This window comes from Microbulbifer maximicatervae (SeqCode), assembly GCF_056232625.1.
The window spans coordinates 2,308,811-2,424,153 of sequence record NZ_CP174324.1; the positions used below are offsets into that span (position 1 = coordinate 2,308,811).

Annotated in this window: 96 protein-coding genes (2 of these 96 running past the window's edge); 28 read left to right on the plus strand and 68 right to left on the minus strand. The window is 49.0% G+C overall.

All coding sequences use genetic code 11. From position 1 onward, the window contains the following. The 10 genes from trpA to leuC form a co-directional block, all read right to left on the minus strand. A protein-coding gene (gene trpA, locus ACJJI6_RS10065) for a tryptophan synthase subunit alpha (RefSeq protein ID WP_475713291.1) crosses the window boundary here: on the minus strand, window positions 1–473 show its 5' portion. The gene continues 337 nt to the left of window position 1, outside the view; the window shows 473 of its 810 coding nt (coding positions 1–473); the start codon lies at window positions 471–473; its stop codon lies beyond the left edge, outside the window. A gap of 92 nt (window positions 474–565) precedes the next feature. After that, window positions 566–1,789, minus strand: a complete 1,224-nt coding sequence (gene trpB / locus ACJJI6_RS10070; RefSeq protein WP_108732438.1) for a tryptophan synthase subunit beta — start codon at window positions 1,787–1,789, stop codon at window positions 566–568. Window positions 1,790–2,361: 572 nt separating this feature from the next. Then, the gene (locus tag ACJJI6_RS10075) at window positions 2,362–2,970 is read right to left on the minus strand and encodes a phosphoribosylanthranilate isomerase (protein ID WP_475713292.1); all 609 of its coding nucleotides are present in this window, start codon (window positions 2,968–2,970) and stop codon (window positions 2,362–2,364) included. Between the two features lie 125 nt (window positions 2,971–3,095). Continuing rightward, the gene (gene truA / locus ACJJI6_RS10080; protein WP_475713293.1) at window positions 3,096–3,989 is read right to left on the minus strand and encodes a tRNA pseudouridine(38-40) synthase TruA; all 894 of its coding nucleotides are present in this window, start codon (window positions 3,987–3,989) and stop codon (window positions 3,096–3,098) included. Between the two features lie 131 nt (window positions 3,990–4,120). Further along, window positions 4,121–7,504, minus strand: a complete 3,384-nt coding sequence (locus ACJJI6_RS10085; protein ID WP_475713294.1) for a motility hub landmark protein FimV — start codon at window positions 7,502–7,504, stop codon at window positions 4,121–4,123. 197 nt (window positions 7,505–7,701) lie between these two features. Beyond that, window positions 7,702–8,697 carry an Asd/ArgC dimerization domain-containing protein gene (locus tag ACJJI6_RS10090; RefSeq protein ID WP_444927231.1) on the minus strand — a complete coding sequence of 332 codons (996 nt, stop codon included), beginning with the start codon at window positions 8,695–8,697 and terminating at the stop codon, window positions 7,702–7,704. A gap of 190 nt (window positions 8,698–8,887) precedes the next feature. Beyond that, window positions 8,888–10,003, minus strand: a complete 1,116-nt coding sequence (asd, locus tag ACJJI6_RS10095) for an aspartate-semialdehyde dehydrogenase (RefSeq protein ID WP_475713295.1) — start codon at window positions 10,001–10,003, stop codon at window positions 8,888–8,890. 99 nt (window positions 10,004–10,102) lie between these two features. Continuing rightward, on the minus strand, window positions 10,103–11,161 hold the full coding sequence (leuB, locus tag ACJJI6_RS10100; protein WP_475713449.1) for a 3-isopropylmalate dehydrogenase: 1,059 nt from the start codon (window positions 11,159–11,161) through the stop codon (window positions 10,103–10,105). 30 nt (window positions 11,162–11,191) lie between these two features. Then, window positions 11,192–11,839 (minus strand): 3-isopropylmalate dehydratase small subunit, encoded by a 648-nt coding sequence (gene leuD, locus ACJJI6_RS10105; RefSeq protein WP_475713296.1) that lies wholly within the window; start codon window positions 11,837–11,839, stop codon window positions 11,192–11,194. Beyond that, a complete protein-coding gene (leuC, locus tag ACJJI6_RS10110) occupies window positions 11,839–13,287 on the minus strand; it encodes a 3-isopropylmalate dehydratase large subunit (protein ID WP_475713297.1) in 1,449 nt (482 codons plus the stop codon). The genes leuD and leuC overlap by 1 nt, the downstream gene beginning before the upstream one ends. Before the next feature lie 197 nt (window positions 13,288–13,484). Here leuC and ACJJI6_RS10115 point away from each other — a divergent pair, with 197 nt between their 5' ends. The 3 genes from ACJJI6_RS10115 to ACJJI6_RS10125 all read left to right on the plus strand — a co-directional run bounded on the left by ACJJI6_RS10115 (window position 13,485) and on the right by ACJJI6_RS10125 (window position 16,441). Then, window positions 13,485–14,357, plus strand: coding sequence for a LysR family transcriptional regulator (locus tag ACJJI6_RS10115; RefSeq protein ID WP_282931865.1), 873 nt, complete (start codon window positions 13,485–13,487; stop codon window positions 14,355–14,357). 163 nt (window positions 14,358–14,520) lie between these two features. Next, on the plus strand, window positions 14,521–15,258 hold the full coding sequence (locus ACJJI6_RS10120; RefSeq protein WP_282931864.1) for a TIGR04219 family outer membrane beta-barrel protein: 738 nt from the start codon (window positions 14,521–14,523) through the stop codon (window positions 15,256–15,258). 130 nt (window positions 15,259–15,388) lie between these two features. Beyond that, window positions 15,389–16,441 (plus strand): NAD(P)H-dependent flavin oxidoreductase, encoded by a 1,053-nt coding sequence (locus ACJJI6_RS10125; RefSeq protein WP_444957132.1) that lies wholly within the window; start codon window positions 15,389–15,391, stop codon window positions 16,439–16,441. A gap of 39 nt (window positions 16,442–16,480) precedes the next feature. On the opposite strand, the gene ACJJI6_RS10130 is transcribed toward ACJJI6_RS10125, so the two are convergent. Together ACJJI6_RS10130 and pcaB are read right to left on the minus strand one after the other, a co-directional pair. Continuing rightward, window positions 16,481–17,221, minus strand: coding sequence for a carbon-nitrogen hydrolase family protein (locus ACJJI6_RS10130; protein WP_475713298.1), 741 nt, complete (start codon window positions 17,219–17,221; stop codon window positions 16,481–16,483). Window positions 17,222–17,541: 320 nt separating this feature from the next. Then, window positions 17,542–18,891, minus strand: coding sequence for a 3-carboxy-cis,cis-muconate cycloisomerase (gene pcaB, locus ACJJI6_RS10135; protein ID WP_475713299.1), 1,350 nt, complete (start codon window positions 18,889–18,891; stop codon window positions 17,542–17,544). Between the two features lie 672 nt (window positions 18,892–19,563). Between pcaB and ACJJI6_RS10140 the strand changes: the two genes are divergently transcribed. Together ACJJI6_RS10140 and ACJJI6_RS10145 are read left to right on the plus strand one after the other, a co-directional pair. Next, complete coding sequence (locus ACJJI6_RS10140; protein WP_475713300.1) at window positions 19,564–20,334, plus strand: class I SAM-dependent methyltransferase; 771 nt, start codon at window positions 19,564–19,566, stop codon at window positions 20,332–20,334. Then, window positions 20,327–21,262: a TauD/TfdA family dioxygenase gene (locus ACJJI6_RS10145; protein ID WP_444912506.1), complete on the plus strand. Its 936-nt coding sequence runs from the start codon at window positions 20,327–20,329 to the stop codon at window positions 21,260–21,262. Before ACJJI6_RS10140 ends, ACJJI6_RS10145 begins: the two co-directional genes overlap by 8 nt. A 378-nt stretch (window positions 21,263–21,640) precedes the next feature. Here the strand turns inward: ACJJI6_RS10145 and ACJJI6_RS10150 are convergent, their stop codons facing one another. The 19 genes from ACJJI6_RS10150 to ACJJI6_RS10240 form a co-directional block, all read right to left on the minus strand. Further along, window positions 21,641–21,988, minus strand: coding sequence for a hypothetical protein (locus ACJJI6_RS10150; RefSeq protein WP_444898083.1), 348 nt, complete (start codon window positions 21,986–21,988; stop codon window positions 21,641–21,643). Between the two features lie 526 nt (window positions 21,989–22,514). Beyond that, complete coding sequence (locus tag ACJJI6_RS10155; protein ID WP_475713301.1) at window positions 22,515–22,721, minus strand: hypothetical protein; 207 nt, start codon at window positions 22,719–22,721, stop codon at window positions 22,515–22,517. A gap of 230 nt (window positions 22,722–22,951) precedes the next feature. Further along, a complete protein-coding gene (locus ACJJI6_RS10160; RefSeq protein ID WP_444915950.1) occupies window positions 22,952–23,446 on the minus strand; it encodes a DoxX family protein in 495 nt (164 codons plus the stop codon). Window positions 23,447–24,946: 1,500 nt separating this feature from the next. After that, window positions 24,947–25,462, minus strand: a complete 516-nt coding sequence (locus ACJJI6_RS10165) for a ClbS/DfsB family four-helix bundle protein (RefSeq protein ID WP_444916198.1) — start codon at window positions 25,460–25,462, stop codon at window positions 24,947–24,949. A 120-nt stretch (window positions 25,463–25,582) separates the two neighbouring features. Next, on the minus strand, window positions 25,583–25,831 hold the full coding sequence (locus tag ACJJI6_RS10170; RefSeq protein WP_475713302.1) for a hypothetical protein: 249 nt from the start codon (window positions 25,829–25,831) through the stop codon (window positions 25,583–25,585). 68 nt (window positions 25,832–25,899) lie between these two features. Continuing rightward, entirely contained in the window at window positions 25,900–26,238 is a 339-nt protein-coding gene (locus tag ACJJI6_RS10175; RefSeq protein WP_444915948.1) for an energy transducer TonB, read from the minus strand. Window positions 26,239–26,763: 525 nt separating this feature from the next. After that, window positions 26,764–27,114 (minus strand): hypothetical protein, encoded by a 351-nt coding sequence (locus ACJJI6_RS10180; RefSeq protein ID WP_475713303.1) that lies wholly within the window; start codon window positions 27,112–27,114, stop codon window positions 26,764–26,766. A 264-nt stretch (window positions 27,115–27,378) separates the two neighbouring features. After that, entirely contained in the window at window positions 27,379–27,801 is a 423-nt protein-coding gene (locus tag ACJJI6_RS10185) for a hypothetical protein (RefSeq protein ID WP_444915946.1), read from the minus strand. Between the two features lie 95 nt (window positions 27,802–27,896). Then, window positions 27,897–28,376: a hypothetical protein gene (locus ACJJI6_RS10190; protein WP_475713304.1), complete on the minus strand. Its 480-nt coding sequence runs from the start codon at window positions 28,374–28,376 to the stop codon at window positions 27,897–27,899. Between the two features lie 12 nt (window positions 28,377–28,388). After that, window positions 28,389–28,655 (minus strand): hypothetical protein, encoded by a 267-nt coding sequence (locus tag ACJJI6_RS10195; protein ID WP_475713305.1) that lies wholly within the window; start codon window positions 28,653–28,655, stop codon window positions 28,389–28,391. A gap of 97 nt (window positions 28,656–28,752) precedes the next feature. Next, complete coding sequence (locus ACJJI6_RS10200) at window positions 28,753–29,001, minus strand: hypothetical protein (RefSeq protein ID WP_475713306.1); 249 nt, start codon at window positions 28,999–29,001, stop codon at window positions 28,753–28,755. Between the two features lie 105 nt (window positions 29,002–29,106). Next, the gene (locus ACJJI6_RS10205; protein WP_475713307.1) at window positions 29,107–29,418 is read right to left on the minus strand and encodes a hypothetical protein; all 312 of its coding nucleotides are present in this window, start codon (window positions 29,416–29,418) and stop codon (window positions 29,107–29,109) included. 111 nt (window positions 29,419–29,529) lie between these two features. Continuing rightward, window positions 29,530–29,988 carry a DUF2846 domain-containing protein gene (locus ACJJI6_RS10210; RefSeq protein WP_444898092.1) on the minus strand — a complete coding sequence of 153 codons (459 nt, stop codon included), beginning with the start codon at window positions 29,986–29,988 and terminating at the stop codon, window positions 29,530–29,532. Between the two features lie 110 nt (window positions 29,989–30,098). Beyond that, on the minus strand, window positions 30,099–30,347 hold the full coding sequence (locus ACJJI6_RS10215) for a DUF7336 domain-containing protein (RefSeq protein WP_475713308.1): 249 nt from the start codon (window positions 30,345–30,347) through the stop codon (window positions 30,099–30,101). Between the two features lie 77 nt (window positions 30,348–30,424). Further along, window positions 30,425–30,721: a hypothetical protein gene (locus tag ACJJI6_RS10220; protein WP_475713309.1), complete on the minus strand. Its 297-nt coding sequence runs from the start codon at window positions 30,719–30,721 to the stop codon at window positions 30,425–30,427. Between the two features lie 190 nt (window positions 30,722–30,911). Beyond that, a complete protein-coding gene (locus ACJJI6_RS10225; RefSeq protein ID WP_445363335.1) occupies window positions 30,912–31,331 on the minus strand; it encodes a hypothetical protein in 420 nt (139 codons plus the stop codon). 104 nt (window positions 31,332–31,435) lie between these two features. Beyond that, window positions 31,436–31,858, minus strand: coding sequence for a hypothetical protein (locus ACJJI6_RS10230; RefSeq protein ID WP_475713310.1), 423 nt, complete (start codon window positions 31,856–31,858; stop codon window positions 31,436–31,438). 541 nt (window positions 31,859–32,399) lie between these two features. Beyond that, window positions 32,400–32,870, minus strand: a complete 471-nt coding sequence (locus tag ACJJI6_RS10235; protein WP_475713311.1) for a hypothetical protein — start codon at window positions 32,868–32,870, stop codon at window positions 32,400–32,402. 111 nt (window positions 32,871–32,981) lie between these two features. Beyond that, the gene (locus ACJJI6_RS10240; RefSeq protein ID WP_475713312.1) at window positions 32,982–33,539 is read right to left on the minus strand and encodes a hypothetical protein; all 558 of its coding nucleotides are present in this window, start codon (window positions 33,537–33,539) and stop codon (window positions 32,982–32,984) included. 1,215 nt (window positions 33,540–34,754) lie between these two features. Between ACJJI6_RS10240 and mutS the strand changes: the two genes are divergently transcribed. The 4 genes from mutS (at window position 34,755) to ACJJI6_RS10260 (ending at window position 38,831) form a co-directional block, all read left to right on the plus strand. Then, window positions 34,755–37,406: a DNA mismatch repair protein MutS gene (mutS, locus tag ACJJI6_RS10245; protein WP_475713313.1), complete on the plus strand. Its 2,652-nt coding sequence runs from the start codon at window positions 34,755–34,757 to the stop codon at window positions 37,404–37,406. A 139-nt stretch (window positions 37,407–37,545) separates the two neighbouring features. Continuing rightward, on the plus strand, window positions 37,546–37,869 hold the full coding sequence (gene fdxA / locus ACJJI6_RS10250; protein WP_108732342.1) for a ferredoxin FdxA: 324 nt from the start codon (window positions 37,546–37,548) through the stop codon (window positions 37,867–37,869). 62 nt (window positions 37,870–37,931) lie between these two features. Then, complete coding sequence (locus ACJJI6_RS10255; RefSeq protein WP_475713314.1) at window positions 37,932–38,627, plus strand: polysaccharide deacetylase family protein; 696 nt, start codon at window positions 37,932–37,934, stop codon at window positions 38,625–38,627. Between the two features lie 45 nt (window positions 38,628–38,672). Further along, window positions 38,673–38,831, plus strand: a complete 159-nt coding sequence (locus ACJJI6_RS10260; protein ID WP_282931841.1) for a DUF1328 domain-containing protein — start codon at window positions 38,673–38,675, stop codon at window positions 38,829–38,831. Between the two features lie 25 nt (window positions 38,832–38,856). Here the strand turns inward: ACJJI6_RS10260 and ACJJI6_RS10265 are convergent, their stop codons facing one another. Then, window positions 38,857–39,399 (minus strand): carboxymuconolactone decarboxylase family protein, encoded by a 543-nt coding sequence (locus ACJJI6_RS10265; RefSeq protein WP_413664916.1) that lies wholly within the window; start codon window positions 39,397–39,399, stop codon window positions 38,857–38,859. An 82-nt stretch (window positions 39,400–39,481) separates the two neighbouring features. Between ACJJI6_RS10265 and dinB the strand changes: the two genes are divergently transcribed. The 4 genes from dinB (at window position 39,482) to ACJJI6_RS10285 (ending at window position 42,440) form a co-directional block, all read left to right on the plus strand. After that, window positions 39,482–40,558 carry a DNA polymerase IV gene (dinB, locus tag ACJJI6_RS10270; protein ID WP_444915925.1) on the plus strand — a complete coding sequence of 359 codons (1,077 nt, stop codon included), beginning with the start codon at window positions 39,482–39,484 and terminating at the stop codon, window positions 40,556–40,558. Window positions 40,559–40,831: 273 nt separating this feature from the next. Next, window positions 40,832–41,359 carry an RNA polymerase sigma factor gene (locus ACJJI6_RS10275; RefSeq protein WP_444927145.1) on the plus strand — a complete coding sequence of 176 codons (528 nt, stop codon included), beginning with the start codon at window positions 40,832–40,834 and terminating at the stop codon, window positions 41,357–41,359. Between the two features lie 13 nt (window positions 41,360–41,372). Further along, entirely contained in the window at window positions 41,373–41,837 is a 465-nt protein-coding gene (locus ACJJI6_RS10280) for a hypothetical protein (protein ID WP_444905969.1), read from the plus strand. Window positions 41,838–41,915: 78 nt separating this feature from the next. Beyond that, on the plus strand, window positions 41,916–42,440 hold the full coding sequence (locus ACJJI6_RS10285; RefSeq protein ID WP_445357961.1) for a hypothetical protein: 525 nt from the start codon (window positions 41,916–41,918) through the stop codon (window positions 42,438–42,440). A gap of 89 nt (window positions 42,441–42,529) precedes the next feature. On the opposite strand, the gene ACJJI6_RS10290 is transcribed toward ACJJI6_RS10285, so the two are convergent. Genes ACJJI6_RS10290 through ACJJI6_RS10315 form a run of 6 tightly spaced genes read right to left on the minus strand, consistent with a single transcriptional unit; the run spans window position 42,530 to window position 47,584 of the window. Further along, window positions 42,530–42,988, minus strand: a complete 459-nt coding sequence (locus ACJJI6_RS10290) for a MaoC family dehydratase (RefSeq protein ID WP_475713315.1) — start codon at window positions 42,986–42,988, stop codon at window positions 42,530–42,532. Between the two features lie 49 nt (window positions 42,989–43,037). Beyond that, window positions 43,038–43,814, minus strand: a complete 777-nt coding sequence (locus ACJJI6_RS10295) for an SDR family NAD(P)-dependent oxidoreductase (protein ID WP_475713316.1) — start codon at window positions 43,812–43,814, stop codon at window positions 43,038–43,040. 2 nt (window positions 43,815–43,816) lie between these two features. Further along, the gene (locus ACJJI6_RS10300) at window positions 43,817–44,593 is read right to left on the minus strand and encodes an SDR family oxidoreductase (protein WP_282931833.1); all 777 of its coding nucleotides are present in this window, start codon (window positions 44,591–44,593) and stop codon (window positions 43,817–43,819) included. Between the two features lie 24 nt (window positions 44,594–44,617). Further along, window positions 44,618–45,670, minus strand: coding sequence for a phosphotransferase (locus tag ACJJI6_RS10305; RefSeq protein WP_475713317.1), 1,053 nt, complete (start codon window positions 45,668–45,670; stop codon window positions 44,618–44,620). After that, window positions 45,663–46,895, minus strand: coding sequence for an acyl-CoA dehydrogenase family protein (locus tag ACJJI6_RS10310; protein ID WP_413664908.1), 1,233 nt, complete (start codon window positions 46,893–46,895; stop codon window positions 45,663–45,665). Before ACJJI6_RS10310 ends, ACJJI6_RS10305 begins: the two co-directional genes overlap by 8 nt. 14 nt (window positions 46,896–46,909) lie before the next feature. Further along, the gene (locus ACJJI6_RS10315) at window positions 46,910–47,584 is read right to left on the minus strand and encodes a histidine phosphatase family protein (RefSeq protein WP_475708435.1); all 675 of its coding nucleotides are present in this window, start codon (window positions 47,582–47,584) and stop codon (window positions 46,910–46,912) included. A 108-nt stretch (window positions 47,585–47,692) separates the two neighbouring features. Between ACJJI6_RS10315 and ACJJI6_RS10320 the strand changes: the two genes are divergently transcribed. Together ACJJI6_RS10320 and ACJJI6_RS10325 are read left to right on the plus strand one after the other, a co-directional pair. Then, a complete protein-coding gene (locus tag ACJJI6_RS10320; protein WP_475708436.1) occupies window positions 47,693–48,586 on the plus strand; it encodes a LysR family transcriptional regulator in 894 nt (297 codons plus the stop codon). Window positions 48,587–48,811: 225 nt separating this feature from the next. Beyond that, window positions 48,812–50,848, plus strand: coding sequence for an oxidoreductase (locus tag ACJJI6_RS10325; RefSeq protein ID WP_413664906.1), 2,037 nt, complete (start codon window positions 48,812–48,814; stop codon window positions 50,846–50,848). An 84-nt stretch (window positions 50,849–50,932) separates the two neighbouring features. Here the strand turns inward: ACJJI6_RS10325 and ACJJI6_RS10330 are convergent, their stop codons facing one another. Continuing rightward, window positions 50,933–52,198, minus strand: coding sequence for an MFS transporter (locus ACJJI6_RS10330; RefSeq protein ID WP_444915917.1), 1,266 nt, complete (start codon window positions 52,196–52,198; stop codon window positions 50,933–50,935). Window positions 52,199–52,835: 637 nt separating this feature from the next. Here ACJJI6_RS10330 and ACJJI6_RS10335 point away from each other — a divergent pair. After that, window positions 52,836–57,593: a CapA family protein gene (locus tag ACJJI6_RS10335; RefSeq protein WP_475713318.1), complete on the plus strand. Its 4,758-nt coding sequence runs from the start codon at window positions 52,836–52,838 to the stop codon at window positions 57,591–57,593. A gap of 145 nt (window positions 57,594–57,738) precedes the next feature. Here ACJJI6_RS10335 and ACJJI6_RS10340 read toward each other — a convergent pair whose 3' ends face one another. From ACJJI6_RS10340 to ACJJI6_RS10360, 5 genes are all read right to left on the minus strand, one after another. Further along, window positions 57,739–58,647, minus strand: a complete 909-nt coding sequence (locus ACJJI6_RS10340; protein WP_475713319.1) for a transglutaminase-like domain-containing protein — start codon at window positions 58,645–58,647, stop codon at window positions 57,739–57,741. Continuing rightward, entirely contained in the window at window positions 58,647–59,891 is a 1,245-nt protein-coding gene (locus ACJJI6_RS10345; RefSeq protein WP_475713320.1) for a beta-barrel domain-containing protein, read from the minus strand. Before ACJJI6_RS10345 ends, ACJJI6_RS10340 begins: the two co-directional genes overlap by 1 nt. Window positions 59,892–59,913: 22 nt before the next feature. Continuing rightward, window positions 59,914–62,112: a type I secretion system permease/ATPase gene (locus ACJJI6_RS10350; RefSeq protein ID WP_475713321.1), complete on the minus strand. Its 2,199-nt coding sequence runs from the start codon at window positions 62,110–62,112 to the stop codon at window positions 59,914–59,916. Beyond that, window positions 62,109–63,539, minus strand: coding sequence for a TolC family outer membrane protein (locus ACJJI6_RS10355; RefSeq protein ID WP_475713322.1), 1,431 nt, complete (start codon window positions 63,537–63,539; stop codon window positions 62,109–62,111). Before ACJJI6_RS10355 ends, ACJJI6_RS10350 begins: the two co-directional genes overlap by 4 nt. 144 nt (window positions 63,540–63,683) lie before the next feature. Further along, entirely contained in the window at window positions 63,684–66,737 is a 3,054-nt protein-coding gene (locus tag ACJJI6_RS10360; RefSeq protein WP_475713323.1) for a BapA/Bap/LapF family prefix-like domain-containing protein, read from the minus strand. Between the two features lie 176 nt (window positions 66,738–66,913). On the opposite strand from ACJJI6_RS10360, the gene ACJJI6_RS10365 reads away from it, so the two are divergent. Next, entirely contained in the window at window positions 66,914–68,572 is a 1,659-nt protein-coding gene (locus tag ACJJI6_RS10365) for a carboxylesterase/lipase family protein (RefSeq protein ID WP_475713324.1), read from the plus strand. A 10-nt stretch (window positions 68,573–68,582) separates the two neighbouring features. Continuing rightward, window positions 68,583–69,131 carry a histidine phosphatase family protein gene (locus ACJJI6_RS10370; protein WP_444894554.1) on the plus strand — a complete coding sequence of 183 codons (549 nt, stop codon included), beginning with the start codon at window positions 68,583–68,585 and terminating at the stop codon, window positions 69,129–69,131. Window positions 69,132–69,173: 42 nt separating this feature from the next. On the opposite strand, the gene pepN is transcribed toward ACJJI6_RS10370, so the two are convergent. Continuing rightward, window positions 69,174–71,804 carry an aminopeptidase N gene (pepN, locus tag ACJJI6_RS10375; protein ID WP_475713325.1) on the minus strand — a complete coding sequence of 877 codons (2,631 nt, stop codon included), beginning with the start codon at window positions 71,802–71,804 and terminating at the stop codon, window positions 69,174–69,176. Window positions 71,805–72,321: 517 nt separating this feature from the next. Here pepN and ACJJI6_RS10380 point away from each other — a divergent pair. From ACJJI6_RS10380 to ACJJI6_RS10390, 3 genes are all read left to right on the plus strand, one after another. Continuing rightward, a complete protein-coding gene (locus ACJJI6_RS10380; protein WP_475713326.1) occupies window positions 72,322–75,312 on the plus strand; it encodes an intermembrane phospholipid transport protein YdbH family protein in 2,991 nt (996 codons plus the stop codon). Between the two features lie 181 nt (window positions 75,313–75,493). After that, on the plus strand, window positions 75,494–75,688 hold the full coding sequence (locus ACJJI6_RS10385) for a YnbE family lipoprotein (RefSeq protein ID WP_282931815.1): 195 nt from the start codon (window positions 75,494–75,496) through the stop codon (window positions 75,686–75,688). Between the two features lie 10 nt (window positions 75,689–75,698). Continuing rightward, window positions 75,699–76,025 (plus strand): YdbL family probable chaperone protein, encoded by a 327-nt coding sequence (locus ACJJI6_RS10390; RefSeq protein ID WP_282931814.1) that lies wholly within the window; start codon window positions 75,699–75,701, stop codon window positions 76,023–76,025. 92 nt (window positions 76,026–76,117) lie between these two features. Here the strand turns inward: ACJJI6_RS10390 and rpoS are convergent, their stop codons facing one another. The 13 genes from rpoS to ACJJI6_RS10455 all read right to left on the minus strand — a co-directional run bounded on the left by rpoS (window position 76,118) and on the right by ACJJI6_RS10455 (window position 89,505). Continuing rightward, entirely contained in the window at window positions 76,118–77,164 is a 1,047-nt protein-coding gene (gene rpoS, locus ACJJI6_RS10395) for an RNA polymerase sigma factor RpoS (protein ID WP_445357950.1), read from the minus strand. Window positions 77,165–77,363: 199 nt separating this feature from the next. Then, window positions 77,364–78,125, minus strand: a complete 762-nt coding sequence (locus ACJJI6_RS10400; RefSeq protein WP_413664894.1) for a peptidoglycan DD-metalloendopeptidase family protein — start codon at window positions 78,123–78,125, stop codon at window positions 77,364–77,366. Between the two features lie 194 nt (window positions 78,126–78,319). Next, entirely contained in the window at window positions 78,320–79,282 is a 963-nt protein-coding gene (locus ACJJI6_RS10405; protein WP_445357949.1) for a DUF368 domain-containing protein, read from the minus strand. Beyond that, on the minus strand, window positions 79,279–79,950 hold the full coding sequence (locus ACJJI6_RS10410; RefSeq protein WP_444927127.1) for a protein-L-isoaspartate(D-aspartate) O-methyltransferase: 672 nt from the start codon (window positions 79,948–79,950) through the stop codon (window positions 79,279–79,281). Before ACJJI6_RS10410 ends, ACJJI6_RS10405 begins: the two co-directional genes overlap by 4 nt. 321 nt (window positions 79,951–80,271) lie before the next feature. Then, on the minus strand, window positions 80,272–81,234 hold the full coding sequence (gene truD / locus ACJJI6_RS10415) for a tRNA pseudouridine(13) synthase TruD (RefSeq protein ID WP_475713327.1): 963 nt from the start codon (window positions 81,232–81,234) through the stop codon (window positions 80,272–80,274). Then, window positions 81,227–81,712 (minus strand): 2-C-methyl-D-erythritol 2,4-cyclodiphosphate synthase, encoded by a 486-nt coding sequence (ispF, locus tag ACJJI6_RS10420; RefSeq protein WP_475713328.1) that lies wholly within the window; start codon window positions 81,710–81,712, stop codon window positions 81,227–81,229. Before ispF ends, truD begins: the two co-directional genes overlap by 8 nt. Then, window positions 81,712–82,431 carry a 2-C-methyl-D-erythritol 4-phosphate cytidylyltransferase gene (ispD, locus tag ACJJI6_RS10425; protein WP_444912446.1) on the minus strand — a complete coding sequence of 240 codons (720 nt, stop codon included), beginning with the start codon at window positions 82,429–82,431 and terminating at the stop codon, window positions 81,712–81,714. Before ispD ends, ispF begins: the two co-directional genes overlap by 1 nt. Continuing rightward, entirely contained in the window at window positions 82,428–82,715 is a 288-nt protein-coding gene (locus ACJJI6_RS10430; protein ID WP_282931806.1) for a septum formation initiator family protein, read from the minus strand. The genes ispD and ACJJI6_RS10430 overlap by 4 nt, the downstream gene beginning before the upstream one ends. Window positions 82,716–82,808: 93 nt before the next feature. Beyond that, window positions 82,809–84,095: a phosphopyruvate hydratase gene (eno, locus tag ACJJI6_RS10435; RefSeq protein WP_444898143.1), complete on the minus strand. Its 1,287-nt coding sequence runs from the start codon at window positions 84,093–84,095 to the stop codon at window positions 82,809–82,811. A gap of 141 nt (window positions 84,096–84,236) precedes the next feature. Further along, the gene (gene kdsA / locus ACJJI6_RS10440; protein ID WP_475713329.1) at window positions 84,237–85,082 is read right to left on the minus strand and encodes a 3-deoxy-8-phosphooctulonate synthase; all 846 of its coding nucleotides are present in this window, start codon (window positions 85,080–85,082) and stop codon (window positions 84,237–84,239) included. A 54-nt stretch (window positions 85,083–85,136) separates the two neighbouring features. Beyond that, window positions 85,137–86,771 carry a CTP synthase gene (gene pyrG / locus ACJJI6_RS10445; protein WP_252085084.1) on the minus strand — a complete coding sequence of 545 codons (1,635 nt, stop codon included), beginning with the start codon at window positions 86,769–86,771 and terminating at the stop codon, window positions 85,137–85,139. Window positions 86,772–86,896: 125 nt separating this feature from the next. Beyond that, window positions 86,897–88,207, minus strand: a complete 1,311-nt coding sequence (gene tilS / locus ACJJI6_RS10450; protein WP_475713330.1) for a tRNA lysidine(34) synthetase TilS — start codon at window positions 88,205–88,207, stop codon at window positions 86,897–86,899. A gap of 68 nt (window positions 88,208–88,275) precedes the next feature. Further along, window positions 88,276–89,505 (minus strand): helix-turn-helix domain-containing protein, encoded by a 1,230-nt coding sequence (locus tag ACJJI6_RS10455; RefSeq protein WP_475713331.1) that lies wholly within the window; start codon window positions 89,503–89,505, stop codon window positions 88,276–88,278. Window positions 89,506–89,995: 490 nt separating this feature from the next. Between ACJJI6_RS10455 and ACJJI6_RS10460 the strand changes: the two genes are divergently transcribed. From ACJJI6_RS10460 to ACJJI6_RS10475, 4 genes are all read left to right on the plus strand, one after another. Continuing rightward, window positions 89,996–90,589 (plus strand): gluconate 2-dehydrogenase subunit 3 family protein, encoded by a 594-nt coding sequence (locus ACJJI6_RS10460; protein WP_444916486.1) that lies wholly within the window; start codon window positions 89,996–89,998, stop codon window positions 90,587–90,589. Between the two features lie 11 nt (window positions 90,590–90,600). Continuing rightward, complete coding sequence (locus ACJJI6_RS10465; protein ID WP_475713332.1) at window positions 90,601–92,337, plus strand: GMC oxidoreductase; 1,737 nt, start codon at window positions 90,601–90,603, stop codon at window positions 92,335–92,337. Between the two features lie 95 nt (window positions 92,338–92,432). Beyond that, window positions 92,433–93,515 (plus strand): sugar phosphate isomerase/epimerase family protein, encoded by a 1,083-nt coding sequence (locus ACJJI6_RS10470; RefSeq protein WP_475713333.1) that lies wholly within the window; start codon window positions 92,433–92,435, stop codon window positions 93,513–93,515. Further along, the gene (locus ACJJI6_RS10475; RefSeq protein ID WP_475707407.1) at window positions 93,512–94,183 is read left to right on the plus strand and encodes a DUF1349 domain-containing protein; all 672 of its coding nucleotides are present in this window, start codon (window positions 93,512–93,514) and stop codon (window positions 94,181–94,183) included. Before ACJJI6_RS10470 ends, ACJJI6_RS10475 begins: the two co-directional genes overlap by 4 nt. Window positions 94,184–94,312: 129 nt before the next feature. Here the strand turns inward: ACJJI6_RS10475 and ACJJI6_RS10480 are convergent, their stop codons facing one another. From ACJJI6_RS10480 to ACJJI6_RS10490, 3 genes are all read right to left on the minus strand, one after another. Continuing rightward, complete coding sequence (locus ACJJI6_RS10480) at window positions 94,313–95,080, minus strand: alpha/beta fold hydrolase (protein ID WP_475713334.1); 768 nt, start codon at window positions 95,078–95,080, stop codon at window positions 94,313–94,315. Window positions 95,081–95,868: 788 nt separating this feature from the next. Beyond that, window positions 95,869–98,460 (minus strand): glycoside hydrolase family 3 protein, encoded by a 2,592-nt coding sequence (locus tag ACJJI6_RS10485; protein WP_475713335.1) that lies wholly within the window; start codon window positions 98,458–98,460, stop codon window positions 95,869–95,871. Between the two features lie 385 nt (window positions 98,461–98,845). After that, window positions 98,846–100,177, minus strand: coding sequence for a sugar MFS transporter (locus ACJJI6_RS10490; RefSeq protein WP_413664879.1), 1,332 nt, complete (start codon window positions 100,175–100,177; stop codon window positions 98,846–98,848). A 524-nt stretch (window positions 100,178–100,701) separates the two neighbouring features. Here ACJJI6_RS10490 and ACJJI6_RS10495 point away from each other — a divergent pair. Both ACJJI6_RS10495 and ACJJI6_RS10500 read left to right on the plus strand, forming a co-directional pair. After that, entirely contained in the window at window positions 100,702–101,874 is a 1,173-nt protein-coding gene (locus tag ACJJI6_RS10495) for a sensor histidine kinase (protein ID WP_413664878.1), read from the plus strand. Further along, window positions 101,871–102,710 carry a LytR/AlgR family response regulator transcription factor gene (locus ACJJI6_RS10500; RefSeq protein ID WP_413664877.1) on the plus strand — a complete coding sequence of 280 codons (840 nt, stop codon included), beginning with the start codon at window positions 101,871–101,873 and terminating at the stop codon, window positions 102,708–102,710. The genes ACJJI6_RS10495 and ACJJI6_RS10500 overlap by 4 nt, the downstream gene beginning before the upstream one ends. Before the next feature lie 146 nt (window positions 102,711–102,856). On the opposite strand, the gene ACJJI6_RS10505 is transcribed toward ACJJI6_RS10500, so the two are convergent. The 7 genes from ACJJI6_RS10505 to ACJJI6_RS10535 form a co-directional block, all read right to left on the minus strand. Beyond that, window positions 102,857–104,119, minus strand: coding sequence for a sugar MFS transporter (locus ACJJI6_RS10505; protein ID WP_413664876.1), 1,263 nt, complete (start codon window positions 104,117–104,119; stop codon window positions 102,857–102,859). Window positions 104,120–104,672: 553 nt separating this feature from the next. Next, a complete protein-coding gene (locus ACJJI6_RS10510) occupies window positions 104,673–105,629 on the minus strand; it encodes an acetyl-CoA carboxylase carboxyltransferase subunit alpha (RefSeq protein WP_282931792.1) in 957 nt (318 codons plus the stop codon). Between the two features lie 93 nt (window positions 105,630–105,722). Continuing rightward, a complete protein-coding gene (dnaE, locus tag ACJJI6_RS10515) occupies window positions 105,723–109,241 on the minus strand; it encodes a DNA polymerase III subunit alpha (RefSeq protein WP_444894569.1) in 3,519 nt (1,172 codons plus the stop codon). Window positions 109,242–109,299: 58 nt separating this feature from the next. Further along, window positions 109,300–109,515: a DUF1289 domain-containing protein gene (locus tag ACJJI6_RS10520; RefSeq protein WP_108732299.1), complete on the minus strand. Its 216-nt coding sequence runs from the start codon at window positions 109,513–109,515 to the stop codon at window positions 109,300–109,302. Next, a complete protein-coding gene (locus ACJJI6_RS10525; protein ID WP_252085074.1) occupies window positions 109,508–110,044 on the minus strand; it encodes a gamma carbonic anhydrase family protein in 537 nt (178 codons plus the stop codon). Before ACJJI6_RS10525 ends, ACJJI6_RS10520 begins: the two co-directional genes overlap by 8 nt. Before the next feature lie 98 nt (window positions 110,045–110,142). Then, entirely contained in the window at window positions 110,143–110,664 is a 522-nt protein-coding gene (locus ACJJI6_RS10530) for a methylated-DNA--[protein]-cysteine S-methyltransferase (RefSeq protein WP_475713336.1), read from the minus strand. Further along, window positions 110,661–112,127: an AlkA N-terminal domain-containing protein gene (locus ACJJI6_RS10535; RefSeq protein ID WP_475713337.1), complete on the minus strand. Its 1,467-nt coding sequence runs from the start codon at window positions 112,125–112,127 to the stop codon at window positions 110,661–110,663. Before ACJJI6_RS10535 ends, ACJJI6_RS10530 begins: the two co-directional genes overlap by 4 nt. An 833-nt stretch (window positions 112,128–112,960) precedes the next feature. Here ACJJI6_RS10535 and ACJJI6_RS10540 point away from each other — a divergent pair. Further along, window positions 112,961–115,343: the 5' portion of an HD domain-containing protein gene (locus ACJJI6_RS10540; RefSeq protein ID WP_475713338.1), read on the plus strand. Its footprint extends 455 nt past the window's final position; the window shows 2,383 of its 2,838 coding nt (coding positions 1–2,383); it begins with the start codon at window positions 112,961–112,963; the stop codon falls past the right edge of the window.

The following is a 115,343-nucleotide window of genomic DNA, read 5'->3' on the forward strand; positions in this document are numbered from 1 at the left end:
GTCAGCAGGAAGATATTGCGCAGGTTGCGCTCCGCCAAAAAGGCATTCAGGGAACCGGACTCTTCAGCCGGCAGATCTACGGTTAGGGCACCATCGACACCCGCAGTGGACGCCGCTTCAGCAAACTCCAATTCACCCATACGCTGAATAGGGTTGGCATAGCCCATCAGGATTACCGGGGTATCACTATCCAACTGACGAAATTCTTTCACCAAAGCCAAACATTTACGCAGCGAAGCCCCACTGGCCAGCGCTCGCTCATGCCCCTTCTGAATTACCGGGCCCTCTGCCATGGGGTCGGAAAACGGCACCCCCAATTCAATAACATCGGCCCCGCTGGCTACCAACTGATGCATCAGCGGCACAGTATTTTCCAAGCCGCCATCGCCAGCGACAATATAAGTTACCAGTGCCTTGCGGCCCTCATCGCGCAACTTGGCAAAGCGGCAATCAATTCTATTTTGTTCTGTCACAGTTTATTCCCTGAGCTACTCCTGGCAAAAAGCCAGCTCAATTATTTGATCTTCACCCATTTTGCCCGCCTCAGAGGCGGGCGGTGATATTGCTACACCTCGATACCGTCGATAGCGGCAACGGTGAAAATATCCTTATCGCCTCGGCCGGAGAGATTCACCAGGACATTCTGTTCAGGGCTCATGGAAGCCGCCAACTTGAGCGCGTACGCAACTGCATGGCTGGATTCCAATGCCGGCAAAATGCCCTCAGTACGAGTGAGTCGACGGAACGCATCCAGGGCTTCATCATCATCGGCGGTGACATATTCCACCCGGCCGATATCTTTCAGCCAAGAGTGCTCAGGGCCAACACCCGGGTAGTCGAGCCCCGCAGAAACCGAGTGAGTCTCGATAATCTGGCCGTCATCATCTTCCATCAGGTAGGTGCGGTTACCGTGCAGAACACCGGGAATACCATCATTCAGTGGTGCAGCATGCTTACCGGAAGCCAGGCCTTCACCGCCGGCTTCGACACCAAACATTTTCACTTCAGCGTCATTCAGGAACGGGTGGAACAGGCCGATCGCATTGGAACCACCACCGACGCAGGCCACCAGCGCATCGGGCAACTGACCAAAGCGCTCCAGGCTCTGGCGACGGGCTTCACGGCCGATAATAGAGTTGAAGTCTCGCACCAATTGCGGATAAGGGTGAGGACCAGCCACAGTGCCGATAATGTAGAAAGTATTATCGACATTGGTTACCCAATCGCGCATGGCTTCATTCATGGCGTCCTTTAGGGTCTTGGAACCGGATTCCACCGGCACCACTTCTGCCCCGAGCAGTTTCATACGGTATACGTTGGGGGACTGGCGCTTAACGTCTTCCGCACCCATATAAACCGTACACTGCAAACCGAGACGCGCCGCCACGGTTGCCGTAGCCACACCGTGTTGACCAGCGCCGGTTTCGGCAATTACTCGGGTCTTACCGCTGTGTTTGGCCAGCAGTGCCTGGCCCACAGTGTTATTTACCTTGTGCGCACCGGTATGGTTCAGGTCTTCCCTCTTAAGCCAGATTCGCGCACCGCCCGCCTGCTCAGTCAGTCGCTCAGCAAGATACAGCGGCGATGGCCGGCCTACGTAGTGCGCCAGATCGTGATCAAAGGCAGCGACAAAATCCGGATCATCTTTCAGGCGGCTATACATTGCCTGAAGCTCATCCAATGCGCTGATCAGCGTCTCCGATACAAAGCGACCGCCGTAGGGACCAAAATGTCCGCTCGCATCCGGGAAGGTGGAAAAATCGATAGCACCTGGCTTACTCACACTCATACTCCGTGGGTCACGTGGGGTTAAAACTTTCTTTTTACCTACTGTTTGAATAGTTCTTCCTGAACTATTCAAACGTCGCCAGAAAATACTGGCGCAGATACGTCGATCTGCTGGTATTTGCTGGCTCGCGCCGGCCAAGCCGGCGGGCGGCACTTCCCTGTGCCGCTTCAATACTATTAGCCGTAGTTCTTCCTGAACTATTCAAACGTCGCCAGAAAATACTGGCGCAGATGCGTCGATCTGCTGGTATTTACTGGCTCGCGCCGGCCAAGCCGGCGGGCGGCACTTCCCTGTGCCGCTTCAATACTGTTAGCCCTAGTTCTTCCTGAACTATTCAAACGTCGCCAGAAAATACTGGCGCAGATGCGTCGATCTGCTGGTATTTGCTGGCTCGCGCCGGCCAAGCCGGCGAGCGGCACTTCCCTGTGCCGCTTCAATACTATTAGTCGTAGTTCTCCCTGAACTATTCAAACGTCGCCAGAAAATACTGGCGCAGATGCGTCGATCTGCTGGTATTTGCTGGCTCGCGCCGGCCAAGCCGGCGAGCGACACTTCCGGTACCGCCTCTAAATCTATCTCTTCGCCGCGCTGACAAACGCAAAAACCTTTTCTCGATCCTTGCGTCCCGGCTGATGCTCTACACCTCCGCTCACATCCACCCCCTGTGGGCGCGCAGCTTCTACTGCTGCAGTTACATTCGCGGGATTCAAGCCACCGGCAAGAACGATCGGGCGATTGCTATCTTGGGGAACTCTGTCCCAATCAAAGGTCTCTCCGGTACCACCGGGGACACCAGGCCTGTAGGCATCCAATAGAAAACCCCGGGCTTTGGGGTGCTCAGTCATTGCGGCTTTGACATCGAGGTCATCTTTCATCCGCAACGCTTTGATATAGGGGCGCCGGAATTGCTCGCAGAAACGGGCACTTTCATCGCCGTGGAATTGCAGCAGGTTAAGCGGCACCGATTCCAGCACAGCGTCCACCTCACTCTGTGCCGCATCGACAAACAACCCCGTCAGGGTGACAAATGGGGGAACTGCCGCTGCAACTTTAGCTGCCATATCAAGATCGATATAGCGCGGGCTCGGCTTATAAAATACCAGGCCCAACGCGTCGGCACCCGCATCTACAGCCATCAGGGCATCTTCTATACAAGTGATGCCGCATATTTTTACTTGCATCGTGTAACCTGGACTCAGCCGGCTGGCCGATCAAAAGAGGGAACGACGGATACTAGCAGATAGTCAGAAGGCGCGAAATGCACGCCCTCTCCCAGATTTGCTTTAGCCTCGAAAAATTCAGCAGTCTAACTGGAAAGCAAAGCACCCAAAGGCTGTGGCACCAGCAGTGGCCCAGGCTCACATTGGGGAAGCTGGAAATGATCCGGATAGCGCACATCAACGAGATACAAGCCAAACGGCGGTGCAGTCACGCCTCCGGCGGAGCGGTCCCGCTGATCCAGCACCTCTTTTACCCAAATTGGTGGACGCTCACCTCGCCCCACAGCCATCAAAACCCCGGTGATATTGCGCACCATATGGTGAAGGAATGCGTTAGCACTAATTTCCAAGGCAACCAGCTGACCCACTGGAGCAATATCCAGGCGGGTAATTTCGCGCACCGGGCTCTTGGCCTGGCACTGAGAGGCACGGTAGCTGGTGAAGTCGTGGCGGCCGATCAAGTAGCTGGCTCCCTCACGCATCGCTTCCAAGTCCAGTGAGTGCTGGGTCCAGGTTACCTCAGCGGCGCTGTGGGCTGAGCGGGTCGGCGCACTGTGAATCAAATAGCGATAACTGCGTGCGTGAGCGGAAAAACGTGCATGGAACTGCGCCGGCATTTCCCGAGCCCAGCGCACCCGCACGGAATCCGGCAACTTGATATTAACTCCCTGTACCCAGGCGCGGTCCGGGCGCTGCGCTCGGGTATCAAAGTGAATGACCTGGTTGGTAGCATGAACGCCCGCATCGGTACGCCCGGCACAAACCAGGGTCACATCCTCCGCTGCAATAGTGGATAAAGCCCGCTCCAGATGAGCCTGGACAGTCTCCGATGCAGACTTCTGCTTCTGGAAACCGTGCAGCTTGGCTCCGCAGTATTCAACGCCCAGGGCTATACGGCGCAGCCCTTCAGGCAGCCCCTCACCTTCAGGGACCTCCCCGTTTGGCTTGTAAATATATTCCCTCTGCGTCACCTGACTCATATCACCAAAACCACTTGCTCTCCCCGCTGCGACTGCGCCGGGTAAAAATCACTGCCGGGAACTTCCCGGTAAAAATAAAAAAACCTCGCAACCAGTGCGAGGTTTTTTCAAAAACGGAATACGCTGCTAGCTTACACCATCCGCTCCAGCATTTCCTCGGCGCGGTCTTTGTGTTCACCGCCACCATCCTGGGCTACCTCTTTGAGGATATCCTTAGCGCCCTCTTCGTCACCCATATCCATATAAGCTTGAGCCAACTCCAACTTGGTCGCCATCTCATCGCCGCCTTCCAGCAAACTCAACTCTGAATTGAGGTCGCTTTCCAGGTTGAAGTCGAGGTCACCAAAGTCAGAATCTGACGGCTTTTCGACAACCGCCTCAACCTGCTCTGTCGCTTCAGGCTTAGCTTCAACCAGGGGTTCTGGCTCAAGAGTCAAATCACCCTCAGTGGATTCATCGATGAGAGCCAGCTCATCCTCCAGGGAGAACTCCTCTTCGATTGCATCCGCATTGAAGTCCAGGTCGCTAGCCCCGGCCAGCTCCATACCTGCAGCATCGAGAGTATCCAGGTCAGCATCGAGGGATAAATCTGCTGCCGGCTCACTGCTGGCCGCGGCCACCTCTGCCGAGGACTGCTCAGTTGCGTTGAGATCCGCAGCAATATCATCCAGGTCGATACCGTCGAGATCCAGGTCGGAATCCAAGTCGCCGCCGATTATCTCCAGATCGCCATCAGAGAAGTCATCCATGGATAACTCTTCTGCAGACTCCTGGGCAGAGGAGACTCCTTCTGTCAGGGAGATTTCCTCGCTCAAACCGCTGTCAACGGAATCCAGTTCCAGAGCATCATCCAATTCAAAGGCCGTATCCAGCTCAACCGAAGTCTCTTCTTCTGTCTGGGGCTGAATCTCTTCCTCCATCATGGAAAGATCCAGCTCAAAATCCAGGCCCGGAACGGAACCACCGCTGGTAGTTGCCTTTTCTTCCAGCTGGGCCTCAACTGAGGCCTCAGAGTTTCCTTCTGCCGCCGGCTCCAAGTCGAGGGAATCCAGATCCAACTCAGAGGTATCGAATTCTATTGGAGCATCGACACTCTCTTCTGTGTTATCAGAAAGCTCAAGCCCCAAATCGTCTTCAATCAAAGCGGGCTCTTGATTACTTGAGCCCAGATCACCCAGGTCCAACTCACCCAAATCAAGTTCATCAAGATTTAAGTCGTTTTCAACTTCTGGTTCCGATACCTCAGCAGTAACTTCCTGGCTGTCTCCGTCGAGAGCACTGTCCAGGTCCAAATCATCCAGATTGAACTCGGTATCCAGCGACTCACTTTGATCTGCGCTCGCCTGCAACGGCTCTTCAAAGCTGCTATCCAACTCCAGGTCCAGGGACAGCTCTTGCTCAGAATCAGAGCTTTCCTGATCCAATGACAGATCCATAGTCAAGTCATCGAGGAGAGAGGTATCGGGCTCCAGCGCGTCACCGCTACCAACCAGTCCCGGCTCGGCGCTGGTGAAGTCATCGTCCAGGGCCGCGCCGATATCGTCGAGCTGCGCCGCTTCGAAGGACTCATTGGAAAGACCCATAGCCGGGGCTTCAAAATCCGGCGCACCAGCAATGGATTCACGCAGGCGGGCGGCGCGATCGGCAGCAGGACCGTCGCTGATGCTGAGCAGCTGGCGGTAGTGATCGTCAAACTTTTCAACGTCCTGGTTGTGGGCGTAAACCTCCATCAACATCAGGCGCGCATCGACTACCTGCGGGTCCTTTTTCAGGCCCAGCAGCAGCTTGCTTTCCGCTTCCTCATACTGCCCCAGGGACAGGTGAATCTCCGCTTCAGAAATTGGGTCATCAGTGCCTACATCGCCGAGATCGCCCAGATCGAAGGTATCGTCTGCCTCCATGCTCTCAACTGCAGCGAGAGTTTCATCGGGTTCGGCAATATCCTCAGGAATATCCAGCGGCTCTTGTTCCATAGCCATCTGCTGTTCAAGTTCCTGCTGCGCCTCTTGTTCAGCCTTGCGGCGACGCCAGGTGAACAGGCCAAATATAGCGGCCAGCAGACCCGCACCACCCAGGCCAATCAGCATTCCGTTATCGGCCAGCTGCTCCATAAAGGTTGGCTTGGGCTTGGTTTGAACTTCAACTACACGGTTACGCGTCTCTGCTGGAGCCGGTTCTGCTTCAACAGTTTCTTCTTCCGTATCAGCAGCAACATCAAACTCTTCGCTGTCTTCAACAGTCAGGCTGTCATCTAAAGACTCTACTTCAACGCCATCCGCCTCAGTGGGGTCGAGCAACACGTCTGACTGCTCCGCGGCGGCCTGCACCGCAGCCAGTTCCTCATTGGAAACATCAATCAGCGTATCCATGGTATCGATCTGCTCGTCGAGCTCGGCGATACGTTCACGCAATTCAGTGTTTTCGAGCTTGGACTTATCCAGCTCTTCCTCAGCTACTGTGAGATCGCCTTCCAGCGCCTCACTGTCATCAGTGCCGACTCCAGAACCGGAAGTAACGGACTCATTGTCCCCCGGTGCAGCCAGGCTAACGCGCCCTTCAACCGTTTCGCTGACATAGGACTCCTCCTCAACCGCACGGGCATCCAGCGGTGCGCCAGTAGCCACTTCCACTTCGGAGCGCTGGCGCCAGGAGTCATTCTGTTGAGCCACCTCAGAAATCGCCTCCGTCATAGTCAGAGTGCGCAAATCCTCGGTGTTGGGCAGGCGCAGTACGGCACCTTTCTTCAACAGGTTGATATTGTCATTAATAAAGGCTTCTGGGTTCAGCCTTTGAATCGCCAGCATGGTCTGCTGAACAGAGAACTCGCGACTGGCGCGATTTTGCAGCGCGATTTCCCACAATGTATCGGAGGAACTTACCGGGCCATATACCTGGCTGTTGCTTTCGCTGGTGTCTGTAGTCGTATAACGTGGCTGCGGGCGAGCGGGCTCGCGAGTTTCCGGGGCAGTCCTTTCAGTTGGGGCTGGTTCGGCCGGTGCCTGACGAGCAGCCGGGGCCGGTGTTGTTCGAGGCTGGGGCTGCTGAACTGGGGCTGTGCGACGCACTTGCTGCCGCTCGCGCTCAGCTGCGCGCACGGGTTGCTGCGCAGCCGTTGGGGAAAACGCCGGCAGGTCCATCAGCAGCGTATATTCGCGCAGTAGACGGCCACTGGGCCAGCGAGTTTCAACCAGGAAATTCAAAAAAGGTTCGCGAATGGCATCGCGACTGGAAATGCGAATAACCGGCTTGCCACCGGAGTAGTCCACTTCAAAACTTAAAGAAGTAAGGAGGTAAGAGCGCTCGACACCAGCGCGTTCGAATTCTTCAGGACCTGCGAGGCGAACCCTAATTTCGGTATCTTCCAAACCGCGAGTCTGCAGCAGTCCGATTTCCGCATCGAGAGGCTGGTTAAGGGTCGAGTTGAGCTTGATCTCACCTAGTCCAAGCGCCAGAGCCGCGTTGCTTCCCAGTGCACCGACTAGACCAACTGCAAGTGCCAACTTACGCACACGCATATCCGATTCCCTTTATTGTTAGAACCTTCCCAGGGTTTCCGAAAAGCGCGCCTTCAGAATATCCCCATTACTGAACGGTAATCGTTCAACTAATTAGCCGCCGTTTAGGCAGCCGCCAACTATGGCGAATTTTTCGCCAGTCTCAGCCAAGCCAAAGTTAAGATTACACCTTCACTATGGCCGCTAAGTATTAAATATCAGTAGTTTTTTAGCAACAAGTGGGCAATTTGTGCACAGTTTATTGCTACATCTTTACGCAGGTTGTCAGACACCGCACAAAGATTTAACTGTCGCTTGTTGAGTAGACTTTGGCGCAAGCGGCCGATGATTGTCACGTCACTGCCCACCGCACTTTCTGCCGAGGGCTGCTCCGCCATTTTGAGGCCAGCGCCATTTGCCAGCAGCGCACGCACTTTTTCCAGATCGACATCTTCAGTTAAAGCGACGCCCAAATTAGCTAACTGACCGTGGAAAACAGAGACCGTATTGATGCTGGCATCGACTGCTACCGCGTCTCCAAATAAGCGGCGCAGGTCGTGAACCAAAGTCAGCTCACTGAGGGTGTGGCCACTGGCGAGCAGAGCCTCGCAGGCACTGAGCTGGTTAAACGCCAATCGGTGGCCAATCTCAGGATCAATTTCCGCATCCTGACCACTAAACATCCGCGCGGTTTGTGCCGCCATAGCATCAATTGCGGCCTTGCCCAGAGCAGACACCGGCTGATTGAGCTGTACCTCTACCGCTTGCAGTTTATCTTTCAGGGGCGCCAGGGCTTCCGCCACCATGGAGGCGCCGGCACTTGGCAGGGCAACAACGCGGCGCTCGGCAGAAGCGAGTTCACCGCTGTTAAACATTGGGTGTACTAGGGCAACACTTTCATCGCCACGGGTGTTGTTGGCCACGTCTACAATCCAGGCGCCATTTTGTTCTGCGGCAGCCATGGCAGCTTCAACGGCATCGCCGGCGCTCAGCAGAATCACGACCTGCTTATCGTTAAATGTAAATTTCTCCAGGGACTCCACCGGAATATTGCGATTGGCAAATACCTGGGGGTCTACTTCCCGTTCGTCAGTCTCCAGCAAACTCAGCTGCTCGGCGGAAATTACTTCACGCTCTTCGAGTACTTCCAGCAGGGGACCAAAGGCGGCGTTATCAACACCGACAATGACCAGTTCGCGGGTGGCTTCGGACATGGCAAATCACTTCATTGAATTGGAAAGGGAAAAATGAGGGGCGATTATACCCGTGGGGAAAATTCGAAAAAGGCGCTATGACAAACAGTAGCCGTTTTTTACGCGAAGAAGTTCACAGCTTGGCAAAAAGTCCTCCACTAAAGTGGCCTATTTCCACTCTTAGTAGAGGACTTACTCAGGTTCGTACCAGTTACAGTTTGCCGAGTAAAATCAGCAGGATTCTGCGCAGGGGTTCTGCGGCGCCCCAAAGCAGCTGATCCCCTACAGTAAAGGCGTTTAAGTACTCTGGACCAACGCTCAATTTACGCAGTCGACCGACGGGAATATCCAACTTTCCGGTAACTGCTGTTGGCGTCAGGTTCTGCACCGTAGCCTCACGCTCATTGGGCACCACATTTACCCAGTCGTTGGCACCATTTAACAATTGTTCAATGTCGGCAAGTGGCAAATCTTTTTTCAATTTTATGGTGAAAGCCTGGCTGTGGCAGCGCATGGCACCGATACGTACACAAGTGCCGTCCACCGGAATCGGGTTTTCGGTCTGTAAAATCTTGTTTGCTTCAACTTGCGCCTTCCACTCTTCGCGGCTCTGGCCATTCTCCAACTGGGTATCGATCCAGGGCAACAAACTGCCTGCCAGTGGCGCGCCAAATTCTGCCGTGGGGAATTCTGCTGAGCGCATATCTGCTGCTACTTTGCGGTCAATCTCCAGAATGGCGCTGGCGGGGTCGGCCAGCTCTGTTGCCACACCATCGCGCAGCGCACCCATCTGCGAAATCAACTCGCGCATATTGCGCGCACCGGCACCGCTGGCCGCCTGGTAAGTCATGGCGGTAACCCACTCGACCATGCCCGCCTTAAACAGTCCACCCAGAGCCATCAACATCAGGCTCACTGTGCAGTTGCCACCGATAAAGTTTTTCTGTCCGGCATCAATTGCGCGATCAATCACATCGCGATTAACCGGGTCCAGCACGATCACAGCATCGTCCTGCATTCGCAGGCTGGAAGCCGCATCAATCCAGTAACCCTGCCAACCGGCCTCGCGCAAGCGGATAAAAACTTCCTTGGTGTAATCGCCACCCTGACAGCTGACAATCGCATCCAGCTGGATCAGTGCATCAATATCGTAAGCATCGCCCAGTGGCGGCAGGGGCCTGCCGATGTCCGGCGCCGTGCCTCCGGCGTTGGAAGTTGAGAAAAAAACCGGTTCGGCGATATGGGCAAAGTCGTCCTCTGCTCGCATGCGCTCCAGTAATACCGAGCCGACCATGCCGCGCCAGCCGATAAAACCTATTTTTTGCATTGCGGTGTCCTGTATGTGAGGTGGTCAAAGTGCGCCGCCGGGAAAGCGGCGCGATAGTGGAATCGAAAATTGCGGTTTCGAAACTTGTGGAATCGAAACTTAAAGTGCGGCTACAACGGCAACGCCCATCTCTGCGGTAGAGACTTTCTGGCAGCCGTCGGTATAAATATCGGCAGTGCGCAAACCCTGCTCCAACACCTTGCTCACTGCTGCTTCAATCGCATCTGCGGCCTCATTCATATCGAGGGAATAGCGCAACATCATGGCAGCAGACAAAATAGTCGCCAGCGGGTTGGCGATACCATGGCCAGCAATATCCGGAGCGGAGCCATGACACGGCTCGTAAAGACCAAAACCACTTTCGTTCAAGGAGGCGGAGGGCAACATACCAATGGAACCGGTAAGCATGGCGGCAGCATCGGAGAGGATATCGCCAAACATATTGCCGGTTACCATCACATCAAACTGCTTGGGAGCCCGCACCAATTGCATCGCTGCGTTGTCCACGTACATATGGGACAGCTCCACATCGGGGTATTCCGGAGCCAGACGATCCAACACCTCGCGCCAAAGCACTGTCACTTCCAGTACATTGGCTTTGTCTACAGAACAGAGTTTGCCATTGCGCTTTTGTGCCGCCTCAAAGGCAGAGCGGGCAATGCGTTCAATTTCTGATTCGCTGTACACGTAGGTGTTAAAGCCTTGGCGCTCACCATTTTCCAGGGTCTTGATACCGCGCGGCTCACCAAAGTAAATGCCGCCGGTCAATTCGCGCACAATCAGAATATCCAAGCCGGCAACCACTTCAGGCTTTAACGAAGAGGCATCGGCCAGTTGAGGGTAGAGAATCGCCGGGCGCAGATTCGCGTAGAGGCCCAGGCCGCTGCGAATTTTTAACAAGCCTTTTTCCGGGCGAATTTCCCGCTCCAGGGTATCCCACTGGGGGCCGCCTACCGCACCGAGCAGCACCGCATCGCAGTCACCCGCCGCCTTCAGAGTTTCGTTAGTCAGAGGCTCACCGTGAGCATCGATAGACGAGCCACCAATCAGCCCCTGCTCAAAGCTGAGCCCCAGATTGAATTTTCCCGATGCAACTTCCAGCACCGCCATGGCCTGTTCAACAATTTCCGGACCAATGCCGTCACCCGGCAGAATCATTACTTTTTTCGTCACAGGAATTTCCTTTAATTACTGAACCGCATCAAAAAGCCAAGGGGCTTTCTCTCGGCGCGCCTGCTCATAAGCGCGAATATCGTCGGCGTGCTCCAGGGTCAGACCGATATGATCGAGACCATTTAGCAAACAGTGCTTGTAGAAGGCATCCACTTCAAATGAAATCAGCTCGCCACAGGGCTTGAGCACATGCTGCTGTTCCAGGTCGATGGTGAGCGCATAGCCCTCCTGCCCGTGTGTTTCCTCAAACAACTGGTGCACTACATCTTCCGCCAGGACAATTGGCAAAAGACCATTTTTAAAACAGTTATTGAAAAAGATATCGGCAAAGCTGGGCGCGATAATTGCGCGGAAGCCGTGATCTTCCAATGCCCAGGGCGCGTGCTCACGGCTGGAACCGCAGCCAAAATTCTCCCGAGCAATCAGCACTGAACCACCCTGGTAGCGGGGGAAATTAAGGGGAAAGTCCGGATTGAGCGGACGGCCGGAACAGTCCTGCCCGGGAACCCCCTCATCCAGATAGCGCAACTCATCAAACAGGTTCGGGCCAAAGCCAGAGCGCTTAATGGATTTCAAAAACTGCTTGGGGATGATCAGGTCGGTATCCACATTGGCCCGATCCATCGGTACCACGAGACCTTCGTGCTGGGTAAACGCTTTCATCAGACCATCTCCTCTTCCAGCTGTACCGGTGCCATCTCCCGCACATCGACAAAGTGGCCGGCAATTGCAGCCGCTGCCGCCATACTGGGACTCACCAGATGCGTGCGACCACCGTAACCCTGGCGCCCTTCAAAGTTGCGGTTGGAGGTGGAAGCACAGTGCTCTCCCGCCCCCAGCTTGTCCGCATTCATCGCCAGACACATGGAGCAGGACGGTTCGCGCCACTCAAAACCGGCTTCAACAAAAATCTCGTGCAACCCTTCGCGCTCAGCCTGGGCTTTTACGGCCTGGGAGCCCGGAACAATCAGCACCTGCTTAACGCTATCCGCCTTGTAACGGCCCTTGGCAACTTCTGCTGCTGCGCGAAGATCTTCAATCCGGGAGTTGGTGCAGGAGCCGATAAATACGCGATCCAGTTTGATATCACTGATATTCTGCCCGGCGTTCAACCCCATATATTCCAGCGCTCGCTCCATGCCCGTACGCTTGGTGGCATCGCTCTCGTCACTGGGGGTAGGCACCTGGGCGCTGATCGGCGCCACCATCTCAGGGGAAGTGCCCCAGCTGACCTGCGGCTCAATATCCTCACCGACCAATACCACGACTTCGTCGAATACCGCATCGTCATCGGAGTGCAAGTGGCTCCAGGCCTCAACTGCGCGATCCCACATTTCGTCTTTCGGCGCGTAGGGCTTGCCTTTCACGTAATCGAGAGTGATCTGGTCTACCGCCACCATCCCCGCGCGAGCACCGCCTTCAATGGCCATATTGCACACGGTCATACGGCCTTCCATGGACATGTTGCGCATCACTTCGCCGCCAAATTCAATCGCAAAACCGGTACCGCCAGCAGTGCCAATTTTGCCAATGATCGCCAGCACCACATCTTTTGCAGTGACACCTGGGCGCAGCTGGCCGTCGACGCGAACCAGCATATTCTTCATTTTCTTCTGGGTAAGGCACTGGGTAGCCATCACATGCTCCACCTCAGAAGTGCCAATACCGTGGGCCAAGGCGCCGAGCGCCCCGTGGGTGGAGGTATGTGAGTCGCCACAAACCACCGTCATACCCGGCAGTGTCGCACCTGTCTCAGGCCCGATCACATGCACAATACCCTGCCCCGGCTCATTGATGCCGAACTGGACTACATCAAAGTCACGGCAGTTTTCATCCAGGGTCTGTACCTGGATTCGGGAGATATCATCGCGAATACCACTGACGCCAGCGGCGCGCTCGGCCGCCTCGGAAGGCACATTGTGGTCGGGAGTGGCGACTAGCGAATCCTTGCGCCAAGGTTTGCGACCAGCCAGACGCAGGCCTTCAAACGCCTGGGGGGAGGTCACCTCGTGAATCAGGTGGCGGTCGATATAGATAAGTGAGGAGCCATCATCACAGTTCTTGATCAGGTGGTCCTGCCAGAGTTTGTCGTAGAGTGTTTGCCCTGCCACAGCCATTCCTCTCAGTAGTTAAGAGCCTGAGTCTACCCAGACCCACCAAATAACACCAATTTATATTTATTATCTAAAGTATTCCTAAATGGAATTCGAAAGCCAAACTGGGGTAATATCCATCTTCTGGCGTCTCTGCCATTTATCCAGCGGCTCAATCTGAGCCTTTATCGACAAATCGCTTCAGGGGAAACAGCTTGGAACTACAGTGGCTGCGGGCATTTCTGGCAATCGCGGAACAGGGTTCGGTATCTGAAGGCGCCGAGCTGCTGCACCTGACTCAGCCCGCCATGAGTAAGCGCTTGGCCGCCCTGGAACAGCAGCTGGGCTCCCCACTGTTCGATCGTATTGGACGGCGATTGCAGCTCACCGATGCCGGCCGCGCCCTGCTGCCCCGCGCCCGCCATATACTCAATGAGATCAGCGACACCGAGCGGGAATTGCGCGCATTGAGCAACTCGGTCAGCGGCAGCTTGCGTATCGCCACCAGCCACCACGTGGGTCTACATCATCTGCCCCCAGTGCTGAAAGAGTTCAGCTTTCGCTATCCACAAGTTGCCTTAGACATCGATTTTGTCGACTCGGAACAAGCTTACGAAGCCCTGATGGCCGCCAAATATGAATTGGCCGTGGTCACCCTGGCACTTAAGGAGTATCCGCACCTGAATGCCGAAGTGATTTGGCCCGACCCCTGTGTTGTGGTGGCGGCCCCGGATCACCCCCTGGCAAAGCTGCCGGAACTGGAACTCACCGACCTCGCCAACTATCCCGCCATACTGCCGGATATGAATACCTATACCGGGCGCCTGATCAAAAGAGAGTTTGATGCCCAGGGGTTAAAACTCACCGCGAAGCTGGCAACCAACTATCTGGAAACCATAAAGATGATGGCCTGTGTCGGTCTCGGCTGGAGTGTTCTGCCCCACACATTGGTGGACAGCAGCCTGGCTGTGCTGCCAGTCAAAAAGCTGCAAGTACTGCGAAATCTTGGCGTGATCAGTCACCGAGGCCGAACATTGAGTAATCCCGCCAGCGCGCTACAACAGATGTTGTTCGAAGCAGCTATTTAAGAGAGGCAGGAAAAAAGCGACCAATTTACTAACAGGCAATACCCAAACGCACCATTTTTACCAGTGCAAAAGGTTAAAGATTTGTAAAAATGTGCAACTTAGCCACGGCACGGGAAAAATTTATCTGTAAACTCCGCGACAAATTCATCACGGAGTGAAGTCAATGAAGAAATCCGCACTTGCCTTGAGTACCCTCCTCGCCTGCGGCACCGCAAGCGCAGATACTATCCTCGGCCTTGATGCTACTGCCGGCGCATGGCTGCCAGGCTACAGCGGTAATATCGGTACCGACGAATACAAGCTGGATAACCTGTCCCTCTCGGAAGATAACATTACCTTCCTGCAGGTTGCCCTGGAACACCCCATTCCCCTGGTGCCCAATGTGCTTCTGGCCCACAGCAATATCGATACCGACGGTGACGATACCCTGGCCACCTCCGTTACTTTTGATGATGAAACCTTCACTGCCAATTCAGAAATCCGCACAGATCTGAACCTCACCCATACCGACGCTACCCTTTACTACGAAATTTTGGACAACTGGGTAAACCTGGATGTCGGTTTGACTGCGCGTATGTATGACGGTGAATTTACTGCAGTGAGCGATACCCAGGCAGAGACTGTCGACCTCACGGGCTACCTGCCAATGGCCTACGGCATGGCGCGCTTTGATCTTCCATTTACCGGCTGGTCTGTAATTGCCCAAGGCAATGCAACGGCCTACCGTGGCGATACCCATACCGACCTGACGGCTAAAGTGCGCTGGGATTTTGTACCGGCTGTCGACTTTGCTATCGAAGCTGGTTACCGCGTAATGACTCTCGACCTGGAAGAGCTCGACGACTTGCAGAGCGATATTGAAATCAAAGGACCATACATCGGTTTCAACCTGCACCTGTAAGCAATCCACCTAGGATTGCTGTTCGCGCTCCCCAAAAACTTTTGCAGCAGTAACGCCTGCGAGGTATAGCTACCTCGCACAATCTGCACTAAGGTGGCCCAGAAGGGGAGCGCAACTCACAGGCAGGGCCATGAATCCATTACTCGAAAAACTCGGAATTTCCCATCCCATCTTTGCAGCACCCATGGCCGGGGTATCCACACCCGCTCTCGCCGCCGCTGTATCCAATGCAGGAGGACTCGGCTCACTTGGACTCGGCGCCTGCTCAGTGGAAAAAGCCGTAGATGAAATTCGTTGTACTCACGACCAGACCGAGCACCCCTTTAATGTAAACCTCTTTTGCCACCAGCCCCCGACAAAAGATCCCCAACGGGAGCAAGCCTGGCTTTCCCATCTCGCCCCACATTTTGCCGCCTTTGATGCACCGGTTCCCAAGCTGATCAATGAACCCTACTCAACATTTATCGGCAATAAGGCCTTGCTGGAAGTTTTGCTCGAGCAAAAGCCACCGGTTGTCAGCTTCCACTTTGGCCTACCGTCAGAAGAGTTTGTCGCCGCACTAAAAGGTGCAGGGATAATCTTGATGGCCACGGCAACTTCTCCTCAAGAAGCCAAACTGGCTGAGGATGCTGGTATCGACGTTTTAATTGCCCAAGGTATTGAAGCTGGTGGGCATAGGGGGGTCTTCCACCCAGAGGGCGACCAGGAAATTGGCACTCTGGCCTTGGTGCGATTGCTGTGTTGCCACAGCAGCCTACCAATCGTTGCTGCGGGTGGCATTATGGATGGCGCTGGCATTCGCGCTGCACTATCTCTCGGGGCTAGTGCCGTGCAAATGGGAACCGCATTTGTCCTCTGTCCGGAATCTGCGGCCTCCGACAGCTACCGCAGCGCCTTGCAAAGTGAGCGCGCACAGCACACAGAGATCACCGCCAATATTTCCGGGCGCCCCGCTCGCGGTATCAGTAACCAATTCTATAAAGCACTAGATAAGGGCGCTCCCCCTCTGCCGGATTACCCGATCGCTTACTCCGCGGGCAAAGCCCTGGCTCAAGCAGCTGCAAAAGCGGGCAATGACGAATATGCCGTTCAATGGGCCGGACAAGGAGCCCCTCTCGCACGAGCCCTGCCCGCAGCCGGATTGGTGACAGCTTTAGTAGCAGAGCTGGAAGCGAGTAAATGAAGGGAGCTATTGGCCACTACCATTTATAGAGCTGCACAATTAAAGAGATACAATCTCCGAACACCACCCTTCATCGTCACGCTCAACGCAAACTAGTTGGCTGGCTGTATCACTCGCGCTGACAATCTCACCTTCGGGACCCCAAGCTGCACTACAGCCGGCTGTGGAATAACCACCTGTCGGCTGATTAAAGTTCGCAATAGCCACCAATAAATTGTGCTCCAAAGCATAATTTGCCAACTGTTGACTATCCTCCGGGTATCCCGTCGGAGTAATCAATACCCCCGCCACATAAACTGAAGCCCCCTGCTTTTCATAGGCGGCAACATGACCTGGGTTACACACATCTGCACAAATAGCCAGAGCTACGGTCTCACCTTCGATGTTCAGTGATAGATATTCAACTCCGGGAACAAACCACTTTTCTTCTCCAGGGTGCAAATGTATTTTCAAATAAACAGAAATCTCACCCTGAGGAGAAAATACGAGCGAACCGATCGCAATACCATTCTTCTGACGAATAGGCGCACCCACAACTAGCCAAACACCACTGTCAGCTGCCACCTCCGCTAGAGGGCTTAACTGTGGATCGTCGATCTTAAGCGCTAATTGTTCAGCCAAATCCGGCTCATAACCAGTTAAAGAAAGTTCAGGAAACACCACAATAGAGGCCTTTTTCCTTACTGCGACTTTTACAGCATGGATATGTGACTCAATATTGCGTTCTATATTTCCTTTCACTGACGGCAACTGTGCCAATGCCAGTTTAAACCTGCCCATCATCCCACCCCTTCAGATCACCACTTAAATACAACATGAACCGAATAAATTACTGTATATGTTACACCACAAGTAATAAGCATCGATTCTTGATTGTGTTAATTTTTAGTTTTCTTCCAGCTATAGAATCCCTACCTTTAAATAAACAACCTAAATTTTCTTCAGGTATCTATTTAAAAAAATAGTTGACTGAAAAAATAAAAACCAGCCAAGATAAAGATTTAGACTCTAATCTTAGAGAGTTTGCATTAAGAGCAGCGGAGACAAGAATCAATCCACAGCAGCTAGCAGTGACAATTGGGAAACGGCAGGTTACTGAGTCAGCGCTCTTTTCCAGCAAGCGTTGCATCAACCATCTCCCCGCATGATCCAAGATAGTTATGAGGGTCAAGAAGTTGATCTAACTCCGCATCAGAGAGAGCCCCCGACACCTGTTTATCTTCCTTTAACAAGTCAGAAAAAGGACGACCCGTCTCCATTGCCTGGCAGCAAATCTGGTAAACCAAATCGTGGGCATTCTCACGCCCCAGTTTCGGTCCCAGTCCCATCATTACAGCCTCAGAGAGCACTAAACCTCCTGTCATTTCCAAGTTTCGCATCATTTTTTCTGGAAATACCTGAAGTCCTTCTAGCGCAAAACGTGCCTGGGATAATATCGATGCGGTAAGGCAGAATATTTCCGGCAGAACAATCCACTCTATCTCCCACGGGCCCGTAGCCCGCTCATGGTCTTCAACCATCGCTTCCTGCAAAGAGGCAACCTGCTGTCTAACCACTGGGACAGTACCGCTGATAAGAACTGCTGATAGAGGGTTGTGCTTTTGGGGCATTGTACTAGACGCTCCCCGGCCAGATATAAGAGGCTCCGCCACCTCCCCGACTTCTGTCTGTGCCATTAGTTTTATATCGAGGGCTATTTTTCCCAAGGTGCCAGTAATCAGCCCCAATAGACAAGCCACTTCGGTAACGCGATCTCTCATCGTATGCCAGGCGATACAAGGGACTCCGAGATCGAGTTCCTGCATAATTCCTCTTTGAACTTCTAGCCCCTGATGCCCCAGGGAAGAAAGATTACCCGCCGCACCACCAAATTCCCCTACAAACGCCCGAGACTTTATCTCTTTTAAGCGCGTTTGATGGCGATGAATACCAGCCAACCAAACAGCCGCCTTGTAGCCGAACGTTATAGGTACCGCCTGTTGAAGATTACTGCGCCCAACCATAGGCGTATCCCTGAAACGCTTGGCCAGGCTCGCTAAAGCATCTGCTATCCCATTGACCTCCGTCTCAACAATTTCAAGCGCCGCCCTAATCTGTAAGACGGTTGCCGTATCCGTAATATCTTGAGTAGTAGCCCCCCAATGACACCACTGACCTAAATCTCTACTACACAGTGACACTAGCTGCTCTACAACACCCAGCACTGGATAACCAATCAGCTCCGTTTGCTCCTTGAGCTTTACAAAATCTATCTGCTTGGCGTCACAGTGTTGAGTAATGTCCTCTGCAGCCTCTGCAGGGATTATTTTTAACCGGGCCTGTACTTTGGCCAGTGCCGCCTCAACATCGAGATAGTACTGAACGCGTTGTTCATCCGAGAAAATCTCACGCATTGCTGAAGTACTAAAAATATCGCAAAAAACGACCGAATCAATCGCGGTTGCTCTCATATCAAATCACACTTAACAAGATGCCTAGACGCCAACAGGATCAAAACCACAACAACATCAGATTAGCTAAGGAAGAGATATTCTAAAAAATTAACCTAAGAATCGAGGCGCCAAGAACATGGGGAACTAGAGGCGCCGCTAATCAAGCACAGCAATCCATCCTAAGAGAATTGAATACAACAAGCTAAAACATACTCCTGATTACATTACCCCTTATCTAAACAGCACCCTAAAGCGAATTTAATCCATTAAATTCAACCCCAAAAAATAAGTTTTATTTGACATATGTCAACTCTAAAAACAAAAGTACTGCTAACCTGAGCCGGCATGAAAAATATAAATAAAATGTGAATTATGAATATTCCATCTCAAAGAAAAGACCTTGACGCTCCTCCTCCAGCTTTGCATACTCAACTAAGCAACAAAACCAAACAATAAAAAACTGCCAGCATGCCCACCCAAAATAAGCTGCAGAATACAAAAAACTACCAAATGGATTTCCTGGTAACGACTAATTTTATATATTTAAAATGCTAGCCTTATCAAAACAGCAATTAAACTTAAATAATTAAAGCCGCAAATACCTAAAATTTCACCAGCCATGTAGTAAACACCAATACACACACCACTGCATAGCATACTTTATCCCTAAAATTGAAGGAGCAGTTCGGGATGAACTTACCACTATCAACTGAAACCATCTATAACAAACAAGCTCACAGCTGGAACCGCTCGGAGAAAATCCTACTCAGTGATTTCACCGCTCGCCCCAAAGTTTTGAAGGCAATCGGAGATATCTCCGGGAAAAACATATTGGATATGGGCTGCGGTGAAGGCTATGTATCCAGGATGCTACTTGATAAGGGAGCAGGTTCAATCTTTGGAGTTGACTCTTCTTCAGAGATGATTTCCCAGGCAAAGAAAACGGCTTCTGCTGGAAACTTGACGAAAGCAGAATATGCAGTTGGAAATGCCGTTACATTTACAGAATTCCCTAGAGATAAATTTGACCATGCTATCGCTGTATTTCTTTTCAACTATCTAACCATAGAAGAAATGACAAAAGTGATAAGCAAGGTCAAGAATCTACTAAATAAAGGGGGTACCTTTATTTTTACAGTGCCTCACCCTTGCCTTCCGTTCATGAGGGAAGAAGTTCCTCCATTCTACTTTCAACACGGCAACATGACTTATTTAGATGGTATAGATCAAACATTTGAAGGAAAAATATGGCGCAGAGACGGCAAGCCAGTTTCAGTACGATGCGTGCATAAAAATTTTTCACACTATTTTGAAGCTCTGGCACAAGCTGGTTTTAAATCCCTGCCAACCGTTCAAGAACTCTCAGTGACTCAAGAGCACCTCGACCTAGATCCAGATTTTTTCTCACCACTAGCCGGCTATCCACTACACGTATTATTTAAGGTGCAAGTAAATGACTAACTTAGCCCCAAGTGAAGTAGTTCAAGCTCAAGCCTGGACTGCTAATGATATGACCGCAACTTCCAACTGGAAGTTTCTGTGGCCTTCAAACTGGAAATCTGAAGTCGAGGCTTTGGAGAGCTGGGCCAAACAACAAAACAACCCGATTGATAATCTGATCCAAGAATCAGTTGCCACACCTGAGTTCGACCAGCTTGCCAACCAGATAAAACATGAAATAGAACATGGTAGTGGTGTGGCATGGATACAGGGCGAGGAATCATTAAGCAAGCCAACGCTTAACCTACTATTTCTAAAGCTTAGCCTGGCAATGGGCAATACTATAGATACTTATGGCCGGCTTTATGGGATTCTCGACACAGGAAAAGACTACACTAGCGAAGCTATTCCTGTATCTCAGACAAATGCACCCACTGGCGTTCATACTGATAGCTCACAACGTACCGTACAACCAACGATACTTGGATTATGCTGCCTTACTCCGGCAGTTGAGGGTGGAAAATCGAAAATCGTCTCTGCGGCTCAAGTTCATGAAAACTTACGAAAAACTGCCCCACAAAAACTAGAGATCCTGTACAACAACTATATTAGGGATTTAGTTACTCCAGGCAGTGACAAAAACATAAAAAGCATACTTGAGAACTGTTTTCCTATTTTCGAATATTCAAACGAAAAGCTCAGTATTCGTTATATGCGGTACTGGATTGAGAAAGGCCATCAACGCGTGAACCAGCCTTTATCAAAAGAAGTACTTAAGGCTCTGGATATACTAGATAAGGAATTAAACAGTGCGGAGAATACATTAAGCTTCTACATGAACTCTGGAGATATGGTCTTCGTTGACAACACCAAAGTCCTACATGATCGGGATGGATTTATTGATACTCCGGATCAGAAGCGGGTTTATACCAGGGTATGGATTGATTAGGCTCCATCTAATCAACCCATAAACCATATACTCTTTAGCAGAACGCCATCACTTTGTGAGCTAATAATTTGCGAAATACTGATTGGTAGCCTAAGAAAAACTGGAGAAGTACTTTAAACACTTCTCCAGCTTTAACGGGTGAAAGATTTCCCCGCAAAAATTTCAATTAACCTCCAATTAAACCTAACGATACCGGATACCTACTATAGGCAGGCTAGTCATTTTATTAACACCTCAAACACCGGACTTATGAAGTTGGAGGATTTTTTGGGCAAAACTAGGCCAGCTTTTCAAAGCTTCTTGTTTTAACTTACATGGCTTCCCTTGCCTGATTTTTACCCCTGCATGCAGCACTTGCTGATATGGAGCTACAAGGTATCACAAACGCTGTATTTGAACGTGCTGAATTTTACCGCCATATACAACCACATCTTCCAAGCCGGAATACTCTACTTTTTCTCCAGCATGTGTTTCACCTGTAAAGTTAAAATTGAAATGAACTATCCCGGGTTTGGTTTCTGTAACACTGCATACTTCCCACTCAAGCTTTGAAAACATACCATGATGAAGCCTCTGCATAGACATAATGTCATTCACACCTAAGAATAGATCTCCTTTTCCTGACCTGAATGTGGAGCTTTCACAAAATAGCTTTGTGATTTCATCAAAGTTACTTTCGTTTGAGAGTTTGAAATAATACTCTGCCACTTCCAAAGAACTCATCATCTTTTATTCCTCTCGATTACACATATCTGAGTTGTAGCATAGACCTACTCATAAGCGCAACGCTTTACTTAGGCCATCACCGGGATAAAGCTGCTTTGGTCTACAGAACATAGGATTCAGCAATTTGTTATGCTTTACTCCAAATAATTGAAAAAACAACCCACATGAATATAGGAGTATTGATTCCTAGTGATAAAACACCAAAATGTTAAAAACGTTTAAGCTTGGGCTTCCATCTGCTTTTGTAAATTTTACTAAACCGAAACGGTTCGTCTATTTCCTTAATTGAAATAAACATCGAAGCTATCATTATCAAAGCAGCGACAACAGATATGATTGATTTTATCAAACCACTCAGTTGAGTAAAAATCACAACCCACCAAGAAATCGGAACTACACACCCAACAAAAAAACCTACCGCAAATAATGTTCTATATTTCATCCGACCTTTTAAAAATATAACAATTCAAACACATCTGTGCTTCAGCGGGTCTGTTTGATTCGATTTACTAAAACTTGACACCATCTACTTCCATTGCTGCTTTCGATAAGCCTTCCAATTCCTGAGTCGCATATTACTGCGATAATAATCATCCCAAGAATTGGGCAAACACTTAGGATTTCGACGCCCTCTAATTTTAATAGAAACACCAACTTCATTTATACTAGAAGCATAAAATTGCTTCATCTCATTTTTTGTATGAGGATAACGAAAGTAGTCGGAATAGCTCATACTAACCTCCAGTAGCTATAAATTGCTAATGGAAGCCATACCCTTTTTCTCTAAGTATTTTTCTATAATTCACGATTCTGCCCCCAAAGTGATTTAACACTCAGCTCGAAAGAAGTGCCTATATACCTCCTCCCTATACTATTCTACCACCTCCAGTCAAAGCCCGCTCAAAAACCGAACGATACGGGGCGCTTGTTAAGCATGGACAGGTCTTACACACAACATCTCAATCAGCCGACTGCATTAGTGGTCGACAGCTTTAAATTGTTATGACCTTTCGCACACAGAAAATATGCCCATGCAATTAGTATGATTTGCAGTGGCGCACGTAATAACAAATAAACAGACCCCCATTGATGCCCGCCAAGACCAATACCGTTTAATGCCGCATAAATATTTGCAGGAAAGAAAATAATGAAAACTACAATAGCAAGCCATGCAGCATGGAGCTGATATCTTGGCACAAAAAGAGCAATACCTATCAATAGCTCAATCAATCCAGTGAGATAGATTATCGCTAGGCGAAAAGGAACCCAAGACGGTAACATTTCCACCATGCCCTCCGTTTTAACAAAGTGCCCAACGCAGAAGAATATGAAGGTTATTCCCAATCCCCAATAGGCGTACTTTTTAACATTCAGAGGCATGCCGCTATACTTTGAACAAATAAAAGAGACACCTAAGGGACTAGACAACAGTAAAAGAATAATTATTGGAGTTACCATAGTTTCCTCATAACGCTAAGCTCACCCACGGAGACGCATTCACGCTGGAGCCGGTGACAGCGCCTTGTGTGGCTGTTCTTGCCCGATTCTGATATTGAAAGTACTTTTCGCTAACGGGTAAATTGGGAGCCATCTTCGGTGGCCACCGAAGACCTTGTTAGTCACAGTTCATTGCTAAACCGATTAGTTTATATAGACCATTAAAGAGTACGAACGTGACAGATATTCGCAAGGCACAATTCAGATAGTTATGTGTATCTCAAGCCCGAATAGCAAGGTAGAGATAGCTTATCGCATGGAACCTCAACTAATCAATATCGGAATTGATACCGGCAATAAATAACTCGATATTCATGTGAGATCTACAGGCCAATTCTTTAGTGTCACCAATATAAATTTCATTAAGTCATTAAGGATGCCTCTCAATCTCAAAGAATATTAGCAGAGTCTACAGAAAGGCTCGAATTAGAGTTTGTTTGTGCACGGAGAAAGCAGACTACCTCCTAAATACGAACATAAAAAATAACACCTACTGGGATGAAAGTATGGATTAAAAAATTGACGAGCAACCATAGTCACTTGCTATGAGAGCCTCTCACTGCGACGTAATCCCAATGACCGAACTGATTGAGAGTGACTGTTTACAGCTGAGGGATACTCCCTCTGAGCAGCAATACTGGATAGTTATCGCCATATCATAACCCGATGCGGGCATATGAAGTAAAACACTGGATTGCTCACTGCCGACTTTATAATCCATAGAAGAGCTTGAAATTTCCTTTTTATCAATCAATAGGAAGGTTTGAACCCGTCCCGCTAAGCAACTTTCGAGTTTGTTAGCAAACTCAAGCTGATATAGAAAAGTATCAACACTTCCAGAATCTATTTTTTCCAACTTAATAGACAGCAAGTCAGCATTTGCTTGTGTTACTTCAGTATTTTTAGGCGGGCCATAGCTTCGCCACAAAGCGCTAAAAATAAAAATTTTATAACATGCTTAAATATAGCTCGTTTAGCTCATAATGTCGGATTCAGGCGCGCCAGGAGCGAAGCGCCACTTGTGTATTAAGGGGAGCGCAGCAACCTTACACTCAAAAGTGCGTAGCTTTGGGTGTCGACTGGAACCCCTTGTTGTGTAGGAGGATTACCATATGATACTTGTAATTACTATTACTGCTACAATATACAAAACACTATTAATCGCAGTACGAATAGTTAACGGTGGGTCAGATTCTCTAGCGCTCAATTTCTTATATAGATAAATACTACTTAAGCTAATAAATACACATATCGTAGCAATTACATAATCTTGAACGCTAGGCACTGTCTTGTCTGTAAGAATATATGCAAAAAAAAGCAAAATACCTGATATAGGAAGCCCTATAGCTGTATATGCACTTAGCAGTACGTTTTTTGTTTCACTATTCACTCTTCACCTCGAACAAAACACTTAAATTAGGTAGTTCTTAGGCGTCATCTGGGTTTACAGGTTGTATGAATTTACTTGATATTATTCTGCCTCTTAAACCTGCGCACCTTTGTGCGGATATTTTTCATTGGAGATGAGGTATTAAACTGGATCATCCTCCCAAGGGTGTAACTTTTATACCAACTGTGCCCATAAAGTTCATCATTGCTCAATGAGTCTACAAGCTTCAGTATTTTTTGTATTGTAAACTGGAATTCTGTCAGCAACTGTTTATAAGACCAATCCTTATAGGATGCATGAAAGTGCTGCGCTAGCTTCCCAAGCTCATTCCAGCTGTAACCTTTTTCTGGAAAATCTACTTCGAGATTATTTACCCTAAGCTCATGCCATTTTAGGACAAGACTTCCCCAACCGATCAGGTATGAAATAGTATCAGAAACGCTTATTTCTGTATTTTTTATATTACCTTCAACACCAATCTCTCTCGAAAGCTCCTTGGGGACCCCCATATAATCAGTAAATAAATTTTCATAAGAATTTTCAATTGAGGAGATTAATTCTTCTTTATTTTTCGAAATTGAAGACATAGCTATCAATGGTTACTCGATTACAAAGTATTTACATAACATTCGCACTTGCAGCGGGGGAAGCGTGGCGTAAGCCATTCGACCGCGATAGCGGCAAATAATATGTGCTTGTTCAGTGATTTAACACCCACCATCACCATCGCCTCCATCTCCACCACCAAAATTTCCTGAATATCCACTGCCAAGGTAAGCGCCAGAGCTAGAGCCCTGAGTTATTCCAAACTTTACAATAAACCACAGCACACTGGAAACTAGGAAGCCAGTGAATACTAACGGGGTAAAAACTGAGTTAAGCAAATTTTCGGAAGTAAGATCGATCATATACCAAGATCCGACTAGGCCGAAAAAATTAATTATGAATGATTTCATTTGCTCTCCTTGTACCACTTAACACCTACGGAGACCCATAGGGCCGTAGACACGGCTGCCAGTGATTGTTATTTATGTATACACTCGCCGTCCAGATTGTAGCTTATTTTGCGCTTCACGCCATGAACCGGGGCAGTTACGCCTATTAATTCCTTAGGCACTAACTTGTATTTCATAAGAGCTTTTCTAGCTGCCTCATCAAATACACCTTCAGGATAAGAATCTATGATTTTAACATTTTCAAAAAAACCACCAGGCATTACCGTCACTTCGAACTCGACCCAACCCTCTATGCAATTTTTAAGTGCCTCTAAAGGATAATTTGGCTTTACATAAATTATTGTTGCCGACGCAATTCCGGACATGAGAGAAATAGTGAGAGTGAATATTATTGGAATGCTCTTCATGTTCTTATTCTCACAACGTTAAGATCAGCGGCGGCTTGCTTAGTGAACATTTAACATACATATTGGAGCGCAGCAACGGTATAAAAAACGCACAAAATAAAACGTCAGCTACATTGCCTTGTTAAGGCTTTTGCCTGCTAAACGTAAATTTATTGCCATTTTCTACCAGCCCTCTAAAGAAATCCTTATCAATCTCGGCAATATGAGCCTTTACTATATAAGAACCATCCAAGCGAAGAATGAGAGTGTTACCTATTAACTCCCAAGCTCCTTCAAAAGGTAAAACCAAACAGCCTAGTTTTGGATAGTTTGTACACTTAAAAATGTTGTCATATCTAAACTCACACTCGTCCCAGCCTGATTCACCACCAAATATACCCCCACTCCTATCCTCCCAGGTGTCTACTAGACCTAAGCTAAGCAAGTATTGTACTTAGTAACAATAGAGTGATGAGCTTATTCATGGAGAACCTTAACGCCTTTAGTATGTGCGGCCGCGTAGCAAACGTCACATGTTTAATTTTATTATGTGCATTTACCTACTGCCTTAATTGAAAAATGTACTGTACCTGCATGACTTGTCTTTTTATATAGGCACAGCTCTGAGCCTATTTTTACTTGGCCAGGAGAGCTTACCCCCACATGAGCCAAGTTGCCGTTAGCTAATTTGACCAAGAGCTTAGGCTCATTTCCAGTTTGACTGCCATCATAAACCTGAGCATGCGCGACACCTGAAACAAGCTCAGTGCTTTTAGGAAAACCGACATATAGGAAGAGCACTCCAACTCCTAGCGTAACCAAGATTGCGAACAGAATGCCTTTGTGTTCGCAATACCAGAGTTCAACTGTCGCAAATATGGCTCGTTTATCTTTCATAGTCTAGAAAATGCTGCCATTGCTTGTTAGCTTTTTTACTGAAAGTCCCCACGAGCTTTTAAAATACCATTTTTCTTCTAAAGAAACAGCTTATCGATATAGTTGCCGTAAACTACTACAGCAAAACTTCCCTCTATTTTGTAGTAAGGCTCAGAGAACTCGATCTTCACTGGCTTGATCTTCGTGTTCTTATTATATGAATGGGCATAGTCATAAGCGGCATATGGAAGCCACGCAGTGGCTGGAACGAACATCACCTACTTGTTAGCCTTTGCCACCAAGCTCGAACTTCTGATGCAACTCATAGATTTGCTCCGTAAGGATATTATTACAATTCTGAACCGAAATCCGAGCGCCTGACTTATCTCCGATAACCACATATCTTACTCCGACTTGAAAGTCGTATTTGCACGTACAGGCTGCATCAAGCTTTAGATAGATTTTTTCAATTCTATTTCCATTAAGATCTTCGACCTTATCAAATAGAACTTCAATAGACTCTATTCTTTCTTCATGCCCCTTTTCTTGCGATACGATAGCCTTTCGATATTGAACTTCTCCACGAAAGGTAAAATTCGACTCTTCTATTCTTTCAGATAATGTTTTCTTCGTATATTCAATCCAGCAGCTTGCCAGCCCACTTGGCGAGCATATCAATAGAGCTAAGACTACTAAGAATTTATTCATGGCTTAGAGGCTAACTTTGGGCGCTTTATGTGCAAAAATGGGAGCGTAGCGACCGCGCATAAAGTTAGACGTCGGCCTGCAGCGCACTGTTAAATTTATTCTCCGCCGGCGCCTGAATCGGAGGCATCTGCACCGGCGGCCAGCATGCGCCCAGGAACCTTACCTACCAGCCACAAAGTATTACAACAATAACAATACTGGTAAATCGGATCTCCAGGGACTTTTTCATGTGGCTCTATCTTCCCTATACGCAATCGGCAATTTGGACACTTAAATACTTTAAATCTGAAATTGTTGATTGCGACCAGTATTGAGAAGAAAGATATTAACAGAAGTACCACCCCTCCAATAAATTTTCCTGCTTCTTGTGGGCCTACATGTGTATAAAGTTGACCCAACAAGAAAAAATGCAAAGCGCCAACAATTGCTACCGCCAGGAATATGGACCCATTACTTTTATTTGCCGTTTTTATTCGTGGTTCGTTCATGGTGAAATTTAACGCTTTGCTAAGGGACAGGCAAACCAAAGATTTGGCTGTCCCGCGTGAGCCGCGCCTTTTGCGGCTGGAGTGCACTTCAGCAACTTGTTAATTGTTGCTCTCAAGCCAATAAACTCCGTCATGTTGCCCAACTAAAATTTTATTGATTGATGGAATAAATATTTCAATATCACCACCAGGTTGATGCTCCTCTTCAATAGCCCCAGCGATAAACTCTTTCAGCTCTCTTCTATCCATTGAGGCTGATTTTCTAATTTCACCTTTATTATGTGGACGCACTCTATCAAAGCTAACAACATCACTACTCAAGGAATCTATTAGTTCGAAAATATCATCCTTATTCAAGTATTCCATATGAATTGAAACTTAACGTTCGCATTTGCGACGGCTGGAGCATAGCGTAAGCCGTCCGGCCGCGATATTAGCGAACAACATGCGCTTGTTAAGTGATCTAACACCCACCATCACTACCCCCTCCATCTCCACCACCAAAACCACCAGAATCACCACTGTCAAAGTAACCAACAGTGCTAGAGCCCTGAGTTATCCCGAACTTCACAATAAACCACAGCACACTGGAAATTAGAAAGGCTGTAAATAATAATGGAGCAAATACTGAATTAAGCGAGTTTTCGGAAGTAAGATCAATCATATACCAAGATCCAACTAAGCCGACAAGATTAATGATGAACGATTTCATTGGCCATCCTTGTATCACTTAACGCCTAAATATGAGGCGCATTGTTTTTAAACGCGAAGCGCTGTTAATGCGTCCTGCGGCGTAGCCGCAAACATAATTTTATTGTTAAGTGCCCGCATTTGCACGGCAAATAATTTTGACAGCTACAAGGGCTACAACACCAACTAAAAACTGTGCTGGAGGTATAAACACTAATAACCACCAACTTTCTCTACAAAACACATCATCAAATACAGCTATCTCGCAGCCCAATAAAGCCGATGGAACAACAATGAAATGAAAGCCCAGCATTAAAATGACCAAGCTCAATTTGGCTACTCTATTTCTAATTATGAAGAAAAAAAGAATGCCTAAGGCTATTACTCCTACATTTGTAGTCCAAAAAATGATCTCAGGTATCGAGTCGAATTCTTCCATGCCTATCCTTAGCACTTAACGCCTTGCTAACCGGCAGCCAAACCTAAGGTTTGGCTGCCCAGTGGAGGCCGCTTTTCGGCCGGAACGGTGGTTGAGCAAATTGTTTTACATTTATTGCACCACGCTAAGTTCCGGCATTAATTCAAGAGCAGTTTCTCTTGATGTTAAATAAAAATGAGTTGATGTGGTAAAGCCAATACCAATATTTGGCATATAGTAGGGACTACCAGCGCTCATAGAGTAATGAAGATAGTAAGTCTCACCAGCTTCATAGTTTCCAGAAACAACACCGTCACCGCCGACCGAAAAGGGGTGCGTTTCTGCTGCTACTCTGTGCTGACCGGCGGGCAACTTATGTACCTGATATGAGTTATTGCTTAAGTTAGCAATCCTGCAATTATCAATAGAGAACGGAGTTGCGTAGAGTATGCCGTACATAGCTGAAGGACGGTATATGATAAGAGTTACTGCATCGTCACCTTCCGCGGTGGGAATGTCACAGTTTGGGCTGTATGTGGCACATCCAGATATAACTTGAATGAGAAACAGGATGATTGATAAATTTTTCATATTACCTCTGAATGTATAACACCGCCAACACGGGCCGAAATGAAGCAGCGAAGCTGCGGAATGTAGGTCCAGCCAGCTTTGCTGGCGTCCGTGCTTCGCTTTGTTAAGCATTAGACTGTAACGTACCCCTCGGACCAATGATCTTTGCCTATCTCATATTCATCAATATAAAACCCACTTTCCTCATCATCCTCAAGAGGGTCAATTAGCTTTGGGCAACCAGAGAACCCTGGTTGAGAAGCTAACCTTTCAATGGCGCCTAGGGCATCCTCTTTACTTGCGTAGAGGCCAATGACTTTTACACATTCATTATCTTCTGCGATGACGTGTAAGTGCTGTAGTAAAAATGCAGATATCATAGTGTGCTTAACGCCCGCAGCTGCGGACCACTTGTAGAGACGAAGGAACGGAAAGGCGTTCCGACAGCCTGCGTTTGTTAGAGGTTTTCAAGGTCACATCTATACCCTTCAAGTAATACCCACTCAAGCTTTTCCAGTGCAGTCGAACTTAACTCTCTTATCTTTCCCCAGCCTTCGTACTCGAAAATATCTAAAGTACCACACTCACACTCTTTGCCCGATAAGTTATCGAAAGTAACTGAGAGTTGAGAGAGTATGCTTGAAAGTTCAGGTGATGCTAAGTCTCCGACACTACCTATAAATTTCAACACATCACTACATTGATCATTCCAAACTTCACAAAATGGGCAGCCACAAACGGAGTTCTTTTGCACGATCGCGTCCGAGCTTAGAAAAACTAAAGCTTCCCCCAGAGAATATAGAGTCCGCAATTTTCCTACTTCTCTATGGTAGTCCCACTCCCAGACGAGTGTCATAAAGCTCAAAAGTGCTTACCTCTAACGCCTCAATAACCGGCGCAGCTTTGTTGCGTCCGGCGCGGAAGGCGCGAAGTTGATTGACTTGTTAGCTGGCTTGATGGTAAGACAATTCTTCATGATTAATAAATGGGGTGACTTCACCCCTCAATGCTCTTTCTTGTGAAAAATTGGAGCAGATACCGTCGGTTAATTGCTCGATTGTATATTCTTCCAGAGCTTCAACTTCATCAGCAGAGAGCGGTCTAGACAGCAGATACTCAATAGAGCCAATCAATGAGCTAGAAGAAGTGTCATAAGAGAACGATAAGATGCCGCCGGAGACATACTCAGCGAAACTCTTTGTCTCCTCTCTATCATATAGATAGTCGGAAAACTCTTCATCTTCGTAGCTCATTCCATTTAAGGATTCCAAGGTTGCCTTGTCACTTATTAAATCAAGTGATCCATCAACATTTTCTTCGGCACTGGCTACAAGTGCTGGGCCAGTAAATCTTATTGTTGGCATTTGATCTCCTTCGTGGTGAACTCTTAGCCAGCTAACGCCGCAAACATGGGCCGGAGCACGCAGTGCGGAGGTCCAGCACCGAAGGTGCGACATGCTTTGTTTTGTTATGTGTTTGCAATTTCAATTGTAGCCTCCTCAGTAGCTTCCTTTACCCAATATGAATGGTAGTTTTTATAGGGCCGTAGCAACTCAACAAATTCTTTTTTTCCGCTAGTACCAAGCAAGTATATAGATTGAGAAAGGCAATAGTCATTGAAGCCCGTCATCTTACCAGGTAAAAACTCGAATAGAGTCGATAAATCTAGATTTCTATCGGAACTGTACCAAAGTGAACTCAAAATAGATTCTGTAACAGCATCACTAGAACAATTCCTTAGCTGATTAACTAAAGCATCCGTGATTTCTTGGTGTTCGTGTTTAGGAATATTATGGAACTCTAATAAATCCCCTAGATATGCTACCGCCGTGTCTTGAACTATTTCATCAGGTGAACCTAATTGTTCTATATATTCCTTATAGTCACTCATATATTCACATAACGCCCAGCGCAGACGCAGCCAGCGCGGAGCACGTTTTGTGTTAATGTTTGAGCGCCAGCGAGTAACACAAAAGGTGCGTAGCGTTGGCTGTCGCTCTGCCGCTGCTTGTTAGGTGTGGTCATTGGCACGATGTCACCGACCTGCTTGGGTGACTTTGCATTTGAATTGCACCAATAGGATAACTGAAAAATGATGCCCGCTTACCCGTCTTAAGCACAAAGTAACCATTTTGATCCGTTGTGGCCGTACCTAAATTTTCAGGTAAGTAAAATGGAATGTATACATTTTTCCAGGCTCCGACTTCAGCGCTCGCGATTGGATTCCCACTACAATTCAGAACACGTCCTTGATACAACTGCGGGGAGCTACAGCCCGCTAATATAAAGAACACTAAGGCTATAACTGGGAACTTAATTCCACTATTCATGATCACCTAACGCCAGCAGCACGGGCCGGAGCCGCAAAGCGTCGGAGGTCCAGCAAATACGAAGTGTTTGCGATCGTGCCTGCCCTTGTTAGGGCTTCTTTGTTAAAGTGCATCTCGGTGCTCTGAAATCATCTCTTCTGTGCACTCCATATAGTTGTCAAAGAGATTTAGTAAACCTGAGTGATTAGGCAGTTTGACTCTCTTTGCGAATTCTATCGCTTCACTGATCTCTTGATCTGCGCCGCCGAACTCCCAAGTGTGAAGCTCAATCATATTGAATAGTCCCTGATCAATTGAATCGAATATCTCATACTCCTCAGGGCTTTCGATGTTGAAGGAAACCAGCTTATTCTCCTTTATATCTAGAGCATATATGTCTTCAGAGAACTCCCACAACGGTAATAGCTTTCTTTCTTCAAATTGAGGCCAGCTATTAGAGTAAAAATACTCAGGCTTCTCAAAATAATGAGAAAACGCACCGAAATCACCTTTTCCTAGAAACAGATCAACCAATTCAGGTCTTAGCGATAATCCCTTTATCGTCTCTTCTCTTTTATTCTCAGATATGCCCATACTTTCCTAGAGCCCTAACGCCGCGATAATCGGCTGGCGCTGCACAGCAGCGACAGTCCGGTGGAGGCCCGCAGGGCCGGAACGAAATTCATCGCCTTGTTAAGTGCCATACTATCGCACCAGGCGCCAACCTTTTTCAGCCGCTTTTGCATTAATCTTTTTCCCAACAACCTGAGCCACTGGACTGCATGGATAGGCTACCTGACTCACACTGCTATCGTCGAAATAAACTCTACCATTTAAATCTTTACCAACAAATAGAGTTTCATATGCCAATCTACGCCTGCGCTCGTGTTTGCTGCCATCAAGATCAATAAAGCAGAGCTTCTTGGGTGCAACATAGAAATCTATACCTTCTTCCTCAAGTGCTTGCTTAAATTCTTCAACACCCCAGCCAGAAACTTCTGAAAAATCAGAAAATTCTAATTCTCGAAATCCAAAGTTACCTGTAATCGCGTCTAAGATATCCCCATCAAAGTAAAATACCCACGGGCCGTACCCCCACATACTTGCATTTCTATAAGTTTCAATTTTATCTTTAGTATCGCTTCTAGCCCAACCAGTAGGGACTCCCAGTATTGTGAGAACATCTTGCTTTGATGCACCAACAGCCAGCCCCAAAAAATTTCCTGTATTCAAGAAGTTGATGATATTTAGAGAATGACTCAATTTTATGTACTCAAGAATGGAATTAACGAAAATAGATATGCGGAACCGTTAAGAAAGTTGGCAGTGCCTTTGTGCAAGCAAAGGGAATGACAACTTTTAGGTTTCCGCATAATCGGGTTGTTATTTGTTGCTCGTGGCACTGTGTACAAATCCACTACAAATATCTTTCTTTTATTGTCTACCACGATTCGGAGAGAGAAACTAGCAGCACTAGGTTCGCGGCCTTGCTTCGAAGCGGCTGCGCCGTCCGCATTAACTTCGTTATGCGAGCGTCGCTGAAGCTTCGAAGCTTACATGAAGGTCGAACCGTTGGCTATGGGCTTTCCCGCCAATACTGTTTTTTTATACAGCAACCTAATAATTACCTGCTATTCTTTATTGAACCCCCGCAAAACTGGAGCGAGCGACCAATAACAGTTAATTCAAAAGCAGCGTCTATATATCACCCTTCTCTATAATTCTACCGCCCTCAATCAAAGCCTGCTTAAAAACCCAATAAAATCAAAAAAATACATTGAGTGTCACGAAACAAAACAAGTAGATATAAAGCAGCGTCTTTATAATTCCGCGCTCTCCCTGCTTTATATCATTTTTTACATCCTTTAAAAATCAACAAGTTATAGAATTCTCCCCAGAAATAGGAGCAGCGTCTTTTGAATTCTGATATACGAAGCAGGACTTAGTTATCAGTGCTGTATTTCATCAGCCTACTATGCACACATGTCCCAGCTGGAAGGATGCGCTACCGCGTAAAGAATTGGCTTGCTTAGTACTCGATCTTACTGAGTCAGGAATCTTTTTTGTTGAGATCAGCAGCAGACTCATTAGAGCAAAGAAAAGTGACGGTCCTTACCTCAAAGAGGAAAACGTCCCGCTTCCCTACAAGCCTCTCATAAAATCACAGTGTCGCTGCTGGCCATTTCACTTGCAGTTGATAAGCCATCCATAGTGGTTTGCCCCCCACTCTGCTATTCTGCGCCCCCTATAAAGAAGCCCTTCGAACTTTAGCCTGGACCCTTCTGTTCAGATCTATCCCGATTGCATGCTTCAAGAACATCAGGTTTGGGCTTGCCGTTCATTATTTGATCGAACGCTTCTGCTTATTAAGCCCCCGAGGAAACCTGCCCCCTACCCCAATCTGAGCCGGCCGCCACTCCTGCGGGGCTCTTGGGGTTTGCGAACACTTTTGTAACTTACTGATTTTCTTAGAGAAAAATGCCAAAAACCGCAAACAAGACCAAGGCCGCGAAACCCGAACACACCCCCATGATGCAACAATACATGCGCATCAAGGCCCAGCATCCCCAAGAGCTGGTGTTCTACCGCATGGGGGACTTTTACGAGCTGTTCTTTGATGATGCCAAGAAGGCGGCTGAGCTGTTGGATGTCACCCTTACTGCCCGTGGCAAGTCCGGGGGGGAACCTATCCCCATGGCCGGTATTCCCTACCATGCAGCTGAGGGCTACTTGGCACGGCTGATTAAAGCTGGTGTTTCCGTTGCCATCTGTGAACAAATCGGTGATCCCGCCACCAGCAAGGGGCCGGTTGAGCGCCAGGTCGTACGTATTGTTACTCCGGGCACGGTCACGGACGAGGCACTTCTCAACGATCGCCGCGATAACCTCCTGGCTGCTATTTCGCACTTGGGCGATGTATTTGGCCTGGCACTGCTGGACCTGGCAACCGGTCGTTTTGTGGTTCAGGAAACAGATACTCTGGAAGCCCTGGCCGAGCAGGTGCAGCGCCACAATCCCGCTGAACTGCTTGCGCCGGAAGACCTTAGCCTGCCGGTTGAAATCGAGCGCCGCGCGGGCGTGCGCCGCCGCGCACCTTGGGAGTTCGAACTGGAGAGCGCTTTGCGTCTGCTCAACCAGCAATTCGGCACCATGAACCTGGAGGCCTTTGGTTGTAGCCATATGCACGGTGCTGTTATCGCTGCCGGCTGCCTGCTGCAATACGCACGGGACACCCAGCGTACCGAACTGCCCCATATCCGCGGCCTACTGACGGAAAGTGGTGATGAGACAGTCGCCTTGGATGGTGCCAGCCGCCGCAATCTAGAGATTGATCTGAACCTGAACGGTGGCGATGACAATACCCTATTGTCGGTCTTCGATAGCTGTAAAACCGCTATGGGTAGCCGCTTGCTGCGCCGCTGGTTTAACAACCCTTTGCGCCAGCTGACTACCTTGCGCAACCGCCAGGATGCCATCGCAGCATTAATTGCCGATTATGGCTTTGAGCCTCTGCGTGATGCCCTCAAACCTGTGGGCGATATGGAGCGAATCCTGGGCCGTTTGGCACTGCGCTCTGCACGTCCTCGGGATTTGGCTCGCCTGGGCCAGTCCCTGGCTCAATTCCCGGAAATTCAGCAACAGTTGGCGGAATCTGACGCAACTTTATTGAATGAATTGTGCAGCCAGATCGGCGAGTGGCCAGAAACCGTAGAGCTGCTGCAAGATGCCATTATTGAAAACCCTCCGGTAGTAATTCGCGACGGTGGCGTTATTGCTACCGGCTACGACGAAGAACTGGACGAGCTGCGCGCTATCAGTGAAAACGCCGGCGATTACCTGGTGCAACTGGAGCAGCGGGAAAAAGAGCGCACCGGTATTCCCACCCTTAAGGTGGGTTACAACCGGGTGCACGGCTACTTTATTGAAATCAGTCGCGGGCAAAGCGATAAAGCGCCAGCTGAATATATTCGCCGCCAGACCCTGAAAAATGCAGAGCGCTTCATTACTCCCGAACTGAAGGAGTTTGAAGACAAGGCGCTCTCCGCCAAGAGCCGTGCACTGGCTCGTGAAAAGGCGCTGTACGAAGAGCTGATCAATCAGTTGAATGAGTCCCTGGCAGAACTCCAAGCCGCCGCAGCCGGTATCTCCGAATTGGACGTGCTGGCATGCTTGGCCGAGCGCGCTGACGATTTGCGCCTGTGCCGCCCAGAACTGGGCACTGAGCCGGGCCTGCATATTACCGGCGGGCGTCATCCGGTGGTGGAGCAGGTATTGGATGAGCCCTTTGTGGCCAACGATATTGAATTGCACGACGACCGCCGCATGCTGGTAATTACCGGCCCGAACATGGGCGGTAAATCTACCTATATGCGCCAGACGGCATTGATTGCCCTGTTGGCCCACTGTGGCAGTTACGTACCCGCCGATAGTGCCCAGATCGGCTTGCTGGATCGTATCTTCACTCGCATCGGCAGTGCCGATGACCTGGCCGGTGGCCGCTCCACCTTTATGGTGGAAATGACCGAGACCGCCAATATCCTGCGCAATGCCACCGAGCACAGCTTGGTACTGATGGATGAGATTGGCCGTGGTACCAGCACTTACGACGGCCTGTCCCTTGCCTGGGCCTGTGCCCACTATCTGGCAGGGAAAGTGCGCGCCTTTACACTGTTCGCCACCCATTACTTTGAACTGACTGACCTGCCCAGCCAATGCTCTGAGGCCGCCAATATCCACTTGGATGCCACCGAGCACGGCGAGGGAATTGTCTTCCTGCACCGCATCCAGGAAGGGCCCGCCTCTAAAAGTTACGGGTTGCAGGTGGCCAAACTGGCCGGCATCCCCAGTGATGTATTGACCGAGGCCCGCGCGCGCTTGGCAGCATTGGAAGCCGGCGCCCAGTCGGTAGATGTGCCAGCTCCTATTGCTACGCCTGCACCGGCCCCCAAACAGGAGCCGGAAGAAGCCTCTGTGCCAATGCCCGCGGGCCCTGGTTCCCCCCAGCAGGTAGATCTGTTTGGCAGCCCAAGCCACCCGGCCGTGGATGCCCTTGAGGAGCTTGATCCGGACGATTTGACGCCACGCCAAGCACTGGAAGCGCTCTATTCTTTACGCAAGTTACTGAAGTAAAAGACCGGGCGACCCTGGTCGCCCAATTCATCCTGTTATAAACAGTGAACTAAATCGACTGAAAAGCCACTACAATTCGCGCCAGTAATTGATAAAATCCGCTGCACGAAGAATTCAGTGGCACTATCGAGGGACAAACATGACATTCGTAATTGGGGAAAACTGCATTAAGTGTAAATACACCGACTGTGTAGAGGTTTGCCCGGTAGACTGTTTTTACGAAGGCCCCAACTTCCTGGTAATTCACCCAGACGAGTGTATCGACTGCGCCCTGTGTGAGCCGGAGTGCCCCGCCAACGCGATTTTCTCTGAGGATGAGGTTCCGGACGATCAGCAGGAATTTATCGAGTTGAACGCAGAACTCGCCGAGGTATGGCCCAATATTACTGAGAAGAAAGACCCATTACCGGATGCCGAGGAGTGGGACGGCAAGAAGGGCAAGCTGGACCAGCTGGAGCGCTAAACAAGTTCAAAGAAAAAAGCCGTCATTGACGGCTTTTTTTCTATCTGTGGAAACCCCAAAAAATGAAAATAATAATTAATGCTATTTGCATTTGGCTTTTTGTATTTTCAACCTGTGCCCAGGCAATTACCGGCAAGGATAAATGGGTAGCGCTTATTTTTGATGAGGGGCCCTCCCCCGACAAAACCGAGCCACTGTTAAAGCGGCTCGAGTCTTTGGAAGTGACCGCCACTTTTTTCCCTACAGGGCAGGAAATGGAAAGGTACCCGGAGCAGACCCAGGCAATCATTCAGGCTGGACATCAGTTAGGCAACCATGGTTACTCACACACAAACCTTTCCCAGATGCCTTTGAGTAGTGCCAAGGAAGAGATTAAAAAAACCTGTCGGCTACTACAAAGTAATGGCTATACCAGCAAGCCCATGTTTCTCCCTCCTCACGGAAAGATGTCTGACGAGCTGGGCACGCTTTTAAGCGATCACCAGTTCAAGATTGCTCACTGGGATATCGATCCTACTGAGCAACTGCAAGCAGGCGGCGCTCAAGTCGCAGCTGACTATATATCCCAGAGGGCAAAAGACGGAAGTGTAGTTCTGCTGCATCCCATGTATGGTCAGCACCATCAGGTAATGGAGGCCCTGCCCCTCATTACTGCGCAACTCAGGCAAAAGGGCTTCCAGTTTGCCACACTGGAGCAACTAACCCTGATGAAAGCAGGCGACCATTTGGAACCTGTGGAGCGGGACTCTATCAATTAGCGGAACGGGAGCCCAAGGCTCCCTCCACTCTATTGGGAGCCTCTTATGTTGCGCTGGGCTGTCACCTTCCTGGTTATTGCGCTGATCGCCGCCTTCTTTGGCTTTAGTGGCATCGCTTCGACCGCAACTGAAATAGCCAAGATTCTCTTCTTTATTTTCCTTGTGATGTTTGTGCTGGCACTGATTTTCGGCAGACCCAAGTAGAACAGCCGCCCAAGGGCGCCTGTTATTACTTCTTGTGAGGCACTCGGGTCGGCGCCAGGCTGAGCACTTCAGCAATGTGATTGGCCCCCAGTACCATCTCCATTACGCCCAACGCCTCAAGAATCTCATCATCACCGGCACCGAGCTTTCGCGCAGCGGCGATCAGGTGCTCGCGATGGTCATCAGGGGCGCTGTTGGCATTGCGCGCCAAGTCAAACAGGGCGTGCTCTTTTTCAGAAAAGTGCACATGCTTGGGGTCAGTGCGAATTCGCATCACTTCATCCGTTTCCACCCCAAGCATTTGCAGAGACATACTGTGATGGTAAATGCCATAGTCACAGTGGTTATCGGCTGAGACTGCCAGGCCAATGGCTTCTTTCAGCTGCGCCGACAAACAGCCGTGAATCATCACCGTCTTAAACTTGTACCAGTTTGCCTCAAGCAATCCCGGGTGTTGGGCGTAGACACGGAACAGACTGGGGATTCCCCCCAGCTCGTCATCAATCTCAGCAAAAACCCTGGCTACATCATCGGAAGCTGGGTGCTCGACCAACGGAATACTGCTCATTATTCACCTACCTGTCATCGCCGGGTGTCCAAGTGGCATAAATTACTTTCTGGCACGACATAACACTGTATATAATCACAGCATGAGAAAGATTATCCACTGTGATTGTGACTGCTTCTACGCTTCGGTCGAAATGCGTGACGATCCCAATCTCCGTGGACGCCCTTTGGCCGTTGGAGGCAGTAGCGACCGCCGCGGAGTGATCTCTACCTGCAACTATGAAGCCCGCAGCTATGGGGTTCGCTCTGCAATGCCTACCGCCCAGGCCAAGAAACTGTGCCCTGATTTGATTGTAGTACCCGGCAACATGGCTAAGTACCGGGAGGTCAGCGGGCAGATACGGGAGATATTTCTCGACTACTGCGATGATATTGAGCCCCTATCCCTGGACGAAGCCTTCCTGGATGTCACCGACAGTGGCCGCTGCCACGGCAGCGCCACCCTAATCGCTGAGGAAATCCGGCAACGGGTGCGCGATACCCTGGGTATCACAATTTCTGCCGGGGTGGCCCCGAATAAATTCCTGGCCAAAATTGCCAGTGATTGGCAGAAGCCTGACGGATTGACAGTCATTACACCGAGCGAGGTCGATCAATTTGTTTTGCGCCTGCCTATCAACAAAATTCATGGCGTGGGACGGGTAACCGCAGAGAAAATGCATCGACAAGGCATTCGCACTTGCGCGGATTTACGCAATTTTTCGCAAGTTGAACTGAGTAAGAAGTTTGGCAAATTTGGCCGCCGCCTTTACGACCTTTGCCGTGGTGTTGACGATCGCCCGGTAAGCGGCGATGGCTCCCGCAAGAGTGTTAGTGTCGAGCGCACCTTTCGCGAAGACTTATCCAGTTTTGACGAATGGCTGGAACAGCTGACAGAGCTGTATATGCGTCTACTGGAGCGGCTGGAAAAACTCGGCGATCGTTACGAAGTAAATGGTGCCACCGTAAAAGTAAAGTACGCGGATTTTACTACCAGCACCCACGAGCGCAGCAGCCGTGCCGGGCGTATTTCTGAATTCCGCCAGCTACTGCAGGAGTGTCGAGAAAAACGCCCTGCTCCCATCCGCCTTCTTGGGGTAGGCCTGCGACTCACAGACCTCCGGGCGGGGCAAGGCCCTGTTCAATTGCCACTACCCTTGCCGGAGCAAGCCTCTTTTTGACGTTTGATTGCTTAATTAGGCGCATCATCACTTATTGATAAATCTGGCGTTGGCCCTTACCCGAGCAACCACCTCTCAAACCAGGGGCAACTATACTTCGCAAGCCCGAAGATTCGTATCTGTCGTACCGTGACATCGGCTGAAATTATAAGTACTGGCCAGAGAATAATTGCGACGCAGAACCATACTACAATCTTCTTTATTGACGCCGCATAAACCAATACTCGGCCAGTGGCTCGAGGCGGGATAATTTGCGTACGGAGGCTCAAGACATTGTCTCTCAAAGAGTTACGCCAGCTATCTGACGAGGCGCTATTCCAATACTACAAGGAGTCGCGCAAACCTGCTGTGTTCCGTCAACTCTACAGCCGTCATAAAGATTCCCTGTATCGCTACTGTATGCAAATGGCGCCGTCTTCATCCACTTTACTCTTGCAAAAACTCTGGCGTGGTCTTTTGGAAAATCCGCCAGAATTGCACGGGCGCCTGCTTAAAAGTTGGCTTTACATCCAAGTCAATAAATTGCTCAAGCTTGAGGAATTTTCCAGTTCGAAGAAATCCGCGCAAGAGTCTCCCCAGCAGAATAGAATTCTCGCAGCGATTCAAAATTTACCTTCTCAATTGCGCAATGTTTTATTACTGCATATGGAATGCAAGCTGCCACTGGCAACCGTGGCTGACATCGAGCAGCTCTCTCTCAATAAATGCCGCACCCTATATCATCGCGCCCGAACCGCACTGGACGAAGCGATATACGGTTCGGAGAGAAGACCTTGGCAAGTAGAAGTTATCGAAGAGTAATCGAGTTAATGCTATGAGCAATTGGGAAAATCAATATTTTAAAGAAGCCGAGACGTTGACTTCCCCGCAGCAGCTGGATGACGATCTATATAAAACAGCCCAAACCTACAAGCCGAAAGTAAACGTCAATCATCTACTCTCTCGTGCAACAGTAAGTTGTAGCTTGGTAACCGCCTTGCTATTGCTTCTTCATCCAGCCCAACACCTGGGTGCCTTCACTCACAAGGCAAATTCCACCGAGCAGCATTTGTACGAGCCGGCGTTAAGGGATTGGAAAGAAACTGTGATGGCAGTTACCCCAGCGCCAGATCCCTGGCTCGCACTGCGCAATCAGGTAAATAGTGGCGAGTATGTTGCCTTGTGCCACTATTGGCGGGCAGAACAGCAGGATGGAAGTGAAGAATCCCTACCCGATGAATTACGTAAAAGTGCTAAGCGTCACTGCCGAATTTTATCGAGCACGGCTTCAAGGAGCTAGAAACAACTGATATCAAGTTCAAGCGGCCAATTCGAATTCTCACTCCCTATACAGTCTCAACTTAGCCACTACATTGTCGTGGGCATCTACGGTGCCGGTGGTCCTTCTGCCGGAGAAAATCCAGTACTAAAGTCAGTAATCAACCAACTTCATGGGCGGATATTCTCCCACACACGAAAGCTAACTATTTACCGTTACCTTAAAAATGGGGTTTCGCGCAAAAAAGCAGCGATATTGTTTGGCTACAGCAGAGGGGGAAATGCTGCGATAAAAATCGCCAATGCACTTGGCAGGCAAGGCATCTCTATACAATGCCTGGTGATATTTGATGCCCACAGCATCAATGACAAAAGAAAATTCAAACTCAAATATGACAATATCAAAAGGGCTTACAACTTCTTTCAAAGAAACCCCAGAACCGCTGGGAAATATGGCTGGTGGGGTATAAACCCCTATTGGGGGTGCACCCTATTCTCACCATTTATCGAAGTCCAACAATTTGACTTTACTGGTGAGTACTACAAAAAAGGTATTCCCGCTTCTCACTTGAATATTGTTCGCATGGGTCTCAACACCCTTAAACAAGAAGAAACATTTTTGTAAACTCGCCTTAAACAACTCTCAAACAGATCGAAACCACCACTTTCCTCTGCGACTTAGAAACATGGTGGTCCGGCCTGATACTGATCCCACTAGGTAATCTGTAGGAAAATCCACTCTGCAACTAAAGCTGGCTTCGCCTCGCCCTCTATTTCCATAGTTAGCATCAGTTTAATTTGATACTGGGAATCTTTTTTCTCCGTAATATCCAGTATTTTCCCAAATACGCGCACCCGGCTACCGGTCTTTACCGGGTTGATAAAGCGGACTTTATCCAAACCATAATTCACCCCCATATAAGCACTTGTAACCGTTATCTGTAGAGCCCCTACAAAATAAGGCAGCAGTGACAATGAGAGAAAACCATGGGCAACCGTTCCCCCAAAAGGTGTTTTGGCGGCGGCCTCTGGGTCTACATGAATAAACTGTCGATCCAAGGTGCACTCAGCAAAGCTATCAACTCTCTGCTGGTCAATTTCAAACCAGTCTGTGGGCTCTGTTTCAAAGCCGATGTAATAGCCGAGGCTATCAGGTGAAATTTCTACAGGCATCGAAGGCTCCTTTTCGATTCTCTATTCGCTTTCTCAGCGACTCCCAACCTCAATAGGCCGAGAGACCGCCATCTACCGCCAGTGCCTGCCCGGTAATGTAAGTCATTTTTGGGGAAACCAGCATCAACATGGCCGCAACAACTTCTTCCGGCTTGCCCAGGCGTTTCATCGGACATCCCTCAGCGAGAAACGCTTGAACTTGTTCAGGACTGGCATCTTCAGTTGCAATATCGGTAACCATCGGGGTCAGGCAATAGAAGGGGCAAATCGCGTTTACACGGATACCGTACTTGGCGTTTTCCATCGCTGCCGTTTTGGTCAGGCCGATCACACCATGTTTTGCCGCTGCGTAAGAGGCGATCTTGGGAGCACCGCCCAGCCCCGCCATAGAGGAAACATTCAGTACAGCTCCGCTGGTCATCTTCAATAGGGGCAACTGGTGCTTAAGCCCCAGGAAAACACCCTTTAGGTTAACGTTGTACTGAAGGTCCATCATGGCCTCATCTGTCTGCTTGAGAGACATCATCGGAGGCGCGATTCCGGCATTGTTAACAGCGATATCCAGCTGTCCAAACTCTGACTGGGCCAATTGCACCAGTGCAGCGCAATCAGACTCTTGGGAAACATCACAGCGCTGGACGCGCACAGCGATATTTTGGCTTCCCAGTTTGTCTGCCAACTGCATCAAGGCCTCTTCATTGATGTCTCCCAATACCAAACGAGCGCCCCGAGAACCAAGCTCCTCTGCTAGTAATTTTCCAAATCCACTGGCAGCACCGGTAATCAGTGCGACTTTATCGCTAAAATCGAGAATTGGATCATGCATGGTTAAATCCCCCCACACGAAGTCAAACCACCATCCACAACGACACACTCTCCAGTCGTATAACTGGAAGCATCGGAGACCAAGTACAAAACGGTGCCCGCCATCTCTTCCGGCTCCGCATGGCGGTGCATGGGAATATGGCCAACCGCAGTTTTATAAATATCCTCGTGGGAAAACAATGCCCCGGCAAATTTGGTTTTTGTAAGCCCTGGTAGTAAAGCATTCACCCGGATATTAAATTGCGCACACTCCTTGGCAAACGCTTTGGTCATATTGACCACCGCCGCCTTGGTAATTGAGTAAATACCCTGCCCAACACCCGGCTGCAAGGCATTCACTGAAGCGGTATTTACAATAACGCCACCACCCTGCTCTCGCATCAATTTGCCGGCTTCTACCGACATAAAGAAATAACCGCGTATATTGACCTCTACTGTCTTTTCGAAGGCCGCTAGATCAGTATCAAGAATATGACCAAAATAGGGATTAGTCGCCGCATTGTTGACCAAAATATCCAAGCGACCAAATCGCTCGCGAATATCGCCAATAACCTGCTGGATATTATCCATGTTGCCAATATGGCAGGGGATCGCATCGGCACAGCCACCGGCATCCACAATTGCATCGGCTACGGCCTGACACCCCTCAATTTTTCTGCTGGAAACCAAAACATGGGCACCCTGCTCAGCCAAAAGTTTTGCGATGGCCTCACCAATACCTCGACTGGCACCCGTCACCAGGGCAATTTTTCCCGAGAGATCAAAAATATTCTTTGCCATTTCTTATCCTTATAATTTCAGAAGTTAACCGTTAGCAGCGATATCCAATGCAGCTTGCGCGAGGGGTTCTACCAGGGCTCCCAGTTTCGCCGCATTTTTATTGGAGGCATTGCCGTCTTTTGCACGCTTCACCACCCCCTGAACAATCGCTGCCAGACGGAAGAAGCTAAATGCCAAATAAAACGGCCAATTATCAATCCCATCAATACCCATTCGCTGGCAGTATTTGGCCACATACTCTTTTTCGGAGGGGATGCCCAAGGCCTCTATATCCAAGCCTAATAGGCCGGACATTTTGTCTTTGCCTGCAGGCATTCGCATTTGCATACACTGGTAAGCGAGGTCGGCATAGGGATGTCCCAGTGTGGAAAGTTCCCAATCCAAAAGCGCTATGACCTTGGGCTCCTGAGGATGGAAAATCATATTGTCGAGCCGGTAATCACCGTGTACCAATGCGATACGCCCATCATCATCCGGTAAAACGTCACCCAACCAGGCCATCAACTCATCCATTGCGGCAATGGGCTCCAGCTCAGAGGCTCGATATTGAGTGCTCCAGCGGTCCAACTGCCGCTGGAAGTAATTACCTGGTCGGCCGTAATCCGAAAGGCCTACGGCATTAATATCCAAACTGTGCATGGCCGCCAGTACACGATTCATTTCATCGTACATAGCGCTACGCTGCTCGGCGTCAACTTCCGGCAGTGCCGCATTCCAGAATATCCGGCCCTCACAATATTCCATTAAATAAAACATAGAACCGATCAGGTCCCGGTCCTCACAGAGGTGCAATACCCTGGGCACCGGCACATTAGTATCGGCGAGTGCTGACATTACCCGGTACTCCCGATCTACGGCATGGGCAGATTTCAATAACTTGCCGGGAGGTTGGCGCCGCAATACATAAGATCGCGCCGGGGTCTGCAACTTGAAAGTGGGGTTAGACTGGCCACCGGGAAATTTGGTGACCGTTACAGGCCCATTGAAACCGTCGACTTTGCCGGACAAATATTCTTGCAGTCGCTTAACAGGCAGCTCTTCCACAGAGCTGCGCAAATTGTTTACCGTCTCAGTCACTGAGTCCTCCATGATTTTCCGCGGCGGCATAGTGAGCAGCCAGGTTCCTGCCCAACTGCATCATATGGACTTGATCGGGACCATCCGCCAGACGGATGGTCCGAGCATAGGCATAGTGATGGGCGAGACTGTAATCCTGCCCCAATCCCGCGGCGCCGTGAATCTGTATGGCGCGATCTATCACCTTACAAGCCATCTGTGGCGCGACAATTTTTATCATCGCGATTAAATCTTTGGCCGCCTTATTGCCCAACCGATCCATTTGCGCAGCGGCCTTCAGAGTCAGCAGGCGTGCCTGCTCGATTTCGCAGGCAGATTTGGCAATATCTTCCCGCACCGATCCCTGCTTGCTCATCGGGCGGCCAAAAACAATGCGCTGCTCCGCGCGTGCCGACATCATCTCCAGTGCTCTTTGAGCCTGGCCAATTAACCGCATACAGTGGTGTATCCTGCCCGGCCCCAAGCGTCCCTGGGCAATTTCAAAACCGCGCCCCTCTCCAAGAATTAAATGGCTTGCGGGCACCCGGACATTTTCGAAAATCACTTCCGCATGCCCTTCCGGTGCATCGTCATAACCGAATACCGTCATCGGGCGAACTATTTTGACTCCAGGCGTATCGGTGGGTACCAGGATTTGCGATTGCTGTTGGTGGCGATTGGGATTCTCCGGGTCGGTCTTACCCATCACGATCATCACTTTACAGCGTTTATTCATCAGACCACTGATATAAAACTTGTGGCCGTTAATAACGTAACTATCGCCATCGCGGGTAATCGATGTTTCAATATTAGTGGCATCGGAGGAGGCAACCCGGGGTTCGGTCATAGCAAAGGCAGAGCGGATTTTTCCATCCAAAAGCGGGGTTAACCATTGTTCCCGCTGGGCCTCAGAACCGTACTGAGCCAAAACTTCCATATTGCCGGTATCCGGGGCATTACAGTTAAATACCTCCGATGCAAAAAGCACTTTCCCCATTTCCTCAGCCAGGGGGGCATACTCCAGGTTATTGAGCCCGGCACCGTAACGGGAATCCGGCAAGAACAGATTCCAGAGTTCCGCTTCCCGGGCTTTAATCTTTAATTCTGCCAAAATCGCCGGCTCTCCCCAGCGATCCTCCTGCAATTGCTGCATAAATATCGCTTCGGCGGGATAGATATACTCCTGCATAAAATTTTGCAGGCGTTCCAGCAGTCCTTTTACCTTGTCTGAGTATTCAAATTCCATCGCTACCTGCCCGATCAACTGTAAGTGATATGTTCGTGACGCCCATCCCGATCCAGGTGCGGCACATGATTGAAACTGTGCAGACTGATATTTTCTGCACTGAAAAATAAACGGCTAACGGCTGTGTTTTGGATTTGCATATTGAGATTGGCGACGGTGGAAATTGAGCCGCCCAATATTTGCGTCAACATCATGGCAATGGCACCGCCCGAACTAACAACCAAGGTTCGGCTGCCTTTGGGGCTATCACAAATGTTTTTAAGCGCATCTGCGATTCTGGCTTCAAAATGCGACCAGGTTTCCGGTGGACTGATCTCACCGGCGGCCCAAGCCAGCATCCCCTTCTTCAGGAATCGATAAAAATCGGCGCGACTGGCACCTGCTCCCGGTGCCCGATCCGGGTATAGTTCGCTGTAATGCTTGGCAACCGCTAGAAAATCAAATTCATTAAGCTGGGTGAGTACACTGCGGGTATTTTCACCGGGGATTTCCAGCCCCTCGCAAATGCCGTCCAAAGTTTGCCGGTGCCGAGTTAGGTTGCCACACAGCAACCGGTCAAAACGAATACCCTTATCCCGCCAGTATTCACCCAACCAGCGCGACTGTTGCCAGCCGGTATCGGAGAGATTGTCATAGTCATCGGCCCCAAATGAAGCCTGTCCGTGACGTACCAGAATAAATTCAGCCACCTATTTCCCTCCCCTTTTGATCTCCCCAACCCTATCTCCAGCATTTGAATCATCAAAGTTTATTATGCGAATATTGAATCATTCATGAGAGTGATGGTGGTGACAGCAATGCAATTACAGCGGATCGACATGAACCTCTTTCCCGTGCTCGAGGCGATATACACAACCCGAAATCTGACTCGTGCCGCTGAACAACTGCACATCACCCAGCCGGCTGTCAGTAATGCCCTGGCGCGACTTCGCCGTACATTAGACGACCCACTATTCACTCGCAGCCCCACCGGTATGGCACCGACGCCACTGACTGAAAGCATTATGCCGAGGGTCCAGGAAGCTCTTTCTCTACTGGGGGCAAGCCTTAGTGAGCAGCGTCACTTTGTGCCACAGGAAGCCAGAAAAACCTTGCGCCTCTCCATGAACGACATGGCGGAAACCTTCCTTTTACCCAGGTTGCTGGAAGCGCTGGAGCAGGAGGCCCCAGGTATTGCTGTCGAATCTTTCCAGGTCCCAAGGGAGCAGCTGGTCAAGGAACTGGCCGCCAACACCCTGGACTTTGCCCTGGATGTTCCCGTACCCACTTCCCCACACATAAAACAACAGCGACTGATGAACGATCGCTACCTGTGTATGTTGCGCCAGGATCACCCCTTGGCGGATTCCGCCAGCCTTACCTTGGAGCAATACTTGAAGTTGGAGCATATCCATGTCTCCAGCCGTCGCAGTGGTCCTGGCCTGGAAGATATCGCCCTGAACAAGTTAGGGCGCCGTCGCAATGTGAAATTGAGGGTCCAGCACTACCGGGTCGCACCTTTAGTGGTATTGAGAACCGACCTGGCACTGACAGTCCCCGCCAGCTTGGCGCGACAGTATTCAGCCCGATTATTTGAGCTTCCGTTTCAAATACCGCTAATGGACTGGCACCTGCTGTGGCATAAAAATCAACACGACGACCCCGCCAATCAATGGCTGCGAAACAAGTTGGTGAGCTTGGTAGAGGAGTAAAGGAGCCTCTGTATACGTCGAGACAGGGAACCCTTAAAAAACACTTTATTTATAGATGAGAATGGGACGCATCAAGGTTAGATGGGGCCCGTAATTGATCACTGAATTCGACCGGTTAAGTCACTGTTTCACAGTGGGCCGTCTTGTTATCCTGCTGGGCAACGATATGCACTTTTTTGCATATACATAAATGAACCCTAAAGGTTACAAGAAGAGAAATTTGCCATGTCCCAAGCCTACCCTAATATGCTTGCCCCCCTGGACCTGGGCTTCACCACCCTGAAAAACCGGGTGCTGATGGGCTCCATGCACACCAACCTGGAAGAACACCCCAATGGCTTCACCCGTTTGGCGGCCTTTTTTGCCGAACGTGCCCGCGGTGGCGTTGGCCTGATTGTAACCGGTGGTATTGCCCCGAACGAAGAGAGTGGCGTATTCCAGGGCGCTTCGAAGATGACCACTTCGGAAGAAGCCCAGCAGCACCGCGAAGTCACCGATGCTGTTCACGCTGAGGGCGGCAAGATCTGTATGCAGATCCTGCACACCGGCCGCTATGCCTACAACGAAAACCTGATTGCACCCTCCCCCATCCAGGCGCCGATCAACCCCTTCACCCCGCGCGAATTGACCAGCGAGGAAATCGAAGGCCAGATCGATGACTATGTACGCTGTGCCACCCTGGCTCGCGAAGCCGGCTACGATGGTGTAGAGATCATGGGCTCCGAGGGTTACTTTATTAACCAGTTCATCGTGAAACGCACCAACAAGCGTACCGATGAATGGGGCGGCTCCTTCGAAAACCGTATCCGCCTGCCGATCGAAGTTGTGCGCCGCGTACGGGAAGCCGTCGGCGAGAACTTTATTATTATTTACCGCCTGTCCATGTTGGACCTGGTGGAAGACGGCAGCGACTTCGATGAAGTAGTGGCTCTGGGCCAGGCTATCGAAAAAGCTGGCGCCACGATTATCAATACCGGCATCGGCTGGCACGAAGCGCGCGTTCCCACTATTGCCACCAGTGTTCCCCGCGCGGCATTTACCGACATTACTGCCAAGGTGAAAAAGCACCTGTCTATCCCAGTAGTTGCCAGCAACCGTATCAATGTGCCGGAAGTTGCCGAAGAAGTTCTTTCCTCCGGCCAGGCTGACATGATCTCCATGGCACGCCCCTTCCTGGCAGACTCTGAGTTCGTCAACAAAGCCGCCGAAGGCCGCGCCGACGAGATCAACACTTGCATTGGCTGTAACCAAGCGTGTCTGGACCACACTTTCCAGCTGAAACTGACCTCCTGCCTGGTAAACCCCCGCGCTTGTCACGAAACCGAATTGAACTACCTGCCTACCGACAACGTGAAAAAGGTAGCTGTAATCGGCGCCGGCCCTGCGGGCATGGCCGCATCTACCGTTGCCGCAGAGCGTGGACACGAAGTAACCCTGTTCGAAGGCAGCGATAAGATTGGTGGCCAGTTCAATATCGCTAAGCAGATCCCCGGCAAGGCAGAATTCCAGGAAACCCTGCGCTACTTTAAGCGCCGCCTGGAAGTCACCGGTGTTGAAGTAAAACTTAATACCATTGCCACAGCAGAAGACCTGCAATCTTTTGATGAAGTGATTATTGCTACCGGTATCGAGCCGCGCACTCCACCGATCCCCGGCATTGAGAGCGATAAAGTCCTGGGTTACCTGGATGTACTGAAGCACAAGAAGCCGGTTGGCGAGAAGGTTGCCATTATCGGTGCCGGCGGTATCGGCTTTGATGTAGCGGAGTACCTGACCCACGATGGCCCCCACTCCACTGAAGATGAAGTGGTCGCCAGCGATAAGGAAGAGTTCTTCAACGAATGGGGTGTCGATATTGCCCTGGAGAATCGCTCTGGCCTGAAGCCACGCGAAGCAGTAAGCTCTCCGCGCCAGGTATACCTATTGCAACGCAAAACCACCAAAGTGGGCGCGGGCCTGGGTAAAACCACCGGCTGGATTCATCGCGGCAGCCTACAGCATCGCAAGGTAGAGATGATTGCCGGTGCCCTTTACGACAAAATTGACGATAAAGGCCTGCATATCCGCGTTGGTGAAGAGGAAAAGGTACTGGAAGTCGACAATATTATTGTCTGCGCCGGTCAGGAGCCTGCACGCAAGCTATACGAAGCTCTGCAAGAGCGCGGCGTAACCACCCACCTGATTGGTGGCGCTGATGAAGCCGCAGAACTCGATGCCAAGCGCGCTATCGACCAGGGCTCACGTCTCGCTGCCGAGATCTAATCTCCCGTCGATCACAAAATAAAATACCCCTGTCAACCAGAGTTGGCGGGGGTATTTTTTTGTCCTTAAATTCTGTATCCCGTGCTAGGAGACATTGGCGACTCGATCCGCGACTACCGTTCCCTCAGGCTCAGGCCACTCAGGTCGAGACAGATACTCGGTAAGGCGATAGAGCACAAACACGACTCCACATAACGCCACTAACAAGCCGTATAAGGCCGGGCCACTCCACCATTGAATAATCACTCCACCAATTAATGGCGCCATCGACCAGCCAATGGCATAAAAGGAAGAGGCCCCAAAATAGGTACCGCGTAAATGGGATGGTGCCAGCCGGTCAATTTGAATGCTCATGGTTGGAAACAAAATTGCCTCAGCCAGGCTCAAAATAAAAGTCGCTCCGAGCCAACCCCAAAACCAATCTACCGGATTTAGGGCATACCAAATCTGGGAGATCGACAAAATACCCAACCCAATCACAATACGAGTGTTAATGGCCAGCGGCCCCATTAACTTCATAATGGGAAACTGCAGTAATACTATCGTCGACGCATTAACAAAGATCATGCTGGATATCAGCTCTACCAATCCCGGCGCTTCAGCGCGGGTGAGGTATTGCACCAAGCTTGAATCCATATGCGCATAGATAAACAGCGTTAAAATATTCGCAATAATCACCACCAGAAATACCTGATCACGGCGCAATACCGAAAGCGTATTTCCCAGAGATACGCCCGCATCCCTTTGTTTACTCGCTAAACGCCCGCTCTCAGTTCTGGCAAAACCCCAAACAAAGGCCAGGGCTAAGAGTAGGTAGCTGAGAGAGGTGAGCCCAAAGGTGGATTGCTGTGCACTCAAACCGGCCCAGACACCTACAATCGGCCCCAGCGCCGCCCCCACATTGATCAGGAAGTAGCGGAATTGCAGCGCCAATTCACGGCTGGCTTGATCGTCAATTAAGTCGCCTATCAGCGCACTCGCCGGCGGCTCCCACACCGCGCGACCAATAGCACACAGGGTCATCGCACAGATAAATCCTGCCAAGGTTTGCGTCACAGCCAACAAGGCAAAGGAAAAAATACTCACAATACAGCCAAGCAATAGCATATTGCGACGCCCATAGCGATCCGATAGCGCACCGGTAAAGAAGCCCAGCACAGCAGCACCGACGGCAGATGCACTTAAGATCAAACCAATTTCAGCTGCGCCGAGGTGAAACTTTTCAAATAGAAGGATGGCCAGGAAAGGCCAGACCATAAAATAAGTTCCACGGCTAAAAAAACTGCCAATTAAAATAATCCAAACTAACGGAGGGAAGCTCCTCAAGCTTCTCCACCACTTCCCGTTCATGGTTACTACTCCAATAGATTCACTGCCAACAAATCGATAGAGGCACCTGTCCTGTATGGTTTAAGTTGGCTGGTTCCAGATAAAAGAATGGCGCCAAGGCCACTCGGCGAGTGCCCGCAAGACATTGGTACAAATACAAACCCGGAAGGTTCTTTCACTATTCGGCCAAGGTGCCCATCTTTCAGAGGAGGGCAAGCAGCCTACCTCAGAAAATTAAGAAGCAGACAAAGAAGAGTTTCAGTAAGCAAGATGAATTTGAGACAAACAACCTATATTTACCGACAAAAAAACCCGAGATGATAAGATCCCGGGTTTCCTTCTTGGCAGAAAATGCTCCTGCCCTACGGCTAAACCTTGGTATTAACCCAAACTGTTAATTACAGGTTAATAGAGAATAATCTGAGTGAGTTGCACAACAATCATTCTGAATACGGTTACCCAATACTATCCGACAAGATTTGTTTTGAAAACCCAAATTGACAGATAAAACAAAAAAATATTTACCACACCACCACCTCAGTACAAACCACTAAAAGCAGAATCTTCCCCCCCGTCTATACTCGTTCAGGAAAAGCACCCGAGCCGACCAGCAGAAAAAATACTGCCACGCTTTTTTAATAGAGAGATAAGTCGCGACATGTCCCTATCCAACATGCTCGTTCAAGTGCGTGCTCAGGTTGAGCAGGCACTGGGTAAGCAACGCCCCCCCTATACCTTGTTTTTTTCAATTAGTGATGCCAAGCATCGCGCCATCGTGAAGCATAAAACGGCGGCGGATATTTCGGAAGCCTGGCAAGCCTTAGCAAAGACAACCCAAAGGGCAGCAAAGTCGCACAAGATGGAACCCTGTTGGTTACGTGTCGATTGGGTCACCCAAAAAAGCACAATGACATTTGCAGGCTTGGAAGAAATCCTTAAAGACACCAAGAGGTCGTATTTCCGCTATGGCCTCGCACTTGATATGGACTGCGAAATAGCATTCCTGGAGCAAGAGCTCAATGCTAATGCCATGCTCTATGGCGGAAATCAGATTGATCATGTCATTATTAATGAGAACAATTTTCTTGCCTACGCTAAGCAAAGATTCGGAATAAATACCGAGCTGGATTTTTCGGAAGAAAAGACTGTGCTTTTGCTTTCAACTCAGGGAATTTTCTGTGAATCCAAGCGCCAGCCCGTTTGCCTCTACGGACCCGGTTTAGATGCCGGCCGACGTGTCATAGAAAAATTAGATACTAATACTGTCTCTGATTTGATTAGAAACAGCAGTAACTACTTAAGCTCTCAAGTCAAAAAGAATGGCTCCTTCCACTATGGTTGGCACGCCTGTTTCGACCGAAAGATCGACACCTATAACAACTTACGACATGCCAGTAGTACTTATTCGATGATTGAAGCCTGGGAGGTTACTGGCGACAAAGCTCTAATGAGCTCCATACATCGATCACTGGAACACCTTTCAACAGAGCTAATTCAGACCGCCACCCTCCCCTCAGGTGCTGAGGGAGCTTTTTTGGTAGAGGCAAATAATGAAATAAAACTAGGGGGCAACGCAGTATCACTGTTAGCCCTGGTAAAGTACTCTGAGGCAACGAAAACCAACAAGTATTCCAAACTGATGGAGCAATTAGCACTTGGGATAGAGTATATGCAGGACTCAATCACCGGGCAGTTCTCCCATGTTCTTGAATTTCCAGATCTTCAAGTTAAAGATAAACATAGGGTCATCTATTACGACGGTGAAGCTGCCTTTGGCTTGATGCGCCTCTATGGCTTTACTAAAGATTCACGCTGGCTAAATTTGGTTGAAAAGGCATTTGATTATTTCATTCAAGCCAATCACTGGCGCGCCCACGATCATTGGTTAAGCTACTGCGTTAATGAATTAACCCTTTATCGCCCCGAAGAGAAGTACTACCAGTTCGGTATTCGAAACTTCGCCAGCTATTTGGATTTTGTGGAGAATAGGATAACCACATTCCCTACTCTGCTTGAATTAATGATGGCAGCGGAAAAGATGGTAACTCGCTTGGGCAAAGAGCCCGAGTTCCAATATTTACTTGACCAGGTAGACCTAAAACACTTTTACAGGGCACTACATAAGCGTGCGATGTACCTTCTAAATGGGTATTTCTGGCCTGAATTCGCTATGTATTTCAAGAATCCCAAACGTATATTGGGAAGCTTCTTTATCCGGCACCATGCCTTCAGAATCCGTATCGATGATGTCGAGCACTACCTATCTGGTTTTGTCGCCTATCGAAAGTACCTGCTTACGCCCCAAAGTGCACCCGAGGATATTGATGAGGCATACCAAGAAGTGCTTATCGAACCAGCTGCCAATTCACACAAGTCATTGCCTGTGCTCGCTTGGGGAGGGGACGTAAACTTGGCACGAAGGCAACATTATCGCACGGCACAATTTGGAACCGAGAAAGTGCTCGGCACAATTATTGCCCTAAAAAACGCAGATATAAGCGTAGTGAATCTAGAGTGTGTGATAGGGACTGAGGGCGAACAAGGAATCAGTAAGGGAGAGTCATCCCCATACTATTACCGAGCCCGCCCTGAAATGCTATCCGTGTTAATGGAAGCCGGTATTGATGTAGTTGTTACTGCAAACAATCATAGTGGGGACTATGGAAGCAAAGCACTTTTGGAGCAGCAACACTGGCTGGATGCAACCGGTATCGGTTACGCTGGATCAGGTATTAATATCGAAGAAGCACTTACCCCAGTATATCGTCCCGCCGGTCGGCTAAACATCGCCATTTTCTCTATTGATGCCACTCAGCCCCGCTTTGCCGCAGGTCCAAGTACGCCTGGCTGTGCTCATCTACCACTTACCATACCCAACCTCTGGCTTGATAACCTAAAGCCTAGGATTGAAGCAGCGCGCAAAAAAGCACACCTCGTGCTCGTCGCTGTTCATTGGGGAGACAACAGAGAATCAAAACCCAGCGAAGATGAAATAACCATTGGCCACGCCATTATCGATGCCGGAGCAGATGGTATATTAGGTACCAGCGCACATAACCTACAAGGTATTGAAATTTATCAGGACAGACCTATTATCCACGATGCTGGAGATCTTTTGTTCGATGCGGTCCGACGCAACCTGGCCGATAGTGGAATCTTTCGCCTCCAATTAAGCGAAAATGGAATAGAAAAAATCATTTTTGTGCCCGTAGGTGTTGGGTTTGGTTTCAGTAAGCAACTAAGTGGAGATGTAGCAAAAGATCTTACGCAACGATTTTCGAAAGCTTGCTCAGAGCTGGGGACACACCTGACCTTAAATCCAGATGGTAGCGGAACCATTCTACTGTCACCTCCAGACAGGCAATACCGTAAACTTCCCCATCTTCTTAAAACCCATTACAAACGAGAAGTAATTAGAGAAAAGCGTCCATTGAACCCTAATTGGACTGTAGACCAGGTCCCCCTAGATGCTCGCATCCCCCCAATAAAATGCGGGCCACTTAAACTATTGGGTGTAAGATTTTTTCCGCGTGAAATAAAGACTAGACAAATGTTATGGGTAGAGTCATTTTGGACTACCGATAAAAAGGTAAAGGAGGATTTCCGTTTAGATTTTCGAGCGATCCCAATCAAAGAAACATCTATGCCTTATTGGGGAAAGGCGATGGACCACGATCCTTGTGATTGGCAAGTACCCACTTCTCGATGGGAACCAGGAAGAATCTACCGTGACTTTTATGGGTTAAGGGCCCCGGCAGCCAATCAAATTAAGCCTGTTCACCTTCAACTTGCTGTAGGTGTTATTTCCAACACACAACAAGTAAAGCCTGTAATTGTTGGCGGAATGATTACACAGCTAAACTTTTCTAAGAAGCCGCCACAAATTCCTACATACAAAACAGATTTTCCTCCGGCTGTATACCAACATACGCCTATGCAGACTTGGAATGCTCAACAACTTGAACTAGTTTCTGGAGGAAAATGGCTAACGCCGCCACCTGAAAATTGGTACATTCGCAGCGTAATTTCTGGGAGTGGATTTTTAGACCAAGCAGTAGGGCCTGTCTTATTTGTTGCTCATACAAGTAAAGACAGAGATTTTCACGAACAGCGCTCAAAGCCATCTGCCAATTACTTTGACTGCCATAAAACCCTTCCTGAATTTGCACATCGTATTGCTGGCGCCATTGTTTCCCACCCTGTAGATGGATTACCTAAGGAACTGCCTGTACTTCAAGTTGAAGATCCATTAAAAGTTATAATTGAGCTGGGATTAGCAGCCAGAAAACGATTCCAAGGCGATGTCATTGCCATTACAGGTACTGCAGGAAAATCAAGCACCCTAAAAATGCTTGTGCAAATTCTGGGCCCTAAAGAAAAAATATTATCCAGTTTAGGTAACTATAACTCACGTGTAGGCGCACCTTCGATGCTTGCCAGTCTAAATCCTGACCATGAAGCTGCCGTTATCGAAGTGGCTCAGAGCGCATTATGGATGAAACGAGGCCCCATCACAAGGCAGATAAAACCAACTATATCTATAATTACGGAAATTGGTCTATCACAAACTAACCATCGCATAAAATCAGTTGAAGACACCGCGAAATGGAAATCGTGCATTTTTGACGGATTAACGAATTCTTCAGTAGCTATATTAGGGGACCACCTAAAGTGCTTCGACTATATTCTTTCGCAAGCAAAAAAATATGCTAAAAAAATAATAGTGTTTGGCAAAGGAGAAAGGGCAGATGTTAAGATAATAAATATTGATGCCGATGAAACTGGAAGCAATGTCACACTACAGTTCCCAACTCAAAGATTAGAATTAAAGGTTCCCGCACCCAGCACTGGCATGATGTACAATGCCATAGCTGCTATTTGTGCAGCTTATGCGCTAGATAAAGACCTAGCCCAATGCGCAAATAGATTGCTTGACCTAGAACTTGATGAGGGACATTTAAAAAGAAGAAATTTAAACATTCAAGGTAAATCCCTAACACTTATTGATGATAGCTGGAACGCTGAAGTTTGCTCCATGATTAATGCATTCTCAGTATTTTCTCAGAGTAAAATAAAAAATAATGGACGAAGAATTGCGGTACTAGGTCGCATTGTCCATTTAGGTACAAAAGCACAAGAATTGCATGAAAGTCTCACTCACCCCTTACTCAACAGCAATGTTAACTGGGTAATAACACACGGTGAGGAAATGAAATTTCTCAGGGAGTTATTACCGGAAGAAATTTTAGGACCACATTTTTCAGAGGCCTCACCTCTCGTTGACTATCTAGCTGATTTCTCCCAGGATTCAGACCTAATACTTATCAAAGGATCCAGAAGAGACTCCGACTTTGGCTCAATCCCCATCCTACTAGAAAAACTTCAAAAAACCGGACAACCCATAGAGGTAGAATAAAACTTAAAATCCAACGCATGACAACTCAAGAAAAACATGATACAGATCAAACTTACACATCTGGCCGACAGATGCAATACGCTATACCACTGCACGCCTTACTAAACCCATCCATAACAAATAATTGAATCCAGAAATTCAATATTTATTGCAAACTCCACAAAACAGAAACACTAACATTATTTTTTTTACCTTTAAAATCTTCCGGAAATAAATTAGACCAAACCCATGAAAAATTTCTAGTAAGAACAATTTTACTTATACCACCCTTACCAAAACCATATCCAAGATAAGGCTTCTGCGCCAAATTAGGATCTACCGGCACCCACCGACCACCCATAAAAACTTCAGCGGCATGATGGTTAGGCTGATCAAATCTTTTTTTCTTGGAAAAAAGAAACTCTGAAGTAACTCTTGCAGGATACCCCATAGAGCGTGCCAGTGCGACAAAAAGCGCCGCATGCTCAGTACAATCACCTTCCCCTGACTCAAGGCCCGCCAGAGCGCCTTTTGTGGGCTGAACTTTATATTTAATTATTGCTTGAGGAACCAAAAAAGCTGCCCTCAAACGACTCTCTTCATCTTCAAAAGTATTTTGTATTTTAAAGGATAACTTTTTAATTGGAGTGGAATCTGACTCGATAAACCTCGCTGACTCTAAGTAAGCACCACTTGGAAAAAAGTCTCGCCCCCTGCTCAATTGATTATAATCATATGAAGTGAGCATTAAATCAAACTCAACAATCCTGGAAACTGTCCTTCCAGCAGGAATACTCAACGCAAATTCAAGGTATTTGGAATCCCCTGCACCATGCTTTTTATAAAAAATTTTTTCTGGATAATCATATCTAACCTTCTTCAATGACTGCTGCAAACTATACTCTACAGGCATAGAAAGTCTTTGAATATAACCATCAATATCCTGCTTCGAAGAGTTCGTAATAGCGACCTCAGCCGAAAGAGTAACAATTTTTGACTCAGCCTGAGATAAGCTGGAAAGACCAAAGAAGCCAAAAACAATATGCACCAATGAGTTAGCTAACCATTTCGCCATTACCTTTCCCGTAGCGCTTCACCCGCCTTATTGATTGGCTTCATAAGATAATCAAAAACAGTTTTTGAACCCGTTTTTATATCTACCGCTGCAATCATACCTGGCACTATCGGAAATTTATTACCCTCATGATTTTCCAGAGAATCAGTATCTGTGAGGATGAAAACCTTATAATAGTATTCGCCTGGCACAAACTCATCTTGAATCGTATCAGGAGATATAGTCGTCACTGTACCATTTAAGTCACCATAAATCGTATAGTCGTATGCAGTAATTTTTACTTTAGCTGCCTGCCCAGGACGAATAAATGCAATATCCCTGGGAGAGATTTTTGCTTCAACTAAAAGCTGATCATCAAGTGGGACAATCTCCATTATCTTTCCATTTGGGGGGATTACGCCACCAATAGTTGTAACCTCAATAGCTTTAACAATACCTCTTACAGGAGATTTGTGAGTAAGTCTAATTAGTGAGTCAGAACGCCCCTCAACTACAGAAGACAGCGCCTCAACTTCAGCACTAAAGTTTGCCAACTCCTCTCGGGCTTTCACCATGTACATAGATTTTATCTCATTTATCTTTGTCTCCAACTCAGACTTTTGTCTTTGCAGACGTAAAAGATCAACACTACTGGCTGCCCCTGATTCGACAAGCGACTTGGTAATAGACAACTCTTTATTGACCAACTCTAGGGTTTCCTTTGAACCTTTCAACGATTCCGCTAATCCTCGCCGCCGCGTATCAAATAGTTTTCTTTCTTTAGCAATAAGCTCCGCATGCGAAGACAGTTCCTCAGGAAATTTAATCGATGTACTATTTACCTCAGCACTCAATCGCGCGACACTAGCCAAAGCAGCTCTGTAGCGAGCCAATATTTCTTCTACATTCGAACGTAATTTTGTGGGATCCAACTGCGCCAATACTTCACCCTTTTCGACAATATCCCCCTCAGAAACTTTAAGATCCTCCAGTATTCCTCCCTCTAATGATTGGATAATCTGTGAACGCGAAGTCGGAACCACTTTACCAGCGCCAGAAGAAACCTCATCAACCTTGGCCAAGTAAGACCAAAAAACCAACGCGGCTAACAATAAAAAAAATACCCAAACTATTCTTCCTGAGCGTACGAGAGATGCATCATCAATATCATCCTCATATTGTTTTTCATCATTTTGTGAATCAATATCTAAGAGAGCGATGCGTTTTGGTTCGCGGCGAAAACCGAAGTCATCTGGAATTGGCATTACAGCTTCTCCATCCTAACCTCTAGGAAACTTCTTCATCCTTCTTAGAATCCTTCCGTCGAGAAAGAATAGAGAGTGCTTTTTCTTTTGGCTCATCGAGAACAACCCGACCACTATCCAGCACAATTATTCGATCTACAAAGCTAAGGATGCTAGTTCTATGAGTTGCAATAACAACTGTTTTGTTTACACTCCAATCTGATAATGCACAAATAAATTTTTTCTCAGTGGCTTCGTCCAGTGCTGAAGTAGGCTCATCCAGCAAAAGAACATTTGGTTGACGTAATAAAATCCTAGCAATCAGCAGAGACTGCTTTTGCCCTCCAGACAGCCCATAGCCACCTTCTTGAATCATAGATCCCAAGCCTTTCGGGAGCTTACTCACAAAAGTCTCGGCACCACTCATTTTAAGTGCGACGAGAATTTCATCATCGCTGGCATTGGGAGAACCTAAGACAAGATTTTCATAAATAGTCCCATGGAATAGCCCTGTCTTTTGGCTAAGGAGAGAAATATCTCGTCTTACATCAGCGGGATCTATATGAGCCAAGCTGACATCATCTAACCGTAACTGACCACGAGCGGGCTCAATATAACCCGATAGTGCATGTAGCAACGTTGACTTACCGGATCCATTTCGACCTAATATTGCAATCCGTTCACCTTGAGTAACTTTTAATTCAGGAATAACTAGAGCGGGATCAGACGTATCATCTCCATAGTTATAAACCGACTGTTTAAAGTGATAATTTCCTTGAAGCGAGGACTTCTGCACTTTCTTTTCATCTTCTGGGTTATCAACCGGTAACTGCATAATTTGATCAATTCCTTTCATCGCAAACCGGGCTTGCTGCCAGCGGCTTAAAACCTGGGTGATATTTGCCATTGGTGACATCATCCGCGAACCAAGAATAGAGGCAGCAACCAGTGCGCCCGTTGTCATGTCGCCAGCCATGACCATCGGAGCTCCAAATAACACAACTACAGCAAAAACTGATGACTGCACGTTATGGGTCCAACTCAGTAAAACACCAACCAGATATCGCAGCTTTAGATTGGAATCTGCGGTGACTGCGTTGAAATGATTCCACTGCCCTTGAAAGCGCTGTTCCGCCTGCATGGCTTTTATATCTTCCAGCCCCTGAACCGTTTCTATTAGCATTGCATTGCGTAACGCTCCTTCTTTAATAGATTCCTTCGACAACTTTGCAAGCCTCGGCTGAAGAAGCAACCCAGGAATAATTAACAAGAAAACTGCTACAAGAGGTATTAGTGCCAAGCTCCCAGCAATCCACCACATAACAAACAGGAAGAGTACAAAAAAAGGCAAATCTGCAAGAGCCAAAACGGTGGAAGATGTAAATAATTCTCTTATGCGTTCAAGGTCTCGAATCTGAGATATAAATGTACCGGTTGATTTTGGTCTGGCTTGATCTTTAACCCTAATAGCATGCCCAAAAACCAAATCCGACATACGAATATCAGCACGCTTCCCCAGCAAGTCCGTTACCCTGACTCGCATAGTCCGCATAATAAAATCAAAGATAATTGCTACTACAACACCACTAAATAGAACGTAAAGCGTAGGAAAAGACTCAGCGGGAATGACTCTGTCATAGACCTGTTTTGAAAAAACAATTCCAGCTAGTGCTAGAGAATTTGCAATTGTTGTGGCAATCATCACATGAAAATAGGGTTTCAAATCCCTAAGGACAATCCGGCGAAACCAGTGCTTGTCTTCAGTCTTAACATAGTCATCTATACGAGAGTCTGTTGCCGTTCTCCTGGGACGAAATATAGCCAGGTTCAGAACATTATTTTTTAAATCGTCCAGATGTACCGCACTCTTTAGACCTTTATCGCCACAGTAGATAACACTCAGTTCCATATCTTTGGATACAGACTCTATAACAACTAACTGACCATCAACCAATTGGGCAACAATGGGCAAACGCCACGAATTGATCGCAGACTCATTGAACGAGCTGAACTTTGCCGTAAGCCCGGCCTGTCGCGCCATCTGCCTAACAACGCTTTCTATAGAGTTATACCCCCCCCAATTCCCAGCTATTCGGACCCTTTCATAAGAGCAATCAATTCGATAATGTCGTGCAATAGAAATTATTGCCTCACACCAAGGAGTAACGTTAGTGGCATTATTTTTAGAGCTGGCAAATGGCTTTTCAATTTCACCCGCAATATCTAATTGGCTTCCATTCAAGGCAACACCTCCACACCCTGAATCTCGGTCCCATCCAGTTTAAATGCCTCACGCAAACCACCGCGACTATGTAAACAATCTATTTTTAGAAGGTGCAAATCAAAAATCGTATTATTTTTTTCTTGGCGGGCAATGTGTAACTCCTGTTCTGAATTTAGCAAATCAATTAGAGTCCGCGTGCCTAGTGTAGAATATTGCTGTTTATATAGATCCCTTGTTTCAGCTATTGCGCTCTCCCTAGCGCTAAGCGAACTCAAACTACGCATTAACCCTTCAGCTTCTTCTTGTGCCTCACGATATTTTTGGGTTACAAATAATTGCGCCGAGTCTCTCGCCGCATCAGCCGATAGCAAGGCATAACCCGCCCCCTCTCTTCCGGCAGATATCTTTCCACCTTGATAAATAGGCATGGAAACATTAAAGAAAATCGCCTTCTCATTACTATCAAGTGCATTGGCATCAACATAGTTTTGATCCAAGTACTGATTCACATTTCCATCAAGGGTTAAGGTTGGCCATGCATTTGCTTTTGCCGATTTAAGCTGTGCCTCAGCTTCAGCTCTAGATGCGGCAGCAATAAGTACATCTGGTACTGACGACAAATCAAAAGACTGGACATCACACGCTTGTGCGACGTCCTCAGGAACATACATAGCCACCCGAAATGGAGATTGGAAGCCAGTGAGATTCTGTAAAGTAGTACGCCATCGGCGTAACAAAGCTTCTACTTGCTGTTTAGATGCCTGTGCAGCATCAACTCTTGATTGCGCCTGTAACACATCTGAGCGGGAACTAACTCCACGTTCCTTTCGAATTTGTACAAGCTCGGCAATAGCAGATACGCCATTAACTTGTGCATCAGAAGTTAAAAGCAGAGACTGATAGCGCTGAACCTCAATTGCCGCTTTTGCGGTTCTCCTTGCAACTTCGTCAATAGACTGGAGGACTTCAGCCTGAGATCTTTGTACACCAGCCTTGGCAAAGTCAACATTGCTAGATACTTTGCCAAAGTCATAAACCATCTGGGAAATATTCACCTGGAACGCGTGTCCATCACCTTCGCTTTTGTACTCGGAGTCGTTCCCGGCCACAATTCCAGCATTCAATCGAGGAAAATATCCCGATCGTGCAGCTTTGACGCCTTGCCTCTGCTGATAGAGATTCCCAACGGCTTCTGCAATTAATGGATGCCAACCGACGGCTTGGTGCACCACTTCAAGCATATTAAATTCAGTTCGCTTTATACCTTCCTCATACTCTCTAAAAGAAAACTTCTTTAATGAATCATAAGCCTCTACTTCCATGCTTCTTGGGCTAATTACTTCAGAGTAACGGGGAGAACTTAATATATCGGCGTCAGCTGTGATTGACCAAAATACCAGAGTCAACACAAATGATATTTTCATTTTCTGTTTAAACACTTCCACTATATTCACTTTCAATAATTACCGGGAGGTTAAACACTCTATTAACATCTAATTGCATAAATTCTGTAGAGTGGCCACAAAAGTCTAGCCAAAAAAAACCGGGCCTTACGGCCCGGTACTTAAGTTAATTTGTCGCTTTCAGATCTAAGTGTCGCTCAAGCTGTTTTGTTGCCACATATCTCCGACAGTGTCGTCAATTGCTGCCGGCATCTCCATCGGATCCATTACTCCACTAGAAATTTGGCTCGTATCTACGCCAGCCACTTCTCCAGCAGACTCGAATATTTGGGCATCGCTACCCACAGATTCGAATAGATCATCAAGAGTCAAGTCAGAGCCACTACCCAGCATGTCAATACCAGGCACAGTTGCAGCACCAACATCCAGTATGCCGTCAGAGTCCATGGCCACATCTGTTCCGATATTGATGATGGTAATGTCAATATCAATATCGATATCAACTGAAATGTCGATGTTGATATCAATGTCAACGCTAGTATCGGCATCGGCATCGGCATCGGCATCGGCATCGGCATCGGCATCAGAATCCCAAACAAATAGCTCATCTGTTGGTATTCCAATACTTTCAGCCATGAAAGCGACACCTTCATCTGGGAGCGCATCGGGCTCTTGGTAGTCCCTTCCAATATTGATAATGATGATATCAACGTCGATATCGATATCGATGTCGATATCAATATTTATGTCGATATCCACATCGGCATCAGCGTCGGCATCGGCATCGGCATCGGCATCGGCATCGGCATCGGCATCAGCATCGGCATCAGCATCAGCATCAGCATCAGCATCAGCATCAGCATCAGCATCAGCATCAGCATCTGCATCTGCATCTCCGTCCGGTTCCCAAGTGAATAACGGATCTGCCAACATATCTCCGTCGCCACCCAGAGTCGCTACATCACTTCCATGAAGCGCGCTCTGCTCGTGCGGGTGATGTCCGATATTGATAATGATGATGTCGACGTCGATATCAATATCAATGTCGATATCAATATTTATGTCGATATCTACGTCGGCATCCGCATCCGCATCCGCATCCGCATCCGCATCCGCATCCGCATCCGCATCCGCATCAGCGTCGGCATCCGCATCCGCGTCGGCATCGGCATCCGCATCCGCATCCGCATCGGCATCGGCATCCGCATCGGCATCGGCATCGGCATCGGCATCGGCATCCGCATCGGCATCCGCATCGGCATCCGCATCCGCGTCGGCATCTGCATCAGCGTCGGCATCCGCATCCGCATCCGCGTCGGCATCGGCATCGGCATCCGCGTCGGCATCTGCATCAGCGTCGGCATCCGCATCCGCGTCGGCATCGGCATCGGCATCGGCATCGGCATCCGCATCCGCGTCGGCATCGGCATCGGCATCGGCATCCGCGTCGGCATCGGCATCGGCATCGGCATCGGCATCGGCATCAGCGTCGGCATCCGCATCAGCATCAGCATCAGCATCAGCATCAGCATCAGCATCAGCATCAGCATCAGCATCAGCATCAGCATCAGCATCAGCATCAGCATCAGCATCAGCATCCGCGTCGGCATCAGCATCCGCGTCGGCATCCGCGTCGGCATCCGCATCAGCATCGGCATCCGCATCCGCGTCGGCATCCGCGTCGGCATCGGCATCGGCATCGGCATCCGCATCAGCGTCCGCATCAGCATCCGCGTCGGCATCCGCATCCGCGTCGGCATCGGCATCCGCATCGGCATCGGCATCCGCATCGGCATCAGCGTCGGCATCCGCATCGGCATCAGCGTCGGCATCGGCATCGGCATCGGCATCGGCATCGGCATCCGCATCAGCGTCGGCATCCGCGTCGGCATCCGCATCGGCATCCGCATCGGCATCAGCGTCGGCATCGGCATCGGCATCGGCATCGGCATCAGCGTCGGCATCGGCATCGGCATCGGCATCCGCATCAGCGTCGGCATCCGCGTCGGCATCGGCATCGGCATCGGCATCGGCATCCGCATCAGCGTCGGCATCCGCATCAGCGTCGGCATCCGCATCAGCGTCGGCATCCGCATCGGCATCAGCGTCGGCATCGGCATCGGCATCAGCGTCGGCATCCGCGTCGGCATCGGCATCGGCATCGGCATCGGCATCGGCATCGGCATCGGCATCGGCATCGGCATCCGCATCAGCGTCGGCATCCGCGTCGGCATCGGCATCGGCATCCGCATCAGCGTCGGCATCCGCATCAGCGTCGGCATCCGCATCGGCATCAGCGTCGGCATCGGCATCGGCATCGGCATCGGCATCGGCATCGGCATCAGCGTCGGCATCGGCATCGGCATCCGCGTCGGCATCGGCATCCGCGTCGGCATCGGCATCGGCATCGGCATCCGCATCAGCGTCGGCATCCGCATCAGCGTCGGCATCCGCGTCGGCATCCGCATCGGCATCGGCATCGGCATCGGCATCCGCATCCGCGTCGGCATCTGCATCAGCGTCGGCATCCGCATCCGCGTCGGCATCGGCATCGGCATCGGCATCGGCATCGGCATCCGCATCAGCGTCGGCATCCGCATCCGCATCCGCATCCGCATCCGCGTCGGCATCGGCATCAGCGTCGGCATCCGCGTCGGCATCCGCGTCAGCATCCGCATCGGCGTCGGCGTCGGCGTCGGCATCCGCATCGGCATCTGCGTCAGCGTCAGCATCGGCATCGGCATCAGCATCAGCATCAGCATCAGCGTCGGCATCTGAGTCAGCGTCGGCATCAGAATCAGGATTAAAAAAACGATCGCCGTTATTGTCATCGTCATCACTAGCCGCGACAGCGATAACAACAACTCCAAGTGCAATTAATGCAGGAATCCACCAAGAAATACCTGGATCGACTGGTGCTGGTGCTGGATAAGAAGCGCCACCAGCCGCAGCAAAGGCAGAGATTAAATCTCCATTAGAAGCTAACATAAGAGGCTCTCCAGCCCCTGTTAGCACTAGCTCACTATGCTCGCCATCTTCATCTAACAGGTAAAACCCTGAAATAATGACGATCTGGCCGGATTTTAAAACAATAACGAGGTCTAATCCGTCCTTGGAAAAAGACGCAATATCCTCAGGATCTGCGGGCATTTCGACAAGACCAGGAGAGGTCAAAGATAGCCCCTCCAGTGATCGCTCGTCGATTGAGCCCGTGGATTTGTCAAAGATTTTCGCAATCATGCTCTCACCAACTTCAAACGGTGCAACTTCCTAAATACACAGTTCATGGCCTGAGCTTAAAGACGGAAAATACCCCACTTTGAGCCCATCCGTGACTAGATTCACTAATACATTGCCTTACTAATCTCCCTCCATAAAAAAACAATTACGCCAGTACGTTTTTACGCGCACTACTTTTGTATGGACGTAATTCAAAACGTTTTCAAGGAGGAGTTAGGCAGCGGCAGGAGAAAAACAGTTTTCGTGCTAACTTCAGCAAGATTAGGAAGTTACAAATGACTACAGACCCGGAAATTGGCAGGCACTTAAACAAAAAACCTACACCCGTTGTTGATACGCCTGCCGGGCCAATCATCGGAACTACAGATGAGGAAACTGGCGTATATAAATTCTTGGGTATCCCCTACGCCCTCCCTCCTGTGGGAAATTTACGTTGGCTACCACCGCAAGAGTTGGACCGCTGGAAAAATCCTTTCCAAGCGCATAGCTTTGGTTCACCAGCAGCGCAAAACTCATCCGCCCTAATGGAAGTTCGAGATCAAAACGGGAATCTTCCTGAAAGGGAGGAATGCCTCTATTTGAATGTATTCTCTCCCGCAATGTCGCAAGGAAAAAAGCTGCCAGTAATGTTTTGGGTTCATGGCGGCTCTTTTTACATGGGATCAGGATGCCAAGAAATTTATAATGGTAAATACTTGGCAGCTAGCGGTCGGACAATTGTTGTCACTATAAACTACCGATTAGGCGCCCTGGGATTTCTGCGCCTAAAGGATATTAGTGATATACCATCAACCGGCAATGAAGGGCTTTTAGATCAAATAGCCGCCCTACAATGGGTTCGAAAAAATATCTCAGCATTTGGCGGAGATCCAAACAATATCACTCTTTTTGGCGAATCAGCCGGGGCAATGAGTATTGCCTCCTTACTTGAAACTCCACAATGTAAAGGCCTTATACGGCGTGCAATTGTCCAAAGTGGGCACCCAAGAGCCTCTCACTCCCAGCAAAGCGCTAACCATGTTGGTAAGACTTTCATTCAACAATTTGAGAAAATCTCTGGTGGCATCTCACTAAAAAATTGTCCGACCAAACTTCTTCTGAAAACCCAAAAAGCAATACTCTCTGACACGTCTATGACAGCAAAATGGGGGCAACTGCCATTTAAACCTGTCGCAGACAGGGAACTTTTTTCCCCTGAAAAAAAGCTCTCCCCGACACACCAAACATCCCTTTTGTTAGGGAACAATTTGGAGGAATGGAATCTCTTCAGCGCGATAAACCCTGAAAGCTTTAACATGGACTACCGGCAAATATGCACTCATCTCGAATGGCTTATCCCAGAGTCCGAATTAAAGCCCCTACTCAGACATTACTATCAACTAGCAAAAAAAATGACAGACAATCCCTGGCCAGAGTGGAGTCGAGCCTGGAACCTTTTGCTCACTGATATGGTATTCACCTTGCCTGGGCTGAGACACCTACAAAGTCATCAGGGGGAAAACTATCACTATCACTTTGCACAACCTCTCGCTGCACAGCCTTTACTAGGGGCCTGTCACGCCGTTGAGCTTGGCTATGTATTTGGAACCCATAGCGATCAGTCCTTGAAAACACTATATGGTGCTGAAGAAAACCCCCATTTATTAAGTGCCTCAATGCAACAAGCTTGGCTGAATTTTGCTGAAACAGGGAAACCCGGCAATAATTGGCCAGAGTTTTCAGGAAAACACAGTAAGCGATTTGGCAATCATCCCTCAGCCAGGGCGTTTAACTCACCAGAGCTTCTCAGTTTATGGCAACATATACCCGACGATAGGTTGAATGGTTATCTTTAGGTTGGCATAGATGGCAAGAATTTTTTTAATCAGGCATGGAGAAGCAGCGAAAGGGGAGCACATCCCCGATCCAATACTCACAAACGAAGGTTACAAGCAGGCAGAAGAGCTAGCCCTAAAACTTTCCTCTCTCGAGAAAGTTCAATTAATAAGCAGCCCCAAACTCCGTGCACAGCAAACAGCAAAGCCCTTGGCCGAAGTTTGGGATATAGAGGTTGTAATTGAAAATGCAGTGACGGAAATACCTACACCAGAGGAAATACCCAAAGCTCAACGCCTAACCTGGTTACGAACATTACTTACTGGAGAGTGGGACCCCTGCGACAGAGAACAAAAAGATTGGCGTGATGGAATAATCAGGTATTTGGAAAATCTTTCAGAGGACACCTTTATCTTCTGCCATTTTATGGTCATCAATTCAGTTGTTGCACATATCCGGAACCACCAAAAAGTACAACAGTTTAGGCCCGATTACACTTCAATCACTGAGCTAAAAAATGATGGAAACAAGCTACATTTAGTCCAGCTAGGCGAAGAAAAAGAAAACAAAATTCTATAAGAAAATGGGGTATGTGCAGCATACCCCAAGCGGGCATTTATTTTAAATCAAGCTTTTGCTGACTACCTCAAACAAATCCTTAGATAGGTCTCCCGAATCAGCAACCCTTTGCAGGGCAACTTTCATCTTCACACCCAGGCTACCAGAGTATTTTTTCCAACGTGTGATCGGTATAACCAGCCTTGCTGAAATTTGTGGATTTAGCTTGTCCAAGGCCAGAACCTGATCGGCAACAAACTCAAACCCGCTACCATCGCTCTTATGGAATTGCTTAAAATTACGATTAGCAAAACCACCTATTACAGACCTTACTTTATTGGGGTTTTTCATTTCAAAAGCAGGGTGATCCATAAGTGCACGAATATTTTCCAATGTACCGCGCTTGGGACTACAACTCTGCTGACCCAGCCATAGTTCTACTACTTGAGTATCGGTTTTCCAGCGCTCATAAAATTGTTCAATCAACCCCCTGGCTCGGTCTTCCGGTGCATGATTAATAATAACAGCGAGAGCCGCCGCACTATCTGTCATATTACTAGCGCTCTCAAACTGAACCTGGGCTATATCTAACGCCTCCTCAGTTTCTGTTATGCACATATAGGATAAACAGGTATTTTTAAGTCGTCTTTGCGCAATATCTAACGCATTCGGGCTATAGGGCTTTGTGGTATTCAATTCTAGATAGCGCTTGCGAAATTCATCAAATAATTCACCTGCAATTACCTTCTTTACAAATTCCCTCGCAACAATTATTGCTTCCGCATCAATAGATGATGACTCTTCAGCGATAAACTGCTCACTGGGCAATTGCAAGATCTCTGCGACCAGCGCTAGATCGAGATCAACATCCTCTAAAACCTCTTTATAAGCACTGATTAAACTTGGTTGTACCTGTAGTTCCTCACCTTTACGAAAAGCCACCTGAAGCTCACACAAAGCATTTAATGCTAGGCGCTGACTTGCATCCCAGCGGTTAAACGTGTCCTTATCCTTGCTCATTAAAAATTGAAGCTGCTCATTACTATAGTTGTACCTTATTTTTACTGGAGCGGAGAAGCCTCGCAGCAATGAGGGTAAAGGCTTCTCCGCAAGTCCGGAAAACTCAAAAGATTGCTCATCTTCTGTTAACTGTAAAACAGTTTCAGTATCACCCTGCTCATTGAGTACAAGCTCTGCGCCATCAGCCCCCAGCAATCCAATTCTTATTGGTAAGTGGAAAGGTAACTTCTCTTCCTGACCAGGCGATGAAGGGCAAGACTGGCGAATAGTTAGACTATAAGTGCCATCAGTTTCATTAAAACTATCTGTCACATCAAGTATCGGCGTGCCTGCTTGACTGTACCAGTTGCGGAATTGCTTCAGTTCAACCTTGTTAGCATCTTCCATCGCCTTTACGAAATCTTCACAGGTTACCGCGCAACCATCGTGCTGCTGAAAGTACAAGTCACTTCCTTTGCGGAACCCTTCTGCACCTAAGAGTGTATGAATCATCCGTACAACTTCCGCACCCTTTTCATAAATTGTCAGAGTGTAAAAGTTTGAAATTTCTATATAAGAATCTGGCCTGATAGGATGGGCCATAGGGCCGGCATCTTCAGCAAACTGGGTAGTACGCAAAAGGGATACATCTTCAATACGCTTAACCGCTCGGGAATTAAGATCAGCGGAGAACTCCGCATCACGAAATACGGTAAAACCTTCCTTCAGACTCAACTGAAACCAATCCCGGCAAGTAACCCGATTGCCGGACCAGTTGTGAAAATACTCATGTCCTACAATAGACTCAATCCGCTGAAAAGCTGAATCCGTTGCTGTTTCTGGACTAGCGAGCACACAGGCCGAATTGAAAATATTCAATCCTTTGTTTTCCATAGCCCCCATATTGAAATGATCAACAGCAACAATCATAAAGATGTCTAGGTCATATTCCTTTCCGTAAGTTTCCTCATCCCAACGCATCGCATTTTTAAGTGAGCGCATAGCATGATCACACTTCCCAATATTTTTCGCTTCCGTAAAGATCTGTAACTTAACCTTTCTACCAGAGGCTGTTGTGAAGCTATCTTCCACATGCTCCAAGTCCCCGCCTACCAACGCAAATAAGTAAGCCGGCTTGGCGAATGGATCTTCCCAAGTTACAAACTGACGACCATCTTCATATCTACCCCTTTCAACTTCATTGCCATTTGAAAGTAGTACTGGGTGGTCCATCGGCGCGACGATGGTGGTGGTAAATTTGGACATAACATCCGGCCGGTCAGGATAGAAAGTAATTTTTCTAAATCCTTCAGCTTCACATTGAGTGCAATACATACCATTAGAGAGATATAATCCCTCTAGAGATGTGTTTTCCTCCGGATTTATCCGATTGCGGATTTCCAGCAGAAATTCTGGTTTCTCTACAGGGATAGACAGGCCCTCAGGTAGAACCTGATAATCAGATGTAGACAACAAAACTCCATCCAAAGAAACCGAAAGTAATTCCAGCTCGACACCATCCAGCACTAAAGGCGGCAGCCCTGCACCCGCTTGCGGATTTCTGCGAATATTCAAACGAGATTTGACCAAAGTTGCCTTGGGTTCCAGCTCAAAATGTAAATCAGTAGCATCCACCAAGTAATCTGGTACTTGATAGTCTTTCAGGTAAATGGTCTTTGGCTGGCTATCTTTCATTATTGAAACACCTTCAGTCGTTCTATGCCCTTCCGGGGCAGTATGAATTCGATTAATTGGACCAACAATATCGTTACCCGGGCTAATACTATTTATCACCCAAGTTAAAAACCGGACTATAGCTTCCCAGCGCGATTGGTGCCACGCATAGATAAGTTAGATTAATACTTGCCCTTGCAGCCTTGCCCACCGGCACTCTTGGCACATCTGCCTACACAGGCGTGGCGGCAACAGCGGCGGAGAAGCTAAAAACTATCAATATAGCCATTAATATAGATAAAAACTATTAATTAATGGTCGATTATCTATCTACATAAAGCACTTATTGTCTGCCCCACCCCACAGCACAGTAGATACTCATCAACATGGCGAGAAATTGCAGCAAGTATAATTATCCAATCTGGTAAACTCGCCATAAGGTAGAAGTAAGGGATTAAAGTATTCCTACTCCACCCTTTTGTAACGAATAATAGATTTAAGTTTGAGCTAATCTCTTGCGGGAACTCCGAGGTTCAGTGTGCGTAAACTCCGTATATCCATCATAACCCTATCTTGTTTTTTAGCTGCGCTCATAGCAGCTAGCTGGTGGAAAAAGGATATCGTTGCTTCTCAGCTGATCAATATTTTCTCAGGAGAGGTAGTTATTCAGGAGCTGACAGGTCTACAACTGGGTTTTAAAGAAGTTTCGATCCAGGAAGTTCGCCTAAAGTCCAGTGTAAATAGCATTATCCTCCTTGAGGGAGTAAAAATTGTCTATCCTTTCCATATTATTTATGACCGAGATAATACTCAAAAAATTGAACTATCAATAGAGAAGCTAACCAGGAGCATGGAAGCTGAAGATATCGTTACCAAAGCCCATATCGACGAGCAGCTCCCGGAAAATAATGTCAAGACAAGTAATACATTATCGTTAAGTGCCCTAAGCCAAAGTCTAACCCGCTTTTTGCCAGGCAAGATATCCGTTAAGCAAATAGTACTCGATGACCAATTGATTGGCGGCCCACTAAATATAGCTCGCGACAACACAAAAATTCATGCCGAAACTCCCCTTAAACACCCCCAGTTTGGCGAGCTTAATTTATATTTTGAGGCTTTTTTAGGTTTGTCAGAAATCAAACTAAAACCCAGAATACTAACTAACAACTCAAAGCTTCTGTCTGAAGCTGATATAACTATTGCTAAACTAGAAACTGATAGATGGGTTTTAAACAGTGAACTTGTATCAGAGCTGGAATCTATAGCCCCACTGATAGAGATATTTGAACCTAAAGCTAGCTCTACAACTAAGCCGACAGTATCAGGCAAAATTATAGCTACCACCGCGATTAGCTTGCCAGACAATCTGCTATCCATTTCAAGCTACCGAGAAATTGACATTCAACTTAATGGCAATGATCTAAAGGCCACAATCCCATACGCTCAACTAAACTCCAATATAGAAGCCCAATTATCTATAAGTAATCCAATAAAAATAACACTTGACTCACTATTTCCATTTAAACCTCGACATATCAAGGGGAGTGGCGAGTTTGATATAGCTTTAAGTACTGATAAAAACACCAATACCCCGCTATTAAGTGCGGACTTTAGCTCGAGCACATCGGCGACATCTCCCGAATTAGATATCGAAGGTACTTTTCATCTAACAAGTGCAAATACTATAGTTAATTCCCCCCTATATCTCAGGCACTTGCCAGCACTACCTATAGATAGTGTTAATGGAGATGTGGCATTTAAGGGTAAACTTCAACTAAGTTCGCTTAACAATATTAACTCTCCAGAAGTAAATAGCTTTCAATTAGAATTGATACCAAACCAAACTATTCAATTGGATATTTCAGCTCCCACATCAGGAAAAAACTCGCCTTTAATTACTACCGGATTGCATCAGAGCAAGATTCAGGCAAGCATTAAAGATCTTATCTCCATTACAGGTGACCTGACCAATCCCAATAAAAGAGATATTAAGGTCGAACAAGGATCTCTAACTGCAACAATACAAGGCTCCAATGGGGACTCGACAGTACAGTTAACCGCTAGCGGCATACAATGTCACTTCTCTGATATCAGTGCCTGTAACTTTGAGCTGAAGACAAAGGTACCCCAACTTTATGAGCGGGCCAGAGAATTAGCAGTTACCAATCTGAGTTCAACGGCCAAGGCAAAGATTGAAAGCAATCTTAAAGGTCAAAACTTTACTCTAGAGAGCATTAAAGTATCTGGAGAAAAAATAGCAACCAAAACATTGGCGGCTGACAGAGTAAACTTAGATATACCAACAGTACACTGCGAAATAACAGAACCTACAATCTGCACTCTCCCAGAAATAAGCAGTCAGTTTGGAATTATCAACACCAAGCAATTTTCCCTTTCTGGAGACCTCAACTTTCTTGATAGTATTGTTACCATCAAAAATGGTGCTGCAGCGCTGGACAGTGAATTTAATAGTAACAATTTAGAGATTGAGACATCGGAAAAGTACAAGGTTAACTCTTCAGCCAAAGGCAAGCTATCCCTGCAACACAATAAGCTAACAAGTCATAGTCAAATTAAAGCAGGTGCAATTAAAATTGATTTAAGCGGCTCTTACGACTTATCAAAATCCTCAGGTGGAGTTGAATTTTCCGTTCCTGAAGTTACCTTTAGTACGGATCCCTCTCTAAACGATACGATCCAGGGGCTTCCCCTCAATATCGTCTCGGGCAGACTTTCTGCCGGTGGTTCTGTGTCTTTGCCCCCCCGGTCCAAAGATAGTATCCATGTTTCATTGGACGATATTGCAGCAACCTATAAGGATAGTTTTGCCACCGGAATCAGTGGAGATCTAAAAGTAGAAAACGAAGATGGGCACTGGATCACACCTACACCATACCCACTATCGATAGAATCTATTAACGCGGGTTTACCAGTGAAAAATATCCAGTTATCACTGCAACTGGATAAACAGAAAGATATTACATTGCATAATTTTTCTGCTGACTTTTTGCAAGGCAAGGTTACTTCATCAGCCCTTATTTGGAATCTCGCTGAAGAGACTCGAAAAAGCATTGTACATGCACAAGGTATTTCCCTGGAGGCTTTAGCACTGGAGACAAACTCAGAGAACTTTGAGGCCAGCGGGCTAATTAATTTAGAAATCCCCATTGTAACGGGGCCTGAGGGTATCACTGTGGAAGCCGGTCACCTTCAGGGTGAAGCTCCAGGCGGACGCTTACGCTACTACGGAGCCTTTTCTCCGCAGATGCTGGCAAGCAACCCCCAACTTAAGTTGATAGCCAATGCACTGGAAGATTATGAGTTTCAAACACTGGAAGGCAGCATAGACTATCCAGCCAGCGGAGATCTCCAACTACAGCTAAAGCTGGTTGGTCGAAGTGAGGCTATCGATTCTGATCGAGACCTGGTGATCAACCTAAACCTTGAAAACAATATCCCAGACATGCTGCGCTCATTGCAAGCCAGTCGTGATTTGACTGAAACTCTGGAAAAGCAGCTGGACCAATAGGTCAGGAGTGAAGTAGCCTTTATTGGTATGTACAAGCCTGCTTGGTTCATCACCGGTTAAGGTTGACTCAATAAAATACTTGAGTCTGCCGGCATCCAACTCACCTGCTGAACCAGGCAGGTAACACGGGCTAGGTACAAAAAGTAAAAGGGTACCAAAGAGGTACTGTGAGGAGTGTCAGATGAAAGCCAGCCGACTGATTCCTATGGGGCTGCTATACGCTATGGTTGCTACAGGGTGTACACCCACTGTAGCGGTAAAGGCTCCCAGTGAGCCAATTACAGTAAACCTGAATGTGAAAATTGAGCATGAAATTCGGGTCAAGGTCGACAAGGACCTGGACAACCTGTTTGAAGACAAGGAAGGGATTTTCTAAGGAGGCAAATATGAAGACATTAATGAAAGCCTTTTTGGCACTGAGCTTATTAATCGCCCTGCCTGCAATGGCAATTTCCCTGAATGAAGCCAAAAGTAAGGGCCTGGTTGGTGAAGCCAATAGCGGATACATCGCTATCGTAGATGCCAGCTCACCAGAATTAGAAAAACTGGTCAAAGAAGTGAATGCCAAGCGAAAAGCTGCTTACGCTCGAATCGCTGAACGCAATAAAATTGATATAGCCCAAGTGGCAACACGCGCCGCTGAAAAGTTGGAAGCCCGCTTGTCACCCGGAGAATACTACCAGGACAATCTGGGACGCTGGGTAAGGAAGTAACTCATAGCCCGAGGACTTCAGCTTAGCAAGGCGGAGTGATAAAAAACCCCACAGCCAGATAGCGGCAGTGGGGTTTTATCAAGGAGTAGAGACTACAAATTGCCAAATAGTGACTGCCCGTCGAGTCCCTGCTTCTCCATAACCTCTCTTAATCGTTTAAGTGCATCCACCTGTATCTGCCTGACCCGCTCCCTGGTGAGACCGATTTCACGTCCAACCTCTTCCAGGGTGCTCGCTTCAAACCCTCGCAAACCAAACCGCCGAGATACTACTTCACACTGCTTGTCAGGTAACTCTCCTAACCAGCGGTTGATACTGTCAAAAAGGTCGCTGTCCTGTAAGAGCTCTGCTGGGTCGGACTCCTGCTGATCGGGGATGGTATCTACCAAGGTCTTCTCAGAAGAGGGGCCAATGGGAGTATCTACAGAAGTAACCCGCTCATTGAGCCCAAGCATACGCTCGACATCTTCGACCGGCTTCTCAAGGAGGGTGGCAATTTCCTCTGCAGATGGCTCGTGATCCAGCTTTTGCGCCAACTCTCGAGATGCGCGCAAGTACACATTTAACTCTTTCACGACATGGATGGGCAGGCGTATGGTTCGGGTCTGATTCATTATGGCCCGTTCTATCGTCTGACGTATCCACCAGGTGGCGTAAGTGGAAAAGCGAAAGCCTCTCTCTGGATCAAACTTCTCAACTGCTCGAATCAAGCCCAGATTGCCTTCCTCAATAAGGTCCAGCAGTGCCAAACCTCGGCTAACGTAGCGGCGAGCAATCTTTACAACAAGGCGAAGATTGCTCTCGATCATTCGTTTTCTTGCCGCAGCATCTCCACGCAAAGCCTTGCGCGCGTAATACACCTCTTCTTCTGCGGTCAATAGGGGGGAGAATCCAATTTCATTGAGATAGAGTTGAGTAGCGTCGAGATTTTTCTGCAAATGGCCATCGCCATCCAATCTACAAACTCTACTTTTCTCTGCCTGGGAGGGTGCGGAACTCTTTTTAGCCGCAGATTTCCGCGTGCGACTAACACCTGCTTCAGTTGAACCTAATTTCTGCTCATCATTTTCAACGTCTAACTCAGGAGGAAAGTCTTCTGCCTGGCCAGCCATAGACTGGTCTTGCCGTTGTGCTTCCATTTCCCCTGCTCCTTGTACTTTGCCAATTTCAGCCGCACAACACACTCGGACATTGATAACACAACTATCAATGCCGCAGGTATGTGGCGACAGCCACTGAATCGGCTGACCCTGGGATGGCCACGATTACAGTGACTACCTCAAGTGGTACTAGTTAAAAGTCCATTTTTATTTGCAGAGCTTTACTGCGGCCGTGAACTTACGGTAAGTAGGCAAGAGGGTCTACTGGCTGACCGTTTTTGCGAATCTCAAAGTGGAGCTTGTTGCGGTCGGTACCACTCGAACCCAGTTCCGCTATCCTTTGCCCCGCCTTTACCCTGCTGCCCTCCTTTACGAGCAACCGGTGATTGTGTGCATAGGCACTGAGGTAAACCTCGTTGTGCTTGACGATCAGCAGCTTTCCATAACCTCTCAAGGCGCTTCCTGCGTAGATCACGGTGCCATCAGCCGCTGCCAGTACAGACTCACCCTTTTCACCCGCGATATCAACTCCCTTACGCAATGGGTCCCCAGAGCGGAAGTGACTAATCACTTTCCCCTTGGCGGGCCAGCGCCAGTTGACCGATCCGCTCCGGCGAGATGCTGTTGATTGGCGCTTTGGGCTTGGTGTTAAAGATTTTTTAGCAGTGGTCGTTTGTGTTGTTTTCGGTTTAGCTTTTGTGACTGGCGCTTTTTGTTTCTTTTGCGCACTAGCGGTGCTCTTGGTTGGCACTGAGCCCGTCAGCCTGATTCTCTGCCCAGGATATATTTGATAAGGGGAGCGGATGCCATTTATCGCCGCCAATTGGCGAAAATCCTTGCCGTAACGCCAGGCTATCGAATAGAGGGTATCTCCTTTACCGACCGTGTGGTGGGTAATTTTGATACTCGGGGGCTGGCGTAGGGAGCTTGAGGGAGCCTTATGGCTGGAACAGGAGGAAACGGCCTGCAGCAGAACCAGCAAGCCTAATATTTTAAACACCCCCCACAAACAATGACCGATTTTAGGGAGTTTGTTCCGCCAATATCGGCGCTCAAGAGGTTGCAAAAGATGACATTCCATTATTCTCTTTTTACATCAGACCACGGCATTTATGGAAAAAGTGTCTAAAGAAAAGCTCCAAAAATCTCTGGAAAAGTTTGATAAAACGCTGCCATACCGAGATTTTCCAGATCTTATTGCGGAGTGGCGCAAGACTTCTCTCTGTGCACCTTGCCAAAGAAGTCTACAGCGAGAACCAAGAGCGCTGCCCCTAGAGCCGCAACAATTGCGCCCCCCAAATGAGCACTGTCGCCGGTTTGCTCGACATAAGTTAGCGGAGAAGTGTTGGATAGCAAAGGGGCCAATTTGCTTGATGCTTCGATTTCCCCAGAAATTGGCAGTTTCCAGGGCCAAATAATTTTCAGACTACCCAACAAAACCCCGGCAAGAAATGCCAATGTCCTAGCTACATATTTGTGCATCAGCCAAGACAACAAGCGACTGAAGAGCATCAGCCCTATTGCCGCCCCTGCCGCAAAGCACAATAGGTTTGAAATTTGGAGTTCATGAACTGCAGCTAAAACCTTGGGGTATATCCCGATTAATAACAGCAGGAAAGCGCCGGAAATTCCCGGCAGTGCCATCGCACATATTGCCAAAGCACCTGATAAAAACAGCGTAAGTGGAGTTGCCGGTATCTCCGAAGGCCGCATCTCACTCACTGTTACTGCAAGCGCAATACCCAGTGCGAGAAAAACCAAAACAGATGACGACCACCGGGGAATATTTCTCACAATGGGAACAATTGAGGCGAGAACCAAACCGAAAAAGAATGACCATACAACAATTGGATAATTTTGCAGTAAGCCACTAATCAGGTGGGCCAAGCTAAAAACGCTCAACAATACTCCAAGGAAAAGAGAGAGCAAAAAGCTCCCATTAATATAGCGCCAAGTAGATAGAAACCCCTCCTTCCGCCACACTGTAATACAATGCGGGCCTATTCGACTGAGGGAGTCCAAAAGCTCCTGGTAGATGCCGGTAATAAAGGCAATAGTTCCCCCGGAAACACCGGGCACCACATCGGCAGCCCCCATTGCCATTCCCCGCAGTAGTACTCCGGGGTAGCGACTTTTTAGAACCTCAGCAAATCTCATCGAACCACGCCACCGAGTAAAGGCACGAAACGTACCGCTTCCAACTTTTCCACATCAAACTTATTACTATCCTCACGACGAGTCACCATCGTCAGGTATTGCTGCTCAGCCCCCACCGGAATTACCAAAACCCCATTGGGAGCCAGCTGTTCTCGCAGCTCATCAGGAATCATTGCGGGTGCTGCTGCAGCCAGGATAGCATCGTAAGGACCCTCTTCTTTCCAACCAAAGCCCCCATTGCTGAGCTTGTACTCTACATTGCTATAACCCAGCTCCCCCAACCGATGGCGAGCGGTTTCCAATAGAGGTTCGACACGCTCGACGGAATAAAGTTGTTCGACCAAACGAGCAAGAATGGCCGTTTGGTAGCCAGAGCCCGTACCCACTTCCAGAACTCGGTGTAGAGACTTGGCTCTACTCAGTAAGAGTTCAGTCATACGGGCGACAATGTATGGCTGGGAAATAGTTTGGCCATACCCTATGGGCAAAGCAGTATCTTCATAAGCCCGAATAGCCAGGGCCTCATCCAAAAAGAGGTGTCGAGGTGTAGATGCCATTACATCCAGTACCTCCTCATTGGATATCCCCTCTTCCCGCAATCGCTGGATCAAGCGATTACGGGTTCGCTGGGAAGTCATCCCCAGACCTTCTTGTCTCAAGCGGTCCATATTCTTTTCTTGTCCATGATTTGTGCAACAGCGCCAGTCACTTAAGGAGCCTCCGAATAACTCCGTAATGCCTCTGCGGGCCTTGAAGGCTGCAGATGTTAGGCGCAGCTCGCCGCGAATGGCCGTAGCCCTTTGCAAGAGCTGCAACGCAGCAGCTGTGGCCTTCAAGGCCCGCCCTTCGGGGCTTGCAGAGCGATTCACACTCCGCGTTGCGACTTCTTGAAAGGTCTAGACATTCCTGCGAAGCCGCGCCTTGATTGTGAACCGCTCTGCATGCCAGAGGTATCACGGAGTTATTCGGAGGCTCCTAAAATACAAATTTTATGTGCACTGTTTAACATTGACCAGCTGAGCTATCTCCCGTAGCAAAGCCGTAGCAAAAGTACCCGGTGGCAAGGCAAATTCGACGATTAAATAATCACCTTCCCACTCATAGCGAAACGCCTCCGGGGATAAAATCATGGCCCGGCGTTCCTGGCTAAGACCGCAGTGCTCCAGCCAGTTGCACCAAGGCTGCCACGGAGACAGCACTTGCTCTTCCAACTGCCCCAGGGCATCCGTTGACAGGTTTCTGCCACGCCCCCAAAGAGGCCCGGTTGGGTAATCTTCAGGCTCTCCAACGAGGGGGCTCTGCCAGGTTCCGGTGTTGACTCGTTCAGCCAAAACCTGGTTGAACAGCCAGCTACGGGCAGCAGACATGGCGAAGGCCTTTTCGCTTTTGCGGCAGCGACCGTCCTCTTCAGCTAAGTTTTTTGCCAAGCTAAGGTTATTGCCATCAATCCCAAAGCGCTGTTCACCGAAGTAATTGGGCACCCCTTTGGGAATCAGCTGAAGTACTTCTTCTGCTTTGTCCCGGTCACCTTCTACATTGCGCAGCCGAATCTTGAAGCGATTCCCCATATGCTCGCCACGACGCAACTTGCGTGGTCCCCGGAAGGCCTGGAGCAATGAAATCTCATCGCTGTTAATTTGCGACCAGTCTGCTTCTGGCTTTTGTCCGAGCCATACACTGAACCATTGAGTGGTAACAGCATGTCGGTCTTTCAAGCCATAAAAGCTGACATCCCGGCTTTGCACCCCAGCTAACTTCGCCAATTCCTTGGCAACCCAGGTGGTATTTGCCCCGCGCTTTTTAACCTGCAAGTAAACATGCTCGCCATCTTTATCAGCCGGCGGTATAGCCAGTTCATCGACAATAAAATCTTCTGGTTCTGTGCGAAAATCGCCAGAAATTACCGCACCCCCAAGCGCTCGGGGCCAATCCAGGTTCCAAACTTCAGACATCTTTGCGCTCTAATAAAACAGTAGCTTGCGCGGCGATACCCTCACCGCGACCAGTAAATCCAAGCTTTTCTGTAGTGGTTGCTTTGACACTGACCGCATCGCAATCAACACCACAGTCAGCGGCAATATTGACTCGCATTCCATCGATATGCGGAGCCATTTTGGGGGCCTGGGCAATCAACGTCATATCCGCATTAACCAGGCGATACCCTTTACTATCGATTAATCCAACAACATGTCGAAGCAGGTTTCTGCTATCCGCTCCGGCAAATTGTTCATCGTTATCGGGAAAGTGTTTACCGATATCTCCCAGGGCCAGAGCACCCAGTAAGGCATCCGATAGGGCGTGCAGTAAAACATCCCCATCAGAATGAGCTACCAAACCATACCCATAGGGGATTTGTACTCCTCCGAGCACTACATGATCACCAGGGCCAAATGCGTGCACATCAAAGCCCTGGCCTATTCGAAAACTCACTATCGCTTATCCTCAGTCGGGGAGTAGCGCAGACGTAAAATAGTTTCTGCAATTATGATATCGGCGGGGTGCGTCACTTTAATATTGTCACTATCACCCGCAACCAATTGCGGTGAATGGCCAAAAAACTCCAGTGCACTGGCTTCATCGGTTACAGCGACACCTTGTTCCAGGGCTTTACCAAGGCATGAGTGCAGAGTACTGAGAGGGGCCCGCTGTGGGGTTTGCGCCAACCAAATACTTTCGCGGTCAACCGTTTCTTCCACACAGGCTACACCGCCAGTCATATGACTGCGCTTTAATGTGTCGCTTGCGGGGCGCGCCAAAAGTGCCATCGGTGAGACTTCGTCACTGAGTAAAGCGCAAATATCGCGCTCAGACACACAGGGTCGTGCAGCATCGTGGACTAAAACCGGAGTATCGCCGCTTTCTCGCTCCGCCAGGAAATCCAGGGCGGACTGAACAGAGTCTGCTCTCTCAGCTCCACCAATGACGGTGTGTACCAAGGGGTGGTTTGCTTCTTTCAGGTGAGGGAAGTAGGTATCCTGCTCTGATAGCGATACTACAACGCCAGCCAAACCTGGCCACCCAAGAATATTTTTTAAAGTCAGGGATAGCAGTGGTCGCCCGAGCAATGGCAGGTACTGTTTCGGGCGATCAGCCCCCATACGTTTGCCAACGCCGGCAGCGGGTACAATGACCCAATAATCCTTAATCAATTTTCAGCCTCTTCCTTATCCAGGAAGATAAACAGTGTTTCCCCTTCCTTGATCAGTCCCAGGTCATAACGGGCTTTCGCTTCCACACCATCAGTGCCAACTTTCAAACTGCGGACTTCCCTAAACAGTTGACGGTTTTCCCGCACCAGCGCGATATTTTTTTCTTGCTGTTGGGCTAATTGACGCTTGAGACGGGTAACTTCGGCGAGACTACCTTCACCAACCCAAAGTCGGTACTGGGTGGCGAGGAGCATAATGGTGAGTATTGCCAGCAGCCATTTCATACGAGATTACGATATTTCGCTTGTTCGTATTTATAGTACTACAAAGAGGAGCTGGCCCCTCTTTGTAGTACTTGCACGCTAATAAATAATGGATTACTTGAATTCAGCGCGGCCGCGATAAGGAGCGGAACCATTCAGCTCAGCTTCGATGCGCAGCAGACGGTTGTACTTGGCTACGCGGTCTGAGCGGCAAAGGGAACCGGTCTTGATTTGACCAGCAGCAGTCGCAACCGCCAGATCCGCAATAGTAGTATCTTCGGTCTCACCGGAGCGGTGAGAGATCACAGCGGTGTAGCCCGCATCTTTAGCCATTTTGATCGCATCCAGAGTCTCGGACAGAGAGCCGATCTGGTTGAACTTGATCAAGATAGAGTTACCGACACCTTTCTCGATACCTTCCTTCAGGATCTTGGTGTTGGTTACGAACAGGTCGTCACCTACCAGCTGTACTTTTTCACCGATTTTGTCGGTGAGCACTTTCCAACCGTCCCAATCACTCTCGTCCATACCGTCTTCGATAGACAGGATCGGATAGTTGGCGGACAGATCGGCCAGGTAGCTGGCAAAACCTTCGCTGTCGAACTGCTTGCCTTCGCCAGCCAGATCGTACTTGCCATCTTTGTAGAACTCGGAAGAAGCGCAGTCCAGAGCCAGGGTAATGTCATCGCCCAGGGTGTAACCGGCCTTTTCTACCGCTTCAGCAATCACTTTCAGCGCTGCTTCGTTGGAAGGCAGGTTCGGAGCAAAGCCTCCTTCATCGCCAACTGCAGTGTTCAGGCTGTTGCTGGACAGTACTTTCTTCAGGGAGTGGAAGATCTCAGCACCTTGGCGCAGAGCTTCGGCAAAAGATTCAGCCTTAACGGGCTGAACCATAAATTCCTGGATATCCACATTGTTGTCAGCGTGTTCGCCGCCATTGAGGATATTCATCATCGGTACCGGCATGGAGTACTCGCCCGGAGTGCCGTTTACCTCAGCAATGTGCTGGTACAAGGGGATTTTTTTGGAAGCGGCAGCTGCTTTAGCGGCAGCCAGGGAAACCGCCAAAATAGCGTTGGCGCCGAAGTTCGCCTTATTTTCAGTGCCGTCGGCATCTATCATCGCCTTGTCCAGGGCGCGCTGATCAGTAGCATCCATACCCTTGAGCAGGTCGGCGATAGTAGTGTTGATATTTTCAACCGCTTTCAGGACACCCTTGCCCAAGTAACGGCTTTTATCGCCATCGCGAAGTTCCAGCGCTTCACGGGAGCCTGTGGAGGCACCGGAGGGGGCGCAGGCGGAGCCAATAGAACCATCCTCCAGGATTACATCGGCTTCAACGGTAGGGTTACCGCGAGAATCCATTACTTCAAAGGCTTTAACAGCGACAATCTTGCTCATTTACAATGGGCTCCGTATTGGTACTTACTGAAAATAGGTTTTCGTAAATCAGACGTTATGCACTTTTGCTACAGCGCTCAGGCTAAATAGCAGAGGGGAAAGTGCCGCGCGCCCAATCAGGGCGCGCAAAAATATCTCTTTTTATTTCGTATCCAGCGGCTCAAAACCTTTAATCAGGTCATCTACCGCTTTCATCTGCGCCAGGAATGGCTCCAGCTTTTCCAGTGGCAATGCACTGGGGCCATCACACAATGCTTTGTTTGGATTCGGGTGTGCTTCCAGGAACAGGCCGGCAATCCCGATAGCCAGACCTGCACGGCCCAGCTCAGTGACCTGTGCACGGCGACCACCAGAAGCTGCACCGGAAGGATCGCGCATTTGCAGTGAGTGGGTGACGTCAAAAATCAGCGGCGCACCGCCGGAGGCATTGATCATGGTGCTAAAGCCCAGCATATCGACAACCAGGTTGTCGTAGCCAAAGCAGGCACCGCGCTCACACAAAAGAATCTTTTCGTTGCCACACTCAGCAAATTTCTCCACCACATTTTTTACTTGCGGCGGGCTCATAAACTGGGGCTTTTTGACATTGATCACTGCACCAGTCGCTGCCATAGCGGCGACCAGATCAGTTTGGCGGGCCAGGAAGGCCGGCAGCTGGATAATATCCACGACTTCGGCAACCGGAGCAGCCTGGTGTACTTCGTGGACATCAGTAATCAAGGGAACCTTAAAGGTATCTTTGATTTCCTGAAAAATCTTCAGGCCTTCTTCCATTCCCGGTCCGCGATAGGAATTGATGGAAGAGCGATTGGCCTTGTCAAAAGACGCTTTAAAAACATAGGGAATACCCAGTTTTTCAGTGACTTTTACATAGTGCTCAGCCACCTGCATCGCCAGGTCGCGGGATTCCAGTACATTCATACCGCCAAACAGCGCAAAGGGCTTATCGTTGGCGACCTGAATATTTCCGACTTCAATTGTTTTCACTGTCAGCTCCCTGTCATCTCACCCCCAGTCACAGAGACTGGGGGCGGATACTGATTAACCCTGGTTTTCACGCTGCTTCATTGCGGCGGCAACAAAGCTTTCGAACAGCGGATGGCCGTCACGCGGGGTTGAAGTAAATTCCGGGTGGAACTGGCAAGCAACGAACCAGGGATGGTTCGGCAATTCAACCATTTCTACCAGGGTATCGTCTGCAGACCAGCCGCCAATTTTCAAACCAGCTTGCTGCAGGCGATCAACGTAATTGTTGTTCACTTCGTAGCGGTGGCGGTGGCGTTCTACAATGACGTCTGCGCCGTAGATATCGCGAGCCTTGGTGTCTTTAGCCAAGCGACACTCCTGACCGCCCAAGCGCATGGTGCCACCCAGGTCGGACTGCTCATCGCGCTTCTCGATATTGCCTTCGCTATCGATCCACTCTGTGATCAGGCCGATAACCGGGTGCGGGGTTTTAGTATTGAATTCAGTACTGTTGGCACCTTCGAGGCCGAGCACATTACGCGCGAACTCGATAACCACAGACTGCAAACCGAGGCAGATGCCCAGGTAAGGAATATTGTTTTCACGAGCGTAGCGAACAGATTCAAGCTTGCCCTCTAAACCGCGCTCACCAAATCCGCCGGGAACCAGGATTGCATCGGCATCCTTGATCAGGTCAATGCCGTTCTCACCCTCAACGTCTTCAGCGTTGATAAAGTCGATATCCACTTTGCAGCGATGCTTGATACCCGCATGGGTCAGGGACTCGATCAGGGACTTATAGGCATCCAGCAACTCCATGTATTTGCCAACCATGGCAATTTTCACTTCGTGCTGCGGGTTCAGCTTGCCATCGACCACCTCATCCCACTCGGAAAGGTCTGGTGCCTGGCATTCCAGCTGCAGTTTTTCCACAACGATATCGTCGAGGCCGTAACTGTGCAGAAGACGCGGTACGCCGTAGATGGTCTTGGCATCGGGCAGAGGTACAACAGCGCGCTCTTCCACATTAGTGAACAGTGCGATCTTGCGGCGGGAGTCCTCATCGATCTCGCGCTCGGAACGGCACAGCAGAATATCCGGCTGCAAGCCGATTGAACGCAACTCTTTAACAGAGTGCTGAGTCGGCTTGGTCTTGGTTTCACCAGCAGTGGCAAGGAAAGGCACATAGCTCAGGTGGATCAACAGGGCGCGATTGGTGCCCATTTCCACACGCAGCTGACGCACAGACTCCAGGAACGGTTGGGATTCGATATCACCTACGGTGCCACCGATTTCAACAATAGCGACGTCGACATCGCGGCCACCTTCTACAACGCGGCGCTTGATCTCGTCGGTAATATGGGGGATCACCTGTACGGTGCCACCCAAGTAGTCACCACGGCGCTCTTTGCGCAGTACGGTTTCGTACACGCGGCCGGTGGTGAAGTTGTTACGCTTGGACATCCGGGTACGGATAAAGCGTTCGTAGTGACCCAGGTCCAGGTCAGTCTCGGCACCATCCTCGGTGACATACACCTCGCCGTGCTGGAAGGGACTCATGGTACCCGGGTCTACGTTGATGTAGGGGTCCAGTTTGAGGATGGTAACCTTGAGGCCACGGGCCTCGAGAATGGCGGCCAAAGAGGCGGAGGCGATACCTTTCCCCAACGAGGAAACCACGCCACCAGTTACAAAAATATAGCGCGTCATGCAAAACCTTGGTCAGTTGAGCGCTCGATGAATGTCGAGCTTACAGGGCTGGCCCGGGCGGATAATCCAGCTTCTCCCGGTGCCTTTTAGACGGGGCGCCAGGGTAGCAGAAACCCCCTTAACACTCAATCGAAAAACCGCCAGCCGGGTGGTTCATCCGGGATGGCGCAGCCTGCTTTGCATGAAAAGAGCCCCGCGACAGCCACCAGATCATCCCCCAAAAATACCAATGGGACGCGATCCCTGAGCCAGGGCTCAAGGGCCCACTCCTGCAAGAGCTTCTTAAGCGTTTGTGACCTGGAGCGATTTACCGGATGAGCACGCTCCCCTCCTCTGCGATAACACACTCTATAGTCGTCCACGGGCCAATCCGAAGATGGCCGAAGAGTGCCACCCGCTGGCAGAGCCAGGTTAGAGCTGCCATCCCAGTGCCAACTTTTATCGGAACTATTGGCAATTGGCGCCAACTCAGGAGTCAGATAAAGACGATCCCGAAAACGCCGCACCACACGCCCGCCCAAATTAACTTCAAGCTGCGCATCCTCCGCCGCATGAGTCACCTGGGAAAGCGCCTGATTTAATAGGGCTGACTCTGGCGGCCGCCCCCCTTGGCGCAACACCCAATGCCGCATAAGGTTTTTACGGCGCCCCTCGCTAAGGCTGAAGAAGCGAGGCAGGGCCAGGCTTTCGCCAAATCGCTCCACCTTTAAATCAACCTCCTCCAGGTCAGCAAGTGCCAACTCAGACAGCAAGTCCGCAGACTCCCTCAGGTTCTCCGCTGCCCGAGCGATCTGGCGACTCACTCCCCAACGCTGGTTGAGCAGTGGCACAACTCGATGCCGCAAAAAATTCCGCTCTAGGGCCTCATCCGCATTGCTGTCATCTTCAATCCAGCTCAATCCATGAGCCTCAGCCCACTGCTCTAGCTCTTTTCGCCCCGCTCCGAGTAGAGGGCGCAGTAAGTACTTATTATCTCCGATCGTTCGACTCTCGGACATGCAGGCCAATCCCAACACGCCCGCGCCCCGCATTAAGCGCAGCAGGAAAGTCTCAGCTTGGTCGTCCGCGTGGTGACCGAGCAGAATTTGATCACCTTCGGACATCACCTGATTGAAGGCGGCATATCTCGCCCGGCGAGCCCCCTGCTCCAATCCGCCATCTTTGTAATCAACAGTAACCTGAATGGCTGTAAAGGGTACCGCCAGACTTTCAGCAAACTCTTTACAGTGAGCCAGCCAAATGTCCGCATTTGTATTTAGGCCATGGTGAATATGAAGCGCACGCACGGGAACCTGGCAAGTTACCAGAAGGTGCAGGAGAACAGTGGAGTCCAGACCACCAGAAAACCCCACCCACAACTGGCCGCTGGCAGGGTGGGACTTTAGTAATCCCTTTATCAGAGTTGGGAGTTTTTCAGGGGGGTCTACGGATTTCACAAGAGGTCGAGCCAGAATCAAATTTTCAAAAGTATACTGCCAAACCCAGCAAAGGCGGCTAGAGCCCTTTAGCTGGGCTCTACAGCACCCTTCTCACTGCCAGCCCTGGCTTCGTAATTAAGCCGGCGGTACTCGGTCGGCGTCATACCCACCATTTTCTTAAAAAAGGAGTTAAATGTAGCCTTGGTATTAAAGCCCGAGGACAACATTACCTCCATCACGGTGAGCCCCGCATTTTGCGACTCCCGCAACATCCGTTTTGCCTCACCTATACGGTAACGGTTTACAAACTCGAAGAAGTTGCACTGAAAATGACAATTAATCGTCTGTGAAAGCAACCTGCGTGATACCTGTAACTGCCCGGACAACTGCTCTAGGGTAAGGGCTGGAACCAAGTAAGGCTTTTCTTCCCGCATATAATTTTCAATTTGGGCTGCCAACTCCAGGTCAATCTCAGGCTCACCATTAGCATCCTGTTCCAGGTCAGAACCTACACCTTCCCCGGACTTCTCCACTTTATGCCCATCGCCCTCAAACATTGAGGAGTAACTGAGACTAAAGAAGATCATTGCACTAACCAAAACAAATACGGCGTAGTTACTAAACAGCCCCATCGCTCCAATATCCAACTGGAGCTGCCACTCCTGCGCCAACCCTACCGCCAGGTTAATCATCAGAGCCCAAATACGAACCAGCAAGAAGCCCCAGATCAACACCAGCAGCCAAGTCAGGTCAATTTTCTCAATACTGGAATGATTATCTCGAATCTGCCTGCGGCATCGACGCACCTCAAAAAGGCACAAAACACCGAAAAGTACCCTAAGCGATTCACGAGCCAATCCCAACAAGTGATCGAACATTGAGCCAGTAGTTAAATTCTCCCCACGCAGCATGGCTGTCTTGGTTTCGCTATCAAATTGCCAGTAGGAGAAATATTCAAACACAACTGCCAGAAAAAAAGGCAGCAGGTACCAAAGGTACCGCCTGGAAATCCTAAACCCCTCGCGAGTTAAGGAGCGGGTATACCAAAGCAACAGGGGACCTTCTAACCAGTAGGCTGCGCCAAATACAAAAAACAAGTTCGGGGAAGTCTCAATGGACCAACTGCGGAAACCCTCACCAAAATTAATCAGGATATCCAGGGGAATAGCGGCTTGTGAGAACAGAAATAGCGCCAACAAGGTGTTGCTGAAACGCCGCTCACGACGAATCACTAACAACAACAGTGCAAAAAGAGCGCACTGATAACTGGTCATTATCAAAACAATATCGTGGAAATTGAATAGTAAAGCGTCCATTGATACTCAAATAGCCCTTCTACCTAGGGAGCCTCTGAATAACGCCATAATGCCTCTGCGGGTCTTGAAGGCTGCAGATGTTAGGCGTAGCTCGCCGCGAATGGCCTAGTCCTTTGCAAGAGCTGCAACGCAGCAGCTGTGGCCTTCAAGGCCCGCCCTTCGGGGCTTGCAGAGCGATTCACACTCCGCGTTGCGACTTCTTGAAAGGTCTAGACATTCCTGCGAAGCCGCGCCTTGATTGTGAACCGCTCTGCATGCCAGAGGTATCACGGAGTTATTCAGAGGCTCCCTAGAAAGATATTACCACTAAACCACCATCGACCCGTCCAAATGAGGGGTAAAGCTTTAGGTAATACCTGAATTTGTACGTCCAGATTTGGGTATTACCACAAATCAAGACGACGAGCTTGAGCCCCGAAGACAAAATCTCCCTACCAGTATCGATTCACCAGAAAAGAACTAACTCTTCAAGCAACAAGGGGAGACCGGGATGATAAACCGTCGGAAATTTATTCAAGGACTGGCCACTGTGGGCGGGACCTCTCTGGCCCTAACCTGCACAGAGCAGCAAGCTCTTGCGGCAGCAGATAATTTTTTCAAATCGCGAAGAACTGACGCCTACCGGGCACGGCTTTTCTCTATTGAACAACTCACCACCCTGCACAAAATCTGCTCCTACCTGATACCCGCAACGGATACTCCCGGCGCAGCTGAAACAGAGTGCCATTTATTTGTCGATCACTATTTAACCGACTGTATAGAAGAGCAGACCCAGCTAAAAACCAAAAAGCTCTTACATGAGTTGGATGAGTGTGCCACCACCCGGTATGGACACCCCTTTATTCATCTTGCCCCAGAACAATCGGTTGCTCTACTCGAATCACTCGACACCGGAATAGCCCCCTTTAACCCAGACTTACAGCAAGATTTCAGGAATCTTAAATTCCTGGTGTGCCTTGGCTACTACACCAGCTTTACCGGAGCCACCCGTGAACTTGCTTACCAAGCAATTCCCGGTGGGTTCAAAGGTTCAGTTCCCTTGGATCAAACCGGGAAGGCCTGGGGTTCACTGCCACGTATTTAAAGGAAAGCACTATGCAAAATGATGAATTATTGATCCAAAAAGAAAGCCAAGTATTTGACGCAATCGTTATAGGGTCAGGTATTAGCGGTGGCTGGGCAGCAAAAGAACTAACCGAACGAGGGTTAAATACCCTGATGATAGATCGGGGCCGGATGGTAAAACACGGTCAGGACTACCCCACAGAAAACAAGGGACCTTGGGAATTCCCACTCCGTACTAAAATGAACCTGAAAGAGAAAAAAGAAATCTACCCGATACAAAGTCGTAGTATTTTTCTCAATGAAAGCACCAAGCATTTTTTCTGCAATGACAACGAACAACCCTACTCCACAGAGCCCGGTTCGGACTTTACCTGGATTCGCGGCAATCAAGTAGGGGGCAAAAGCCTTCTCTGGTTCCGGCAGTCATATAGATTTAGTAACCACGACTTTCTCGCAAACAAACGTGATGGCGTAGGAGTTGATTGGCCCATTCGCTACAAGGATATCGCTCCCTGGTACAGCAAAGTCGAACGCTTTGCCGGAATCAGTGGCAATACGGACAATATTGAGCAACTGCCAGACTCCGAATACCAACCACCATTTGAGATGTACCAGTGTGAACAAGACATCAAGTCCAGGTTTGAAAAGCAGTATCGTGATAAGCATCTCATTATTGGAAGAGCGGCTCACCTGACCAAGCCAAACCGGGAACAGGTAGCCCTAGGCCGATACAACTGCCAGGCTCGTAACCAGTGCCAACGAGGCTGCTCATTCGGCGGCTACTTTTCTACACAAAGCGCCACCATGCCAGCCGCAATGAGAACCGGCAAACTACAAATTGCCAGTAATAGCGTGGTACACAGACTTATTTATAATTCGAAAAAGAACCGAGTAGCTGGCGTAAGGGTAATCGACAGCGAAACCCTGCAACAACGAGAGTATTTTGGCCGAATCGTTTTCCTCTGCGCATCCACATTGGGCTCAACCCAAATACTCCTCAACTCAGCCAACAAGCATTTCCCCAAGGGGCTCGCCAACAGCTCTGGTGTACTGGGCCACTACCTTATGGACCACAATTACAATGCCTCAGCCCACGGCTTTATTGATGGTTATGAAGATGAGTACTTCTCCGGGTGGAGACCAACCGGCATCCTGATTCCCAATTTCCAATATCGCCCCGAACTTTACCGAAAGCACTACAAGCGCGGCTACCAGATTTCAGGAAGCGCCTATCGGCAGGACTGGCGGACAATGGCTGCTTCCGAGGGGATTGGAAAATCTTTCAAAGAAAAACTGCAACAACCTGGGCGCTGGGGATTTTGGATCGGTGCACAGGGAGAGATGTTACCGAGGCACGAAAACCAGGTCAGCCTCCACTCCACCAAAAAAGATAAGTGGGGAATCCCGCAACTACATATCAATTGCCAATGGTCTGAAAATGAGCGCCTAATGATGGAGGATGCCTGTGAGACCATGCAAGCTATGCTTAAGAATTTGGGGCTAAGTGAAGTTAGTGGACAAGTCACTAGTGATAAATACCCCCCTGGAAGTGCCATCCATGAGGTAGGCACAGCACGAATGGGTAGTGATAAAACCAACTCAGTTTTAAATGGGCACAACCAGTCGCACGATATACCCAACCTTTTTGTAACCGATGGCTCCTGCTTCGCCTCTTCAGCAGTTCAAAACCCCTCTCTAACTTTTATGGCATTAACTGCTCGAGCCGCAAACTATGCAGCCAGCGAACTTTCTGCGGGGAGATTATAAAAGTGATAAGCCTACGAAATTTATCTCGCAATCTGTTTACAGCTCTTTTCTTGACAACTTTACCTACCTTAAAATCAATCGCGATAGAAGTGAATATGACTACTGAGAAAATTGAACCCCAACTCGTGGTTCAACTATGGTCTGTTCGCCATGAGTTAAACCGGGACTTTTCAGGCACACTAAAAAGACTAAAAGCAGCAGGTTTTAATGCGATAGAACTGGCTGCGGAACTAGGTCTGTACAAAGAAAAATCAAAGGAACTCCGCTCTCTACTGGAGCAATTAAAGCTAAAATTGAGCGGTGCACACGTTTCTATTACCCAGCTGCTCCCGGAATCAATTGATGCAACGGCCACTTATTACCAGACCCTGGGTGCCGAATACCTAATTGTTGGCTGGGACCCGAGAAGCTGGGACCCTAACGGAGTAAACAAGTTAATATCGCAGCTTCGCAGTGCGCAATCCGTTCTTTCCAAGTACGGTTTGAAAATGGGATTTCATAATCACGATAAAGAATTTTCCACCTATCAAAACACAACTTTCTGGGACTATATATCCCAGTCTACTGATGACAATTTCATTTTGCAGTTAGACATCGGCTGGGTTTCTGCGGCAGGCAAAGATCCTATCAACTATCTAAAACGATATCCGGGGCGAACCTATACCACTCACTTTAAATCCTGGGTTCCTGATGAGAATATTAACAATAAAGCTAGGGAGCCTCTGAATAACTCCATGATGCCTCTGGCATGCAGAGCGGTTCACAATCAAGGCGCGGCTTCGCAGGAATGTCTAGACCTTTCAAGAAGTTGCAACGCGGAGTGTGAATCGCTCTGCGAGCCCCGAAGGGCGGGCCTTGAAGGCTACAGCTGCTGCGTTGCAGCTCTTGCAAAGGGCTACGGCCATTCGCGGCGAGCTGCGCCTAACATCTGCAGCCTTCAAGGCCCGCAGAGGCATTACGGAGTTATTCAGAGGCTCCCTATAATCGGCATGGATCTAATAGATTGGCCTTCAATTATTGAGGCCAGTATCGAAGTCGGCGGCAGCCAGTGGATTATTCTTGAGCAGGAGACTGCACCAAAGGGTATGGAAACAATAGAGGCACTTATAAAATCAAAAGCAAATCTTCAGCAATACCTTTCATCGTATATGTCCACTAGAAAGGATATAAAATCATGAAATACCTATTCCCCGCTCTATTGACATTGATACTTCAAGCCAGCAATTGCATAGCAATGACAGCCGCCCCAGAAACTTACAACTATTTAAAAATCCCCTATCCGCTGGCAAAGCAGCACACCATTCAAGAACCAAGCATCGCCCCGTCAAAAATCACCATCACCGCTACAAAAGGCAGCGATTTATTCACCAATGCCGACAGTTCTTATCAAATAGACAATGCCCCAAGGTTACTTTTTGCACCGAAAGCTGACTTTATTTTTTCCGCAAAAGTCTCTGTAGACCTTGAGAAAAGCTTTGATGGAGCCGCTTTAATTGTTTATGTAGACGAGGGAAACTGGGCAAAACTTCTACTTGAGAGGTTTAACTCTGGCAAAAATGGCATAGCGTCTACCGTCGCTTATAAAGGTGGTGACGATGCCTACCATATAGAAACCCAGAGGGAATACAGCCATCTAAAAATTGCAAGGAAAGGAACTACATACTTCTTTTATCACTCAGAGGATAGCAGACACTGGTCATACCTTCGATCATTTTCCCTGCAGACCTCCAAGTCCACCAGGATTGGTTTTCTCGCCCAATCACCTACAGGCCCCAAAGTACAAGCTTTGTTTTCTGATATTAACTTTGAGGAAAAAACAATTACAGACTATATGCAGGGAACCTAACGACCCGACTATCGTCTCGAAGAAAAAACTTCGAGAGAACATTAATAACAGCCTTCGAGATACATAGCTATGACAAGCGCAATTTCTGTCATAGCTATGCATCTCGAGCCACCCAGGAAATGCTTGTTATCAAGCAGTCCGCGCCAAGGGCCTGTTTATACCAAGAAGATACCCAGAAAGAAGCTGATAAAATTCTTCAGGCTTTTCCAGCATAGGACTGTGCCCACAATCATACACTTCACAATAATCCAAATTATCATTCTGGGAGGCCAGCGACCGCCAGGATTCAGCCGGTGTTATTTGATCGAAGTCTCCCCATATTAACTTGATCGGGTATCTCACTTTCTTCAAACTGCCATGAACATCATACTTCCTACTTATATTCAGCCATTTAACTACCGACTTAAACGTTTCGTTGGTGGAGAAAATAGTATTGATATCGGCGACGCCCTTTTCGTAGTCCGGTTTCGGCAGGCGGTTAATATCTCGGAAGACCCGCTCACAAAGTATATTTGCTGCTCCAGGTACCGATCCGCGTAAATCAGAAAGGGAAACTCCTGCCTCCAACTCCTCAAGCCCCGGGGCTCCACTGATAACCACCCCAGCTACCAGTTCAGGATATTTTGCGGCAAAATCTAACGTAATAAGCCCACTCATCGAGTTGCCGACCAAAATATTATTATCCATATCTCCATTTAACTGGAGACACTCTCTAATCATTTCGTGCGCCGAATCCAACTTACCCATAAAAACCTCAGGGATAGATGGCTCGATAACAGTTATTTTATGCCCCTGCTGCCGACAAGCGTCTGCAACCTGGTTCCAAATCCACCCACGCGCGAAAAGTCCTGGTAAAAAAACGATATGACAAGGTGCCATTAGTTCCTCCAATTCCATTTCAAGTTAATTTATCCGCACCATCCCCGGCACCACCATGACCGAGGACTTCAAAATGCATAAAAATCAAATAGGGAACCAACCCACCATAACCGCCATAATTCAATGGAAGGCCAGGTCTGAAAAGTAAACACTCGAAAAATAACCAGCAATAAGAATGCCAACTATCCAAGAGCCCTAATTTTGAGAGCGAAGTCATACTAACCAGAGAGGAATGGCAGCTTCATTTCAAATCAATTACCTTTCTGTTCCCGAGAAAATGGAACCTGCGCAAAGCCTACCCCACTCCAAAATTTAAATAAGATTAGAAAATAAAATTTATTGAATTATTTATTCGCCTGCACGTTTGCAGTGCCTGACAACTCAATACAGCACCAATAGCGGCAATAATTTTGTGACAAGTAATACTATGAAGGCGTGAAATAACAAAAATCAGGAGAGGTAGATTTATCGTGGGATAACACTATCCAATACACTAAGGAAGGAAATAATACACTGCGCTCGGGACCCTATGAGGCACGGATGCCGATTAGGAGCTTACAGGGATGTATTCACAGCGTGTCTCAAGTGAAGTGTATTCTTTCCTTCCACCCCAGTAGTAAATCTATGGGATAAAAGAAATAGTAATATCTGGAAAGAAGAGATTGGCGGGCAAAGAAGTGCCAACGGGATAGAACATCACACTGGCACCGTTCCTGTGAGAACAAATTGTTTTAGCCGCTAACCGGAACCAAAAAACAGGCTCCGGTTAGAACTGAGGGTAATTAGCCCTTTAAGTGTGTTGTAACTTAACCGTCACAACGAATATCAGCAGATACTCCAGCTTCCGGGGTCAACTTAACGTTGGCAACCGCAATAGCCATCGGAGCTTCACTCTCCAGACCAAAGGCACTAAAGACCTTGCCGAAATCCGCACCGGCTTTTACAAAACACTGCAGATCTACAGAAACCCGGGTCCAGCTTTTCTGTTCCATGGATTTCAGCGCAGACTCCAACGGTACCTTGGCAGAACAGCCATCACCACAGTTCATGGTAGCCACCACCGGCTTTTCAATTGGCTGATCGACACGGATATTCAGTGTCAGCGCAGATTTCTCTTCCAGGTAGACATTCAGGTCCTGCATATATTCAGCAGACAACTGAACTGCGCCAGGACGCAGGCCTTTCCAGGTAATCAGTCGAGCATCTTCCTGGGAAGACATATCGATGGAGCTGACAGTGATGTTTTTATCGTCTCCACTAACCGCGAAGTTACCGTGTACAGGTACAACCTCTGCCCCAGCTTCAGCAATATTCAACACCCAGGGAGCTTGCGGGCGGGATACCAACAGCCAGGCTTCTTCCAAACCGCCACCGGCACTGGATTCACTGGTCTCCGGCAATTCGTTACTCACCAGGGATTCCTGTTCAGCAGCCAGGCCATAGCCCAACTCAAACAGTGGCTCGTAATTGTCGTGGTATGGATTCAGGACATTCTGATAGCTGTGCATTGGCCAGCTAAATGGCAGCTTGCCGGTAAAGTCGTAACGGGCTTCCCCATCGGCGCCTTTAATCAGCACATCCGCAACACCAGCACCTTCAGAGCCAGGCAGCCAGGCGGCAACAAAGGCATCGGATGCATTCAATTCACTGTTAATCCAGAGAGGACGGCCTGAAAGGAACACACTGACTACCTGAACACCCTGCTCACGTAGTTTTTTCAGCAGCGCCAAATCCTTCTTGTTACCGCGCTGGTATTCCAGGTTGGTAATATCTCCGTGCCACTCTGCATAGGGCTCTTCGCCAAATACAACAACAGCAACCTTGGGTGCCTTACCATTGGCAAAAGTGGCATCTGAGAAGCTGCCATCAGCACTCAATACCGCTTCACCGCCAGCGGCTTTAACCGCCGATGAAATACCTTCAAAAATTGAAGTGGCACCGGGGAAGTCTGCGCGCGTGTTGCCGGTACCCTGCCAGGAAATCGTCCAACCACCACTCTGCTTGGACAGGTTATCCGCACCATCGCCGGCAACCAGAATATTCTGGTCAGCAGCCAATGGCAGCAGCTGGTCGTTATTTTTCAGCAACACCAGGGATTTGCGTACCGCTTCACGAGCGATTGCGCGGTGCTCCGGGTTGCCCAGGATGCCGTCTTTGCCTGCCAGCGGCATATTGCGGTCAAACAGACCTGCACGGATCTTCACTCGCAGGATGCGGCGAACAGCATCATCGATACGCTCTGCACCGATTTCACCGCTTTTGGCCTGGGCCAGGGTGTTGTTGTACAGGGCTTTCCAGTCCGCCGGCACCATAAACATATCCAGGCCGGCATTAATCGCCGCTGCACAGCTCTCTACAGTGCAACCGGGCACGAAACCGTGGCCATTCCAGTCGCCCACCACAAATCCATCAAAACCGAGGCGCTCTTTCAAAACAGTGGTCAGAAGGTATTTGTGGCCGTGGAGTTTTTCACCGTTCCAGCTATTGAATGAAGCCATCACGGTCTGTACGCCAGCCGGCAGAGACGTCAGGTAACCCGCCGCATGGACCTCTGCCAGTTCTTTTTCCGGAACCGCATTATCACCTCGGTCAATTCCTCGATTCGTACCACCGTCACCGACAAAGTGCTTGGCAGTGGCAACCAGGTTTTCGCCGCGCAGGAATTCAGCGCTGGATTTTTCGCCCTGGAGCCCCTTCACCATTGCCTTGGCATAATCCGCAACAATCTTGGGATCTTCGGAATAGCTCTCGTAAGTTCTGCCCCAGCGGTCATCGCGGACTACCGCGACGGTGGGAGCGAAAGTCCAATCGATACCGGTCACTGCCACTTCGCGGGCGGTGGCGCTGCCGATACGCTCAATCAGCTCTGGATCCTGGGCGGCACCCAGACCAATATTGTGCGGGAACAGGGTCGCACCGATCACATTGTTGTGGCCGTGAACCGCATCGGAACCCCAGATCAGGGGAATCGCAACACCGCCATCGGAAGTGTCCATAGAAGCCTTAAAGAAGGCGTCAGAAAGGGCCAACCAGTCTTGCGGCGTGGCAAACTTATCGTTGTTCGGGAAGGCGCCACCACCATTCAATACGGAACCCAGGTGATAGGTCTTCACATCTTCAGGAGTAACGCTGCGGATTTCCGCCTGGATCATCTGACCCACTTTCTCTTCCTGAGACATGCGGGACATGATTTCAGTGATTTGGGCTTCCAGCTTTTCATCGCGTGGTAAGGCTGGCTTGAGTTCAGGCCAGTTGTCGATGCCCTCGGCGGCACTGGTGCCAGTATCGGCCTGCGCTTTATCGGCTTTTGGCTCAGTTTGTTGGCTCTCGGAATGACACCCGGCGAGCACAGAAGCACAGAGCACAAAGCCCAGCGAAAATCGCTTACTAAAATTCACGAATAACTCCCAAAATTATTCCACGCTTGTTAACTGGCTCTACGAGTTGCGCTCAGACAAACTTCAGAGGAAATATCTCCAAAGCCCTACACCCAGCGCGACCTACTATCGCCATATTTATTATGCCGCACATCACCTGCCCCGGCAGTTGTGCACGGTCTGCCTCCACCGAGCTGAAATATTAGAGATAACTCCAGATCCAGCTCTCGTCGGAATCAAGTTCTGCTAATGCCGTATTCACCGATCGGCCATAAAACTGAGTCATGGCTACCCAGTGGGCACAGTTCGCAATGACAACAAATTGCAGTACTTGTCTCTACAGGCCAATAGAAATCCGATGGGCTGGTCCAAATTGCAGACAAGGCGGAAAGGATAAATGAAGGTTCTACTCCACTGCGCTACCGCGCAGGGTTCGTGAAAAAGCGCCGTAATAAACGATATAGCAGTAACACACCAGAGGCACCAAAAATGAATACTGTATACCGGCGCTATCAGCCAGCATTCCCTGGAAAAGAGGAATAATTGCACCACCTACAATTGCCATGCATAAGATACCGCTACCCTGGCTGGTATGTTTACCCAGCCCGCGCAAGGCCAGGCTGAATATAGTCGGGAACATAATCGAGTTACACAGACCCACCGCAACTATGGACCAGACCGCGATCGGGCCAGACGTCATCATCGCGATTGCAATAAGTACCACCGAACCCAGGCCACAAACCGCCAGGGTTTTTCCAGCAGAGACAAAGCGCAGCAAAAAGGCCCCGGCAAAGCGCCCAATCATCGCTCCGCCCCAGTAATAAGAGACATACTTTGACGCTTCAAAAGGAGCCATCTTTGCCACTGATGGTTCACCAAAGAAACTCACCAGAAAGCTGCCAATAGCCACCTCCGCACCCACATAGGCAAAAATACCTACAGCCCCCAAGGTCAAGCGGGGGAAACGCCACAGAGAAAACACATCGTGACCATCCGCTCCTCCACCCTGTTGGTGCTCGGGAATAGCCGGCAACCTGATCCAGGAAAAGAAAGCGACCATCACCAGTAGAAGCACTGCCAACCAGAAATAAGGGGTCTCCACCAAAGCCGCTTCGCGGGCCCTGAACTCAATAATACTCGCCGCTGTATCCGGGTCAGCGGTAATAGTAAGTCCCGCAAAGAAAACTGCGCCGCCAATCACCGGTGCCAAGGTAGTTCCCAGGGAGTTAAAAGCCTGGGTAAGATTCAGTCGACTGGGCGCCGTGCGAGCACTGCCCAGCGCGATAACATAGGGGTTTGCGGAAACCTGCAGCAGGGTAATCCCGGAGGCCAGAACAAACAGCCCCAGCAAAAACACTTCGTAGATTTGTAAGCGGGCAGCGGGAATAAAGACCAGGCAGCCCGCACAAGCCACCAAAAGCCCGAGCACCAGCCCAAGCTGATAACCAACCCGCCTCAACAACATGCCTGCCGGCACGGATACCAGGAAATAGGCAGCAAAAAAGTAAAACTGCACCAAGACAGCTTTGGTGTAACTCAACTCAAAAACATTTTTTAAGTGCGGCACCAGCACATCGTTCAGGCCGGTAATAAATCCCCAAATCAGAAATAGGGACGTAAGTGCAATTAAATTGATATAACGCGGGGCAACGCCGGCCGCTACTCCGGCACGGGCATCAGTGTCATATTTAGCCATCTCGCTCGAGGAGAACCCCGATTCGGGCAACATCTGGCTCATCGGAAACCGATCCCCAAATCTAAACTATTTCTTTCTAGCGGTTGGTCCATTCACCCGGAATTTTTTCCGCCACCACATGATTTTGCGCAAAAGTTAGTATCACCTTTGCGACCGTGGATTCATTCAAGCCGTTAAAGGCCCTGCACATTTTTACCACAATTATTGGCAACTACCTATCTACTCAACCAAATTTCAAATTACCGTTTTTGACCAGATAGACAATCTAATAGTGTCGAGCTGGATAAACAGAAGTACCACTGAACTTTAGTCTCAAAGAAGTCCGGGCTGATTAACTCGCATATAAAAATAGAGAGGAGTTGTCTTCTGAATCGAGATTGCCGAAAATTACTCGACTATTCACCCCAAAATCAGATAAAAAGGACTTTCTCGGGGACAAGCCGGAAGCGTGGCGCTATCCCCTCTGGCGGGTCACGTTTCTGCAAGGTAATATTCTGCGGATAATAATGAACGCGACGATGAGCGTCTATCCCGTCCTTTTCACAATACTAAATATGCGGGAAATCATGCAGTACTCGACCCGTCTAGATACGAGACCGAACACTGAAATTCAGTCGACCCGCTGGTTTTGGAAACTGCAGCTGGTCAGCTGGGTTGGCATACTGCTGGTCACTTTTCTTTCACTGACCCTGTGGCACTCCCCTACAGAGTGGCCTCACTTCGAGCCTGTCAATACAGTATTCCAGTGCGCTATTGCATTTTTATTATCCCTGTTTCTAAAACCGATTTTTGATGTCGCCTGGGAATCAGAGCTCGCCTTCCGCACCGTGATCTACCTTCTGGCTGTCGCTGTTATTTCGGGAATATGGACCCTGGTTCGAATGGAGGCCTATATACGCCTCAGTGGTGAACACTCAATCTGGTCTGAGTTCGGCGGCTGGTATTACGCTTCTTTATTTGTATTTTTATTCTGGAGCGCCCTGTACTGCGGGGTAAAATATCACTTCCTACTCAATGAAGAGCACAAGAAAATGCTGGAGGTTGCAGCAGTACATGAACGGGAGCAGCTCCGCAGACTTCAAGCAGAGGCCATTGCCAATGAAGCGCAACTAAAAATGTTGCGCTACCAGCTTAACCCCCACTTTCTCTTCAATACGCTCAACTCCATTAACGCCCTAATTCGATTCCAGCAAGCTGATGAAGCGCGGGAAATGGTTGTGCGTCTCAGTGATTTTTTAAGGCTCTCCCTAAAAGAAGACCCGATGCAGAAAGTTGAGCTTGAACGAGAGATCGAGGCGGTATTGCTTTATTTGGAGATTGAAAAAACCCGCTTTGCCGACAGGTTGTCCGTAGACCTGTCGATCGATGAAACCGTGCGCCGCGCACAAGTGCCCAGCATGTTGCTGCAACCACTGGTGGAAAACTCGGTAAAATATGCCATAGCCCCCAATGAAATGGGGGGCACTATCGGTATCCACGCACACAATACTGATGATCGCCTAGTGCTGGAAGTCTACGATACCGGTTGCCCAGATCACTTTGCCAGCGAATGTGACCCGGAATCCTCCTCAACGGGAGTGGGCCTCAAAAACGTACGCGAACGGCTATCGACGCTCTACCCGCAAGATTTCAAAATAGAACAAAACAAGACTCCTGATGGCGGTATGCAAGTACTCATCAATATTCCACTGGAAATTTCCAACCAATCAACCCACCTGACACAGGGAGAAGTTCAATGAGCAAGCTCAGCGTCGTACTGGTGGACGACGAGCCCCTGGCTTTAAGACTACTGAAAAGTATGCTCGAAGAACGCAAGGACCTGGATATTCTCGCCTGTTGTCGCAATGGCCGGGAAGCTGTCCAAGCAGTTTCAGAGCACAACCCAGACCTACTCATTCTCGATGTGCAGATGCCAGGAATGAACGGTTTTGATGTGGTGCGCAACCTGCAGGCTGACACCATGCCCTTGGTCATCTTTGCCACAGCCTACGACCAATACGCCCTTAAGGCTTTTGAAGTCCATGCGGTTGACTATGTGCTCAAGCCACTGGACCCGCGCCGACTGGAAACAGCCCTCGATCGGGCCCGCCAGCGCCAGGCACAGATGATATCCAAAGGAGAGGATGGCCATCAGGAAGAGAAAAATCGCCTGATGCGATCTTTCGAAAGCAGTGCCGGCAAAGCATCAAGCGGAGAGAACGCCGCTACTTCAACCCAGCGTCTCGCCATTAAAGACCGGGGCAGTATCACCATGGTTAGCCAACCGGATATCGAGTGGATCGATGCGGCGGGTGACTATATGTGTGTGCATGCCAAAGGGGAAACCCATGTAATGCGCAGCACTATTAAAGACCTGCAAAAACAACTCTGCCCGGACACTTTTAAACGCATTCACAGATCCACACTGGTCAATCTAAATTTTATCGTGCACATCAAGGTTCTGACCAAAGGCGAGTACTTTCTCACCCTGAGCAGCGGTGCAAAACTGAAAGTAAGTCGCAACTATCGCTTACCGATTAAAGAATTTCTCGATTCCAACAAACAGTCTGATCTAACTGCCCCCCAAGCTTCCTAACCCCCAACCTCTCTAAAACTGGCAGGGATCGCCGGTACCCCCTCCCCCCACAATCAAATACATTTCAAATTGGCCATTTATTCCGGACACAAAAAAGCCGGCATAAAAATGCCGGCAAACGAGCTCAGAAGAGAAGAAAAGAAAACTTAAGCGCGTTTATCTGTACGGTGTCCTGAGAGACCGTAGTAGAGAATATAGAGGTAACAGAAGATCGGCAGAACGAACGCCAATTGGATACCAATTTGGTCAGCCAGAAGCCCCTGTAACAACGGCACAATAGCACCGCCTACAATGGCCAGGCATAAGATTCCGGAGCCCTGACTGGTCGATGGGCCCAGCTTGGCCAGCGCCAAACTAAAGATAGTCGGGAACATAATAGAGTTGCACAGACCCACAGCCAGTACCGCCCACATCGCCAGATAGCCGCTACCCGTAACAGTAATTAACAACAATACACAGGAGCCGATAGAGCAGATTGCGAGCACTTTGCCAGCAGAGATAAAGCGCATAATTAAAGCGCCGGCAAAGCGACCAACCATAGCGCCACCCCAATACAGGGAGATATAGAAGGCGGCTTCAGACTCTTCCAAACCGGCGATGGAATCCTCAGCGATAAAGTTCACCAGGAAGCTGCCGATAGAGACTTCAGCACCCACGTAGACAAAAATAGCGATCGCACCCAACACCAAGTGACGGTAGCTCCAGGCGGAAGCGGCTTCAGTATTGGAAACAGACTCAGAAGTTGCACTACTGACAATCGCCGGCAAATTCAAAAATGCGAAGACGATAGCCAGGATCGCCAGCGCGGAGGCCAGAATCAGGTAAGGCACTTCAATAACAGCAGCGCTGGCAGCACCCGCTGCAACACCGGCAGCGGGTAAAATCAGCAGTGCACCAAATTGAGGGGCGATAGTGGTGCCCAGAGAGTTAAAGCCTTGGGTCAGGGTCAGGCGGCTGGGCGCCGTGCGCTCATCGCCCAGTGCTGTTACATAAGGATTGGCGGAAACCTGTAAAATAGTAATACCGGAAGCCAGAATAAACAGTGCACCGAGGAACAGTGCATAGACTTCCATTCTTTCAGCGGGGATAAACAGCAAACAGCCAACCACTGAAATACTTAAGCCGGTCACAATCCCTTTCTGATAACCAATTTTACTGACCAGGGCACCGGCAGGCAGGGAAACGAGGAAATAAGCACCAAAAAAGCAGAACTGCACCAGCATTGCCTGGGCATAGTTCAGCTCGAAAATTCCTTTCAAGTAGGGAATCAAAATATCATTCAGGCAGGTGATAAAGCCCCACATAAAAAATAGTGAGGTCAGCGCCACCAGGGCAAACCTGTGCCCCGACTGGTCACCCGTCGGTATCTGCGCAGCATCCGTTGCTGTATTACTCTGCATTATTGCCATAATTATTAATCCTGAGACTTCAGCTCACAGGCCTCTCCGGTCGATATTTTTATCCGGGCAAACCTGTGCCTATTGCACCAATCTTTATTGTTGGTACTTTCTATCATGGAGGTAGCGCCGCCTCAGAGGGCTTTTCGATAAGGGGGTTCAAAATGGGGGCAGCGTGGACATTCAGCGGCCGCCAAGCTCCAGACTGTCTGCTATCGGGTCAGGTAAACCGCTTTCTCAACGGCCTCCCTCGAAAGAGTAGATCAACCTGTTTGAGTACTTTATTTCCCTCTAAGACTTCCTGGGAGTCCAATAACCTAGCTGTATTGACGAGACTGACCACAAGGCAGCTCTGTAAATAGTGGTTTTTTCAGGCAGAGGGACAGCGAAAGGGAAAACTCAATCGCGCGGAAAATGACACACAAGCGCAAGTATCTATGAGTAGGGAAAGAAGGGACTAGGAAGGAAACACCAACCGCGCACACGGCAATAAATTTATACACTTGGCGCGGCAGGGAAAGGGTCTAGGGAGCCTCTGAACAACTCCCTAGAGTAAAAAAGCAGCTTAGGAAACGATATTGCCGTAGCTCATCAGGCGCTGATAGCGCTTCTCCAGCAGCTCATCAATGGGGATGCTGCTCAGCTGGTCCAGCTGCTCGCTGAGACGGTCTTTGAGGTTATTGGCCATTGCATCCGGGTCACGGTGAGCGCCACCGAGAGGTTCGGGGATAGTTTCATCCACAATACCCAGCTCTTCCAACACGCTGGAAGTCACCCCCATCGCCTCAGCGGCCAAAGGCGCTTTCTCGACCGTTTTCCAGATAATGTTGGCGCAACCCTCAGGGGAAATCACAAAGTAGGTGGAGTATTGCAGCATGTTCAGCTGGTCCCCCACACCGATCGCCAGTGCACCACCGGATGAACCTTCACCAATCACGGTACAAATAATCGGCGTGCGCAGGCGGGACATCACTGCCAGGTTCTGGGCGATGGCTTCACTGATACCGCGCTCTTCACTGTCGATACCCGGATAGGCTCCCGGGGTGTCGATCAGGGTCAGCACCGGCATTTTAAAGCGCTCGGCCATTTCCATAACACGCAGGGCTTTGCGGTAACCCTCCGGCTTCGGCATACCAAAGTTGCGTGCAACCTTCTCGTTTACAGAGCGGCCTTTCTCTTCACCAATCACCGCTACCGGCTTGCCATTTAAGCGCGCGATACCGGCGATAATCGCCTTGTCATCACCAAAGTGACGGTCGCCGTGCAGCTCATCCCAATCGGTAAATAAACGCTCGATATAGTCCTTTGAATAGGGACGTTGCGGATGGCGGGCTACCTGTACGACCTGCCACGGGCTCAGGTCGGAGTAGATGGACTCGGTCAAAGTTCTACTCTTCTCCCGCAACCGGGTAACTTCATCGGCGATATTCAGCTCGTTGTCATCACCCACAAGCTGCAGCTCTTTTATCTTGCCTTCCAGCTCTGCAATGGGCTGCTCAAACTCGAGAAAATTAAAATTCATGAAATCTGCGCCTTTAACTCTTTTTGTTACCACCGGGCTATCACAGCGGCATAGCTTAACTGTACAGGACCAGCCAGTCGAGCCCGGTAGATTTTAACGCCGTTGTGCGTATTGAAGCGCCACCTGCTCACGTCCCAACAGTTCCCTGAGGGACTGGACCATCTGGTCGTTTGGTTCTACGTTCCACTGCGGCGGCAGTCGGTACAAGCCCCGGGCATCGTGGCGGGAAACCTCAAGGCTCACCCCGCACTGACCACCGGTATAGGGTTGCAGGCAAGCGGCCAGCCGCTTGGCCAGCCCCGGTGCCACACTGCCGCTATCCACTCGCAAACGCACCCCGGTCACCCGGCTCTGGCGCAGTTCATCAAGCGTGGAAACGCTGTTTACTGTCATCTTCAGCCCGCCACTGTAATCGTCAGTGGCAACCGGTCCATCCAATACCAGCAGAGCATCTTTGGCCAACTTATCCCTGTGTTCGCCAAAGGCTTCGCTGAACATGGCCGCCTCAATACGGCCACTGCGGTCATCCAGGGTAACAATAGCCATGGAATCACCGCGTTTAGTCTTCATTACCCGCATCGCCACAACCAGGCCCGCAACTTTTTGCGATTCCCGGCCGGGTTTCAAATCGGCGATTCGCGCCTTCACCAGGTGTTGTAACTCACCGGCATACTCGTCAATCGGGTGCCCAGTGAGATACAGACCCAGGGTATTCTTTTCGCCTTCCAGGCGCTCGCGGATACTCCAGCAGCGTGTGCGACGGAAATCCTCGTACACATCGCCTTCCGATGCCTGGGGCACCACTTCGCCAAACAGGTCCATCATGCCCGCATTGGCATTGGCCTTTTGCTGTTCCGCCGCTTTTACCGCTTCATCCAGCGCGTTAAACAGCACTGCACGGGAATAATCCAAACCGTCGGCACCATTGGTATCCGGGCCTATGCTGTCCAGTGCTCCGGAGCGCACCAGTGCCTCCAGTGCGCGCTTGTTCACCTTGCGTGGGTCAACCCGCGAGCAGAAGTCGAACAGGTCGGTAAAGGGACCGCCCTCTTCCCGCGCCGCAATAATATTTTCAATCGGACCTTCACCCAGGCCCTTAATCGCACCGAGACCGTAGATAATGCGATTGTCGATATCCACCGAGAACTGGAAGCTGCCCAGATTCACGTCCGGCGGCACCAGCACCAGCTCCATGGCTCGGCACTCTTCGATAAAGGTCACCACCTTATCGGTCTTATCCATATCCGAAGACATGGTCGCCGCCATAAACTGGGCGGGATAGTGCGCTTTCAGCCAAGCGGTTTGGTATGACACCAGTGCGTAAGCCGCAGAGTGCGACTTGTTAAAACCATAGCCTGCGAACTTCTCTACCAGGTCGAAGATCTTAATCGCAAGTTCGGGGTCAATTCCTTGCTCTTTTGCCCCATTTTCAAAAGTGGCCCTCTGTTTGGCCATTTCCTCCGGTTTCTTTTTACCCATCGCCCGGCGCAACAGGTCGGCGCCACCGAGGGTATAGCCCGCCAACTCCTGGGCGATCTGCATCACCTGTTCCTGGTAAACAATAACCCCGTAAGTGGGCTCCAGGATCGGTTGCAGTTTTTCATGCTGGTATTTGGCATCCGGGTAGGCCACCTGGGCGCGACCGTGCTTACGGTTAATAAAGTCATCAACCATGCCCGATTGCAGCGGACCCGGACGGAACAGGGCCACCAGGGCAATCATATCTTCCAGGTTGTCCGGCTGCAGGCGCTTGATCAGGTCCTTCATACCCCGGGATTCCAGCTGGAATACCGCCGTGGTCTCTGCCCGTTTGAGCATTTTGAAGGTTTCTTCATCGTCCAGCGGCAGCGCGGCAATATCCAGGGGCTCCTCACCCTCACGCGCGCGGGTCTCGTCCACCATGCGCTTGGCCCAGTCGATGATGGTCAGCGTTCGCAGGCCGAGGAAGTCGAACTTCACCAGACCCGCATCTTCCACATCGTTTTTATCGAACTGGGTTACCAGACCCGCGCCGGTCTCGTCACAGTAGAGCGGCGCAAAATCGGTGAGCTTGGTGGGGGCGATAACCACACCACCGGCGTGCTTGCCCACATTACGGGAGACCCCTTCGAGTTGCAGGGCCATCTCCCAGATTTCCTGGCCCTCATCGTCGTGGTCGAGGAATTCCCGCAGGATCTCTTCCTGGTCGAAAGCCTTTTGCAGGGTCATGCCCACATCGGGGGGAATCATTTTGGACAGCTTGTCGGCGAGGCCGTAAGACTTGCCCTGCACCCGCGCCACATCTCGCACCACCGCCTTCGCGGCCATGGTTCCGAAGGTAATAATCTGGCTCACCGCCTGGCGGCCATAGTTATCCGCAACGTAGCCAATTACCCGGTCGCGCTTCTCCATACAGAAGTCGATATCGAAGTCGGGCATCGACACCCGCTCCGGGTTCAGGAATCGTTCGAACAGCAGATCGTATTGCAGTGGGTCCAGATCGGTAATGTCCAGCGAGTAGGCCACAAGGGAACCGGCACCGGAACCCCGCCCCGGGCCCACCGGGATATCGTGGTCTTTGGCCCACTGGATAAAGTCCATTACGATCAGGAAGTAACCGGGGAATCCCATCTGGATAATGATATCCAGCTCAAAGCGCAGGCGGTCTTCGTAGATCTGGCGGCGCTCGGCATAGTCCGCAGCGGACTTGTCGAGGATGGTGGCGAGGCGCCGCTCCATACCTTCATAGGAGACCTTTTCGAAGAACTGGTCTTCGGTCATGCCCTCGGGAATCGGATATTCCGGCAGGAAGTATTTACCCAACTGGATCGGTGCAGAGCAGCGCTTGGCGATCTCCACAGTGTTTTCCAGGGCTTCGGGGATATCGCTAAACAGCTCCCACATCTCTTCCGGTGTGCGGAAATACTGCTGCGCGGAATAGCGGCGTTCGCGGCGAGGGTCATCGAGGGCGCGGCCTTCGTGGATACAAACGCGCACCTCGTGGGCCTCGAACTCGCTCTCGTCCATAAAGCGCACGTCATTAGTGGCTACCACTGGCAAGTTCAGGTTCTGGGCCAACTTCACCGCCGAGTGCAGGTAGTCCTCATCGCCGGCGCGACCGGTGCGCTGTAACTCCAGGTAGTAGCGGCCGGGAAATAACTCCGCCCACTCCCGTGCCAGCTCCTCTGCTTGGGCGCGGCGCCCCGCTACCAGGGCACGGCCCACATCGCCGTACTTGGCACCGGACAGCATCAGCACCCCTTCGCTGTACTCCTTAACCCATTCGCGCTTGATATAGGCGTTACCGTGGTACTGGCCTTCCATCCAGGCGCGGGAAATCAGCTCGGTAATATTGCGGTAGCCATCGGCGTTCATCGCATAGAGCGTGATCAGCGTGGGCTTGCCCTCGCCGCCTTCGCTGAGCCAAAAATCCGCTGCGGTAATCGGCTTGATACCGGAGCCCAAACAGGCCCGGTAGAATTTAATCTGCCCGTAGAGGTTGCACTGGTCGGTAATCGCCAGGGCTGGCATTTCCAGCTCCTGGGCGCGGGCGATGGCCGGCTTGATTCTTACCAGGCCATCGATCAGGGAAAATTCTGAGTGAATTCTTAGGTGGACAAAGGGTTGGGTCATAGTCGCATTTAGTTCCGGGCCCTGCGAGGCCCGGCCCCGACAAAGCGCTATCGATTGTTTACCAGATTCGGCCCATTTGCCGCGCGCGCTCGGTGCAGAGCTTTAACACTGCACGGCGCTCATCATTGTTCATGGAGCCCCAACGGCTGATTTCGTTACCACTGCGAAAACAGCCCTCGCACAGGTCCTGCTCATTCAGGGCACATACGGAGATACAGGGGGATTTCACCGGGCGCTCTTTCGGCTCCACGGTTTTTACCGGTTGTTCAGACATCTTTAGCCTCAAGCGGGACCAGTTCACTGGCGAAATGTTTGCCGTTGGCCGCATAGTGATCGCTGCTGGCTTTGAGCAGCTCGTAGGTGGCGGGATCGAGAGATTTTACTACCTTGCCGGGAGAGCCCAGCACCATAGAGTAATCGGGGATTTCTGTGCCCTCGGTCACCAGCGCATTGGCGCCAATGATACAGCACTTGCCGATTTTGGCCCGGTTTAAGATCACGGCATTGATACCAATCAGGCTGTAATCACCAATGTCACAGCCGTGCAGCATCACTTTATGGCCTACGGTGACACCGGTGCCGATGGTTAATGGCACACCCACATCGGCATGCAATACCGAGCCATCCTGTACGTTGCTGTATTCACCGATAGTGATCGGCGCACAGTCACCGCGCACCACTGCATTAAACCATACGGAGCTGTGCGCAAGCATACGCACATCTCCAATCACATGGGCACCGGGCGCAATATAGTGGCCCTCACCTTCCAGTTGTGGCTGTTTATCCCCCAATCTGTACAGCATTTGGCCTCCGGCTCGATATGATTATGAACCGCTTATTATCTCGCGCCAAAGAGGCCGTGGCTAGGGAGAGATGATTGCGCTTTTCCCAATATTACCCGCTAGAGCAGCTCGCCCTGCTGGACAAAGTTGGCACCCTCAAGAGTGAGCAAGCGCGCTTTCAAAGACAGGCCGCCGGCGTAGCCGGTAAGGCTGCCATTGGCTCCGATTACGCGGTGGCAGGGAATAACGATCGCAATCGGGTTCGCACCATTGGCCCGCGCCACCGCGCGAATAGCCCGTGGCTGGTCCAACCACTGGGCTTGCTGGCTGTAACTGCGGGTTTCGCCAAAGGGAATTTGCAACAGGGCATCCCAAACCCGGCGCTGAAATTCAGTACCCTTTGGCGCCAGTGGCAGATCAAAATTTTTGCGCTGGCCGGCGATATATTCCCGCAACTGCTGGGCGGCCAAATCCGTCAGCTCCGAGGCGCCCCGCTGCCAACCGGCTCCCAAACGCAATGGCCGTTCATCGTCATAAAACTGGAGTGCAACTATCCCCCGGGAGAAACCCTCTCCCTCCTGCTCGCAGGCCGCGATGGCAACATCACCCAATTTCGTGGTGTAACTCTCATAGACAATCATTTTTTCTCTCCAGATTTCAGGGACTGCCACAACAAAATGGCTCCATATGCCCGCCAGGGCCGCCACTGCTCTGCCCGCTCCAGGGCCTGCTTGGGTTTAGCCTTTTCACCATCACTGCCCAGGGCTTGCAGAATACCCAAATCCGACGCGGGGAAAGCATCCGGCATCGACAGGCCGCGCATAGCAATATAATGCGCCGTCCAATCGCCAATACCCGGCAGAGCTGTGGCCTGGCTGCACCAATCCTCCAGGGACTGATCGGCAAAACTCACACGGCCATCCAAAGTTGCGGCAACAAACTCCTGTAGGGTTTTCATCCGAGCCCGAGTCAAGCCCAGATCGGCAAAGTCCGCCTCAGCGAGACGCTCCGCCGTTGGGAATAAAAACCGTTCTCTGCCGGCATCATCCACAAAAGACTCCCCGTAGCGGGCCACTATACGTCCGGCAATAGTGGTCGCCGCCGCGACACTGATCTGCTGACCGAGAATCGCCCGCAGCGCATATTCGAATGGGTCCCAGGCACCGGGCAAGCGCAGGCCCGGATTCTTCGCCAACTGATCCGCCAGCAATGGATCTTCGTTTAATACCGTCTGGATCTCTTCAATATCCGCATCCAGATCAAACAGCCGGCGCAAGCGCTGGTTCAGTAGATATAACCCTGCCCCACCCTCCTGACCAAAAACTTCCACTACCAGGCGATTTCTTTCCGGATCATGGGAGACCTCCATCACGCCGCGACAAGCATCCAGTTCGAAACTGCGTGAATAGACCTCCCCCTCCACCTGTTCTACCCCGGCCAAAGCGCGGGTTCCCAAAAAAGCCAGGAGTTGTTGCCAATCTAGTGGCGGGCGGTAATCCAGGTACAGCCGAACCCGTGTGGCACTCGCCTTCTCAGCGCGCTCTGCATGCCCCTCCCTCCGCACCTCGGATGGAGTGCGTTGATAGATCTGTTTGAATACGCCGTTAAAGCGTCTCAAGCTGTTAAAACCGGATTCGTAGGCGATTTCAGCAATAGGCAGGTCCGTATCCCGCAGTAAACGAAAAGCAAACAGTGCCCGCTCAGTTTGCCAAACCGCTAAGGGGCTTACCCCCAGGTGCTCAGAGAACAGACGGCGCAAATAGCGGCTGCTGACCCCGAGCCGCTCTGCCAGTCGCTCCACAGATTGAGGCTCGCGCTCACTGCGCATCAGTTTTAAAGCGCGCTGCACGGTGGTCGAAACCAATCCCCAAGCTGGGCTGCCCGGCGCAGAATCGGGGCGACAGCGCAGACAGGGCCTAAAGCCCGCATTGGTCGCCTCCGCCGCAGTCTCAAAATAAGTAACATTGCGCTCCAGCGGTGGCCGAGCGGGACAGATCGGGCGGCAGAAAATGCCGGTTGTTTTCACTGCTGTATAGAAGCGCCCATCAAAGCGTCGGTCTCGGGCCAATCGCGCACTGGAGCAAACTGCTGCATCAATCTTCATAAGTCTCTCTCATTTCTGTCTACCAGTGTATGGATTGGACGGTATCGGAACTAGTCAAAAACGGAACTGACCATTTTGGGCTATAGACTTGGAGGTCAGGAAAGTGAGATCCAGAGGGGAAGGGGCCAATTGGGCTCTCTTTAATTATCTCTTTCAAGGAATGCCTAGGTTGAGAAGTCACATCTAAAAATTATTTTTAAGTAAAACTATACAATCGAGTTTTTATAAATTGCAGAGAGGTATTCCTTACATAGACTGAATAGCCTTGATATAGGTTTACCGCTTGGTAAAAAATTATTGACTAAATAAGCGATAATTTGTCGGATAAATTCTGTATAGCTTGTTTGCTCTTTTAAAAATTACAGCTTTCAGCAACTTAGAAAAGCTGCCTTTGCAAGTTGCTACTTCTATGAATCGGTCTGTAAGCCAGAAACACCATGAAGTGATTCAACAGCAATCTAGGTTTTCGAGCAGCCATGCCGCTACTTGGCTCAGCGCCAGCTTTATATACGGTAATCCCAGCCAGCAATAAAAAGGCACACAGATATATTTTTGATCAGTTTGACTGTTATTTTTCCAGAACGGCTTTAACAAGAAAAAATTTGTTGAAATACAATAAGTTACAAAGTGAACCCATATTTGGGGTAGTAGTCAAAGTGATCGCTTTTACTTTTGGTACGATTACCGTAAAAGCAAGAAACTATTCGATTAGAATAACACTTTTTAGCCAAGGCGTAAGATTGATTCCAGAATAGTAATGAGGATAATAGTGGCCAGAATAATCTCTATATAAATGTTAGACAAGATAATAAATAAAGACTAAGGATGGAATTGTGTTACAAATCCCAAAAAGAACAAAAAATCTCCTTGAGAAAAATCCAAACTATAACAGTTTTGTATTATCCAGCATTACGAATATTGGAGACTGGCTGAGCGATAACAAACCTGTTTTTTTTCCTGAATATACGGACCATGGCCTAGTTCACCTAAATGAAGTACTGCTAACGGCAGACAGTATTATAACTGATGAAAGCTGGGATCAGCTTTCATCGCAAGATGCTGCTGCATTGATTGTATCGGTGTTACTGCATGACTGTGCCTTGCACATTACAGAAGATGGGTTTTATTCATTAATAGCTGGAAAATTTCCGACTATTAAATCTAGATACCTAAAACAAGAAAAAGGTTGGCCGGCCCTTTGGGGTGAGTTTATGCAAGAGGCGAAAAGGTTTGATTCAAAAAAATTAATCTCTCTATTTGATGACGATAACCCTATCAAAGATATACCTAACAATAAAATAGATTTGAACGGAAGGGATAAGCTATTAATCGGTGAATTTATACGCAGACATCATGCGAGAATTGCTCATGAAATTGCATTTAACGGTGTCCCAGGCCTTGAAGAAAGAACTCTAAATCTAGCGCCCGAACCAGATAATAACTTTTTAGACCTGTGTGGATATATAGCTAGAAGCCACAACATGAGCTTGCGTTCAGCCGTAGATAATCTTGAAAAAAACAAGAAACAGGTGCATTTGAGTTGTCATGTCCCACTATTAATGTCTGTTCTCAGGATCTCAGACTATATACAAATTCACTCCCAGAGGGCGCCCAAAAAACTATTGGAGATTAAATCCCTTGTGAGCCCCATATCTCGGGGCGAATGGGAGAAACACCACTCTGTTGTTGAAATAAATAATGCTCACGATGACCCTGAGGCGATCTATATCGATGCAGAACCACCAAACGCTGTAACATATGAGGCTCTTGTAAATCTCTTTAGGGATATGCAGAGGGAGCTAGATTTATCGTGGTCCGTTCTAGGAGAGATTTATGGTCGATATGAAAACCTAAATGTACTTGGGATAACCATTCGCAGGATTAGGTCATCACTTGATAATTTAAATGAATTCATTGAGGCAAAGAACCCCGACTATATACCTAAAGTATTAGAATTCAAAACTGCAGATTCAGAAATGATGGAGCTTCTTATTACTCCGCTGTATGGCGATAAGCCAGAAATTGGCATCAGAGAGTTACTTCAGAATTCGATAGACGCATGCATAGAATTAGATGACCTGTTAATAAAAAGTAACTCATCTATTAAAAAAAATTCAAATCATGATGTTATCGTCACATTGATAGATAAATCTGAGGCTGGTGGAGAGTTAATCATTGAGGATTACGGTATCGGGATGACTCTCGATATTGTTGAAAACTATTTTTTAAATATTGGAGCATCCTTTAGAAATAGCGATCGTTGGAAGAAAGATCATGAAACTGACGGTCATTCAAATGTTTATCGTACTGGCAGATTTGGTATTGGTCTCTTAGCAGCCTATCTGCTTGGCGATGAGATGAAAGTTGAAACGAGACATATAAGCGAAGCCCCCCAAAAAGGGCTTGCTTTTACATGTAGGAAAGGAAGTGATTCAATTGTCGTTACCAACTTGGAGATGCATGTTGGAACAAAGATATCAATATCTATAAGTAACAATGTAAAGTCGGTGCTAGTCGGAAAGCCTAACGAGTGGGATTGGTTCTCACTATCCAACCCCAAAGTCATGAGAAAAATTGTGACAGATGATGGTGAAATTATTTTGGATCAATCAAAGCTTGTTCCCAATTCTGGTGAGCCCTTAGATGATGGAGCATGGAGCAGAATATTAACAGATGGCTACGATGACGTGATGTGGACCTACCAAAGGGTAGGAAAAAACCATCGATATCACGGAGAGTCGAGAAAACTAATCTGCAATGGAATAATAATCACTGACAATTTACAACTCGACAATCTTGGGATTTCATCAAAACTAGGAAGCATTGAGGCAAGAACCCCTTCACTTGTTGTTTTTGATCAAGATGGGCGCATGCCAATAAATTTGGAAAGATCTAATATTGTTGGAAAGACCCTTCCGTTTGGCGATGTACTAGCTCAAGATATTTCAGACTATTTAGCAAAGCAAATTATTGATTACTGTGGATCACTTAGTCGTGCTTTTTCAAAAACGTTTCTAGCCGAAATACTTAACCTGCCAATCAAAGGATTGAATGACTGGCGATATGGTAATTCAGAGAATGTATGTAAACTGATAGTTTCAAATAGTTCTCTGTTGCCCCTAGATTATGACTTGATCAAGCAACAAGGATTAAAAAGCATCTATATTGATGCGGCGAATCTAAGCGAAGGGAAAGGAGCCTGGAGTTCGAAGGAGT

Excerpts from the sequence above, each read along its gene's own strand:
- ACJJI6_RS10300 (WP_282931833.1), bottom strand. The coding sequence starts at position 44,593 with ATGGCAAAGAATATTTTTGATCTCTCGGGAAAAATTGCCCTGGTGACG.
- ACJJI6_RS10230 (WP_475713310.1), bottom strand. The coding sequence starts at position 31,858 with ATGAGTGACTATAAGGAATATATAGAACAATTAGGTTCACCTGATGAA.
- ACJJI6_RS10465 (WP_475713332.1), top strand. The coding sequence starts at position 90,601 with ATGCAAAATGATGAATTATTGATCCAAAAAGAAAGCCAAGTATTTGAC.
- leuD (WP_475713296.1), bottom strand. The coding sequence starts at position 11,839 with ATGAAAGCGTTTACCCAGCACGAAGGTCTCGTGGTACCGATGGATCGG.
- leuB (WP_475713449.1), bottom strand. The coding sequence starts at position 11,161 with ATGATTCTGCCGGGTGACGGCATTGGTCCGGAAATTGTTGAACAGGCC.
- trpB (WP_108732438.1), bottom strand. The coding sequence starts at position 1,789 with ATGAGTGTGAGTAAGCCAGGTGCTATCGATTTTTCCACCTTCCCGGAT.
- ACJJI6_RS10210 (WP_444898092.1), bottom strand. The coding sequence starts at position 29,988 with ATGAAAAATTTATCAATCATCCTGTTTCTCATTCAAGTTATATCTGGA.
- ACJJI6_RS10360 (WP_475713323.1), bottom strand. The coding sequence starts at position 66,737 with ATGATTGCGAAAATCTTTGACAAATCCACGGGCTCAATCGACGAGCGA.
- ACJJI6_RS10140 (WP_475713300.1), top strand. The coding sequence starts at position 19,564 with ATGAACTTACCACTATCAACTGAAACCATCTATAACAAACAAGCTCAC.
- ACJJI6_RS10410 (WP_444927127.1), bottom strand. The coding sequence starts at position 79,950 with ATGGACCGCTTGAGACAAGAAGGTCTGGGGATGACTTCCCAGCGAACC.
- ACJJI6_RS10180 (WP_475713303.1), bottom strand. The coding sequence starts at position 27,114 with ATGAAAGATAAACGAGCCATATTTGCGACAGTTGAACTCTGGTATTGC.
- ACJJI6_RS10385 (WP_282931815.1), top strand. The coding sequence starts at position 75,494 with ATGAAAGCCAGCCGACTGATTCCTATGGGGCTGCTATACGCTATGGTT.
- ACJJI6_RS10075 (WP_475713292.1), bottom strand. The coding sequence starts at position 2,970 with ATGCAAGTAAAAATATGCGGCATCACTTGTATAGAAGATGCCCTGATG.
- ACJJI6_RS10475 (WP_475707407.1), top strand. The coding sequence starts at position 93,512 with ATGAAATACCTATTCCCCGCTCTATTGACATTGATACTTCAAGCCAGC.
- ACJJI6_RS10390 (WP_282931814.1), top strand. The coding sequence starts at position 75,699 with ATGAAGACATTAATGAAAGCCTTTTTGGCACTGAGCTTATTAATCGCC.
- truD (WP_475713327.1), bottom strand. The coding sequence starts at position 81,234 with ATGTCTGAAGTTTGGAACCTGGATTGGCCCCGAGCGCTTGGGGGTGCG.
- ACJJI6_RS10460 (WP_444916486.1), top strand. The coding sequence starts at position 89,996 with ATGATAAACCGTCGGAAATTTATTCAAGGACTGGCCACTGTGGGCGGG.
- pcaB (WP_475713299.1), bottom strand. The coding sequence starts at position 18,891 with ATGAGAGCAACCGCGATTGATTCGGTCGTTTTTTGCGATATTTTTAGT.
- ACJJI6_RS10205 (WP_475713307.1), bottom strand. The coding sequence starts at position 29,418 with ATGGAAGAATTCGACTCGATACCTGAGATCATTTTTTGGACTACAAAT.
- ACJJI6_RS10405 (WP_445357949.1), bottom strand. The coding sequence starts at position 79,282 with ATGAGATTTGCTGAGGTTCTAAAAAGTCGCTACCCCGGAGTACTACTG.
- ACJJI6_RS10235 (WP_475713311.1), bottom strand. The coding sequence starts at position 32,870 with ATGGGCATATCTGAGAATAAAAGAGAAGAGACGATAAAGGGATTATCG.
- ACJJI6_RS10225 (WP_445363335.1), bottom strand. The coding sequence starts at position 31,331 with ATGCCAACAATAAGATTTACTGGCCCAGCACTTGTAGCCAGTGCCGAA.
- ACJJI6_RS10505 (WP_413664876.1), bottom strand. The coding sequence starts at position 104,119 with ATGGCAATAATGCAGAGTAATACAGCAACGGATGCTGCGCAGATACCG.
- ACJJI6_RS10200 (WP_475713306.1), bottom strand. The coding sequence starts at position 29,001 with ATGAAATCGTTCATCATTAATCTTGTCGGCTTAGTTGGATCTTGGTAT.
- asd (WP_475713295.1), bottom strand. The coding sequence starts at position 10,003 with ATGCAAAAAATAGGTTTTATCGGCTGGCGCGGCATGGTCGGCTCGGTA.
- ACJJI6_RS10330 (WP_444915917.1), bottom strand. The coding sequence starts at position 52,198 with ATGAACGGGAAGTGGTGGAGAAGCTTGAGGAGCTTCCCTCCGTTAGTT.
- ACJJI6_RS10500 (WP_413664877.1), top strand. The coding sequence starts at position 101,871 with ATGAGCAAGCTCAGCGTCGTACTGGTGGACGACGAGCCCCTGGCTTTA.
- ACJJI6_RS10160 (WP_444915950.1), bottom strand. The coding sequence starts at position 23,446 with ATGGTAACTCCAATAATTATTCTTTTACTGTTGTCTAGTCCCTTAGGT.
- ACJJI6_RS10170 (WP_475713302.1), bottom strand. The coding sequence starts at position 25,831 with ATGAAATCATTCATAATTAATTTTTTCGGCCTAGTCGGATCTTGGTAT.
- ACJJI6_RS10510 (WP_282931792.1), bottom strand. The coding sequence starts at position 105,629 with ATGAATTTTAATTTTCTCGAGTTTGAGCAGCCCATTGCAGAGCTGGAA.
- ACJJI6_RS10525 (WP_252085074.1), bottom strand. The coding sequence starts at position 110,044 with ATGCTGTACAGATTGGGGGATAAACAGCCACAACTGGAAGGTGAGGGC.
- ACJJI6_RS10255 (WP_475713314.1), top strand. The coding sequence starts at position 37,932 with ATGAAAATAATAATTAATGCTATTTGCATTTGGCTTTTTGTATTTTCA.
- ACJJI6_RS10470 (WP_475713333.1), top strand. The coding sequence starts at position 92,433 with ATGACTACTGAGAAAATTGAACCCCAACTCGTGGTTCAACTATGGTCT.
- mutS (WP_475713313.1), top strand. The coding sequence starts at position 34,755 with ATGCCAAAAACCGCAAACAAGACCAAGGCCGCGAAACCCGAACACACC.
- ACJJI6_RS10085 (WP_475713294.1), bottom strand. The coding sequence starts at position 7,504 with ATGCGTGTGCGTAAGTTGGCACTTGCAGTTGGTCTAGTCGGTGCACTG.
- ACJJI6_RS10530 (WP_475713336.1), bottom strand. The coding sequence starts at position 110,664 with ATGATTGTCTATGAGAGTTACACCACGAAATTGGGTGATGTTGCCATC.
- ACJJI6_RS10340 (WP_475713319.1), bottom strand. The coding sequence starts at position 58,647 with ATGGCGAAATGGTTAGCTAACTCATTGGTGCATATTGTTTTTGGCTTC.
- ACJJI6_RS10120 (WP_282931864.1), top strand. The coding sequence starts at position 14,521 with ATGAAGAAATCCGCACTTGCCTTGAGTACCCTCCTCGCCTGCGGCACC.
- ACJJI6_RS10310 (WP_413664908.1), bottom strand. The coding sequence starts at position 46,895 with ATGGAATTTGAATACTCAGACAAGGTAAAAGGACTGCTGGAACGCCTG.
- ACJJI6_RS10175 (WP_444915948.1), bottom strand. The coding sequence starts at position 26,238 with ATGAAGAGCATTCCAATAATATTCACTCTCACTATTTCTCTCATGTCC.
- ACJJI6_RS10215 (WP_475713308.1), bottom strand. The coding sequence starts at position 30,347 with ATGATATCTGCATTTTTACTACAGCACTTACACGTCATCGCAGAAGAT.
- ACJJI6_RS10090 (WP_444927231.1), bottom strand. The coding sequence starts at position 8,697 with ATGTCCGAAGCCACCCGCGAACTGGTCATTGTCGGTGTTGATAACGCC.
- ACJJI6_RS10345 (WP_475713320.1), bottom strand. The coding sequence starts at position 59,891 with ATGCCAATTCCAGATGACTTCGGTTTTCGCCGCGAACCAAAACGCATC.
- ACJJI6_RS10165 (WP_444916198.1), bottom strand. The coding sequence starts at position 25,462 with ATGTCTTCAATTTCGAAAAATAAAGAAGAATTAATCTCCTCAATTGAA.
- ACJJI6_RS10535 (WP_475713337.1), bottom strand. The coding sequence starts at position 112,127 with ATGAAGATTGATGCAGCAGTTTGCTCCAGTGCGCGATTGGCCCGAGAC.
- ACJJI6_RS10125 (WP_444957132.1), top strand. The coding sequence starts at position 15,389 with ATGAATCCATTACTCGAAAAACTCGGAATTTCCCATCCCATCTTTGCA.
- ACJJI6_RS10290 (WP_475713315.1), bottom strand. The coding sequence starts at position 42,988 with ATGCCTGTAGAAATTTCACCTGATAGCCTCGGCTATTACATCGGCTTT.
- ACJJI6_RS10265 (WP_413664916.1), bottom strand. The coding sequence starts at position 39,399 with ATGAGCAGTATTCCGTTGGTCGAGCACCCAGCTTCCGATGATGTAGCC.
- pyrG (WP_252085084.1), bottom strand. The coding sequence starts at position 86,771 with ATGACGCGCTATATTTTTGTAACTGGTGGCGTGGTTTCCTCGTTGGGG.
- pepN (WP_475713325.1), bottom strand. The coding sequence starts at position 71,804 with ATGAAAGATAGCCAGCCAAAGACCATTTACCTGAAAGACTATCAAGTA.
- ACJJI6_RS10370 (WP_444894554.1), top strand. The coding sequence starts at position 68,583 with ATGGCAAGAATTTTTTTAATCAGGCATGGAGAAGCAGCGAAAGGGGAG.
- ACJJI6_RS10150 (WP_444898083.1), bottom strand. The coding sequence starts at position 21,988 with ATGATGAGTTCTTTGGAAGTGGCAGAGTATTATTTCAAACTCTCAAAC.
- ACJJI6_RS10295 (WP_475713316.1), bottom strand. The coding sequence starts at position 43,814 with ATGCATGATCCAATTCTCGATTTTAGCGATAAAGTCGCACTGATTACC.
- ACJJI6_RS10325 (WP_413664906.1), top strand. The coding sequence starts at position 48,812 with ATGTCCCAAGCCTACCCTAATATGCTTGCCCCCCTGGACCTGGGCTTC.
- ACJJI6_RS10130 (WP_475713298.1), bottom strand. The coding sequence starts at position 17,221 with ATGGGCAGGTTTAAACTGGCATTGGCACAGTTGCCGTCAGTGAAAGGA.
- ACJJI6_RS10520 (WP_108732299.1), bottom strand. The coding sequence starts at position 109,515 with ATGTCTGAACAACCGGTAAAAACCGTGGAGCCGAAAGAGCGCCCGGTG.
- eno (WP_444898143.1), bottom strand. The coding sequence starts at position 84,095 with ATGAGCAAGATTGTCGCTGTTAAAGCCTTTGAAGTAATGGATTCTCGC.
- ACJJI6_RS10480 (WP_475713334.1), bottom strand. The coding sequence starts at position 95,080 with ATGGAATTGGAGGAACTAATGGCACCTTGTCATATCGTTTTTTTACCA.
- ACJJI6_RS10495 (WP_413664878.1), top strand. The coding sequence starts at position 100,702 with ATGCAGTACTCGACCCGTCTAGATACGAGACCGAACACTGAAATTCAG.
- ACJJI6_RS10145 (WP_444912506.1), top strand. The coding sequence starts at position 20,327 with ATGACTAACTTAGCCCCAAGTGAAGTAGTTCAAGCTCAAGCCTGGACT.
- ACJJI6_RS10430 (WP_282931806.1), bottom strand. The coding sequence starts at position 82,715 with ATGAAATGGCTGCTGGCAATACTCACCATTATGCTCCTCGCCACCCAG.
- dnaE (WP_444894569.1), bottom strand. The coding sequence starts at position 109,241 with ATGACCCAACCCTTTGTCCACCTAAGAATTCACTCAGAATTTTCCCTG.
- ACJJI6_RS10335 (WP_475713318.1), top strand. The coding sequence starts at position 52,836 with ATGTCCCTATCCAACATGCTCGTTCAAGTGCGTGCTCAGGTTGAGCAG.
- dinB (WP_444915925.1), top strand. The coding sequence starts at position 39,482 with ATGAGAAAGATTATCCACTGTGATTGTGACTGCTTCTACGCTTCGGTC.
- ACJJI6_RS10490 (WP_413664879.1), bottom strand. The coding sequence starts at position 100,177 with ATGAGCCAGATGTTGCCCGAATCGGGGTTCTCCTCGAGCGAGATGGCT.
- ACJJI6_RS10260 (WP_282931841.1), top strand. The coding sequence starts at position 38,673 with ATGTTGCGCTGGGCTGTCACCTTCCTGGTTATTGCGCTGATCGCCGCC.
- ACJJI6_RS10155 (WP_475713301.1), bottom strand. The coding sequence starts at position 22,721 with ATGAGCTATTCCGACTACTTTCGTTATCCTCATACAAAAAATGAGATG.
- fdxA (WP_108732342.1), top strand. The coding sequence starts at position 37,546 with ATGACATTCGTAATTGGGGAAAACTGCATTAAGTGTAAATACACCGAC.
- truA (WP_475713293.1), bottom strand. The coding sequence starts at position 3,989 with ATGAGTCAGGTGACGCAGAGGGAATATATTTACAAGCCAAACGGGGAG.
- ACJJI6_RS10455 (WP_475713331.1), bottom strand. The coding sequence starts at position 89,505 with ATGGACGCTTTACTATTCAATTTCCACGATATTGTTTTGATAATGACC.
- ACJJI6_RS10280 (WP_444905969.1), top strand. The coding sequence starts at position 41,373 with ATGAGCAATTGGGAAAATCAATATTTTAAAGAAGCCGAGACGTTGACT.
- rpoS (WP_445357950.1), bottom strand. The coding sequence starts at position 77,164 with ATGGAAGCACAACGGCAAGACCAGTCTATGGCTGGCCAGGCAGAAGAC.
- ACJJI6_RS10185 (WP_444915946.1), bottom strand. The coding sequence starts at position 27,801 with ATGAATAAATTCTTAGTAGTCTTAGCTCTATTGATATGCTCGCCAAGT.
- ACJJI6_RS10195 (WP_475713305.1), bottom strand. The coding sequence starts at position 28,655 with ATGGAATACTTGAATAAGGATGATATTTTCGAACTAATAGATTCCTTG.
- ACJJI6_RS10320 (WP_475708436.1), top strand. The coding sequence starts at position 47,693 with ATGCAATTACAGCGGATCGACATGAACCTCTTTCCCGTGCTCGAGGCG.